Origin of the sequence: Dyella sp. S184 (assembly GCF_009766065.1) — a bacterium.
GTDB lineage: Bacteria > Pseudomonadota > Gammaproteobacteria > Xanthomonadales > Rhodanobacteraceae > Rhodanobacter.
This window is the reverse complement of the sequence record NZ_LMUE01000003.1, coordinates 391,727-499,100: the sequence shown is the minus strand read 5'-3', so window position 1 is coordinate 499,100 and position 107,374 is coordinate 391,727. Positions and strand designations below refer to the sequence as shown.

The following is a 107,374-nucleotide window of genomic DNA, read 5'->3' as shown; positions in this document are numbered from 1 at the left end:
ACCTCCTGGCCGAAACATGCCAGAAAGTTCTACTTCTGTGGCGTCTACCTAGCGGGGGAGCTTACGCCACCCCTTGATGGCTCGGTCCGCGTGCGGTCCTGCGTGCAACACGGGTGCCGACGGTCGCCACGATCGCTGTGGGTAGATACGAGGGCAAGAAAACAGCAGGCACGAAAAAAGCGCCTAAACATCAAGCGCTTGATTCATATACATGGTGGCCGAGGACGGAATCGAACCGCCGACACGGGGATTTTCAATCCCCTGCTCTACCAACTGAGCTACTCGGCCAAATCTGGACAACCGCGAGGGTTGCTGGTGTCACGTGGAGCCGCGCATTAGACCGAATACGCGGCTTTTCGTCAAGGCTCGCTGTCGGTCGGGGTGAAACCGGCGGCCTTGGCGAAGTCGCCGCCGAACAGGAATTTCTCCATCTCTTCGGCGAGATACTTGCGGGCCTTCGGGTCGAGCGGGTTGAGCCGGTATTCGTTGATCAGCGTGGTCTGGTGGGCCAACCACTGCTGCCATGCGGGCTTGGAGATCTCGGCATAGATGCGCTGGCCGAGCGGGCCGGGCCATGGGGCGAAGTCGAGGCCTTCGGCATCGGTGCCGAGCTTGGCGCAATGGATGGTGCGGCTCATGGTTTTTGTCCTCGTGACCTGATGGAGCGGGTCTGGCCGGGTTTGAACGGTGGAATCTGCGGCATGCGTTCAGTGCATGTCATCGAGCTGCAGCAACAGCGTGCGTACCGGAGCAGGCAGGCCTAATGCAGTCAGTTCGCCGGCGCTGCACCAGCGCAGTTGCGGATTATCGGCGATGCCGCGTTGTGCTGTCGCGCGATCGAACAAGAGCGGCTCGATGTTCAGTCGATAGTGGCTGAAGACATGGGTGAACGGCGTGAGCATTTGCGCATCGTCGATCTGTGCATGCTGCTGCGCGATGCGCCACGCGCTGTCGGGATCGGTTGCTTCCGGCAGGCTCCACAAGCCTGACCATACACCTTGCGGGCCACGTCGTTCGAGCAGTACGCGGCCCTGAGCGTCGCGCAGGATCAGCATCACGGTGGCGCGGGTGGGGATGCGCTTGCCTGGTTTGCTGGTGGGCAGTTGCGTGGTGAGGTCGTCGCGATGGGCGACACAGTCGGCGGCCAGCGGACAGATCTCGCAGCGTGGGCGCGAGCGCACGCAGACGGTGGCACCCAGGTCCATGATCGCCTGGGTGTAGTCGGCGACACGCGTGCTCGGTGTGTGGGTCTCGGCGTGCTGCCACAGCTGTTTCTCCACCGTGCTCTGGCCGGGATGACCGTGAATGCCGTGGTAGCGGGTGAGTACGCGCTTGACGTTGCCGTCGAGGATGGCGAAGCGCAGGCCGTGCGCCTGCGCCAGGATCGCGCCGGCGGTGGAGCGTCCGATGCCGGGCAACGCGTTGAGTGCGACGAAGTCACGCGGCAGTTCGCCATCGTGCTGCTCGACGCAGATCTGCGCAGCGTGGTGCAGGAAACGCGCGCGGCGGTAGTAGCCGAGCCCCGACCACAGCGCCAGTACGGTGTCTTCTTCAGCGGCGGCGAGATCACGCAGGGTGGGTAGCGCGTCGACGAAGCGCTCGAAGTAAGCGACCACCGTGGCGACCTGGGTCTGCTGCAGCATCACCTCGGACAGCCATACGCGATATGCATCGCGCAGGCCTTGTTCAGTGGCCTGCTGCCAGGGCAGGTCCTTGCGGCCGTACTGGTCGAACCAGCGCAGCAGGCGTGTGGCAAAGGTGGCGGTCATGGTTTTTTGCGAAGCGCCGGTTTTGCCGGCGCGGCGGTGCTGGCGGCAGCGGGCACGTCGTCGCCGGCGCGCAGGGTCAGCCCTTCGATGCTGACATTGCCAGCCTCGAACCTGGCTATCTCGGCATGGCCACTGCCCGGTGGCATCTGTAGCTGCCCTTGTTCGTCACCCAGGGCGCTCCACCAATGCGCCAGTTCCAATGGCGGCATGCGCAGGTCGGCGTGGTTGTCGGGGCCATCCAGTTTCAGCGCGACCAACAACGGGTCGCTTTGGTCAGCCGGCGTCAGAGTCAGTGAGATATCGTATTGCCCGGCGTCCGCATGATCGAGCTTGCCGGTGAGACTGGCGGCGGCGTCGGCGGCACCGTGCCAGTGCGCGCTGCCGTTCAGTGCAAGTGTCAACGTACTGCCTTGCGACAGGTGCAGTTCGATGTTGTCCAGCTGCAGCGTATTGCCCTGGATGCGCGGCGTGGCAGACAGGTGCAGTTGCAATGGCGTCTTGGCTGCAGTGATGGCAGACATGCTGAGTGGAAACGGCTGGCCCGAAATCAGGCTGCCGGCTTCAAGCGAAACGTCGCCAAGCAGCAGTTCGTCGCCACGCACCACGCTGCCGCGGCTGATACTGATGCCGGTGTCGATGCGCGGGATGTTCGGCGGGGCGCCAGCGGGCTGCGCGGGCAGGGTGGCCAGCCAATCCTGCAGCGCGTCCAGGTCGACGCGCGGGGAATCGATCTCCAGCTGGGTGATTACGGGTGACCCACCGAGCAGGGTTTGCCAAGGCAAGGTCAGCCGGCCACGCCCGGCGAACAGGATCGACGCATTGGCGCCTGGCGCGTTGAGCGTGATGCCGGACAACTCCAGCGCCGGGCGCGGAAACAGGGTTGGGCTGGCCGGGCTGGCCAGGATCAGTTCCAGACCGGCATTGCGTGCCTGGGTCTGCAGCATCGCGGTGAAGCGATCCGGCTGCAGCAGCAGATAGACGGCAGTGACCACGGCGAGCACGGCGGTCAGCACGAGGCCGCCAAGTACCAGCAGGATCAGGCGCAGCCGGCGCGACATCGGCTCAGCCTCGCTGCCGCAATTCAGTCATGGAGGTGCCCGTCGCCGAGGCTTGCCGGCAGCAGGCCATCGACAAACGCCGCAGCCTCGAACACACGCAGGTCGGTGGCGGTTTCGCCGAGGCCGACATAGCGGATCGGCAGCCCGAACTCGCGTGCCAGCGCAAACACCACGCCGCCCTTGGCGGTGCCATCAAGCTTGGTGACGACCAGCCCGGTGACGCCGACGATCTGGCGGAACTGGCGCACCTGGTTGATCGCGTTCTGGCCGGTGGTACCGTCGATCACCATCAGCACCTCATGCGGTGCGGCGGGGTCGATCTTCTTCAGCACGCGGGCGATCTTGCCCAGCTCGTCCATCAGGCCGCCCTGGGTGTGCAGGCGGCCGGCGGTGTCGGCGATCAGCACGTCGATGCCGCGCGAACGTGCGGCCTGCAGGGCGTCGAAGATTACGCTGGCAGCGTCGGCGTCCTGACCCTGCGAGATCACCGGCACCTGGTTGCGTTCGCCCCAGGTCTTGAGTTGCTCGACCGCGGCAGCACGGAAGGTGTCGCCCGCGGCCAGCATTACCGCATGGCGTTCGTCGCGCCACCGGCGCGCCAACTTGCCGATGGTCGTGGTCTTGCCGGCGCCGTTGATGCCGACCGTGAGTACCACGAACGGGTGGTGGCCGCGTACGTCCAGCGGCTGTTCGACCGGTTTCAGCAGGGCGACCAGTGCCTCACGCAGCGCGGCCAGCAAGGCCGGGGCGTCGGCGAATTCGCGCTTGTGCATGCGCTTGCGCAGGCTCTCGACCAGCTCGGTGCTGGCCTCGATGCCGACGTCGGCGGTGATCAGGGTGGTTTCCAGCTCGTCGAGCAGGTCGTCGTCGAGCTTGGGATGGCGTACGAACAGCGAGGTCAGGCCACGCGCGAACGCATTGCCGGACAGCCGATCACGCCAGCTGCGTTTGGTTGGGGCGGGCGCCTCGGTTACCGGATCGATGGCAGGTACTGCGAAGCTTTCGACTTCTGCCCGCGTATCGGCCGGCGCGGGGATCTCCGCGAGCGCCTCGTTCAGCGCTGCTGACTCGCTGCCAAGCGGTGCGACAGCGTCGGCAGGCTCCGTGGCGGCAGGTGGCGGTGGAGTCGTCTCGGCGGGCTTTTTCTTCCAGAACTTGAGCATTGCGGCCGTGATTCAAAGACAATGGGCGGCATGCTAACACTCCAACCTGTACGAGCCCTTGAGAGTCCGGCCCCTGAGAGTCCGACCGCTGAGGGCGCGGCGCCTTGAGCGGTGGACGGGGCGCGGCGCCGGGGCGCATCCGCATCATCGGCGGCAGCTTGCGCAATTCGCGGCTGAATGTGCCGGAGCTGCCGGGCTTGAGGCCCACTGTCGAACGGGTGCGCGAGACGCTGTTCAACTGGCTGGCCCCGGTGCTTGAAGGGGCGCGTTGCCTGGACCTGTGTGCCGGCACAGGCGCGTTGGGAATCGAGGCACTGTCGCGCGGCGCGGCCAGTGTGCAGTTCGTCGAGCGCGATACGCGGGCGGCACAGGCGTTGCGCGACAACCTCGAGCGGCTCAAGACGAGTGCCGGCCAGGTGGCATCGGTCGACGCGGGGGTATTCCTAAAGGGTTCGCCTGAGCCGCATGACCTGGTGTTCCTGGACCCGCCCTTTGCGTTGGGCCTGTGGACGGCGCTGGCACAGCAACTGGAGACGGGTGGCTGGCTGACCGCACAGGCGTGGATCTATGTGGAATCGCCGCGGGACAGCGCGCCAGCCCTCCCGCCGAACTGGCAGCTGCACCGTGATGGCCATGCCGGCGAGGTGCGTTTTGCGCTCTATCGGCGCGCGCTTCCGTTAAGCTAGTGCCATCTTCGACTGCCACCCTCGACCCGTGAGCAAACCTTTGGGCAACCCGCGCCTGGCCATCTATCCGGGCACCTTCGATCCGATCACCAACGGGCATACCGACCTGGTGACGCGCGCCGCGCCGCTGTTCGATCGGGTGATCGTGGCGGTGGCCGACAGTTCCAGCAAGGGGCCGGGCTTCAGCATCAACGAGCGGATCACACTGGCCCGGCTGGCGCTGGCCGACCTGCCCAACGTGGAGGTGCGCGGTTTCGATTGCCTGCTGGCCACCTTCATCGAGGAGGTCGGCGCCGGGGTGATCATCCGCGGCCTGCGCGCGGTGTCGGATTTCGAATACGAATTCCAGCTGGCGAGCATGAATCGCCACCTGATCCCGCAGGCGGAAACGTTGTTTCTGACGCCGGCGGAGCAATACAGTTTCATTTCCTCGTCGCTGGTGCGCGAGATCGGCCGCCTCGGCGGTGATATCTCCGGTTTCGTGCATCCGGCGGTGCAACAAGCCATGCGGCAGCGCTGGCAGAAGAGCCGGACCGGCTCCAACAAGCAACCCGAAACAGAAGGTGATCATTATGCGTAAGTTCGCTCTCATTGCTGCCGTCGCGCTGGCCGCTTGCCTGACCCTGAGCGCCTGCAACAAGTCGCAGGACGATCAGCAGGCTTCCCAGCAGGTGCAGCAGGTACCGAAGCCGACCGACCCGAACGATTCCAAGGGCTGGAACAACTACCTCGGCCAGATCGTGCAGAAGAACATGCAGGGCATGACCGCCAGCCAGCCGTATGCCTACATGGTGACGGCAGCCACCACCGACGATGCCAAGGCGCAGAACGACCGTCAGCTGCAGAGCGTGCAGGACACCGTGGCTCGTGGCGTGCTGCCGGGCAACATGCTGGTTTTCGGTGGCCCGGATTCGGGCAAGACCGCCGACCTGATCGTGGCCGCCTTCAAGGATGCCAAGCCGGGTTCGTTCAAGGACGTGATCATCCTGTTCATCGGCGACAAGGCTGACGAGCAGCGCGTCACCGATGCGTTGAAGCCGATCGGCGCCACCTTCCGCTTCGTTGCCATGTGAGTGCTGGCCGCGCCTGGCGCGGCCATGCTTTCCTGCCCTCTGCCCTAGCGGGGAGAGGGCAGTGATAAGGAACCATCCTCCCCGCAGCAGGGCCGCGTCGAAGATGCCTTGCCTGTCCATGTGCCTAGGGCCACGCATGCCCGGCATGTAGTATCGAAACCATGTCCCTGAAAATCCTCGACACCTGCGTCAACTGCGACGTCTGCGAACCGGCTTGCCCGAACAAGGCGATTTCGCTGGGCGAGGAGTTCTATGTGATCGACCCGGCGCTGTGCACCGAATGCGTCGGCCACCATGACGAGCCGCAATGCGTGGTGGTGTGTCCGGTCGAGTGCATCATCACCGACCCCGCGAATGTCGAGACGCCCGAACAGCTCGACCTCAAATACCGCCACCTGATGGCCAAGGAGTCTGCGGCATGAGTGTTTCCCTGCATTGGCGAGTACTGACCTCGAGTCTGCTGCTGGTTGGCAGCGTGGCATTCGCTGCCGACGGCTCGCCGAAAGCCACGCCAGCACATTCTGCGCAAATCCAGTCGTCGCAACTGCAGCAGCGCCCTGGCCATGCGGCGATTGCCAGTGCGAATTTCCTCGCCACGAATGCCGGCCTCGAAGTACTGGCCAAGGGCGGCAATGCATTCGATGCGGCAATCGCGGTGGCGTCCACGCTGTCGGTGGTGGAGCCGGAGAGTTCGGGCATCGGTGGCGGCTTCATGGCTGTGCTGCACCGGGCCAAGGACGACCACGACATCTTCATCGATGCCCGCGAAACCGCGCCGGCGGCGGTGAACAGCAAGGATTACCTTAATCCCGATGGCAGCCCGAACCGCGATACCGCGCTGAAAGGGCCGCTCTCGGCCGGCATTCCCGGTGAGCCGGCCGGCTTGGTGCTGATTGCGAAGCGTTACGGCAGGTTGCCATTGCAGCAGTCGCTGGCGCCGGCGATCCGGACCGCCCGCGACGGCTTCCAGCCAGACAAGCGTCTGCGCGGCTCGATCGCCGCGGAGCAGCAGGATCTGCAGCGCTGGCCGGCCTCGGTCTCCAAATACCTGCCGGATGGCAAACCGCCAGCCGAGGGCGCGATCTGGCGCGATCCGGATCAGGCACATACCTGGGAACTGATTGCCGCGCATGGCGACGATGGTTTCTATCACGGCGAGACGGCGCAGAAGCTGGTTGCCGCGGTGCATGCGGCCGGCGGTAACTGGACGCTTGCCGACCTGGCAAGTTATCAGGCGAAAGAGCGCACGCCGATCGTGCTGAACTATCGCGGCTACCGCATCGTTACCGCACCGCCGCCGTCATCCGGTGGCGTGGCGATCGCCGAGATCCTCAACATCCTGTCCGGCTTCGATCTGTCGAAGATGGATCAGGCGCATCGCGTGCATACCATCGTCGAGGCGATGCGCCGCGCGTTCCGCGACCACAACGATTACCTGGGCGATCCGGATTTCGTGAAGATGCCGCTGGACATGCTGCTGTCGCCGTACTACGCCGATGGCCTGCGCCAGGGCATCCTGCCGGACCAGGCCACGCCGTCGTCGATGCTGCCGCGTGCGGAAGCCAGCGAGCCGGGCATGCACACCACGCATTTCTCGATCATTGATGCCGACGGCAACATGGCATCGGTCACCTCGACGGTGAACTACACGATGGGTTCCACCTTCGTCGCCGCCGGCACTGGTGTACTGCTGAACGACGAGATGGATGACTTCGCGCTGGTGCCGAACAAGCCGAACGTCTACGGCCTGCTCGGCAGCGCTGCGAATGCGCCGCAGGGTGGCAAGCGCATGCTGTCGTCGATGTCGCCGAGCATCGTGATCGGCCCTGACCGCACCGCCGTGATCGGCTCGCCGGGCGGCTCGACCATCATCACCCAGGTACTGGAAGGCATCCTGCATTTCATCGACGGCGAGAGCGCGCTGCAGATAGCCGCGCACAAGCGTTTCCACCACCAGTACATGCCGGACGTGGTCGATGTGGAGGAGGGTACGTTCGACCCCGCGACCAGCGACGCGTTGACCAAGATGGGTTACACGCTGAAGCAGCGCGAATCGTGGGGCTTCATGAACGTAGTGACCTGGGATCGCAAGACCAACAAGCTCGATGCGGCCAGCGATCCGCGCCGGCCATCTGGCTTGGGCAAGGTGCAGTAAGGTCAGGCCATGGAACTGTTCTCGATCCTCGGTAACTCACAGCAGCTGGATGGCGGCGCGATGTTTGGCAACGCGCCGCGTGCGCTGTGGTCACGCTGGATCAAGCCGGATGCCGAGAACCGCATTCCGCTGGCCTGCCGCTGTCTGCTGGTGAAGAATCTGGATGGCAGGAACGTGTTGTTCGAGACCGGCATTGGTGCGTTCTTCGAGCCGGCGCTGCGCGAGCGCTATGGCGTGGTCGAACCGCAGCATGTACTGCTGGATTCGCTGGCCACGGCGGGTTTGAAGCATGAGGACATCGACGTGGTGGTGCTTTCGCACCTGCATTTCGATCATGCCGGCGGTCTGCTGGCGGCATGGCAGGAGGGCCAGCCGCCAAGGCTGTTATTCCCGAACGCCCACTTTGTGGTGGGTGCCGAGCACTGGCGCCGCGCGCTCAAGCCGCATCCACGCGATCGCGCCTCGTTCATCCCGGAACTGCCTTCGCTGCTGGAAGCCAGCGGTCGGCTGGAACTGGTCGAGGGCGAGTATTCGCATACGCTGGGCAAGTCGGTGCGCTTCAGTTTTTCGGACGGTCATACGCCAGGCCTCATGCTGGCTGAAGTCGGTGGGGTGGTGTTCTGTGCCGATCTGATACCGGGCCGCTTCTGGGTGCATCTGCCGATCACAATGGGTTATGACCGCTGGCCGGAGAGGCTGATCGACGAGAAAAGCGCTTTTCTGGAAGACAAGCAGGCACGCGATGTGCGGCTGTTCTTCACCCATGATCATGACTGTGCACTGGCGCGCGTGACGTGTGACGCACGTGGTCGTTTTGGCACGATAGACGAAGTGCGTGAGTTGCACGGTTCGCCGCCACCATCTGCAGTGGGAGCGACTTGATGAAATTCGGCAAAGCGATATCCATACGCGGCCTGGCGTGCAATTTCGCCGGCGCGTTGCTGGTCTTTGCTGGCATAGGGCTGGTGGCGATGAGCGCACGCAGCCTTATCAACTATCGCACCGCCGCCGCGCGCCATGGTGGCGAAGTAATCGATCTCGAACACAATGCGAATCCGCAAGCCGGCCAGTACGGAGCGATGGTACGGATGGTCGGTACGCCGAACGTGGTGGAGGCACCACGCGATCCGGATTTCAACCTGCGGGTGAACACCCCTGTGCTGGTGCGTCACGTGGAAATGTTCCAGTGGCGCGAGATCCGTATCGGCGACAGCGTGCACTACGAGCTGGACTGGGTGGATCACCCAATCGATGCCAGCCACTTCGAGGATTCGGCCAGACATGCCAACCCCTCCAGCTTTCCGCTCAGCGGCAAGCAGTTCGATGCCGGACTGGTACAGATGGGCGGGTTCAAGTTGTCGTCACAGTTGCTGCATGCGCTGCCCGGTTCCGAGCAGATCGCGCCGGATCCAAAGCTGCTGCCGGCGAACCTCGCGGCCAGCTTCAGTCCCTACCAGGATTATCTGGTAACCAGTGCGCACCCGGGTGACCCACGGCTGGGCGACTTGCGGGTGAGTTGGGACGAAGTGCCAGTGCAGCAGGTGACCGTCATTGCACGCATCGACGGTGATCGGCTGGTCGCTGCTGCCGATGCTGCCGACGGCAAGGGTTATGACGTGGAAGTCGGCCAGGTGCCGTTGCTCGACGTGTTTCCTGACCTGCCGGTGCCACCGGAATTCGTGCTGGGTGGTTCCATACTGGCTTTATTGCTGGCAGCGCTGGGCGCGTTTCTGCTTTTGATGACGCATCGTCAACGGGGTGACGTGCTGCTGGCGCTGGCGTTGGGGTCGCTGGCCGTGGGCGCGGTGGCCAGCGTGCTGTGGCTGGGCAACGACACGTCCATGCTCTGCGCATGGCTGGTTGTCGCGCTGCTCGGCCTTGTCACAGCGATCTGGCGCGTGCGGCGCCATGCGCTGCTGGATCAGCGGTGACCCAGCCAAAGTCGGGCGCCGCTCAGGCGCCCGCTGTGATGCGCAGCGGGTTGGTGTGTTCGATGAACCACAACCCGGCAAACAGTTTCGGGTCGATCGAATAGCCCTCGGCGGCACGCGCGAACAGCCAGGCACCAGCCTCGCGGCGCGGCACCTCGTGCACCACGATGTTCTCGGTCTCGTCACCGCCACCGGGACCGACCTTTTCCAGCCCCCATGCGCGCACGAAGGTGATCATCTCGGTACTCATGCCTGACGATGACGGGCCGCAGTGGACGAATTCCACCCGCTGGCAGCGGTAGCCGGTTTCTTCCTCCAATTCGCGCTGGGCGGCCAGCAGCGCGCTTTCGTCGGCCTGATCAGCCACGTCGCCGACCAGGCCGGCCGGCATCTCGATGGTGTTCTGCAAGATCGACACGCGGTACTGCTCGACGAACAGCACGTTGTCGTCCGCCGTCACCGCAAGGATGATCACTGCACCGCCGGGATTGTTGCGCTCGGCATATTCCCAGCGGCCGCGCTTGCGCAGGCTCAGCCAGCGGCCTTCGCACAGGGTTTCCACCGGAGCGCTGGCATCGGCGGGAATGCGGTTTGCGGAATCGTTCATCGGTGGCCACGGATCAGAAGGCAGCGCACATGTTGACGTGCGTGGCCGATCGCCACAACCGGCATGACTGACTCAGCGCAGCAGGGCGCGCAGGCGGCTGCGGGTGAAGGCACCGAAGCGCAGTTGTTCGCAAAGATTGTCGAGCTGGCCCGGCTCATGGGGACGGCGCAGCAGCGCGTCGGCCATGGATGCGCCTGGGGCATCCAGCGCGATGCGGGTGAGCCGACGATACAGTCGCGCCTGTTCGGCATGCTCGCGCAGTTTCGCGGCGCAGGTCGCGGCGCCGCGCAGGCGCAGGAAGGCTACTTCGTCGATGCGGTCGAGCAGGGTATCCAGGCTGCCAAAGTGGCTGAGCAGGGCGGCAGCGGTCTTCGCGCCGATACCGGGCACGCCGGGGATGTTGTCCACCGCGTCACCACACAACGCGAGATAGTCAGCCACCTGATGCGGATGCACGCCGAGCTTCTCATGCACGCCGGCTGGCCCCCAGCGCACGCTGCGGGCGTAATCCCACTGCTCGTCGTGTTCGCCCAGCAACTGGCCGAAGTCCTTGTCGGCGGAGACGATCACGCTGCTCCAGCCAGCAGCGCGCAGGTTCCACACCGTACTGCCGATCAGGTCGTCGGCCTCGAAGCTATGGTCGATCATCAGGTGGATGCCAAGCGCCTCGGTGACCGCGCGGCACTGCACGAATTGCCGTTCCAAGTCGGGTGGCGGCAGCTCGCGGTTGGCCTTGTAGGGTGGGTAGATCGCGTTGCGGAACGAGCTGGTCAGCGAGGCATCGAACGCCACGGCAATGTGCTCGGGCTGCGCGCGCTCCAGCAGTTCGCACAGGAAGCGGGTATAGCCGTGCACCGCGTTGACTGGATGGCCATCCGCATCGAAAAATTCGTTCGGCATCGAATGCCAGGCGCGGAATACGTACAGACTGCCGTCGACCAGATGGACGGCAGGAGGTCTGGTCGTCGACGTGCTCACGGTGTCCATGTGCTGAGCAGGTCGGCCAGCGCCGGGCGATCGCGGTCGGGTACATCAAGCTGCGGCGTGCCCAGGTGGACGAAACCGATCACGTGCTCGTGCTGCGCCAGTCCGAGGATGGCCGCGACCTCGTTGTCGTATGCCGCCCAGCCAGTCAGCCATTGCGCACCAAGGCCCAGCGCATAGGCTCCGAGCAGCAGGTTGTAGGCCACGTTGCCGGCGCAGAGCTTCTGCTCGATTTCCGGCACCTTGCTCTGCGAGTCGATGCGCGCCACGACCACCAGTACCAACGGCGCGAAGGTATAGCGCAGGCGCTCCTTCTCCTGCTTGGCCTCGGACAGTTCCGGGTTGTTGCGAATCGCGATGGTAGCCAGCTGTTCGCCTAAACGCAGTTTCGCGTCGCCCTGCAGCCGGATCAGCCGGAACGGCACCAGCTTGCCGTGATCGGGCACGCGGATCGCCGCTTCCAGCAGCGCATGCAGCGTCGCCTCATCCGGTGCTGGCTCACCCAGTTGGCGCGAAGGAACGGAATGGCGTTGCTGGAGCAGGGATAACGAGCGGGACATGGGGAAACCGGATGGGCGAAGATGTCCATGCTAGCCCGCAAATCGACGCTATGCGATTGGCGACGATGATATTGCTGCGCTTGACTTCACGAGCATGTTGGCCTTTGGCAGGTCACAAATCAGGCGTAGGATGGCTGCACAGAGGGGCTTCTTCTTATGAAGCGATGGTTGATCTGCATGGCCGCATTTGCCCTGCTGGCTTTCGCGCAGCGGGGAGCTGCGCGCGTTCATGCCGAGTCCGGCCCGGTCAGCCTTCATGTGAGCGCGCTGCCGGAGGGTGTCGATCCTGCCGCGGCCGCTGTAACTTCGGGCACATTTGATGCTGCCTTCAAGCCAATCAAAAGCGATGATCTGGTATTTGTGAAGAGTGTTGCGCGCTGGTACCGCCTGCAACTTCAGGCCGACTGGCACGAACGCAGCCTGCCGCTACTGGTGATCCAGAATGCGCGCTTCCAGCCAGTGACGTTGTACGCTGCGCCGGAATTCCAGCCGATAAGCCAGTACCTTGCCCAGAGCGGTCGCGATCCGCGCTTCTCGCGGCGCGCCCTGGTATTCGAGCTGTCACGGAATCTCGGCGCCGCCCAGAGCACTTATCTAAGGGTGCCCGCTTCCACCAAGCGCACACCGTTCACCGCCGAGGTCTATTCCGAGGAATCTTATCAAGCTGCCGATATCGGCTGGGCGCGGTTGATGACGTTCTTCGAGGCAGTGCAGTTCACCATGATCCTTGTCGGATTGACGCTATGGGTGGCATTGCGAGAAAAGCTGTACGGGTTCTTTGTCGGTTACCTGGTGCCGCAGTTTCTTTACCTGATGGTCTCCAACGGTGATATCTACCTGTTGCCTGGCGGCCAGTGGCTGGAGCCATGGGGCATCCGTGCGCTCTGGTTTGTGGCTGCCTTGAGCACACCATTCGCGCTGTCGTTCCTCATCGAGTTCTGCCAGATGCGACGCATCGTCCCGCACTTTGCACGCGTGCTTTCCTGGTTGCGCATGCCTTGGGCAGTGCTGACGCTGACGGCGTTGCTGCCCATGAGTGTCCACAATGGCAACAGTCTGCAGGCGGACATCGGCAATATGCTGTATCTGATCTGCGGAGCGGTGGCGATTCTCGCAGTGGTCGTGGCGTGGCGGCGCGGTAGTGTGGCGGCCGGCATCTTTTTGCTGGCGTGGAGCCCGCAGTCGGTGTTCACCGCGCTGCGCGCGGGGCAGCTGCTGCTGCGGGTTCCGCTGCCAACATGGCTCGAATTTGGTCTGCCGGCGGTAATGTCGTTGTCCAGCCTGGTGCTCACACTCGGACTGGGAGTATCCACTCTGCAGATGCGACGTGAACGCGATCATGCGCGCGATGAAGCACAGCACGATGCCTTGACCGGATTGCACAACCGTCGTGCGTTGATGGTTCGTATCGCCGAAGCATTGACCGCTGCACGTCAGGCACGACAGTCGCTATCGCTGATCTTTCTCGATCTGGACCACTTCAAGATCGTCAACGATCTCCATGGACATCTCATCGGAGATGCCTGCCTGCGCATCGTGGCCGAACGCATCCAGTCCGAACTGCGGCCGGGGGATATCCTGGCACGCTGGGGCGGCGAGGAATTCGTGGTGTTGCTGCTCCATACCGGACGGGACGAGGCCGAGACCATTGGTGAACGCATCCGTTGCCGTGTCGACTCCAACACCATCCAGGCTGGCGGCGAGTCGGTCAAGCTGACGGTTAGTCTGGGCATTTCCGGTTTCGCAGGCGCAGGGCCGGAATCGCCCGAACAGCTGATCGAACAGGCAGACGCCGCGCTGTATCGCGCCAAGTCAGATGGCCGCAACTGTCTTGTCGTGCATCCGACGTTCGCCGCGACGGCTTGAGGTCGATACGTTTGGCGTTATGCCGAAAGCGGTAGTTTGAACGAACCAGGCAGCAGCGCTCCCACGGTGGTTTCCTGCTGGTCTCCGCGCAGATTGCCCAGCACGACCGGCATCGCCTCATCACACAGTTCGGCCATCACCTGGCGGCAGGAGCCACAGGGACTCACCGGGCCGCTGGTATCGGCGATCACCGCCAGAGCGGCGAAGTCGCCAGGCTGGCAGCCGGCAGCGATCGCGCTGAACAGTGCGGTGCGCTCGGCACAGTTGCACAGGCCGTAGGCGGCGTTCTCCACATTGCAGCCGCTGAACTGGCGGCCATCATGGGTCAGCACGGCGGCACCGACCTTGAAGTGCGAATACGGTGCATAGGCCCGTTCGCGCGCGTCACGCGCCAGTGCCAGCAAGTCATCGAATGTGTTCGGGGATACGGACATCGGGATCTCCAGCAATGACCCCGTGCAGCGCCTGTGGCTCGTGCCGGCGGGCCAGCTTACTCTTTTGGCCTTGGTCGGATCAAAACCTTGGCCTCGAGTCCCGCTAAGATGTCCAAACCACTTGAAGGGGGTTGCACCATGCCGATCACCGTAGCCGCTTTGCGTGAGACCGCTGCCGGGGAACGGCGCGTGGCGATCACACCCGAGATGGCGAAGAAGCTGCGCGGCAAGGGCCTGCGCGTCTTGCTGGAACACGATGCCGGTCGTACCGCCGGTTTTCCTGACAGCAGTTATGCTGAGGCCGAGTTTGCCGATGCCGCCAGCGTGCTGGCGCAAGCCGACCTGCTTGCCTGCGTATTGCCACCGGCTGACACCGTGTTCGCCGGCTTGCGCGAAGGCAGCGTGGTGGTCGGGCAACTGCGCCCGTATGGTGCGGCCGAGCGCGTCGCCGCACTCACCGCACACAAGCTGACCGCGTTTTCGCTGGAGCTGCTGCCGCGCACCACCCGTGCACAGGCGATGGACGTGCTGAGCTCGCAGGCGGCGGTGGCCGGTTACCGCGCCATGCTGATTGCCGCCGAGGCTTCACCGAAATTCTTTCCGATGCTGACCACCGCCGCCGGGACGATTCGTCCGTCCAAGGTGCTGGTGATCGGTGCCGGCGTGGCCGGCCTGCAGGCGATCGCCACGGCGCGCCGGCTCGGCGCGCAGATCGAAGGTTATGACGTGCGTCCGGAAACCCGTGAACAAGTTGAATCGCTGGGTGCGAAGTTTCTTGAGCTCGGCGTCAGCGCCGCCGGCAGCGGCGGCTATGCGCGTGAGCTGTCAGCAGAGGAACGCGCTGCGCAGCAGCAGGCGCTGGCCGAACACCTGAAATCGATCGACGTGATCGTCACCACGGCGGCAGTGCCGGGGCGGCCGGCGCCGAAGATCCTCACGGCAGCCATGGTCGATGGCATGAAGCCGGGTGCATTGATCGTCGATCTGGCCGCCGAAGGTGGCGGCAACTGCGAGCTGACCCGGCCAGGCGAGCGGGTCGAGCATGGCGGGGTGACGATCCTGGGGCCGCTCAACCTGCCCGCCGGGGCACCGCTACATGCGTCGGAAATGTACGCGCGCAACGTATTCAATTTCGTCGAGCTGCTGGTTCACGATGGCGCGCTGCAGCCTGACTTCAACGACGAGCTGGTCGCCAAGAGCTGCCTGAGCCACGCCGGCGAGACCCGCTTCAGCAGCGGTTGAGCGGTTGCATCGAATCACCCCGCCTTGCGCGGGGTGATTCGATGTGTGGTGTGCGGGTCAGCGTCCGCCGGGCGGCGGCCCGTTGTGACCGGACTGCTTCATCCACTGCAGGCGTTTCGCAGGAGGGATGGCGTGCCATTGCTTGATCAACTGCTCACGCTGTTGCGGCGGCAGCTGTTGAAAGCGTTCAAATGCGGCGTGCAGCTTCGCACGCTGTTGCGGCGGCAGTTGCTGGAACTGGCGGCGGTTTTCGCGCGTCTGCTTGCGCTCCTGCGGGGTCATCAGCTGCCAGCGGGCGATGCGCTCGCGGATTTCTTCCCGTTGTCCCGGTGGCAAGGTAGTCCACTGCTCGGCGCGCTTCAGCATGGTGGCCTGCCGGCGCGGTGGCATGGTGTCCCACTTGTCCTGCAACGGCGACAGAACATCGCGCTGTGCCGGATCGAGGCTGTTCCACGGCCGCGGTGGTGGTGCATCCTGCGCGCGTGCGGGCGCGGCAGCGACGCTGCCGAGGAGCAGCGCAGCGAATACCAGCGGCAGGATCGAGAGGCGGAATCTAATCATGTCTCAGCGATTTGCCGACTGACTGTTCTGATCGTTCTGACTGTTGTTGGCAGCCAGCCAGCCATAGAAATCCAGATTCTGGTAGAGGTTCGGATCGGTCTTGTCGGCATCAGGCGGCAGCTCGTTGTCCACTTCGGCGCTTTGCTCGGGCGTATTGATGGCCTGGTCCGCTGGCGCCGCGCCGTGGCGCGGCAACGGCTGCCATACCATCAAGGCAGCCAGTGCGATCGCTGCGAATGCGCCGGTCGGAATCAGCCAGCGGGCGGTATGGTGCTGCGGCGCCTGGGCGGCAGCCAGCGCGTGTCGCCGCGCCGCGCGCAGCCGACCGGCAGTGACGGGGTCGATGCGCTGGGCGGCCTCGTGATAGAGCTCGCGGGCGCGTTGTTCGAGTGGTTTGTTGTGCCGGTTGTCAGACCGGTTTTTATCGGACGAGGTCATCGCCAGTCCTCCAGTAGATCGCGCAGATGATGCATCGCGCGTGACAGATGGGTTTTCACGCTGCCTTCGGAGCAGCCCATGGCCAGCGCGGTTTCCGCCACGTCCAGCCCTTCCAGCATGCGCAACATGAAGGCCTCGCGCTGGCGCTGTGGCAGCTGCCTGACTGCGGTGGCCATGTCGGCATACGACTGCGCGTCGTGCAGTCGGTCGAGCGGGCCCGGACCCTGGTCGGCGGGTTCCCACGCGGGCAACTCGTCACCGTCGTCATCGCGGCCCCCGCTGAGCCAGCCCACCACGATCGAGCGCACTTTGCGGCGGCGCTGCAGATCGACAATGCGCCGGCGCAGGATGCCCCAGAACAGCGGTGGCCATTCCGTGGCGGGTTTGTCACGGTAATGCTTGACCAGCCTGAGCATGGCGTCCTGCACCGCATCCATGGCGTCCTCGCGATGGCGCAGTTGCAGCTCGGCCATGCGAAAGGCGCGTCGTTCCACCTGCGCCAGGAATGCGTCCAGCGTAGCCGGTGTCGCGCGTGCGTCTTCGCGCAACAGTTCCGCGTCGAGGGTGCTGACCATGCTGTTCATGGCCGCAGCCTCCGCATCGTCAGGTGGCGCATCCTCAGGCTCCAGCGGTTCGACTCCCGTGATCAACGCGGCAGGCTCGCACGGGTTGACCGGCACCCGTATGATGCAAACACAACGTCCTGGCGGGCGGCTCTCATAAGGGATGAGTCATGATCGACGGTTTCCTGGCGCTGTATATCTTCATGCTGGCCGCATTTACCGGCTATGAAATCATCGCGCGGGTGCCGGTGATCCTGCACACGCCCTTGATGTCCGGTTCCAACTTCGTGCACGGCATTGTGCTGGTTGGGGCGATGATTGCGCTAGGCCATGCGCAGACGCCGTTCGAGATCGCGATCGGCTTCATCGGCGTCCTGCTGGGGGCCGGGAACGCCGCTGGCGGCTACGTGGTAACCGAGCGGATGCTGGAAATGTTCAAGTCCAGCAAGCCTGACGCCGGCAAGGGGGCCAAGTGATGACCTGGCTGCCGACCCTGATCAAGGGCTGTTATTTCCTTGCCGCACTGCTGTTCATCCTCGGTCTGAAACGCATGAGTTCGCCGCGTACCGCGCGCGGCGGCATCGTGTGGGCGGGCTACGGCATGCTGCTGGCCGTGCTGGCCACGTTCTTCCTGCCGGACATGCACAACCGCAGCCTGATCATCGCCGCCGTGCTGATCGGCGTCAGTGCCGCCTGGTGGAGCGGCAAGCGCGTGGCGATGACCGCGATGCCCCAGATGGTGGCCCTGTACAACGGCATGGGCGGCGGCGCGGCGGCGGCGATCGGCGCGGTCGAGCTGATCGGCTACGTGCGCACGCTGGCGATCCTGCATCCGCCGGGCATTCCGGATACCTCGCCGCTGCGGCCGGAGAGCTGGGCGATCAATGCGTTGGCACAGGTACCGGCCCTGGTCACTCTGACACCGGTCGAACTGGCGCTGGGCGTGCTCGGTGCACTGATCGGCGCGGTGAGTTTCTCCGGTTCGCTGATCGCCTTTGCCAAGTTGCAGGGCTGGCTGGACAAGCGCTTCGTTTTCCCCGGCCAGCGCGTGGTCAATCTGCTGTTGCTGGCAGCGGCGGTGGTGATCGGCATCCTGTTGGCCTGTGGTCATGCCAGCCTGCCGCTGATCGCGGCGTTCTTCGTGCTGGCGCTGCTGTTCGGGCTGATGATGACGCTGCCGATCGGCGGCGCCGACATGCCGGTGGTGATCTCGCTGTACAACGCGTTCACCGGACTGGCGGTGGCGTTCGAGGGTTTCGTGCTGGGCAACGAGGCAATGATCATTGCCGGCATGGTGGTGGGCGCGGCGGGCACATTGCTGACCCAGCTGATGGCCAAGGCGATGAACCGCTCGATCGGCAACGTATTGTTCGGCAGCTTCGGTGCGGCCGGTGGCGAAGCGCAGGCGATCGAGGGTGCGCAGAAACCGATCGACGCGGCCGATGCGGCGGTGATGATGGCTTACGCCGAGCGCGTGGTGATCGTGCCCGGTTACGGCCTGGCGGTGGCGCAGGCGCAGCACAAGGTGTGGGAGTTCGCCCAGTTGCTGATCAAGCGCGGGGTGAAGGTGAAGTTCGCGATCCACCCGGTGGCCGGCCGCATGCCGGGCCACATGAACGTGCTGCTGGCCGAAGCCGGTGTACCGTACGACCTGATCGCCGACATGGATGACATCAACCCGGAATTCCCGGCCACTGACGTGGCGCTGGTGATCGGCGCGAACGACGTGGTCAATCCGCTGGCCAAGACCGATCCGGCGTCGCCGATCTACGGCATGCCGATTCTCGACGTGAGTGCGGCGAAGCACGTGATCGTGATCAAACGCGGCAAGGGTACCGGTTTTGCCGGCATCGAGAATGCGCTGTTCTACGCCGACAACACGCGCATGTTGTACGGCGACGGCCAGGCGGCCGTGGGAGAACTGGTGGCGGAGCTGAAGGCAGTCGACGCCTGATCCGGCGTCAGCCGCTTAACGCTTGCGCGGGGCACGCCAGGCCAGCCATGCGGCCAGCAACATGGCCAGCAAGGCCCAGACGATGTCTGCCGGCGCCAGTGCCAACCGCGTCAGCTGCCACAACAGGCCGATGCCGGCCGTGCGCAAGGCATCGACCAGCCCCATGCCCATGTTGCCGGCGATCTGCACGGCAGCGATCAGCATGTTGACGTAGATCGCCGCCAGCGCCGTGGCGACGGCAGCCAATACTGCGGCACCGCCGCCCGGCGCGCGCACGCCGTTCCGGATCGCCCAGGCCAGCAGCGCGCCGCACAACAGCGCCAGCCATGGCATCGGGTGACCCAGGTACAGCGTCACGACCATCCACGTTGCGCCGGCGGCCAGTCCCAGCATGACGGCGATGAACAGGGCGAACACAAACAGCAAAACGGTGCGCGCGCTCATCGGCGACCGTACGGCGGGACGGTTGGGAACATGCATTTATCCATCGGGCAAAGCGGCCATCATAACGTGCAACAAGCCGCTGGCCGAAGCCGGCATGCGGCGTGAATCCTTGATTTCAGTGGTTCCGGCCTGATCTTGGAGAAGCGTGCCCGGACAGCGGGCGGCATAATAGACAACCTGGGTGCGACGCATGGTCGTGCCCGCAGATACAGGATTGGCGAGTCGCATGAGTGGTTTCAGTCTGAGCAGCGAACCTTTCACCCTGTTGCGCGACTGCGCAGCGGTGATGGTGCCGCAGGGTGAGGTGGTGAGCCTGCCGGCGGGCCAGATCGGCTACATCACCCAGGCACTTGGCGGCAGCTTCACCGTGTACGTGGAGGGCAACCTGTTCCGCATCGCCGGCAAGGATGCCGAGGCGCTGGGCAAGGAACCGCCTGCGCCGATCGAGGTGGCTGCTGATGCCACCGATGCGGACGTGGAGAAACTGGCGTGGGACCAGCTGCGGACCGTGTTCGATCCGGAGATTCCGGTCAACGTGGTTGAGCTGGGGCTGGTCTATGACCTCAGCCTGGAACAGACCGAATCAGGTGAGCGCAAGGTTTACGTCAAACTGACGCTGACTGCGCCCGGCTGCGGCATGGGCGACATCCTGGTGGACGACGCCCGCACCAAGCTGGAGATGATTCCCACGGTCACCGAGGCCGATGTGGATCTGGTGTTCGATCCACCGTGGAGTCACTCGATGATGTCCGACGCGGCCAAACTCGAGACCGGCATGCTGTGATGCCGGCTGGGCCGGCATCGATACGTTTGCAGCCGCTCAGCCGGTGGCTTCCTCGAAGCGGTTGGCGTCGCGGTTCTTGCGCACCTTGGCCGGATCCCACACGCGGCCATTCATGGTGATGTAGACGCCATTGGGCAGCGTCTGCACGGCAGCCACCGCGCAGCCGATGTTGAACACCGCATCGGAACACTGGAAACGCGCCGGGTTCAGCGCGCCGGTCAGCACGATCACCTTGCCTTCGATATGCGCCAGCTCGCGTGCGGTTTCGACCATGGTGTCGGTGCCGTGGGTGACCAGCACATGGCGATGCGGCTGCGCCTCGATCGTCGAACGCACCAGTGCACGGTCCTCGGCGCCCATGTGCAGGCTGTCCTTGCGCAGGATCGGAATTACGTCGAACTGGAATGCCACGCCGAGCTGGCCGAGGATCTCGCCGATCTGCGGCGCACCGATCTTGTAGTCCGACTTGTCGTCGAAATAGATCTTGTCGATGGTGCCGCCGGTGGTGACGATGGTCAGATGCTGCATGCGGGTGGCCGAATAGGGGGAAGGGCCATTTTAGCCCGTACGGGGCCGATAGGAGCGCACCCTGTGCGCGAATGCTCTTTGCCAAGGTGTGAACAAGAGCATTCGCGCACAGGGTGCGCTCCTGCCGAAAGGCGTCAGCCAAGCAGCAACGAAGTATTGCCAGCATCCGGTGTCGCCAGCCGGTTGAGGCCGTGGCCGACGAAGCGCTGCAGAGCTGCTGCCGGACGTTGATCGCCATGCAGGCTCGACCAGCTTGCCTGACGCGCCAGCAGCGCAGCACTCGCACAGCGCGCCAAGGTGATAGCGAGGCCGCGTGCGCCGGCTTCCAGCGTATCGCGCGTGGCCGCGTGCTGGTCGAGCCAGCGGGCGGCGGCGTCCAGCGTCTGCCGGATCGCACTGGCCGCATGCATGTCGTCGTTGCCGTCCAACCACGCGGCACTGGCTGTACGCAACGCGGCGAAGGTGTCGCCGGCCAACGCACGCAGGCTGTCCAGCGACAGCACGTTCGTCGTGCCTTCCCAGATCGCATACACCTGCGCATCGCGCAGCAGCTGTGGCAGGCCAGTGTCTTCGATGTAGCCGGCGCCACCGAAACATTCGAGTGCTTCCGAGCACAGTTTCACCGCCAGCTTGCCGGTCCACAGCTTGGCCAGTGGCGTGAGCAGGCGCAGAAGCGCTGCCTCGTGTGGCGCGGCAACACCATGTTCGACGCGACCGAGCAAGTGGGCGACTTCGAATGCGAGCGCAAACGCACCCTCGAACTCGGCCTGCATGTCGGCCAGCGTCTGCGCATGCAATGGCTGCTCGATCAACGGACGGCCAAACGCCTGCCGCCGCGTGGCGTAATCGCGTGCCAAGCTGATTGCGCGGGCCATGCTGGCGATGGCGCAGATCGCGTTCCAGGTGCGGGTGACGTTGAGCATCGGCGCCACCTGGCGCACGCCGTGGGCGAGCTCGCCCAGTGGCCACGCGGGCAGGCCGTCGAGATGGATTTCCGCAGTGGGCAATTCATGCGTGCCGAGCTTGTCCTTCAGACGGTCGATGATCAGCTCGGGCTTGCGCTGCTCGCCGTCCATCGTCTCGACATAGAACAATGCCAGCGCCGCCGTCCCCGATCCGGCGCCTTCGGGACGTGCCAGCGCTAGTGCCGCCTCGCCGACGACCGCCGAGCTGAACCACTTGCGCCCATGCAGCCGCCACTGGCCATTCGCATTCTGCCGCGCAACGGTTTCGGTGTGGCCGACGTCGGAGCCACCGGTGTTTTCGGTCATCCACTGGCCGCTGAGCCAGAAGGCCGAAGCATCGCGGCTGAGGAAATGCGGCAGCGCGCGATCGATCAATGCCTGGTTGCCGGCCGCCTTGATCGCGGTGGCGGCGCCGTCAGTCATCGCCAGCGGACAGGTATAGAACTCGCTGGCGAGGTGATACAGGTAGACGCGAGCGAACTCTTCCAGTCGCGCATGTGCACTGTCGGTGTGGCCGGCGGCGAGTACCGCATGACGAGTGGTGAGTTGCGGGCCTTCCAGCCATGCCGTGGTCAGCTCGATGCGATCGACCCGCTGCCCCCAGGCATCCCATCGTGTCAGTGCCGGTTTGCGGCGAATGCTATGCGTAGCTCGCAGCCACGCCATCTGCGCGTAATCACCAAGCGCGGCCAGATCGATATCCAGCGCGGCGCGGCGCTCGGCAGGCAAGGTGCGATCGAGCAGGGCATGCAGCAAACGATCGCTGTGCCAGGGTTGGGCGAGCTGCGGAGCGTCTTGCGTGAATCCCATGGGTTGGATCCTGGCATCCGGGTCGTTTGAGTATAAGTGCACCGTTGCGAAGAAGGCGGCAGGATACGGCTAGAATCTGGCGACTACATCTGCGACCACCGAACGCCATGAAAATCCTTCCGACACCGCGTGTGGTCGTGCTGATCCCCTGTTACAACGAGGCTGTGGCAATCGCCAGGGTGGTGCATGATTTTGCGGTGCAGTTACCGCAGGCGCGCATTGTTGTCTATGACAACAACTCGACCGATGGCACAGCCAAGATCGCCCGCGAAGCGGGTGCCGAAGTGCGAGCTGAGTGGTTGCAGGGCAAAGGTCACGTGGTACGGCGCATGTTTGCGGACATTGATGCCGATATCTACCTGATGGTGGATGGCGATGCCACTTATGACGCCGGCGACGCACCGGCGATGATCCAGCGCTTGCTCGACGATCGCCTCGACTTGGTGGTGGGCAGCCGTGTAACCGACCATGAGATGGCCTATCGGCGGGGCCACGAATTCGGCAATCGGTTACTCACCGGCCTGACTGGGTGGATTTTCGGGAGCAGTTTCACCGATATGCTTTCCGGCTACCGGGTGATGTCGCGCCGTTACGTCAAGTCGTTTCCGGCTCATGCGCAGGGGTTTGAAACGGAGACCGAACTGGCAGTACACGCGCTTGAGCTGCGCATGCCAGTGGCGGAGCTGCCAAGTCGTTACAGCGCGCGTCCCGCTGGCTCCCACAGCAAACTCAATACCTGGCGCGATGGCTGGCGCATCCTGCTGACGATCGCCAAGCTGACCAAGAACGGCAGGCCACTGGCATTCTTCTCGATTGCTTGCGCGCTGTGCATCCTGCTTGCCATTGGGCTGGTGGTGCCGTTGCTGGGGACCTATCTGGCCACAGGCCTGGTACCCAGGTTTCCGACGGCAATCCTGAGTGCGTCACTGGGCCTTCTCGGTGGCGTGTTCCTGGTCTGCGGGCTGGTGCTCGACACGGTGACCCTGGGGCGGCGCGAGCTGAAATACCTGGCTTATCTGGGGCATCCGCATTTTTGCGAACAAGACCGTGAGTCGTGACGCGCCCGCTTGACATAAAACGATTCAGTGGCAAGCGAGCATGGCTTGTCTGCATGTTGCTGGGCGCGTTGTATGCGGTACTCAGGGGGCAGGACGACGACTGGGATCTGAAGAACTATCACCTCTACAGTCCCTGGGCACTGCTGCATGGGCGGCTTGCGCTGGATCTTGCCCCGGCGGGCATGCAGAGTTTTTTCAATCCGCTGCCGGACCTCCCTTATTTTCTGTTGGGCATGGGCCCATTGCGGCATCTGCCGCATCTTCTCGCTGGGGTGCAGGGGCTGTGGTACGGCGGATTGGTCTTCGTGCTGCTGCAGATCGCCATACGGCTTTCCGGTGTCCGCGAACGTCCCTTTGGCGCGATCGATCTGCTGGCTGTATTGATCGGCGCCACTGGCACCATGGTGATGTCGCAGGCGGGCAGGAGCTCCAATGAAGTGCCGTTGGCCCTGCTTATCCTGCTTGGGCTGTATCTGTTGCTGCCGTTATGCGGATCTGCACCGGTATCAAAACCGGTACGGCGCGTGTTGCTGGCAGGTTTCTTGTGTGGTTTGGCCGTGGGTCTGAAGCCTACAGCGATGGTCTATCCACCAGCGCTGGGATTCGCGTTGCTGGTCGCCCTCGATGCGCGTGCGAGCACATGGCGAATGGCACCGATCTATGCCGTCGGCGCGTTGCTGGGTTTCATGCTGGTCTATGGTTGGTGGGGCTGGCAGCTCTATCGCCTTACCGGGAACCCAGTGTTCCCGATGTTCAACGAGCTGTTCCATTCAAATTGGGGCCCGGCAGTCAGCGATACGGATCGCTTGTTCATGCCGCGTGATCTGGGCCAGTGGCTGTTTTATCCGTTTTATTGGATAAAAATGAATCACGGCGTGGTTACCGAGCAAAACTCTGCAGATGGGCGTTATGCCCTGGAAATGCTCTCGGTGATTGTCCTGGTGGTGACTTCCTGGCTGACGCGCAGCCACCCGCTGGCAGGTGCGCGGGTGATGCGACTGCTGGTGGCATTCGTGGTGGTGGGGTACGTCTTGTGGCTAGGCCTATTTTCGATTCTTCGCTATGCGGTGCCGCTGGAGGTGCTATCCGGCCTGTTGCTGATGATGGCCTTGCAGGCATTGCCGGCCAGCAAGCAGGCCGATGGTACGTCGCGTCGCTGGCCGACGCGGCTCATGGCAGGCCTGCTGGTGCTGTTGTTCGTGTTTGGCAGATACCCGGGGTGGGGCCGCGGGCCCTATGCCAGCATGACCTTCGACGTGCATCCTCCGACGATTGAACGGAATAGCCTGGTATTGGTGGTCGGGCAGCCGGCGGCTTACGTGATTCCTTTCCTTGCCGATGCGCAGACCAGCCAGTATATCGGTCTGACCTGGTTCAACCGGCAGGCTCGGGGCTATCGCCCGGATGCGCTTGTCCGCGAACGCATCGCGGGTCATCACGGCACAATCTACGCATTGTTGCGTAACGACGCGGGCGTGGATCTGGATCTGCTTCAGCAGTTTCTTCCCGGCGCGCAGATGAGCAATTGCGAGCCGGTGCAGAGCAGTCTCGAACTCGACCGCAACGAAAAAGACGAGTCGAACGGGCTGCGGATCTGTCAGGTGAAGCGAGGCTGATTCAGGGCTTTGCCTTGCGTTTCACGCCAGCGCCCAAGGTGCCGATCAGCAACAGGGTGAGGATGATCTCGAGCAAGGCAAGCCAGCGTTCGCTGGACGAGCTCCAGCCTTCGGCGATGCCGTGACAGAAGTAGAACAGACTGAGGATGCCGACCCACAGCAGGGCGCGTCGCGCGTCGCGGATCGCCAGCAGCGGCAGCAGTAGCGGGATGACGGTGATCGCCAGCACCAGCCACATGGGCATGAGTTGCGCGGGAAACAGCCACGCATGCCAAACCAGTTGCAGCACAACCAACGCAGCCCAGGCGAGCAAGCCGAGCCGTTGCTCCGTCGGCAGGGGGATGCGTGCGCTCATGCGCCGGCCACCAGTTTGCGTGCGGTGTCGGCGAGCCGGCGCCCCAGCGCGCGGGTCAGCTCGCGTTCGTGCTCGCTGATCGGGTTGTCACCTTTGGCACCAGCGACATGACTGGCACCGTATGGCGTACCACCACTCTGTGTGGCGGTCAGCGCCGGCTCGGTATACGGTACGCCGAGCAGCAGCATGCCGTGATGCAGCAGCGGCAGCGCCATCGTCAGCAGGGTGGATTCCTGGCCACCGTGCATGGTGCTGGTGGAGGTGAACAGCGCAGCCGGTTTACCGACCAGCGCGCCGCTGGCCCACTCGGCGCCGGTCGAGTCGAGAAAATATTTCAGTGGCGCCGCCATATTGCCGAAGCGCGTGGGACTGCCCATGGCCAGTCCCACGCAGTCGAGCAGATCCTGTTTTTTCACATATGGCGCACCGTCTTCCGGCTCCGGCGGTTGTGCGACCTCGGTCACCGGCGCCACCGGCGGCACCTGGCGCAGGCGTGCACGCATGCCAGGCACTTCCTCGATGCCGCGTGCGATCAGTCGCGCCATCTGGGCGGTGTGGCCGCTGCGGCTGTAGTACAGAACGAGGATGTCCATGCATTTGGGGCATTCAGTGGCGATGCGCTAGTGTAACGAGTGATGCCGCCGATGTTGCCGTCGCGCCCAGCGCAGGATGGCAATCCAAGAAGGGATATCCATGGCTTTGCGTTACAACCGCGACCGCACCTCGAGCTTCAACCGCTTCATCTGGCAGCGCTTCGTCGACGACAAGTGCTTCGAGACTGCCGGTGCGCTGTCCTACACCACGCTGGTGTCGCTGGTGCCGCTGATGGTGGCGGCGCTGGCGATGTTTTCGGTGTTCCCGGTATTCGAGAGTGCACGCGATACCTTGCTCGATTTCGTCTTCCGCAGCTTCGTGCCGGCCGCCGGTCACCACATCCAGGATGCGCTGAAGGTATTTGCCAGCAACGCGAGCGGGCTGACTGGCATCAGCGTCCTGGTGATGCTGTTCAGCGCGATCTCGATGATGGTCAGCATCGAGGACCGGATGAACCGGATCTGGCGCGTGCAGCGCCCGCGTGGCTGGGTCTCGCGCCTGCTGCTGTACTGGGCTGCGCTGACGCTGGGGCCGATCCTGGTGGTCGGTGGGCTCGCGGTGAGTTCCTACATCACCGCGCTGCCCATGATTCAGGGCACGGCGGTTCAGCTAGGGCTGGGCGGGCGCCTGTTGCGGGGTTTGCCGTTCGTCGTCACCTTCATCACCTTGTGGCTGCTGTATGTGGTGGTGCCTAACCGGCGTGTGTCGAAGCGTGACGCCACGATCGGCGCGCTGCTCGGCGCGGTTCTGTTCGAGTTCGCGCGCTGGGGTTTCCGCTGGTTCGTGCACAGCGCGCATACCTACCAGCAGATCTATGGCGCGCTGGCGGCGCTGCCGATCTTCCTGCTGTGGATCTACCTGGCGTGGATCATCGTGATCCTATGTGCGTCGATTGCTGCGTCGATCTCATCCTTCGAGTATCAGCCAGCCAATAAAACCCTGCCGGAAGGGTCGGAGTTCCTCGGACTGATGGTGGTGCTGCGGCATTTCGTCGAGGCGCAGCGCGCGGGCGCCTGCGTGGACCCAGTGATCGTGCGTGTGCGCGAACCGTATCTGCGAAGCAGCCTGATCGCCGCTTATTTCGATGACCTGCGGCGTGCCGACCTGATCCGGTGTGGCGAGACGGGTGGCTGGTTGCTGAGCCGCAGCCTCGACAGTACCGACCTGCTGCGGATCTACGTCCATACCGGTTATCGTCTGCCATTGAAACCCGCTGAGGAGGCGGCGCAACTGGGCCTCGAGCTGCCCGACGAACTGATCGGCTTGCTCGCCAATGTAGCCGCCGCCCTGGATACCCAGCTGGGCACGCGACTGCATAAGGCCTTTCCTGCGCCGGCATCCATCGAATCCGAGGAAACTGCATGAAACTGTCCCAATCGTTCGCCGCGCTGACTTTCGCGCTGGCGCTTGCCGTGCCTGCCTATGCGGCGATGCCGGTGCAGCCCACGCTCAAGGTCACCACGCTGGATGGCAAGACCTTCGATCTCGCAGCACAGCGCGGCAAGTGGGTGATCGTCAATTACTGGGCGACCTGGTGCGTGCCGTGCATCAAGGAAATGCCGGATATCTCGCATTTCGTCGCTACCCACAAGAACGTCACGGCGATCGGGCTGGCGTACGACGACAGTGATCCAGCCGACATCAAGGCCTTCGTCGCCAAGCACCCGGTGGTATATCCGATCGCGCAGGTCACGCTGGACAAGCCAGCGAAGGATTTCGACGAGCCGCGCGGCCTGCCGACAACCTGGCTGATCAGTCCGGACGGCAAGGTGGCGAAACAGTTCATCGGTCCCGTCACGGCGGTCTCATTGACGGCGATCATCGGCGGTCAGTGATGCCGACGGCGAAGTTCATTGTCAGCGGTACCGTGCAGGGTGTGTTCTATCGTGCCAGCACCCGTGAACGGGCGCTGCAGCTTGAGCTGACTGGTCATGCGAAGAACCTGCCGGATGGACGAGTCGAGATATTGGCAAGCGGTGCGGCTGATGCCCTGGATGCGCTGGAGCTATGGTTGTGGGAAGGGCCGCCCGCTGCCAAAGTCGGAAGTGTCAGCCGGGAAACACTGATGCCACAGGATATCCAGGGGTTTCTTACGCGTTGAACGAGACGTTGGCGCGCATTGCTTATTGTTGTTGCGGGCTGTGGATGTGCGCGAAAGCGAGTACGTTTTTCCCAAAAAACCGCCCGGTCAACTTGTCGAGCATTAGGCTCAATGGGAATAGCACCCGGTCAAAAATAATATACGAGCATCGACTCGGGTTCCCTGATTTGCTGCCGATGATCTTGAAGAAGAAGGCAAGTACGAAGCCGATCGAGTCGGTATAGCGTATGTTTTCCACCTCGAAACCAGCCCTGACCAGCTTTTCACCAAGGCCTTCCTTGGTGTACCTGCGAAAATGCCCGACGTTGTCGTCCATGCTTGTCCAGATGGACTCGAATGCAGGGACGTAGATCGCTATGCGACCGTCAGGGTGCATTTTTTTTCGCAGGATAATCAGCGCTGCCAGATCATCCTCAATGTGTTCCAACACGTTGGATGAGTAGACGAAATCCAGGTTCTGCGGTGACTCCTCGATGGATGCATAAACGGGGATGCCACGCTGCTTGAGTATTGTTCTTTGCGCAGGGTCAATTTCCAGCGCCAGGGGAGTAAGCCTGGTTAGTCGTTTGAAAATGACGCTCAAGGTGCCAACCCCGGCGCCGTAATCAAGCACGGTTTTCTTGTCTGGAAATTGAGTCAGGTATTTGACGAACTGACGCACAATCCAGGCGTTGTAGTTACGCAGGGCATCTTCGCCCGTCTGCAGAAGTTCAGTGCCGGAATATTGAAAATCCTCCGTCATAAGGCGCTCCCGGGTTCTGCGATAGATGCGCATGGAAGTCCTTTCACGGGGATTTATCCACGATATCCGGAACCCACTGTGCCTTGTTCGTCACTTTTTCTGATCTGAGCTTGCCCTGCAACTTGGGTAGCCTGGCCTTGGGTATATCTACTTCACGGAATGGAATCTGTTCCAGCAGATGATGGATCAAGTTGATGCGGCCACGTTTCTGGTCGTTGAAGTCGACCACGAACCATGGCGCGTTGGGTGTATGTGTGCACTCGATCATCGTGTCACGCAGCTTGCCCATCTCGGCATATTTCTGGCGTGCGCCCAAGTCGACCGGCGAGAGTTTCCAGCGTTTGAGTGGATCGTTTGCGCGCTCCGCCAGACGCAGCTCCTGTTCCGCTTGGTCTACCGCCAGCCAGTACTTGAGCAGGATGATGCCGTCGTCGGTCAGCAGCTTTTCGAAGATTGGCGCCGCTTTGAGAAATGCCGAGTACTCAGCCTTGCTGCAGAAGCCCATGGCTGGCTCCACCACGGCGCGGTTGTACCAGCTGCGGTCGAACAGCACCAATTCACCAGCGCTGGGCAGATGCTCAACGTAACGCTGGAAATACCATTGTGTCGATTCACGCTCATTCGGCTTGGGCAGCGCGGCGATGCGGTAGCCGCGGTTATCCATGCTTTCGGTGATGCGCTTGATCACGCCACCCTTGCCAGCCGCGTCACGGCCTTCGAGGATCACCACGAGGCGTTTGCCGGTTGTATGCAGCCCATGCTGCAGCCGGATCAGATCGTGCTGCAGCTTTTCCAGTTCCTTGTGGTAATGCTTGGCGTGATCACCCATGGGGGCACCTGATGGTTTATTGAATATCGATATCGGCGGCCGGGCGGCCGATCCGTCGTCTGGCTACCATCGCCTGCACCGCACGGTGGAAATCAGAGCTGTAGCCAGCCATGTCGAACAGGCCGCCGCTGATCCGCTGTTGCTCCAGATGATGTCGCAACAGCTGCAAGGCTTTGTGATTACCACCCAGGCTTACTGCCATGGCCACGAAGGCGGCTTCGTCCTCAGTCACCAGTTCGGGCAGGCCCGCATGTTTCAGCAGGCTGAAGGCTACCCGACCGGCAAAGGTTTCGCCGGCACAGGTCAGTACCGGACAACCTGCCCACAGTGCATCGGAAGCGGTGGTATGGGCGTTATAGGGCAGCGTGTCGAGAAACAGGTCGACATGTTGATAGCGGGACAAGTACTCAGCATGTGGCAGCTTCGGCATGAAAATCAGCCGCTCTCCGGCGATGCCGGCCAGCATGGCCTGATCGCGCAAGCGCTGGTTGGCATCCTGGGAGCCGCTCAGAAGCCACAGCACGCTTTCCGGGGTTTGCGCCAGGATGCTCATGAACAGGTTGAATGCCTGCGGATTGATCTTGTAGCTGGCGTTGAAGCAGGCGAATACGGTGCCTTGTGCGGGCAGGCCACAATGTTCGCGAGTGGGTGCCGGTGCGATTACTCGGCTGGTATCGCTAGGTTGAAAACAGCGCGGCAGCCGTACCAGCTTTTCGCGGGTTGTTACGCGTAGATGGTCGGGCTGAACTATCGCATCGGCCAACATGTAATCCATCCAGGGTGCACCGGAGGTGCCTGGGTAGCCCAGCCAGTTGACCTGTAATGGTGTCGGACGCAAGGCAAACAGCTTGGCATTGGAACCTTCGCAATAAACGTTGAGATCGATCAGCATCTCGATGCTGTCGGCATGGATGCGCTGGGCCTGTGCCGCATGGTGCATATTGGCAATCTCATGCACGCTGCATGCCGCCTCCAGACGTTGGCGGATTGCGCCGCCGTCACTCGGGGCGGTAGCGTAGAGGTGAATTTCGAGATCTCTGGATTTAAGCTCCTCGAGCATCGCCACGATGAGCAGCCCGGTGGCATGTTCGCCGAAGCCGTTGGATACAAAGCCGATCCGGATCGGGGTGTCGGCTGCGGGCATCGGATGAATGAAGGCCAGTTGCCGACGCAGTGGCGTCATTTGTGTTTCGATGGTGGCGGCAAATATCTCGGCGCAATGACGTTGTTCTTCGGCCGAGGCGTCTTCGGCCAGAAAGCTGAAGGGAGTGATGCCGTGCATGCCTCCAGCTACGGCCACCCGCAAACGTGCGCTCAACAGTTCAAGCTCACTCCAGTTGCAAAGCCGGCGCAACGTGAAGATGCGTTGACTGAGTGCAGCGCCATTGCTGCCATTCAGCTGCAACGCACGCGCATAAGCTGCCTGGGCATCGTCCAGCCGTCCCAAGTCATTCAGCATAAGCGCGGCATGGTAGGGGTGCTCGCTCTCTGCCGGTTCCAGTTGTTCGGCGCGCAGGTAAGCTTGTGCTGCCTCGGCGACCTTGCCGCTCAAGTGATATGAATGTCCCAGCATCGCATGGGCGCTACCCATGCGTGGTGCAATCAGCAGCGCCTCATTGGCGTGGATGGCGCATTGTTCGGGGTGGCCGAGTTCCAGTTCGACCGCGGCCAGATTGAGCCGCAGCCTTGGATTGTCCGGCATGCCATGGGTCGCCATTGCATAGGACTCACGCGCTTGCGCATAACGAGCGGCAGCCATCAGCGCATTGCCGAGAATCAACAGGATCATCGGATTGCCGGGCGCCTTGCGCAGTGCGGCGCGCATGCGCTCGATCGCCTCATCAGCTTGCCCGTCGGCAATTCCCACGCTGGCCAGATTGCATTGCACTTGCAGACTGTCGGGACTCAGCTGCTCAGCCTGATGCAGCAGTCGCAAAGCGTCCTGGCGGCGATCAAGCTGCAGCACTGCAATCGCGCACAAGCGCAACAGCTCGGCGGAGTCCGGAAAACGTGGCAACGCCTCTTCGGCCAGTTGCACGGCCTCGGTGCAGGCATCGGTTTCGATCAGGTTGGCCAGACGCTCCAACAAGGTGTCGAGTTCGGGTGATTGGAATGCATTCATCTGCCAACGCTAGCGTATGGCTGCATCATCGCCAAGGGTGGTCCTTCAACTGGCCGTAAGTGTTCTCAATTCATCAGCCTGGTGCTCGCGGGTCAGCGTGTCGACCAGTTCGCGCAAATCGCCCTGCATGACTTCAGGCAGGCGATACAGGGTGAGGTTGATGCGGTGGTCGGTGATCCGTCCTTGCGGATAATTGTAGGTACGGATGCGTTGGCTGCGATCACCCGAGCCGACCTGCAGTCGGCGCGATTCGGCCTGGACGGCATTCTGCTTGCTTTGTGCCTCGTCGAGCAGGCGCGCCTTGAGCAGGCTCATCGCGCGGGCACGGTTCTTGTGCTGGCTGCGTTCTTCCTGGCATTCCACCACGGTGCCGGTGGGAAGATGAGTGATGCGGATCGCCGAGTCGGTCTTGTTGACGTGCTGGCCGCCGGCACCGGAGGCGCGGAAGGTATCGGTCTTCAGGTCGGCCGGGTTGATCTCGATCTCGTCGATCTCGTCCAGCTCCGGCAGGATCGCCACGGTCGCGGCCGAGGTGTGGATGCGGCCCTGCGATTCGGTCTCCGGCACGCGCTGCACGCGGTGGGTGCCGGACTCGAACTTCAGCTGCGAATACGCGCCCTTGCCCTCGACGCGGGCGACGACTTCCTTGTAGCCGCCGTGTTCGCCGGCGTGTTCGCTGAGCACTTCGACATGCCAGCGCCGGCTTTCGGCGTAGCGCAGGTACATGCGGAACAGGTCGCCGGCAAAGATCGCGGCCTCGTCGCCGCCCGTGCCGGCGCGTACTTCGAGGTAGAGATTCGCCTCGTCGCGCGGATCCTTCGGCAGCAGTAGCAACTGCAACTCGCCATCGAGATCGAGCAGGTGCTGCTCCAGCCGCCGCACATCATCGGCGGCCATCTCGCGCAGCTCGGGATCGTCCAGCATCGCGCGCGTCTCGGCCAGCTCGCGTTCGGCCTGGTCGTGCTCACGCAGTGAGGTGGCGATCGGTTCGAGCTGGGCGTATTCCTGCGAGAGCTGGCGGAAGCGGGTGTTGTCGGCGAGCACGTCCGGCTGCGACAGCAGCAGACCGATTTCCTCGTGGCGCTCGGCGAGTGCTTCGAGCTTGCGGCGGATCGATGGGGTCATGGGCAGTGACGAGTCCCGAAACAACGATAAATGACGAGTGGCGAGGCGATGCGGCCTGCGCCGTAGCGAATGACATCCGACAGCGGCAGCCGGCCGCTTTCGCTATTTGTCCCCGTTTCGGGACTTGTCCCCATTTCGGGATTCTTCCCTCGCGCCCGATTCTTCATCCAGCCCGTACAGCCTGCCTGCTGCATGCAGCAGGTCCAGGTCACCACTCAGTGCGGCTTCGCGCAGGCGCGCGCTGGGATGATGCAGCAGCTTGTTGGTCAGCGTGTTGGCGAGGAACGCCAGCGCCTCGTCGGCCGATTTGCCACGGGCCAGCATGGCGCGGGCCTTGTCCAGCACTTCGTCGCGGTAGATTTCCGCGTGCTGGCGCATGTCCAGCGCGGGATTGCGCAGCGTGAGCGCCCGGCGCCAGGCCATATAACGATCCACCTGCAGGTCGATGATGACCTCGGCTTCCTGGGCTGCGGCTGCCCGCGAACGCCGGTTGTCGTCAATTACCTGGCGCAGATCATCGATGCCGTACAGGTATACATCGGGCAATTCGCCCACGCTGGCCTCGATATCACGCGGCACGGCGATGTCGACCATGAACATCGGCTTGCGCCGGCGCGTCGCCATCGCCTGCTCGACCATGACACGGGTCACGACTGGCTGCCGTGCGGCGGTGGAGGAGATCACGATGTCGGCTTCGGCCAGGTGCTGCGGCAGGTCGGCCAGGGCGATCGCGTAGCCGCCGTAGCGGCCGGCCAGTTCCTGCGCGGCTTCCGGTGTGCGGTTGGCGACGATCAGCCGGCGCGCCTGCTTCTCGGCCAGATGTCGCGCGGCCAGTTCAATCGTGTCGCCGGCACCGATCAGCAGCACGCAGGCTTGCTTGAGATCGGCGAACACCTGCTCGGCCAGCCGTACGGCGGTGAACGCGACCGAGACCGTATGCGCGCCGATGCGGGTATCCGTACGCACCCGCTTGGCCACCGCGAAGGTGTGCTGCAACAGCCGATCCAGCGGCGCCTTGAGCGCCTGTGCACCGCGGGCCTGCTGGTAGGCATCTTTCACCTGGCCGAGGATCTGTGGCTCGCCCAGCACCATCGAGTCCAGTCCGGTGGCGACCCGGAACATGTGGCGTACGGCGTCCTGTTCATCATGCCGATACAGGAACTCGTCCAGCTTGCCGGGGGTCAGATGATGATGACGACTCAACCACGCCTGCGGGATGTCTTCGGCGCCGGCGCTCACGCCGACGTACAGCTCGGTACGGTTGCAGGTGGAGAGAATCATCGCCTCTTCAACGCCGGGTTCGCGGGTCAGCTCGAGCAAGGCCTCGCCTGCGGCGTCCTCATCGAACGCCACCTGTTCGCGCAGGCTGACCGGCGCGGTGAGGTGATTGAGCCCGAGGGCGATCAGCGGCATGGTGTGACAGGCATCCCGGCGGCAGGTGTCGGCGGCGTAGGCTAAGCTTGAACAAGGCGTCCGATGTGATGACCGGTACCGCCGAAACAGGCGAACAGATGGAGAGTAGTGTGCGGAGCAGTGCGGCCAAGTTCAAGCAACTGCGGCATTTTACGGCAGTGACGGTGCTGGTGTTGAGTCTGGCGGCCTGTGCCAGTGCGCCTTCACGCCAGACACAGACAAGCAGCGCCTCGGCGCAACCACTGACGCGACTGCAGGTGGTCACGCCGGATGCCGACCACGATGTGCTGGCGCAACTGCTGGCCGGCGAGATGGCGCTAAGTCATACCGACCTGAAGGCGGCATCCGGCTATTACGCCAAGGCGATGGTGCTCAGCAATGACCCAGAGGTGGCCGAACGTGCGGCCAGGTTGGCAATCGCGATACATGACAGTGCCGCTGCCCAGCGCGGGCTTGATCGTTGGCAGGCATTGGGTGCCAAGCCAGTGGCGATGGCCGGGGCGCGGGCCGAACTGGCGCTGGATCGCGGCGATACCGACGAGGCGCGCCGCCAGCTGGAGTTGCTGCTTGGCAGCAACGACAAGGATGCATGGCGTCAATTCGGTCGCGTGCTGATCGGTGCCCGTGATCAGGCCCAGGCGGCCCAGCTGCTGGAGGCGCTGGCGACGCCACAGCGATTGCCTGCAGACGCGCAGGCGTGGCTGGCGATGAGCGAGCTGGGTGACAAGTTCGATCGGCACGCCTATGCCATGCGGATTGCCGAGGCAGCGGTGCAACGTTTCAATAGTGCCGAAACCTATGCGTGGCTGGCGCAGATGAAGTTGAAGGATGGTGACAAGGACGGCGCGCGCGCGCTGTTGCAGAAGGCGCTCGCCAAAGCCCCGCAAAATGTCCAGCTGCGGCTGGCCTATGCCGGACTGCTCAGTCAGGCGGCTGATTATGCTGGGGCCGCCAAGGTCCTTGAGCACGGCCCGCAAAATGCCGAAATCTACGCCTTGCGCGCGGCCCTGGCCGCACAGAGCAAGGACGACAAGGCATTGGCGGCGCTGTACCAGGAACTGCAACAGGCGTCGCCGGACGTGCGCGTACAGAGTGCCTACCTGCTTGGTCAGCTGGCCGAAATGCAGCACCGCGACGCCGAGGCGCTGGCCTGGTATGGCCAGGTCGGCGACGACGATCCGCATGCGTTCGACGCGGATCTGCGCAGTGCGCTGATCCTGCATTCGCAAGGCAAGGTGGCTGATGCACATCAGTTGCTGGATCAGCTGCAGATAGACTATCTCGATCAACCCGCGCTGTTGCGGCAAGCCTACGAGGTCGATGCCGAACTGTATGTCCGCGAGCTGAAATTTGCGCAGGCCGAACAGGCGTTCAGTCGCGCCTTGCAAGTGGTGCCGGACGATCCGGGACTGCTGTACGGGCGCGGCCTGGCCTATGCCGAAGCGGGCCAGATCGATCAGGCGGTGCAGGATTTCCAGCACCTGTTGAAGATCAAGCCGGGCGATGTCGATGCCAGCAACGCGCTCGGCTACACCTTGGCCGATGCCGATCGCGACCTGCCCGAAGCGGAAAAATTGCTGCAGACCGCGCGTACGGCCAAGCCGGACGACCCGGCGATTGCCGATTCCTGGGGCTGGCTGCAATACCGGCTGGGGCACCTGGATCAGGCCGCGCAGACCTTGCGTGGTGCATGGTTGGCGAACAAGGACGCCGATGTCGGCGTGCATCTGGGCGAAGTGCTGTGGAAGCAGGGCCGCAAGCAGGATGCGCAGGAAATCTTCGACGAAGTGCGCAAGCTCGATCCGCATAGCAGCAGCCTGCAGGCAACCTTGAAGCGACTGCATCCATGAAGCGAAATCTCCGAATCCTCGCCGCCGCCTTGCCGCTGCTGCTGGTCGCCTGCGCGCCGGTGGTACGCATGAAGGGTGATACCGGCCTGCTCAATGACCAGGCCAAGCGCGAGCAGGCGCTGGCGCATGCCGATCACTGGACTTTGCAAGGCCGATTGGGTGTGTCCGACGGCAAGTCGGGCGGCACCGGCAGTTTCAGCTGGACCCAGAACGGTGACCAATATGAGTTCGTGCTGCGTGGGCCAGCGATCTCGGGCATGAATTTCCGTCTCAGTGGCGGTCCGGATGGTGCCTTGCTCGAGGGGTTGGACGGTGGCCCGGTGCATGGATCGGATGCCGAAGTCCTGATGCACAAGGCGCTCGGCTGGGACGTGCCGTTGCGTGACCTGCGTGCCTGGGTGCTCGGCCTGCGTGCGGACAGTGGTCCGGCCGAACTGAGCTTCGGTACCGATCGGCTGCCGTCGCTGTTGCAGCAGGATGGCTGGGCGGTCGACTATCGCGAATGGGATGCCACCCGCAAGCCGCCGTTGCCGACCAAGGTGTATGCCGGGAAACCGCCGTACACAGTGCGGCTGTCGATCGAATCGTGGCAATTCAACTGATCCAGGCTCACTGACCCAGGCGCATGAAGTTTTCCATTGAACGAGCAGGGTCGGCCCAGGTCGACGCGCTGTGTGCGATCGAGCGTGCTGCCGTGCAGCTGTTCCGCGGTCATTCGGCCTGGGCAGCCTATGCAGCGATGTCGATCCCGCCGGAGTTGCTGCAGCGGGCGATCAGTCGTGGACTGGTCTGGGCTGCGCTGGATGGAGCGGGTGTTCCGGTCGGTTTCGTGTGGCTGGATACCGATGTGGGCAGCGGCGGCATTGGCATCGCCGAAATCGACGTGCTGCCGGAATATGGGCGGCGCGGCATCGGCGCGGCACTGCTGGAACATGCCTGCAACTGGGCGCGTGCAGCGGGCTACCGGCGCGTCGACCTGGGTACGCTGGCCGACGTGCCCTGGAATGCGCCGTTCTATGCGAGGCACGGATTTGCGGTAGTCGACAAGAACGATCCGACGTTTGCGCTTGCCAGCCAGCGTGACCGTGAAAACGGCTTCCCCGAACACCTGCGGGTGTTCATGAGCCGGCCGTTGCCGCCGCTGGCACATGGCGAATGGATGGTGTGGCCGGCACCGGCGAAGCTGAACCTGTTCCTGCGCATCACCGGGCGGCGGCCGGACGGTTATCACGAGCTGCAGACCGTGTTTCGCCTGCTCGAGTGGGGTGACGAGATCCGCGTGCGCGTACGCGATGACGGCGCGATCAGGCGCACCCGTGAGGTGCCAGGCGTGCCCGAGGCCACCGACCTGGTGGTGCGCGCGGCGTGCCTGCTGCAGGCGCATGCGGGGGTGGCGGCGGGTGCCGAGATCGAGGTGGACAAGCGCATCCCGATGGGCGGTGGCCTTGGCGGCGGCAGCTCCGACGCAGCGACCGTGCTGGTGGCGCTGAACCTGCTGTGGAAGCTGGATCTGGACGAGGATCTGCTGGCCGAACTCGGACGCCAGCTGGGTGCCGACGTGCCGGTGTTCGTGCGCGGCCGTTCGGCCTGGGCCGAGGGCATCGGCGAGCAACTGACGCCGATGAGTCTGCCACGGTGCCATTACGTGGTACTCGACCCGCACGAACCAGTACCCACCGCGGCGCTTTTTCAAGCCGCTGAATTGACACGAAATGCCCCGCGGGCGACAATTTCATCCTTTGCTTCTGGCGAAACGACGGAAAATGCCTTCGCGCCGGTGGTGCGCGCGCGTCATCCGCGGGTAGCTGCCGCACAGGACTGGCTCGCCCGGTTCGGTGAGGCGCGGCTTTCCGGCAGCGGTGGCTGCGTGTTTCTGGAAGCGAAATCATTCGATCGGGTAGTGGCGATTGCCGCACAATGTCCGGTGGCATTCACGGCGCAGGTTGCCGCGGGTGTTGAGGTTTCACCCCTGCAGGATGCACTGGTGCGTCATCGCGGCATGAACTGAGTGATATGGGTATGGGCAAGACGGTGGCTGCCGGCGACATGGTGGCGGTCGACGAGTCCAGATCAGGCACGAACGAACACAAATTACTGGGGCGTCGCCAAGCTGGTTAAGGCACGGGATTTTGATTCCCGCATACGCAGGTTCGAATCCTGCCGCCCCAGCCACTCATTGATGGTCGCTGGTTTCGAGGTAACACACTGTGGACACGTCTACCCCGATGATGTTGTTTACCGGTAACGCCCATCGCGTCCTGGCCGAGGATGTCGCCCATCGCCTGGGCGTACCGCTGGGCAAGGCGCAGGTCGGTACGTTCAGCGACGGCGAAGTACAGATCGAGATCGAGGAAAACGTCCGCCGGCAGGAAGTGTTCGTACTGCAGCCGACTGGCGCGCCGAGTGCGGTCAATCTGTTCGAGCTGCTGGCACTGACCGATGCACTCAAGCGTGCCTCGGCCGCCAGTGTCACGGCGGTGATTCCGTACTTCGGTTATGCCCGGCAGGATCGTCGCCCGCGTTCTGCGCGTGTGCCGATCACCGCCAAGCTGGCTGCCAGGATGATCGGCGCCGCCGGTGTCGACCGGGTGCTGACGGTGGACCTGCACGCTGACCAGATCCAGGGTTTCTTCGATCTTCCGGTCGACAACGTGTATGCGTCGCCGGTGTTGCTGGCCGACATCTGGCGCAACCACAGCATGGACGACCTGATCGTGGTGAGTCCGGACGTGGGTGGTGTGGTGCGTGCGCGGGCGATCGCCAAGCGGCTGGATGATGCCGACCTGGCGATCATCGACAAGCGCCGGCCGCGGGCGAACGTATCCACCGTGATGAACATCATCGGTGACGTGGACGGCAAGACCTGCGTGATGGTCGACGACATCGTCGACACCGCCGGTACGTTGTGTGCGGCAGCGGCGGCGTTGAAGGAGCGTGGCGCGCGCAAGGTGGTCGCCTACTGCGTGCACCCGGTGCTGTCGGGCGCGGCGATCAGCAATATCGAAGGCTCCCAGCTCGACCAGCTGGTGGTCACCAATACCTTGCCGTTGCGCGCGGAAGCGCAGGCCTGTGCGAAAATCCGCCAGCTTTCGGTCGCCGAGCTGCTGGCGGAAACCATTCGCCGGATCGCCTTTGGCGAGTCGGTGAGTTCGTTGTACGTGGATTGAAGATTTGAAAGTCCGCCCAGGATGGGCGGTTTTGATGTTGAGCTTTTCGCGGCATGGATGCCGCGTGCAAGTAACGGACTTTTCTGGTCGCGGGAAAGTCATCCGACCGCTGCGAAGCGGTTACTACCAACCTAAGGCAGTACTGAAATGATCAAGACTCATGAAATCAAGGCACAGAGCCGCAAGGACGAGGGGAAAGGTGCGAGCCGCCGCCTGCGTCATGCGAGCTTCGTGCCCGCCGTTGTTTACGGTGCTGGTCAGGCTCCGCAGAGCATCCAGATCGAGCACAACACCATCCTGCTCGCCGCCAAGCACGAGTGGTTCTTCTCCTCGGTGCTCGACCTGAACGTCGATGGCAGCGTGCAGAAGGTGCTGGTGCGTGACTGGCAGAAGCATCCGTTCAAGCAGCTGATGATGCACATGGATTTCCTGCGCGTGGACGAGAACGTGGCGATCCGTGTCAGCGTACCGCTGCACTTCCTGAACCAGGAGAAGTCGGCCGCTGGCAAGACCTCCGGCGTGGTGATCTCGCACAATCTGACCGAAGTGGAAATCTCCTGCCTGCCGAAGGACCTGCCCGAGTTCATCGAGCTGGATCTGGGCGAGCTGAACCCTGGCGACATCGTCCACTTGTCCGAGCTGAAGCTGCCGGCGAACGTCGAGATCGTCGCGCTGCATCTGGGCGAGAGCCACGACATCGCCGTGGTCACGGCCAACACCGTGCAGGAAGAAGTCGAAGAAGCTCCGGCTGAGGGCGACGCTGCAGCTCCGGTGGCCGCTGCTCCGGCCAAGAAAGACGACAAGAAGTAAGCCGCGACGGCCCGCGCTCCCACCGAGCGCGGGCCGCCACTGCTGCTTGTCCGCATGGCTGGTTTGCAACTCATTGTCGGGCTGGGCAATCCCGGTGCCGAATATCTCCGAACCCGGCACAACGCCGGGTTCTGGTTTGTGGATGCCCTGGCCAGCGGGCAGGGCGAGCGCTTCGGTTTCGACGGCAAACTGCACGGCGAAACCTGCAAGGTGCGCATCGGCGGCGAGCCTGTATGGCTGCTCAAGCCAGCCACCTTCATGAACAAGAGCGGCATCGCCGTGGTTTCGGCGTTGCGCTATTACAAGATCGAACCGGATGAATGCCTGATCGCGCATGATGATCTGGACCTGCCTGCCGGTACCGTGCGGATGAAGTTCGACGGCGGCCACGGCGGCCAGAACGGCCTGCGCGACACCATGGCGCATCTGGATCACGGCAAGTTCCATCGCCTGCGCGTGGGTATTGGCCATCCTGGCCATCGCGACCAGGTCACGCCGTGGGTGCTGGGTCGCCCATCCGCGCAGGACGAGGACGCGATCCTCGACGGCATTGCGCGCGCACTGGACGTGCTACCGCTGGCGGTGGCTGGCCAGTTCGACAAGGCGATGCAGCAGCTGCACACGACGGGAAGTCGGGAGTAGGGCAGCGGGAGTCGTTGAACCCGCACCGCTGTTCCGATTTTCCATTCACGATTTTATTTTCCGGATTCAAAGCCATGGGCATCAAATGCGGCATCGTCGGTCTGCCTAACGTCGGCAAGTCCACCCTGTTCAATGCGCTGACCAAGGCAGGCATCGCCGCGGCGAACTTCCCGTTCTGCACGATCGAGCCGAACGTGGGCGTGGTGCCGGTGCCCGATCCGCGCCTGGGCGCGCTGGCTGCCATCGTCAATCCGCAGAAGGTGATCCCCACGGCGGTCGAGTTCGTCGATATCGCCGGCCTGGTGGCTGGTGCGTCGAAGGGTGAAGGCCTCGGCAACAAGTTCCTCGCGCACATCCGCGAGGTGGACGCGATCGCCCATGTGGTGCGCTGCTTCGAAGGCGACGTGATCCACGTCGCCGGCAAAGTCGACCCGATCTCGGACATCGACACCATCGATACCGAACTGGCGCTGGCCGACCTGGAATCGGTGGACAAGGCGCTGAACCGCGCCGAGCGCGCGGCCAAGGCGAACGACAAGGAGGCGCTGGCCAAGAAGCCGGTGCTGCAGAAACTGTCGGCCGGCCTCAATGAGGGCAAATCCGCGCGCAGCCTCGGCCTCGACGAGGAGGAAAAGGCGTTGGTACGCGACCTGTTCCTGCTCACCCTGAAGCCGCTGATGTACATCGCCAACGTCGCCGACGATGGTTTCGAGAACAACCCGCTGCTTGACGCGGTGCGCGCCCGAGCTGTCACCGAGGGCGCCGAGGTAGTGCCGGTGTGCGCCGCGATCGAAGAGGAAATGGCGCAGCTGGAAGATGCCGATCGCGATGAATTCCTGAAAGACATGGGGCTCGACGAACCGGGTCTGAATCGCGTGATCCGCGCCGGCTACAAGCTGCTCGACCTGCAGACCTATTTCACCGCTGGCGTGAAGGAAGTGCGCGCCTGGACGATCAAGCGTGGCTTCACCGGGCCGCAGGCCGCTGGCGTGATCCACACAGACTTCGAGCGCGGCTTCATCCGCGCCGAGACGATCAGCTACGACGACTTCATCCAGTACAAGGGCGAGGCCGGTGCCGGTGCGGCGGGCCGGCTGCGCAAGGAAGGCAAGGATTACATCGTCAAGGATGGTGACGTGCTGCACTTTTTGTTCAACGTCTGAGCGCTACGCGCAGCAGATGCCGAAAGCCCCGCCGCGGCGGGGCTTTTTTTGCCCGGAATACTTGGCAAACTTGCAGGCATTGAAGGTCACGAGGTGTGACATGACCCGGCTTGCTTTGCGCCTGCGCCTGGGGCGCCCCGGCGATGCCCGTGCCATTGGTGTCCTGATTCGCCGCGTGGTGCGTCGCTGGGTCGTGCCGGACCAGCCGCATGACGCGGCGATGGCTCTACTGGCGCGCCTCAGCGCGCAGGTACTACGCGAAAAGATAGTCGGTGGTCAGCGTTTCCACCTCGGCTATGTGGACGACGTACTGGTCGGCGTTTCGGCGATGCGCGATGACTGCCATCTGACCCAGTTCTTCGTGAGCACCCGTTATCAGGGCCAGGGTATCGCCCGCCAGCTATGGCTATGCACGATGCGTGATGCGGTACGTCGCGCAGACACACGCTGCTTCACGCTCAATGCCACCCGCTGCGCGGTGCCGGTGTATCGGCATCTGGGCTTCGTCGAGACCGGCCCGGAAGGCCCGTCGCCAAACGGGGTGATCACCACGCCGATGCTGCTGCAGCTTGCGCTGCCACCGGTATCGCGGCGCAAGCGGGCATAATGCGGGGCCAGCCAACCCTTCGGAGTCCGCATGCCAGGTCAGCAGAGTGAAGTGACGTTCCGTTTTCTCGCCGAGCCCACCGACGTCAACTTCGGCGGCAAAGTGCATGGCGGCATGGTGATGAAGTGGATCGATCAGGCCGGCTATGCCTGTGCGGTGGGCTGGAGTGGGGCATATTGCGTTACCGCCTCGGTCAGCGGCATCCAGTTCGTGGCGCCGATCCTGATTGGCGATCTGGTCACGGTGCGCGCTCGGCTGATCCATACCGGCACCAGCAGCATGCACATGGCGGTCGACGTGCTGGCGCGTGACCTGCGCAAGGACGAGCATCGACTGGCCACCAGTTGCGTGATGGTATTCGTAGCACTGGACAGCCCTGACGGTAAGCCAACCCCGGTACCGCACTGGGAGCCGCGTGACGACAAGGAGCGCCAGCTGCAGGCACAGGCGAAACAGTTGCTGGAGCTGTCCAAGGGAATGGAGAAGCTGGTCGACCTGCGCGCCGCATCATTGGGCTGAAGTTGGTGCCGGAAATTCACTCCAACATGCCGATTTGACGTCGTTAGGTGTTGACAGTTTGGGGCCCGATCCACACAATACGCGTTCTTTGTTGGAGGGATACCCAAGCGGCCAACGGGGGCAGACTGTAAATCTGCTGGCTTACGCCTTCGGTGGTTCGAATCCACCTCCCTCCACCAGCAAGAGTTCCGCGCAGGGCGGGAGTAGTTCAATGGTAGAACATCAGTTTTCCAAACTGATTACGCGGGTTCGATTCCCGCCTTCCGCTCCATTGGGTACTTTGCTTTTTTGAATTGTCCGGCATGGATGCTGGTTTGCTCTTCGCCGTCATGGAGGACGATTGAAATACACCAATACACGCTCATGTAGCTCAGTCGGTAGAGCACTTCCTTGGTAAGGAAGAGGTCACAGGTTCGATTCCTGTTATGAGCACCATTTCATCCGGCCGGTCACGGTCAGCCCCGAAAAGGGCGGGTTCCTTTCAATTCATTGACTCCATCGGGGTTTAGCGCGCATGGCAAAGGGTAAATTCGAACGCACCAAGCCGCACGTCAACGTCGGCACGATTGGTCACGTGGATCACGGCAAGACGACGCTGACGGCAGCGCTGACGAAGGTCGGTGCGGAACGTTTTGGTGGCGAGTTCAAGGATTACAGCTCGATCGACGCGGCGCCGGAAGAGAAGGCGCGCGGCATCACGATCTCGACCGCGCACGTGGAATACGAGTCGCCGAACCGCCACTACGCGCACGTCGACTGCCCGGGCCATGCGGACTATGTGAAGAACATGATCACCGGTGCGGCGCAGATGGACGGCGCGATCCTGGTGTGTTCGGCCGCGGACGGCCCGATGCCGCAGACGCGTGAGCACATCCTGCTGAGCCGTCAGGTTGGCGTGCCGTACATCATCGTCTACCTGAACAAGGCGGACCTGGTGGACGACGCCGAGCTGCTCGAGCTGGTCGAGATGGAAGTGCGCGAGCTGCTGTCCAAGTACGACTTCCCGGGCGACGACACCCCGATGATCCACGGTTCGGCCCGCCTGGCGCTGGAAGGCGACCAGAGCGAGATCGGCGTGCCGTCGATCATCAAGCTGGTCGACGCGCTGGACAGCTACATCCCGGAGCCGACGCGCGTCATCGACCGTCCGTTCCTGATGCCGGTGGAAGACGTGTTCTCGATCTCGGGCCGCGGCACCGTGGTGACCGGTCGTATCGAGCGCGGCATCATCAAGGTCGGCGACGAAATCGAAGTGGTCGGTATCCGCGACACGCAGAAGACCACGGTCACCGGCGTGGAAATGTTCCGCAAGCTGCTGGATCAGGGTCAGGCAGGCGACAACGCCGGTCTGCTGCTGCGCGGCCTGAAGCGTGACGACGTGGAGCGTGGCCAGGTGTTGGCCAAGCCGGGCACGATCACCCCGCACACGGACTTCGAGGCGGAGGTGTATGTGCTGTCGAAGGACGAGGGTGGCCGTCATACGCCGTTCTTCAAGGGTTACCGCCCGCAGTTCTACTTCCGCACGACCGACGTGACGGGCGCTTGCCAGTTGCCGGACGGCGTGGAAATGGTGATGCCGGGCGACAACGTGAAGATGGTGGTGAGCCTGATCCACCCGATCGCGATGGACGAAGGCCTGCGTTTCGCCATTCGCGAAGGCGGCCGCACCGTCGGCGCCGGCGTCGTGGCCAAGGTCATCAAGTAAGTCCTGTTATCCCGGCAGCTAGCTGCCGGGATAACTCCTGCCGTTGATCCGGCCTGTTGGTCGGATAACGTCGGTCAAGTGAGACAGCCTGCGATGTTTTTCATCGGGGTACTTCACTAAGCCGAAATTTGCATGTATACTTCGCAGCTTGCTTATCGATAGAGGCTAGTCCTCGGTCGATCTACCGCGAAATGAGGCGCAGGATGCGCTTCGAGTTCGCAGGCCGGGATGGCCCTCGCAATTCAATGTAATCACAGGGTGCAGCCCTGCTGATTACGTTTTTTTGCGTGATACGCAATTACGTCCAAGCGAGCCGCCTAGCGCTCGCTTGGTCTTTTCGAATTTGGGGTCGCGTAGTTGGTTTGCGGCTGCCGATGTGGTGGTAAAGGGTTGTGCGAGGCGGTGAGAAGCCGTTTCGTTTCACATTACGTTCTTTCGACAACAGGACACGGTTATGGCGAACCAGAAGATTCGGATTCGGCTGAAGGCGTACGATCATCGTCTGATCGACCGCTCAGCTAGTGAGATCGTCGAGACAGCCAAGCGCACTGGCGCAACGGTACTCGGCCCGATTCCACTCCCGACGAAAATCGAGCGTTACACCATCCTGACGTCGCCGCACGTCGACAAGGATGCACGCGACCAGTACGAGACCCGTACGCACAAGCGTGTGCTCGACATCATCGACCCGAACGACAAAACCGTGGACGCGCTCATGAAGCTTGATCTCGCCGCTGGCGTCGATGTTCAGATCAAGCTCGGTTGAGCGACAGACAGGATACGAAGATGAGTATCGGATTGGTTGGCCGCAAATGCGGCATGAGCCGACTCTTCACTGAAGATGGCCGCTCGATTCCGGTGACGCTGATTGAAGCGACGCCGAACCGCGTGACCCAGTTGAAGACGGACGATAACGATGGCTACAGCGCCGTCCAGGTTTCCGCGGGCAGCAAGCGCGCGAACCTGCTGACGCAGCCGCTGAAAGGTCACTACGCGAAGGCCAAGGTTGAGCCGGGTCGTGGCTTGTGGGAATTCCGCGTGTCTGCCGACGATCTCGGCAAGTACACCGTGGGCAGCGAGATCAAGGCAGACGACGTGTTCACCGTCGGCCAGATCGTCGACGTTGCCGGCGTGTCGAAAGGCAAGGGCTTCCAGGGCACGATCAAGCGCTGGAACTTCAAGATGGGTGACGCTACCCACGGTAACTCGCTGTCGCATCGCGCGCCGGGTTCCATCGGTCAGCGTCAGACCCCGGGCCGCGTGTTTCCGGGCAAGAAGATGTCCGGCCACATGGGTGCGGTCAACCGTACGCAGCAGGGTCTGGAAGTGGTCAAGGTCGACGCCGAGCGTCATCTGATCGCGGTGAAGGGTGCGGTACCGGGTGCAACCGGTGGCGACGTCATCATCCGCCCGACGACGAAGAGCTGAGGAGAGACGCCATGGAACTCAATGTTATTGGCGCCAAGTCGCTCAGCGTGTCGGACGAAGTGTTCGGCGGTGAGTACAAGAAGGCCCTGGTTCACCAGGTCGTCATCGCCTATCAGGCGGGCGGCCGTGCCGGTACCCAGTCGCAGCTGTCGCGCGGCGAGATGTCCGGTACCACCAAGAAATTCAAGAAGCAGAAGGGCGGCGGCGCCCGGCACGGTGATTACCGTGCACCGATCTTTGTCGGTGGTGGCCGCACGTTCGCTGCCAAGCCGCGCAGCTATGAGCAGAAGGTCAACCGCAAGGCTTACCGCGTTGCGATCCGCTCGATCTTTTCCGAGCTGATCCGCCAGGGTCGCCTGAAGGTCGTCGAGAGCTTTGGCGTCGAGACGCCGAAGACCTCCGCGATGGTCGCCAAGCTGGCCGAGCTGGAAGTATCCGGTCGCGTGCTGCTGGTGTCCGAAGATGCTTCGGAGACGGTATTCCTGGCCGCACGCAACATCCCGTATATCCACGTGTTGGATGTGATGGGCCTGAACCCGGTCAGCCTGGTCGGTTCCGACCACGTGGTGATGACGGTTGATGCCGTGAAGAAAGTCGAGGAGTGGCTGGCATGAACAACGAACGCATTCTCGATACGCTGCGCGCGCCGCACATCTCCGAGAAATCGGCGCGTCTGGCCGAGCATAACCAGTACGTATTCGTCGTTGCCCCCGCGGCAACCAAGTCCGATGTCCGCGCTGCCGTGGAGAAGTTGTTCGACGTCAAGGTCGAACAGGTGAACCTCGTCAACACCAAGGGCAAGGTCAAAGCCTTTCGTCAACGCGCTGGCAGCCGCCAGGGCAAGCGCAAGGCCTATGTGCGTCTTGCCGATGGTCAGACCATCGACGTGTCCGCCAAGGCCTGAGCCAGGAGTTTTGTGAGATGGCATTAATCAACCACAAGCCGACCTCGCCCGGCCGTCGTGACGCAGTAAGCGTCCGTACGGAAGGTCTGCACAAGGGCGCGCCGTACGCGGCGTTGACCGAGTCGCAGTCCAAGACTGGCGGTCGCAATCATCATGGTCGCATCACGGTGCGTCACCGTGGCGGCGGTCACAAGCAGCAATACCGCATCATCGATTTCAAGCGTGACAAGGAAGGCATCGCCGCCCGCGTCGAGCGCATCGAATACGATCCGAACCGCACCGCGCACATCGCGTTGCTGTGCTACGCCGATGGCGAGCGTCGTTACATCATCGCGCCGAAGGGCGTGGCGGTGGACGATCGTCTGGTGTCCGGTCGCGATGCGCCGATCAAGGCCGGCAACTGCCTGCAGCTGCGCAACATCCCGATGGGTAGCACGATCCACTGCATCGAGCTGCGTCCGGGCAAGGGCGCGCAGATCGCCCGCAGCGCCGGTGCCTCGGTGCAGCTGGTGGCTCGCGAATCCGGTTACGCCACGCTGCGTCTGCGCTCCGGCGAGATGCGCCGCGTCTCGGTCGACTGCCGCGCCACGATTGGCGAAGTCGGCAACGGCGAGCACAGCCTGAAGAAGCTCGGCAAGGCTGGCGCGAAGCGCTGGCTGGGTATTCGCCCGACCGTTCGCGGTGTGGTGATGAACCCGGTCGACCATCCGCACGGTGGTGGTGAAGGCAAGACTTCAGGTGGTCGTCATCCGGTCAGCCCATGGGGCACGCCGGCCAAGGGCTACAAGACCCGTAACAACAAGCGCACGCAGCAGTTCATCGTGCGTCGTCGTACGAAGTAACAGGAAACCGACATGCCTCGCTCTCTGAAGAAAGGTCCGTTCGTCGACCTTCACCTCGTAAAAAAGGTGGAAGCTGCGGTTTCCGCCAACAACAAGCGCCCGATCAAGACTTGGTCGCGCCGCTCGATGATCCTGCCGGAAATGGTCGGCTTGACCATCGCCATCCACAACGGCCGTCAGCACGTACCCGTCCTGATCAACGAGAACATGGTCGGGCACAAGCTCGGCGAGTTCGCGGTGACCCGTACGTTCAAGGGCCATGTCGGCGACAAGAAGGGTAAGTGATGAGCACCGAAGCCAAAGCGATCCTGCGTGGCGCCCGCATCTCGGCGCAAAAGGCACGCCTGGTGGCTGATCTGGTCCGCGGGCTTCCCGTGGGCCGGGCCAGCGACGTGCTCACCTACACCAACAAGAAGGCTGCGGTCCTTGTTCGCAAGGTGCTGCTGTCGGCCGTCGCCAACGCCGAGAACAATCTCGGTGCTGACGTCGACGAGCTGAAAGTATCCAGCATCTTCGTTGATGAAGGTCCGGCGATGAAACGCATGCACGCCCGCGCCAAAGGCCGCGGTTCGCGCATTCTCAAGCGCACCAGCCACATCACTGTGGTTGTTGGTAACTGACCGAGGATATAGACGATGGGTCATAAAGTTCATCCCACCGGTATCCGCCTCGGCATTGCCAAGGACTGGAACTCGAAGTGGTTCGCCAACAAGGGCGATTACGCAAAGTATCTCGTGGCCGACATCAAGGTCCGCGATATGCTCAAGAAGAAGCTGGCCGCTGCCGGCATCTCGAAAATCCAGATCGAGCGTCCGGCCAAGACCGCACGCGTGACGATCCACACCGCCCGTCCGGGCGTGGTGATCGGCAAGAAGGGCGAGGATATCGAGAAGCTGCGCAAGGAAGTCAGCGACATGATGGGCGTTCCGACGCACATCAACGTCAATGAAGTGCGCAAACCCGAGCTGGATGCACAGCTGGTGGCCGAGTCGATCGCGCAGCAGCTCGAGCGTCGCATCATGTTCCGCCGCGCCATGAAGCGCTCGGTCGGCAATGCGATGCGCCTGGGTGCGCTGGGCATCAAGATCAACGTCTCCGGTCGTCTGAACGGTGCCGAGATCGCTCGTTCCGAGTGGAGCCGTGAGGGTCGCGTGCCACTGCATACGCTGCGCGCCGACATCGACTACGGCACCGCCGAGGCGAAGACCACCTACGGCATCATCGGCATCAAGGTGTGGATCTACAAGGGTGAGGTCTTCGATCTGGCAGCAGCATCCCAGGAGTCGAAGGACGAGCCGTCCTCGCAGCCGCGCCGCGAAGGTGGTGAAGGTCGTCGTAACGATTCGCGTCGCGAGGCCGGTGACGGCCGCCGCGAGCGGACTGCGAAGTAAGGAGAGTTGCCATGTTGCAACCCAAGCGAACCAAATACCGCAAGCAGTTCAAAGGCCGTAACGACGGCTTGGCCCAGTGCTCCAACCTCGTCAGCTTTGGCGAGTACGGCCTGAAGGCGACCACGCATGGTGCGCTCACCGCGCGCCAGATCGAGGCAGCCCGTCGTTGCATCACCCGCTTCGTGAAGCGTGGCGGCAAGTTGTGGATCCGCGTGTTTCCGGACAAGCCGATCACCAAGAAGCCGATCGAAGTCCGCATGGGCGCGGGCAAGGGCAGCGTCGAGTTCTGGGTCGCCCCGATCCAGCCTGGTCGCATGCTTTATGAAATCGAGGGCGTCGACGAGTTGACGGCGCGTGAGGCGTTCCGTCTGGCGGCAGCGAAGCTGTCCGTGCAGACCCAGTTTGTGACCCGGGCGGTGATGTGATGGCCACCAAAGAAATCAAGAACCAGTCGGCCGAAGAGTTGAACCAGCATCTGCTGGATCTGCGCAAGGAGCAGTTCAATCTGCGCATGCAGAAGGGCTCCGGTCAGCTCACACAGCCGCACCAGCTTCGCCGCGTTCGGCGTGACATCGCCCGCACGAAGTTTGTGCTCGGCAGCAAGAAGTAAGGGACGGCCGACATGAGCGCTAACCAGATTCAAGAAGCACAGGTTCAATCAGAAAAGCAGACGCGTACCCTCGAGGGTCGTGTCACCAGCAACAAGATGGACAAGACGGTCACCGTGCTGGTCGAGCGTCAGGTGCAGCATTGGCTGCTCGGCAAGATCATTCGCCGTTCGACCAAGCTGCATGCGCAGGACGATCTCGGTGCAAACGAGGGTGACCTCGTGCGTATCGCCGAGTGCCGTCCATTGTCCAAGACCAAACATCACCGCGTGGTTGAAATCATCACGCGCGCCAAAGTCTAAGGGAGGGTGCAGCCATGATCCAGATGCAAAGCACGCTTTCCGCAGCGGACAATAGCGGCGCGAAGGAACTGATGTGCATCAAGGTACTCGGTGGCTCCAAGCGCCGTTACGCCGGGATCGGTGACGTCATCAAAGTCACCGTGAAGGATGCAATTCCACGCGGCAAGGTAAAGAAGGGTGAGGTGTACAATGCCGTGGTGGTTCGTACCGCCAAGGGTGTACGCCGTCCCGATGGCTCGCTGATCCGTTTCGACGGCAATGCAGCGGTGCTCCTCAACAACAAGCTCGAGCCGATCGGCACCCGTATTTTCGGACCGGTTACCCGCGAGCTGCGCAGCGAGAAGTTCATGAAGATCGTCTCGCTTGCTCCCGAAGTGCTCTGAGCGGAGTCAAGACATGAATCGTATCCGCAAAGGTGATCAGGTCCTCGTGATTACCGGTAAAAACAAGGGTCAGCGCGGCGATGTGCTGCGTGTTGCAGACGACCGTGTATTCGTCTCCAACGTGAATCTGATCAAGCGTCACACCAAGCCGAATCCGCAGGCCAACCAGGCTGGCGGCATCGTCGAACGTGAGGCCTCGATCCATCTCTCCAATGTGCAGCTGTTCAACCCCGCCACGAACAAGGGTGAACGCGTCGGCACCAAAACGCTCGAAGATGGGCGCAAGGTCCGCGTGTTCCGTTCGACTGGCGAGGTCGTGGACGCGTAAGGAACACAAGTCATGACGCGCCTTGAAACGTTTTACAAAGACCAGGTACTGGCGAAGCTCACCGAGCAGTTCGGCTACCAGAACGTGATGCAGGTTCCCCGCATCACCAAGATCACGCTGAACATGGGCGTGGGCGAAGCTGCGGGCAACAAGAAAGTGCTCGAGAACGCCGTAGCCGATATGGCCAAGATCTCCGGCCAGAAGCCGATCACGACCAAGGCGCGCGTTTCCGTGGCCTCGTTCAAGATCCGTGACGGTTGGCCGATCGGCTGCAAGGTCACTCTGCGCCGTGCGCAGATGTGGGAATTCCTTGATCGCCTGATCAACATCTCGCTGCCACGCGTCCGCGACTTCCGCGGCGTGTCGGCTCGCGCCTTCGATGGTCGCGGCAACTACAACTTCGGCATCAAGGAACAGATCATCTTCCCTGAGATCGACTTCGACCAGGTTGACGCGCTGCGCGGTATGGACATCTCCATCACCACCACCGCCAAGACTGACGAAGAAGCCAAAGCTCTGCTGGCAGCGTTCAGCTTTCCGTTCCGCAACTGATAGGCGCGTAATCCATGGCTAAGACATCAATGGTGAACCGCGATATCAAGCGGACCAAACTCGTCCAGAAGTTCGCCGCCAAGCGCGGTGAACTGAAGGCGATCGTGCTGAGCGCCACCGCCTCCTACGAGGAGAAGATGGCAGCGCAGACCAAGCTGCAGAAGCTGCCGCGCGATGCCAGCCCGGTGCGTCAGCGCACCCGCTGTGCATTGACCGGTCGCCCGCGTGCGGTCTATGCGAAGTTCGGCCTTGGCCGCAACAAGCTGCGTGAAGCGACCATGCGCGGCGACGTGCCGGGTCTGCGCAAGGCCAGCTGGTAATACCCAACACGGACTGGTTTGCGAGGCCGAGGCTTCGCGACTGGTTCACCCGGCGGCATGTTTGTGCCGCCGTTGATGCGACTACCGCATCGAGATTCGCTAAAACCTGGAAATGCTGATATAGTCGGCGGTCTGCGCAAAGCAGGCCGACTTGCTGTCGGCTCACAATTTGATTGATTTCCGGTTTTATCGGATATCGGTGCACTCTGAAGGATGTTTTCATGAGCATGACTGATCCCATCGCCGATCTGTTCACGCGCGTCCGCAATGCCCAATCGATGGGCAAGCCGGCCGTTCGTATGCCGTCGTCGAAACTGAAGTTGGCAATCGCCAACCTTCTCAAGAACGAGGGCTACATCCTCGACGCCAAGACTTCCACCGAGGAAGGTAAGCCGGTGCTCGAGCTCAAGCTCAAGTATTTCGAGGGCCAGCCGGCCATCGAGACCATTTCCCGTGTCAGCCGTTCCGGCCTGCGTGTGTATCGCGGCAAGGACGAGTTGCCGAAGGTTCTCGGCGGCCTGGGTATCTCGATCATCTCGACTTCCGCTGGTCTGTTGACCGATGCGCAGGCCCGTGCCAAGGGTCTGGGCGGCGAAGTCATCGGCCAAGTGGCATAAGGAGTCATTCAATGTCACGTGTAGCCAAGAAACCGATTTCCCTGCCGAAGGGCGTGGAGCTGACCGTCGCTGCCGACGCGATCTCCGTGAAGGGCCCGAAGGGCACGCTGTCCGTGCATCACCTGCCGGGCGTTACCGTTGCCGTGGACAATGGCGTTGCCACCATCAGCCTCGCTGAAGGCACCGACGACAAGTTCGGCGGTACGGCGCGTGCGCTGCTGGCCAACATGGTCCAGGGCGTTTCCGTGGGTTATGAGCGCAAGCTTGAGCTGGTCGGCGTGGGTTACCGCGTCGCCATGCAGGGCAAGTCGCTGAACCTGAGCCTGGGCTTCTCCCATCCCGTGGTGTTCGAGGCGCCGGAAGGCATCAGCATCGAAACCCCGACGCAGACCGAGGTCCTGATCAAGGGCACCGACAAGCAGGTTGTGGGTCAGGTGGCGGCCAAGATTCGCGGCTTCCGTCCGCCGGAGCCCTACAAGGGCAAGGGTGTGCGCTATGCCGGTGAGAAGATCACGCTGAAGGAAGCCAAGAAGGCCTAAGTACTGAACAAGTACAGCGCCTATCCGCTTTCTGGAGATATCACGATGAACAAGAACGAAAATCGCCTGCGTCGCGCCAAGTCCACGCGTTGCCATATCCGCAAGCTGGCCGTGGCCCGCCTCTCGGTACACCGCACGGGCCAGCACATCTACGCGCAGGTGTTCGATGCTTCTGGCCTGAACGTGGTGGCTGCGGCCTCCACCGTGCAGAAGTCGGTGGCCGAAGGCCTCAAGGGCACCAAGAACCTGACGGCTGCGGCTGCGGTGGGCAAGGCTGTTGCCGAGCGCGCGATGGCTGCAGGTATCGACGCCGTGGCATTCGACCGCTCCGGCTTCCGTTTTCACGGTCGCATCAAGGCTCTGGCCGATGCGGCGCGCGAAGCGGGCCTCAAGTTCTAAAAGCACTACCTGGGAATCAGGCAGGTCCTGATTCCCGTTGCGCTACCTACAACTCCAAGCGGCTCAGCCGCAAGCAAAAGTCCTGGCCTTGCCGGGCACATGGAAAAGAACATGTCTTCTAACGATCGCGAAAATTCGGACGGCTTGCTCGAAAAGCTGATTGCCGTCAACCGCGTGGCCAAAACCGTCAAGGGTGGCCGCCAGATGAGCTTCACCGCGCTGACCGTGGTCGGCGACGGCGAGGGCAAGGTCGGCTTCGGCTATGGCAAGGCGCGTGAAGTGCCGGTGGCCATCTCCAAGGCGATGGAGCGTGCCCGCCGCCAGATGGTGAGCATCGAACTGAACAACGGCACCCTGTGGTATGCCATCAAGGCCAACCACGGTGCAGCCCGCGTCTACATGCAGCCCGCTTCCGAGGGTACTGGCGTGATCGCCGGTGGTGCCATGCGCGCCGTGCTGGAAGTGGTCGGCGTGAAGAACGTGCTGGCCAAGGCCGTCGGTTCGCGCAACCCGATCAACCTGGTGCGCGCCACCATCAAGGGTTTGCAGGCTGTTGCCTCGCCCAAGAAGATCGCCGCCAAGCGTGGCAAGACTCTGGATGAGGTGCTCGGCAATGGCTAAGTCTCAACAAACCGCCGACAAGACCGTGCGCGTGCGCCTGGTCAAGGGCCTGCGCGGCGTGCAGGCGCGTCACCGTCTCAGCGTCAAGGCGCTGGGTCTGGGCAAGATCAACGACGTCCGTGAACTGAAGGACAGCCCGCAGGTGCGTGGCCTGATCAACACGGTCTATTACCTGGTCCGGGTCGAGGAGTAAGCATCATGCGTTTGAATGACATTCAGCCGGCCGCCGGCTCGCACAAGACGCGCCTGCGCGTCGGTCGCGGCATCGGTTCGGGCATGGGCAAAACCGCTGGTCGCGGACACAAGGGTCAGCATGCCCGCGCCGGTGGTACCCACAAGTATGGTTTCGAGGGCGGCCAGATGCCGCTGCAGCGCCGGTTGCCGAAAGTCGGCTTCCGTTCGCTGAAGAAGGCCGAGAGCCAGGAAGTCTTCCTGTATCAGCTGGCCCATCTCAAGGCAGACGTGATCGACGTCGTCGTGCTGCATCAGGCTGGCCTGATCAGCAGCCGCGCGAAGAAGGTCAAGGTCGTTCTGAAGGGTGAAATCGGTCGTGCGGTGAAGTTGTCTGGTTTGCTGGCTACCGCCGGCGCCAAGGCAGCCATCGAAGCGGCCGGCGGCAGCGTGGAGTAATCGACGGTGGCTGAAGCCAAGGGCAATGCACTCGGCAAGCTTGGCAAGCTGACGGAGCTTCGTCAGCGCATCTTCTTCGTGATCGGTGCGTTGATGGTGTTCCGCCTCGGCTCGTTCATACCGGTTCCCGGCGTGAATCCGGAGGCGATGACCAATCTGGTCAACGGCAACGGCCTGATGGACATGTTCAACATGTTCTCGGGTGGTGCGCTGGCTCGCTTCTCGGTGTTCGCACTCGGCGTGGTGCCATACATTTCGGCGTCGATCGTGTTCCAGATGATGGGCTCGGTGCTTCCCGGACTGCAGGGGCTGCGCAAGGAAGGCGAGGCCGGCAAGCGCAAGATGACGATGTATACGCGCTACGCCACGGTGGGTCTGGCAGCGTTCCAGTCGTTCGGTATTGCGGTGGCGTTGCAGAATCAGGTCGCAGCCGGTGGCGCGCCTGTGGTCTACACGCCAGGCTTCGGTTTCATCATGTCTTCGGTGGTCGGGTTGACCGCAGGCACGATGTTCCTGATGTGGCTGGGCGAGCAGATGACGGAGCGTGGTATCGGCAACGGTATTTCGCTGCTGATCTTCGCGGGCATCGTCGCCGGTTTGCCGGGTGCGGTGGTGCATACCCTGGGTATGGCCAACAACGGTGAGCTGACGCTGGTCAAGGTGCTGTTGGTTGCGGTCGTTGTACTGGGCGTGACTGCCTTCGTGGTGTTCATGGAGCGTGCGCAGCGACGGATCACGGTGAACTACGCTCGGCGTTCGGGTGGGCAGAAGGCCTACATGAACCAGAGTTCGAGCTTGCCGCTGAAGATCAACATGGCGGGTGTGATTCCGCCGATCTTTGCCTCGAGCCTGCTGATGTTCCCGGCGACGGCGATCAGCTGGTTCAGCACGGGTCAGCAGTCACGCTGGTTGCAGGATCTGACGCAGTCGCTGAGTCCAGGCAATCCGTTGTACTCGATTGTGTTTTCGGTACTGGTTATCGGGTTTGCGTTCTTCTACACGGCGATTGTATTCAACGCCGATGAGACGGCCGACAACCTCAAGCGGTCGGGTGCGCTGATTCCGGGCATTCGTCCGGGCAAGGCCACGGCCAGCTACATCGATGCGGTGATGACTCGCCTTACCGGTGTTGGCGCGTTGTATCTGGTACTGGTGTGTTTGGTGCCATCGTTCATGCAGCAGGCCTGGCATGTGCCGTTCTATTTCGGTGGCACGTCGCTGCTGATCGTGGTGGTGGTGGTGATGGATTTCACGGCTCAGGTGCAGGCGCATCTGGTCAGTCACCAGTACGAGAGTCTGCTCAAAAAGGCCAATCTGCGTCGCAGCTGAGGCTGCCAACGGGTAGGTCAAAGTCGGGAAGTGGCGACACCGCGGTGTCGCAGGGCTTTCCAGTCAGGGTAATTCAGGTTAGAATTGCGCGTTTACCGCGCACGAAACGCATCGGAGAAAGTACATCATGGCGCGCATCGCGGGTGTCAATTTGCCGGTCCAGAAGCATGTCTGGGTTGGTCTGCAGAGCATTTACGGTATCGGCCGCAGCCGGGCCAAGAAAGTCTGCGTGGATGCTGGCGTGGTTCCCACCACCCAGATCAAGTCCCTCAGTGAAGGCGAGGTGGAGAAAATCCGCCACGAGATCGGCAAGTACATTGTCGAAGGCGATCTGCGCCGCGAGGTGGGTATGGCCATCAAGCGTCTGATGGATCTGGGTTGCTACCGTGGCCTGCGCCATCGTCGCGGCCTGCCGGTGCGCGGCCAGCGCACGCGTACCAACGCACGTACCCGCAAGGGTCCCCGTCGCGCGATCAAGAAGTAACGGATTCCGAATATGGCTAAGCCGGTCAAAACCAAGAAGAAGATCAAGCGCGTTGTCACGGATGCCGTGGCCCACGTGCAGGCCTCCTTCAACAACACCATCGTCACCATCACCGATCGCCAGGGCAATGCCTTGTCGTGGGCTACTGCCGGCGGTGCCGGTTTCCGTGGCTCGCGCAAGTCGACCCCGTTCGCTGCCCAGGTTGCCGCCGAAAAGGCTGGCCGTGCTGCAGGCGACTACGGCGTGAAGACCGTGGAAGTGCGCATCAAGGGCCCAGGCCCGGGCCGCGAGTCGGCGGTGCGTTCACTGAACGCGTTGGGCTACAAGGTGCTCAACATCATTGACGTCACGCCGATTCCGCATAACGGCTGCCGTCCCCCCAAGAAGCGTCGAGTCTAAGGAGCATACCCATGGCCCGTTATCGTGGAGCTACCTGCAAACTCGCCCGTCGTGAGGGTGCAGATCTCAGCCTGAAGAGCCCGGCGCGTGCGCTGGATTCCAAGTGCAAGCTGGAAAACAAGCCCGGCCAGCATGGCGCGAACAAGCGCATGCGCATGTCCGACTATGCCGTCCAGCTGCGTGAGAAGCAGAAGGTCAAGCGCATCTATGGTGTGCTCGAGCGTCAGTTCAGCAACTACTACACCAAGGCGTCGACCCTCAAGGGCAACACCGGTGAGAACCTGTTGCGTCTGCTCGAAAGCCGTCTGGACAATGTCGTCTATCGCATGGGCTTTGCGGTGACCCGCGCCCAGGCCCGCCAGCTGGTTGCCCACAAGGCGATCCTGGTGAACGGCAAGAAGGTGAACATTCCTTCCTACCAGGTCCGTCCGGGCGATGCGATCGCATTGACCGAGAAGGCACGCACCCAACTGCGCGTTCAGGAAGCGTCGACGATTTTCGACACCATGGACCTGCGTCCGATCTGGGTCGAAGTCGATGCCAAGAAATTTGAAGGCACGTTCAAGTCAGTGCCGGATCGCGGTGATTTGCCGTCCGACATCAATGAAGCATTGATCGTCGAGCTTTACTCGAAGTAATTACCGGAGTTCTGCATGGCAGTTTCGTCAACTAGTGTGCTGCGGCCCCGAGGCCTCAGCGTCGAACAGCTCGGAGCCAACCGCGCCAAGGTGGTGGTCGAGCCGCTCGAGCGTGGCTTCGGTCACACCCTGGGCAACGCGCTGCGTCGCGTACTGCTCTCCTCGATCCCTGGCAGTGCCATCGTCGAGGTTGAAATCGATGGCGTGCTGCATGAGTACACCACCCTGGAAGGCCTGCAGGAGGACGTGATTGAAGTCCTGCTCAACCTGAAGGACGTGGCTATTCTTCAGCATACCGGCGATGAAGTGACGCTTACCCTGTCCAAGAAGGGCAAGGGCGTGGTCACCGCCGGCGACATCGTCGTTGATCATTCGGTTGAGATCATCAACCCCGATCACGTGATCTGCCACCTGACCAAGGATGTCGCGCTCAACATGCGTTTGAAGGTGCGTCGCGGCGTCGGCTACCAGCCGGCCAGCACGCGCCAGCATCCGGATGATGAAGCTCGTCCGATCGGCCGCCTGCAGCTGGACGCGTCGTTCGCGCCGGTCCTGCGTGTGGCTTACGAAGTGGACGCCGCTCGTGTCGAGCAGCGCACGAATCTCGATAAGTTGGTTCTCGATATCGAGACCAATGGAACGATCGGCGCTGAGGACGCGGTTCGCAAGGCCGCCGAAATCATCAACGACCAGCTGTCGGTGTTCGGTGACTTCTCGCGTCGCGAGAGCGCCATCGACAAGGCGGAGAAGAGTGGTTTCGATCCGCTGTTGCTGCGTCCGATCGACGATCTGGAGCTCACCGTGCGTTCGGCTAACTGCCTGAAGGCCGAGAGCATCTACTACATCGGCGATCTGGTACAGAAGACCGAAGTCGAGCTGCTGAAGACGCCGAACCTGGGCAAGAAGTCGTTGACTGAAATCAAGGATGTGCTGGGCGGGCGTGGTCTCGCACTCGGCATGAAACTCGAGAACTGGCCGCCGCCGGGTCTCTCGCACGGCATGCAGCTGGGCTGATAGTTTTTTGCGAACGAATGTTCGTGCGATCGTCCTTGATCGCTGTGTAGCAAAGATGTTGGTCAGGGTGTGCGTAGCGCCATGATTGTGCACCAGAAGCGGCCATCCGTGACCGCGACTGCTTTTGCGATCCTCCTTGATCGCTGAGTCATTTCGGTTTGGCGAGTATGCGTATACCCGCTTTGCCAACCGCCAAAGGCGGCCATCCGTGGCCGCACTTCTAATAAGAGCCTGTTCTTAGAGGCTCCTCATAGCGGGTAACCGCGGGAAGCCGGACACAGGTGCCGGCTTTTCATAACAACAGACATAGAGACTTTTGCCATGCGCCACCAAAAATCCGGACGCAAACTCAACCGCACCAGCTCGCACCGCGAAGCCATGTTCAAGAACATGGCGTCCTCGCTGATCAAGCATGAGCTGATCCGTACCACCCTGCCCAAGGCGAAGGAACTTCGTCGTGTGGCCGAGCCGCTGATCACGCTCGCCAAGACCGACGGCGTTGCCAATCGCCGCCTTGCCTTCTCGCGCCTGCGTGACAAGGAAGCCGTCGGCAAGTTGTTCGTCGAACTGGGCCCGCGTTACAGCGAGCGTCCGGGCGGCTACCTGCGCATCCTCAAGTGCGGCTTCCGCCCCGGCGACAATGCGCCGATGGCGTATGTCGAGCTGGTCGGTCGCCCGCAGGTCGAGGCTGTCGACGCTGAATAAGCGGGTCGGATAAGTCGGCCGCGCATGCCCGATCGAACAGGCGTTCAGACGTCCATACACCAAAACCCGGCCGGGCAACCTGCCGGGTTTTTGCTTTCTGCGCACGGGCAGGGCGCAAATTTTCGACGGAATGCCGTTGCCTTGCTGACAGCGCGTTGACGAACAGGTAATGTCGTTGTCCCGCAACGCAACAAAATGCCATGAATCCCTTCCGTTGGTCGTATCGCGTCAGCTTCCTCGCTGGTTTCCTGATCTGTGCAGGCCTGCTTGGCTTTGCGCTGTTTTCCGAATACCACTGGAACCTGATTCCGTGCCCGCTGTGCATCTTCCAGCGCGTGGCTTTCCTCGTGATGGCCGTGTTCTTCCTGCTGGGCGGCCTGCATGCGCCGCGCAGCGGTGTGCGCTGGGTGTATACCGGTGGTGTGCTACTCGGGACGATCTTCGGTATCGCGGTGGCAGCTCGGCACCTGTGGATTCAGTCGCTGCCGGCTGACCAGGTTCCGTCCTGCGGTCCACCGCTGGATTACATGTTCAGTGCGTTTCCATTCGCGAAGGTGTTGCAGCTGGTGTTCACCGGTTCCGGCGAATGCGCCAAGGTCGAACCGATCCTGGGCCTGCCGATGCCGGCCTGGACCCTGCTCTGGTTTGTTTTGCTGGGTGTACTGGCAATCAGTGCCACGCGACGCCGGGCCCATTGATGTGAATGTTTCTGCAAGTACCAAGGCTGCACTGATGAATACCGATGTGACCCACACGCAAACCACGCCCGGCGATTGGGCCCCTGACTCGTGGCAGCAGCGCACGGCGCTGCAGCAGCCGCATTATGACGACGCATCCGAACTGGCTGCGGCCACCGCGCATCTGGCCCAACTGCCTCCGCTGGTGACCTCATGGGAAGTACTGGCGCTGAAGCAGTCGCTGGCCGAGGCGCAGGAAGGAAAGCGCTTTCTGCTGCAGGGTGGTGATTGTGCGGAAAGCTTTGCCGACTGCACCAGTCCGATCATTTCCAACCGACTGAAAGTGCTGTTGCAGATGAGCCTGGTGCTGGTGCACGGCCTGAAGAAGCCGGTACTACGTGTGGGCCGGTTCGCCGGTCAGTATGCGAAGCCGCGCTCGACTGACAGCGAAACCCGCGATGGACAGACACTGCCCAGTTTTCGCGGTGACGTGATCAATGGCCCGGACTTCACGGTGGAGGCCCGTCGTCCCGATCCGCAACGGCTGATCCAGGCGCATGCGCATTCGGCGCTTACCATGAATTTCGTGCGTGCACTGATCGACGGCGGCTTCGCTGATCTGCATCACCCGGAATACTGGGATCTGGCCTGGGTCGAGCATTCGCCGCTAGCCGCCGAGTACCGCAAGATGGTTGCCGGCATCGGCGATTCGCTGCGCTTCATGGAGACGCTGGCCGGTCCGATCGCGGGCTTCTCGCGGGTGGATTTCTTCACCTCGCACGAGGCCCTGCTGCTGCATTACGAGCAGGCACTGACGCGACAGGTGCCACGCCACCGTGGCTTCTTCAATCTGTCCACGCACTTTCCGTGGATCGGCATGCGCACCGCGGCACTGGATGGCGCGCATGTGGAATATTTCCGCGGCATCAGTAACCCGATCGCGGTGAAGGTTGGTCCCAGCGTGAAGCCCGAGCAGTTGTTGCCGTTGATCGATGCGTTGAACCCGCACGACGAGCCGGGTCGACTCACCCTGATCCATCGCATGGGCAACGCCAATATCGCGACAGCGCTACTGCCGCTACTCGAGGCGGTGAAGCGCGAGGGTCGCCGGGTGCTGTGGGTGGCCGATCCGATGCACGGCAATACCGAGAGCACTTCGAACGGCTACAAGACCCGCCGCTTCGACAACATCCGTGGCGAGCTGGACCAGGCGTTCGACATTCACGCCGCCGCCGGTACGCGATTGGGTGGCGTGCACCTGGAGCTGACCGGTGAAGACGTCACCGAGTGCATGGGCGGCGCGCGTGACCTGTCCGAAACCGATCTCGACCGTGCTTACAAGTCGATGGTCGATCCACGCCTGAACTACGAGCAGTCACTGGAGTTGGCGATGCTGATCGTGCGCAAGTCGGTGAGCGGGCAGGGCTGAGCCTGCGTTACATCACTTGAATGAAAAGGCGGCCATCGGCCGCCTTTTCATTGGATGGCTCAGCGCGTGGCTGCAACGGGCGTGCCGTCCACCGTATCGAGGAACTTCGGTGGCTGCCAGGCATGGCTGTGCTGCTCGAAACCGTAGGCGATCGAGATCAGCGTAGGCTCGCTCCACTTCGCGCCGAACAATACGATCCCGACTGGAAGGCCATGTGCCCAGCCGGCGGGCATGGTGATTGACGGATAGCCGGCGACCGCGGCGGGTTGCGAGGCGCCGCCGATGTTTGGGTCACCGCTGACGATATGGTCGCCAAGCACCGGGTCGGTGACGAAGGCCGGTCCCCATGATGGTGCCAACAGGGCGTCGAGATGATCCTTCGCCAGCGCGGCGTCGATGCCCTCCGGGCCGGCCAGCTGCTTCGCCTTGGTCTGCGCATCGAGATAGGCTTTGTCAGTGAGTGGACCCTTGGCCTGAGCCTGCTCGAACAGTTGCTGGCCGAACCATGGCATTTCGCGCACTGCCTCGCGTTGATTGAACGCGATCAGGTCGGCCAGCGTATGCACCTTCAGTCCGGTCCGCGTGGCCAGGTAGGCGTTTAGATCGTATTTGAGGTCGTATTGCAGCACCGTGTTCTCTGGCGCATTCAATTCGCTCAGATGCGGCAACGTGACCGGATCGACGATGATCGCGCCTTGCGCCTTCATGATCGCGATCGCCTGCTCAAGCACGCGATCCGCGTTCGGCTCGTTGCCGGCCAGCTGACGCACCACGCCGATGCGCTTGCCCTTCAGGCCATTCGGGTCGAGGGAGCGGGTGTAGTCAGTGGCATGCTTGTCCGCCTCGGCAGTGGCGGGGTCGCGCGAATCGCTGCCGGCGATCACGCTCAGCAGCGCGGCGGCATCAGCCACGTTGCGCGCCAGCGGGCCGGCAGTGTCCTGGTTGTGGCTGATCGGCACGATGCCGCTGCGGCTGACCAGCCCCAGCGTGGGCTTGATTCCGACGATGCCGTTCATCGAGGCAGGACAGATGATCGAACCGTCGGTTTCAGTGCCGATCGCCACGGTGACGAGCCCGGCCGCCACCGCTGCGGCGGAGCCTGAGCTCGAGCCGCAGGGATTGCGATCGAGTGCATATGGGTTTCGCGTCTGGGCGCCGACTCCGCTCCAGCCGCTGCTGGCATGATCGGAGCGCATGTCTGCCCATTCGCTGAGGTTGGTCTTGCCGAGGATCAGCACACCGGCCTGGCGCAGGCGTTCCGCCACTGCGGAGTCGTGTGGTGCCGGAGCATCCGTGAGCGCGAATGAGCCGGCGGTAGTGAGCATGCGATCGCCGGTGTCAATGTTGTCCTTCAGCAGAACCGGGATGCCGTACAGCGGGCCGTGTGCTTTTGTACGTTTCGCATCGAGTGCGCCAGCAAGTTTCAGCGCATCCGGGTTCGTCCCGAGTACCGCGCGCAACGTGGGTCCCGATTGGTCGATGTGCTGGATGCGACCGAGGAACTGTTTCGTCAGTTGCCGGCTGTCGAGTGTGCCGGTGTCCATGCGTTGCTGCAGTTGTGCGATCGATGCGTAAGCGCTAGCAGGCGCCGTTGAATCGGCAGCGATGGCCGGGACGGCAATTAGTGCAGTAGCAAGTGCGGCAAGACAGACGGCGGAACGGCTCACGATGACCTCCGGGTTCGACGAATGCGGCATGTTGTCGCGAAGCGCCAGCTTAGCGCCATGCGCGCCCGGTCATCGCGTTGCGCGCGCCTATAATCGAAGGATGAACACGAACACCCGCCTGCATCATGCCAAGCCGTTCGGTGCGGCGGTCCTTCTTGTCGTCGCCATCCTGTTCAGCACCGCCAGTCGCGCGGCCGACGCGCCGCCGATTCCCGATACCTTGCAGCAACGCATCATGGCCTGCACCACCTGCCATGGCGTGCATGGCGAAGGCACGCCGGACAGCGGCTACTTCCCGCGCCTGGCCGGCAAACCGGCCGCCTACCTGGCGCGGCAGATGCAGGATTTCAAGAATGGGCTGCGCAAGTACGCGCCGATGGAATACACCGTGCGCCAGCTGAGCCCGGCGTACATGCAGGAGATCGCCGAGTACTTCGCCGCGCAGCAAGTGCCGTACGGCCGCTCGCCGCTGCCGCCGGTGTCCGCGGCGACCTTGCAGCGCGGCGAACAGCTGGTCAGCAAGGGCGATCCGGCGCGCCAGATTCCCGCCTGCGCCAGCTGTCACGGCAGTCAGTTGACCGGCGTGCAACCGTCGACGCCGGGACTGGTCGGCCTGCCGTATGACTACCTCAGCGCCCAACTGGGCTCGTGGCGCACGCATACACGCGGCACGGTGACGCCGGATTGCATGGCGTTGGTGGCCAACCGGCTGAGCGCATCGGATATCACCGCGGTGGCAGCAGCGCTGGCCAGTCGCCAATTGCCGGCCGACACGCATGCACAGGCCGCCGGCTCGGTGACGCCGCCGTTGCCGTGCGGCGTCCTGGGCGCGACGGGAGACCGCACATGAAATGGCTGCTTCGACTGCTGTTGTTGATCGTGGTGCTGGTCGCGCTGCTGCTGGGCTGGTTGTTTTTTGGCGGTGCTCATCAGCCGACATCACCAGCCATGAGCAAGGTGACTGCCGCAACCCTGCACGATCCGGCCTTGATCGCGCGCGGCGAATATCTGGCCGCGGTCGGCGATTGCGCCGGCTGCCATACCGCGCAGGGTGGCGCCGCGTTTGCCGGCGGTCGCTCACTGGCCACGCCGTTCGGCAATATCCCGGTACCCAACATCACGCCGGATCGTGAAACCGGTCTGGGCAACTGGAGCTTCGAGGATTTCTGGCAAGCATTGCACGATGGCAAAGGGCGGCATGGCGAATGGCTGTATCCGGCGTTCTCGTACACCTCGTATACCAAGGTGACGCATGACGATGCGCTGGCGATGTTCGCCTACCTGCAGTCGTTGCCCTCGGTGCATCTGCCGTCCACCGCGCCGACGCTGGAATTTCCGTACAGCGTGCGCAACAGCCTGACGGCATGGCGCGCGTTGTACTTCAAGGAAGGCGTGTACAAGCCTGATCCGAACCAGTCGGCGCAGTGGAATCGCGGTGCTTATCTGGTGCAGGGACTCGGGCATTGCAACGAGTGCCATGCGGCGCGCGATTCGCTGGGCGGCACACCGCAGGACATGCATCTGACCGGTGGCCAGATCCCGCAGCAGAACTGGTATGCGCCGGATCTGAGCACGCGGCAGAACGGCGGCCTGCAGGGCTGGAACGAACAGGACATCGTCGACTTGCTGAAAACCGGTCAGTCGTCGAAAGGCACGGCGTTCGGTCCGATGGCCGACGTGGTGGCGACCAGCACCCAGCACATGACCAATGACGACCTGCACGCCGTGGCAACTTATCTGGGTTCTTTGCCAGCGCGGACGCTGGCGCCGGAGGAACCGTCACCATTCAATGCGAAGGCGCTCGTGCAGCAGGGCGAGAAGATCTACACGCAACAGCATTGCGTGGATTGTCACGGCAAGGATGGCAACGGCGTCGCCGGGATCTACCCACCGCTCAACGGCAACTCCTCGGTGACCGAACCGAGCGGCATCAACGCAACCCGTGCGGTCCTGCTGGGCGGCTTTGCACCGCTGACCGCGGCCAATCCACGGCCGTATTCAATGCCGCCGTTCGCGCAGCAACTGAACGATGCCGACGTGGCTGCGGTAGTCAGCTATATCCGGGGCTCATGGGCGAACAAGGCGCCGGTAGTACTGGAGCGTGACGTCAGCAAGTATCGGCAGACGCCGATTGATTGAGGTCCTGCCCGATGTGATGCACTGCACTCTTCATGGATCACCCGCCGAGGTGGGTCAGGATGAGCGGATAGCCTCCACCGGTGCAATCCGTGCAGCGCGCAGTGCGGGTGCGAGGGCGGCTCCCTGGCTTAGCAGCAATAGCATCACCACGCCCATCAGGACATAGACCGGTGAAAGCCGTGTCAGCTCGAACTGCCTCATCAACCATCCGTTGAACTCGAAGGTCAGAAGTATTCCAACGATGACTCCGGCAACGCTGATAAGCGCGTTTTCGATAAGGAAGTAACGAACGATGTCGCGCCGGGTCGCGCCGAGCGCACGGCGCACACCTATATGTCGCCGGCGCTGGCCAACCCAGAAGCTGGAAAGTCCCGCGATACCACAGCCGGTTACCGCCAGCAGGATGATGCTGATGATGCCCATCAGCATCGCCAGTGTGCGATCACCTTGGTATGCCTCGGCACGAATCTGCGCGAATCTGCGCACACCGGCTTCGTCGCCCCCTGAGCCGTCAGGAATTACGCGCTGCGGATCCTGGGCATACAGGGCTGCCGGTACGCTCTGCATGGCAGCGGCCAGCCGACCTGATCTAGTGCGCACAACGTAGTGGCGGGAAGGGGTCACCAAGCGCATGGGCACCAAGGTCGAGTCCCACGTCCTGTTATCGGTCCCGCTGTAGGTTGAACTTGTTTGCATACGTTCGACGATGCCGACGATGGTGCTGGGTTTGGTGGCGCTGGTGAAATAGACTGGCTTGCCCAGAGCGTCACCGCGCGGAAACAGATTGTCAGCCAGGTGCTTGGACACGATGATGACCGCCGGCTGCAGAACACCGAAGTCATCATCCTCGCCAATCTCGTCGCTGCGAAAATTGCGCCCCGCCACTAGTCGCAGGCCCAACGTTGCCAGGGTGTGCTCATCGGCGTCGAAATAGGTGGTGTGCGAGCCGTAGGCACCGCTAGGCATCATCCTTATTCCAAGCCCCCAAAGGCCACCACTCAATGGAATCGAACGGGTTTCGTAGGCATCGATCACATCTGGCAACTGCCGCAGGGCGGTCAGGTCAGCCTTGATCGATGCGTCGAGTGTTGCCTTGCCGGCGTCCGTGCTGCTGTTGATACCGGATTGTGTCGTTGCGGCCATGAGCAGATTGCGCTCATCGAGCCCGGTGGGGCGGCCCATCTGCTCGAACTGCGTTCTGATGATGAACAAGGCGTTGCAGACGATCGCCAGGGTCAGCGCGATCTGCAGAGCAATAAGTGTTGTGCCCGTCTTCTGCCGGCGCAAGGCGGAAAGTATGGGGTGTATGGACATGAGTGGCTCCTCAATCTTCCTTGAGCTGCAGCGCCGGGCGCACATACATGGCGCGCCAGATCGGATACAGGCCCGCCAGCACGGTAGCGACAACGGCCAGCAGCAGCGTCTGCCATAGCAGCAACAGATCGATGTGGGCGAGGGCGGCGAACTGCCTGGGTAGGGAACCGTGCATCACCTGCACACCAAGCCAGGTCAGCATTAACCCAAGCACGCCTCCAGCCATGCCGATCGTGCCCGCTTCCACGCCGAACTGGGCAGCAATGGCGAGGCGACTGGCGCCCAGTGCTCGGCGTACCCCGATTTCGCCCGAGCGTCGCAGAAACTTGGCCAGCAGCAAACCCACAGTGTTGACCATGCAAACCAGCAGAAGGCAAAGCGCAACCACAAAGGAAGTCTTGGTTTGTGGTGGAACAACATGCTCGAAATCCAGCCACGCGGAAAAATCGCGCAGGCGATTATTGGGTACCCAGCCGAAGCGACCAGAAGCCTGCTGCTCACGTGCATAGCCTTCCAAATAGGTGCGATAGGTACTCACCTGAGATGGCGTATCCAGCTCGACCATATAGCCGATCCAGACGCAACTAGAGTTCAGCGTGGCGGCCCATCCTGGGCCGGGAAGTTTGATACAAAGAAAACCGCTTCTGGTAGCGAGTTGAGCATCGGTCGCTGTAGTAAATGGGAGGAACACTTGATCGGCTGTGCCAAACGCATCGGTAGTGGCCAAGTCATAGAACTTTGGCTGCGGATGCCAGTCGTCCAGCACACCGCTCACCCGATAACTATGGCTATCCAGCTGAATACTTTGTCCCACACTGTTCGTTCCCTCGAATAGCCTTTGATTCAGGCTCTTGCTGATGACCGCTACCCTCGCATGCTGTTCGTCATCTGCCGCAGTCCAGCCACCACCATACAGAAATGGCACATCGAGCATGGGAAAGAACTCGCTATCTACCGCTTGCCCAGGTGCCGTTCGCGACTTCTGCGTCGGATCGTCAGAATGGACAGTCGGTGCAATCGGATAAAGCGCGGACTGCAGATGCGCACGATGATCGCGCGTCAATGAAACAGCATCGATATACGTCATGGCATCGGCAGGTTCAGTGCCGTTCCGCGGATTGGGTCCCCACGCGTCAACCTGGGGAAAGAACAATTTGTCCGACTTCCATGGGATCGGGTCGCCCGACATGGCACGAAATACCGTATATGTCGTCATCGATGACGCCACGCCAAAACCGATCGCCAAGACCATCAGCGCAGTAAGCACCGGGTTGCGGCGCAGGCTGCGCAGGCCCAGCTGCAGGTAGTACTTGAACATGTGGTACCCCTGTTGTGCACACATCCCATGCCACGACAGAGGAGAAATTAATTCAACTCACCGGACGACATGAATAACGATGCAGAAACGTGGATCTCCGGTCAGACCGACTATCTGATTGCCGGTGATGCTTGCATTGGATTGTGCAGGGTGAGCAGGACAGCAACAAGCGACTTGCCGAGCTCATCTTGCGCACACTCTTCACGTTCAACGATCAAAGTTTTCTGACACGCTCCGACAACATCAGCCATGGCGCAAGAATCCAATGGCCACGTGCCTGTCCCGAGGGTGACGGCAACACGAACAACTGGGTGGTGCCGATGACTTCAGTCTGCAAGCCGTAGTGGACGGTACGCCCCAGCACTGCGCGTGCTGCATTTTTGCTGGTGAACGCGAGCAGGCGTGGCGCGTGGCGTTCGATCTTGGCGATCAGTGCCGGTACATCGAACGCATCGCGCGGCAGCTCGTCATCGTTGCCGCTGTGACGCTTCGCCAGATCGGTAAGGCCGATGCCGTAATCAGGCAGTTGCGGAAATTCCGATGGTGACAGCTGACGCGGAGTGAGCCCGGCCTCGTGCAACGCGCGCCAGAACAGATTGCCAGGATGCGCGTAGTAGGCGCGTTCCGCTGCCGAGCGCTTGCCGGCGGCCGTGCCGCAGAACACCAGCTTCAGCCCGGGCCGCAGCACGTCGGGCAGGATGTGGCTTTCAGCTTTTCGCGGCATTTTCATCGAGCAGGAAATCGGTGAACTGGAAACGTCCGTCGCGCAGTACCGATTCGCCGCGGCGCAGCTTGAGCGGCTGACGGAACAGCGGGCCGGCGTAGCTCAAGGTGTGGAATTCGCCGCGTTCGCCGCATGGATCGACGCCGGCCGGCAGCGTGTCGAGCAGGGCGGCATCGTAGTCGCGGCCGCAATAGCTGGCGTCGAGTTGCTGGGTATCCACGCAGCACAGCATGGCGCGATGACCTTCGCTGACGAAGCGGCGCGACAGCGCGGCGGTGTCCTCACCCCATAGCGGAAACACCGCGCGCCAGTTGTCGCGGCCGAGCTGGCGCACGCGGTAGTCGCGCACATCTTCCAGGAACAGGTCGCCGAATGCGCAGTGGCGGATACCGGGCCAGCGCATGCGCGCTTCGACCAGCCCCTGCGCATGGGCTTGCTCGTAGGCCTCGTTGCTGCCGGGCCAGTCCAGCATCACTTCGAGCAACGGCTGACCGAGCGCGGCGGCCTGTGCCAGCAGCACCTCGCGCTGCACGCCGTGCATCGCCACGCGCTGGTAGTTGCGGTTGACCGTGGTGAGCAGGCCGACGACCTGCCATTGCGGATCGGCGAGCAGGTGCTGCAGCGCCAGCAGGCAGTCCTTGCCACCGCTCCAAGCCAGCAGTATCGGCGTGGTCATGATTTCTGAACTCCCGAGTTTTTGACTGGTCACGATTGTGCGGCAGGTGAAGGCGGTAAACCTGGCCATCACCACCAGAGGTGCTTCCGCCAGCAGAACATCATGCGTACAGACAGCTTATTTTGCGGTATCAGGCACGGGAATGCCGATTCACCGTGATGGTTCATCGACAGTTCGTGGTCGCAGCCGCTATAAAGATCACCTGTCTGGGGAGTATGTGGTGAGCGAAGAAATACTGATCAACGTGACCCCGCGCGAGACACGGGTCGGGGTGGTCGAGAACGGCATGTTGCAGGAGGTTCACGTCGAGCGGGCCTCCAAGCGTGGCTATGTCGGCAATGTGTATAAAGGCCGGGTTCAGCGGGTGATGCCCGGCATGCAGGCGGTGTTCGTGGAGATCGGGCTGGAGCGGGCGGCGTTCCTGCACGCTTCGGACATCGTGCGCCCGCTGCCAGCGGCCACTGCCGAAGGCGTGGAATCGAACGGCAACGGCAACGGTCACATTCCCTCGATCAGCGAACTGGTGCACGAAGGCCAGGAGATCGTGGTGCAGGTGGTGAAGGATCCGATCAGCACCAAGGGCGCGCGGCTGTCGGCACACCTGTCGATTCCCTCGCGCTACCTGGTGCTGCTGCCGTACGCGCGCACGCTGGGCATTTCCGCGCGCATCGAGGACGAAACCGAGCGCCAGCGGCTGAAGGACGTGCTGACTCCGCTGATCGGCGACAACCCGCTGGGCTACATTGTGCGCACCAATGCCGAGGGCCAGAGCGCCGAGTCGCTGGCGTTCGACGTGGCCTATCTCACCAAGGTCTGGCGGGTGGTGCAGGAGAACATCGCCAAGGCCAAGATGGGCGAACGCGTCTACGAGGAACTGTCGCTGCCGCTGCGCAGCCTGCGCGACATGCTCAACGACGACATCGAGAAGGTGCGGATCGATTCGCACGCGACGTTCGAGAAGGTGGTCAAATTCGTGCACAAGTTCATGCCGAGCCTGGACGACCGCATCGAGCACTACGACGGCGAGCGGCCGATCTTCGACCTGTACGGGGTCGAGGACGAGATGCAGCGCGCGCTGAAAAAGGAGGTGCCGCTGAAATCCGGCGGCTACCTGATCGTCGACCAGACCGAGGCGATGACCACGATCGACGTCAATACCGGCGCCTACCTCGGCTCGCGCAACCTCGAGGAGACGGTCTACCGCACCAATCTGGAGGCGGCGCAGGCGGCGGCGCGCCAGCTGCGGCTGCGCAACCTGGGCGGCATCATCATCATCGACTTCATCGACATGAACGATGAGGAGCACAAGCGCCAGGTGCTGCGCATGTTGGGCAAGGGACTGGCACGTGACCACGCCAAGACCACCGTTTATCCGATGTCGGCGCTGGGACTGGTCGAAATGACCCGCAAGCGCACCACCGAAAGTCTGGCGCGACAGCTGTGCGAGCCGTGTCCGGCCTGCAACGGCCGCGGCGTGCTGAAGACTGCCGAAACGGTGACCTACGAGATCTTCCGCGAGATCACCCGCGCGGTGCGCCAGTTCAATGCCCAGCAGCTGCTCGTGATGGCGAACCCGCTGGTGGTCAACCGCATCCTGGAGGAAGAGTCCGGCGCGGTGGCCGAACTGGAAGAGTTCATCTCCAAAAGCATACGCTTTCAGGCTGAAGAGCATTATTCGCAGGAACAGTTTGATGTCGTCTTGCTGTAAATCCCGTCTGGATCGCCGCGCGTGAACAATCGGTGGCTGCGATGGCCGCATTTTTGCGCCCGTGCACTGGGCTGGGTTGCCGGCGTCACGGTGATCCTGCTGGCCGTGCTGATGGCGTTGGCGCAACTGCTGCTGCCGCTGCTGGCGAGGCATCCGGCGTGGGTGGCTGCTCAGCTCAGCCAGCGCATACAGCGGCCAGTCACGTTCACTTCCATGGAAGGACGCTGGGCACCGTCCGGTCCGCTGTTCATCATGCACAACGTGACGGTGGGAACAGCGCCTGGCGAGCAAGGGACCGTGCTGCAGCTCCCGGAGTCCGAACTGAAACTGGATTTCGGCGGCTGGCTGCTGCCGACGCGGCACCTGCTTAACCTGCACGTGCGTGGCCTGCAACTGGATCTGGCACGGGACGCCGCTGGCTGGCACATCAACGGCATCGGCGTCGCCGGTGGCACCAACAAGCAACCGTTCTCGCCGGGTCGGCTTTCACTGGATCTGTGGCTGGAGGACCTGCGGCTGGATATCACCGACGCCATCCGCGGCAAGCACTACATTTTGCTAGCCCCGCAATTGCGACTGAGCCGGCAGGGCAGTCAGATCCGCTTCGGCGGCCGGTTGCAGCGTGGTGGCGTGGACACCGCCTTGCGCACGGCTGGTCGCTTCCGTGACGACGGCAGCAACGGCCAGATCTGGTTGGGCGCCGCCGATGTCGAGCTCAAGCCGTTGCTGGACGGCATCGATATGGGCGGCTATACGGCCGATCAAGGCCATGGTCGATTGTCCGCATGGCTGGATTGGCACAAAGGCCAGTTGACCAACAGCCTGATCCGCTTCGATCTGGACGCGCTGGCAGTGACTTCGCCGGCCGGCGCCACGGCCAGCGTGCCGAGCCTGCATGGACTGGCTGGGATGCGACAGACCAAGGATGGCTACGATGTGCGCTGGGCCGGCGACGACGGCAGTGCGCTGGCGCTCAGCCTGCATCAACCTGGCAGCCCACAGCTCAGCGTCGGCGTCGCCGCGCGTGAGCTGCAGCTGGCCCCGCTACTGCCATGGCTGGCGTTGGCGCCGGACGTGCCACCGGGCCTGGCGCAGTGGCTCGGCGGCGGACATCCGCGCGGCGACCTGAGCACGGTCGCGTTGCAGTGGAGTCAAGCCAGCGGGTTGAGCGCGGCAGATGTGACCTTCAAGGATCTGGGCATCGACCCGGTCGGCAAACTGCCAGGCGTGGGCGATCTGCATGGCGAGTTGCGTGGCGATGCCGAGGCGGTTTCGCTGGAACTGCCCGATCAGCTCGCCACGCTGCAGTTTCCACACCTGTTCCGCCAGCCATTCGTGCTGTTGAAACTGACAGGCACATTGGCGTTCTGGTCACAGGACGACGGTTGGCATATCGGTGCCGACACACTCGATTTCGTCGGTGCGGGCTACGGCGGCCAGGCTCGTGGCGAGGCGATCCTGCCGGCGCAGGGCGGCGCTCCGTTCCTGGATTTGTATGCCTCAGTGGATCAAGCCGACGCGCCGGCAGCCAAGCTGTTCTGGCCAAGCTTGTTGCCACCGGGCACCGTCGCGTGGCTGGACCGGGCCTTGGTGGCTGGCCACATCGATCAGGCGCAGGTGCTGGTGCGTGGCGACCTGGCTGACTGGCCGTTCCATCACAACGAAGGCCGCTTCGAGGCGCATGCGCAGATCAGTGACCTCACGCTCGACTACGGTGATGCGTGGCCGCACGCGGAAGGCGTCAACGCGGTGGCCAGCTTCGTCAACAGCGGTATGTTGATCGAAGCCAGCGGTGGTCAGTCGCTCGGCGTGAAGGCGGACAAGGCCGTCGCGTTGATCCCCGATTTCGGCGAGGGCTTGCTCGACCTCAACGTGCAAGGCAGCGGCAGCGGTGCCAGCCTGATGAACTTCGTGAGCAAGAGCCCGATCGGCATCCATCAGGCCGACACGCTGGCCAAGCTGAATCTGGGGGGCACCGGCAGCTTCGATTTCCACCTGAGCCTGCCGCTGAAAAAGATCCAGGACGCCCAGCTCAGCGGCACTGCCCAACTCCAGGATGCCGACCTCAGCGCGCCGGTGTGGAACCTCAAACTGGACAAGATCAACGGGCCGTTGAGCTTCGACCTGCATGGGATGCAGGCCACTGCATTGAATGCGGGTTTTCGCGGCCAGCCGTCCAAACTGCAACTGGCGATCGCCGGGGCCAATAGCGCTCCGAACACCGTGTTTTCGGCGCAACTGCAAGGCAGCTACAAGGTAGCCGAACTGGTGCAGGACTATCCGTCGCTGGACTGGCTGGGCCAGCTGGCCGGCGGGCGCAGCGATTTCAGCATCGGCTTCGCGATTGCGAAAGTTGCCGGCCAGGACGCGCTGGCGCAGACCCTTACCATCGACTCGCCGCTGAGCGGGACAACCCTGAATCTGCCGGCACCGCTGGACAAGGCGGCATCGGTAAGCCTGCCACTGCACATGACGATGGGCCTGCCGGTCAGCGGCAGCGATCTGCAGGTGGCACTGGGGCAGGTGATGCGCGGGCATTTCCGCCTGGCCAGCGCGGATTCTAAACAGCCGCTGGCAGCCACCCTCGCGTTCGGCAACCAGATGCCGGATGTGTTGCCGGCGCGCGACCTGCGCATTCGCGGCCATGCCAGCGAACTGGATGTCACCGGCTGGGTGCAACGCGCCGCTGCCGGCAGCGGTGGCAACGGCCCGGGGCTGGAAAGCATCGACGTCACTACCGATCAGGCACAGTTGTTCGGCCAAGCGGTGGGGGCGATGAAGATCAAGGCTACGCCACAAGCCGACATGCTGAGTATGGACGTGGACGGCGCCGCGCTCGCCGGCAATTTCAGCGTACCCACGCAGGACCTGAGCAAGCGTGGCATCACCGCGCGACTGCAACGGTTGTACTGGCCGAAGAGCCCGCCCCCGCCGGCCGGCACGGTGGCTCCGGTTGCCGCGAGTGCGCCCTCACCCACGGGCAATCCCGCCAATACCGGTATCAATCCGGCTGCACTGCCGCCCTTCCATCTGTGGGTGAGTGACCTGCGCATCGGTGATGCGAAGCTTGGCGAGGTGCGCCTGGAAACCTGGCCAACAGCCAATGGACAGCACATCGAGCAACTGCGCGCGCTGTCCAGCCAGGTACAGATCAATGCCAGCGGCGACTGGAACGGCAGCGCCATCGACAGCCATACGCACATGAAGATCAGTTTTTCGGCCGGGGACCTTGGTGCGATGCTGACCGCCCTGGGTTATGACGGATTGGTGCAAGGCGGCAAGACGCAGAACCAGCTCGACGCAAGCTGGCCCGGCTCACCCATGGCGCTGTCGCTGGCGACAATGGACGGCACCCTGAGCATCCACGTCAGTGACGGCCGCATCCCGGATGCATCGCCCGGTGCGGGGCGCCTGCTTGGGCTCGTCTCACTGGGCGAATTGCCGCGTCGGCTCAGCCTGGATTTCGGCGACGTGTTCGGCAAGGGGTTTGCGTTCGATTCGATTACCGGTGATTTCAAGCTTGCCAATGGCGATGCCACCACCAGCAATATGGAGATCAATGGTCCGGCGGCGAACATACGCATCACCGGGCGCACGGGCCTGCGTGCAAAGGACTACGACCAGCAGATGCTGGAGACCCCACATGTCGGCAACAGCCTGCCCATCGTCGGTGCGGTAGTGGGTGGTCCGATCGGTGCGGCGGCCGGGTTTGCCGTGCAGGGGTTGCTCGGCAAGGGCCTGAATCATGCGGCGATCCGGCGCTACCACATCACCGGCACCTGGGATAAACCGGTGATGACCCTGGTGGAGAAGCGCGATATCCAGCTCAAGCCACCGCTGGCCGCGCCGTCACTCATGCCGGTACCCGCCTCAAGTGTGCCGCCGCCGCTGGCCGCCCCTGCGCCGGCCGGCAGCGCGGGCAGCCGCTGAGGGAGCTAGGCTCAGGATTCCGTGGTTGAACGGCGCCGCCGGAACGGAAACATCTGCTGCTTGATGAAGCCATCCGGCATGTAGTCGCCGACCACGCCGTAGCGTTCCGGAAAGGTTTTCTTCGATTTCACGGCGGTGCCGAACAGGTAATCGAGAAACGCATAGTGCGCGGCGTAATTCTTGTCGATTGCCTCGTCATCGGAGGCATGGTGCCAGTGGTGGAAATCCGGCGTCACCAGCACGTAGCGCAGCGGTCCCCAGGGCAAATGCACGTTGGCGTGGTTGAACACCGCCTGGAAGCCGACGATCAGGATGTAACCGTTCATCGCCGCCTCGCTGAAACCGAGGATGTACAGCGGCGCCAGCACGCAGACACGGGTGAAGATCAGCTCCAGCATGTGCTGGCGCGAGCCGGCCAGCCAGTCCATCGTCTTCACGCTGTGATGCACGGAATGGAAGCGCCACAGGAACGGCACCTCGTGATACGCGCGGTGCGTCCAGTACTGCGCCATGTCAGCGACCAGCACGCATAAGAGCAGCTGCGGCAGGAACGGGATGTCACGCACGGTCTGCTGGAAGTGGCTGCTGACCAGCCAGCCGAACAGGTGGTGCAGCAGGAAGTTCACCGTCAGCAGCGCGAGGCCGACGATGAAGTGGTTCACCGCGAAATGCTTCAGGTCGGTCTGCCATTCCTTGCGGAAGATCGCTTGCCCCTTGTACAGCGGAAACAGCTTCTCGATCACCACGAAGATCAGCGTGGAGCCGAGCAGGTCGAGGATGAACCAGTCCAGCCCGATATACGGTGTGTGATCGGGGAAGTTGCCCACCGGCACGCGCGAGCCTCCCAGCGCGACCGCCGCGAACACCAGCAGGAACGCCACGATATTGAGGTTGCGCTGGCGGTTGAGCACGAGATTGCCCAGCGAGATGCCGCCGGCGACCAGCAGTCCAACCAGCAACACTTGGCGCAGCACGTCGACCGAATACTTGTGGCGCAGGTCCGGTGTGGTCAGGTATTGCGGAAAGTGGAACGCCAGTACCGCCAGCAGGCACAGGAAACCCAGTGACAGCGCTATCGTGCTGCTTATCCAGCCCAGCCCCGGCTTCATTTCGCCGTCGTCATGCAGCAACGCGCGGGTTTCCGCGACCGGCGCCTTCACCGCACGACCGATGGCCTCGCGGGCCGCCCCGTGCCTGGATTGTTCGCTCATGCTGTGACTTCCCCTTCGACGCCGGCTTGTGCTGCCATGCATGGTAGCTCACACATCCTTGCCAACGCTTTAAAGCAGCCGGCGGTAGCCCCATATGGGATAGTTCCAGATCGACCGTAGACGAACGAAACTCCATGGATTCCCTGATCGCACTAGCGCAGAGCAAGTTGCTCACCCCGGGTGGCATCGCCACCGGCGACCTCGACCGCGTGTTCACCCAACTGATGGGGCCGTCGATCGACGCCGCGGATCTCTACTTCCAGCATTCACGCAGCGAGTCGTGGTTGCTGGAGGAGGGCATCGTCAAGGATGGCAGCCATTCGATCGAGCAGGGTGTGGGCGTGCGCGCGATCAGCGGCGAGAAGACCGGCTTCGCCTATTCCGACGAGATCGTGCTGCCGCAGCTGCTGGAAGCCTCGAAAGCCGCGCGCGCGATCGCGCATGATGGCAACGGTGCCGGCAAGCCGCTGGCCCTGAACGGCGCGCGCCAGCTGTATCCGGCGATCGACCCGGTCGAGAGCCTGCCGAACCCGGACAAGATCGCGCTGCTGCGTGAGGTCGATGCATATGCGCGCTCGCGCGACCCGCGCGTGAAGCAGGTGATCGTGAGCTTGGCCGCCACCATCGACACGATCCTGATCGCCGCCTCCGACGGCACGCTTGCCGCCGACGTGCGCCCGCTGGTGCGGCTCAGCGTGCAGGTGATCGCCGAACAGAATGGCCGGCGCGAGCAGGGCAATTCCGGCGGCGGCGGTCGCTACGGTTATCGCGAGCTGATCGAGAATGGCCGCGCGCTGGCGTTCGCCGACGAGGCAGTGCGCCAGGCACTGGTAAACCTCGACGCCGTCGATGCACCCGCCGGCAGCATGACCGTGGTACTCGGCCCGGGCTGGCCCGGCGTGCTGCTGCATGAGGCGATTGGCCACGGCCTGGAAGGCGACTTCAACCGCAAGGGCAGCTCCGCGTTTTCCGGCCGCATCGGCCAGCGCGTCGCTGCCAAGGGCGTCACCATCGTCGATGACGGCACGTTGCCGGGTCGTCGTGGCTCGCTCAGCATCGACGACGAGGGCACGCCCACCGAGTGCACCACGCTGATCGAGGATGGCATCCTCAAGGGCTACATGCAGGACAAGCTCAACGCGCGCCTGATGGGCATGGCGCCCACCGGCAACGGCCGGCGCGAATCATTCACGTCGCTGCCTATGCCGCGCATGACCAACACCTACATGCTGGCAGGATCACACGATCCGCAGGAGATCATCCGCTCGGTCAAGAAGGGTTTGTATGCGCCCAACTTCGGCGGTGGCCAGGTCGACATCACCAATGGCAAGTTCACTTTCTCGGCCAGCGAGGCGTATCTGATCGAGGACGGTCGGATTACGCGGCCGGTGAAGGGAGCTACGTTGATTGGCTCCGGACCGGAAGTGCTCAATCGTGTCTCGATGATCGGCAACGATCTGGCGCTGGATGAGGGCGTGGGTGTTTGCGGCAAGGATGGGCAGAGTGTGCCGGTGGGCGTGGGTCAGCCGACGCTGAAGATCGATTCGATGACGGTGGGCGGCACGGCGTCATAAGTCCGGGTATTTGTTTCGACCCTCCCAGTCGTCACTCCGGCGAAGGCCGCATCAGCCCCCACCAGTCGTCATTCCGGCGAAGGCCGCATCAGCCCCCACCAGTCGTCATTCCGGCGAAGGCCGGAATCGCATTTGCTCTTCTACGCTCTGGTATCTAGAGCGAGGAGCTTTCGTCTGCCTGCGGCAGCCGAGTCACTTTTCTCTTGCGTGGCCAAGAGAAAAGTAACCAAAAGAGAAGGCCACCCCGCTTGGCGCTTGCCGGGCATCCATGCCCGGCAAGTCCGTGAGCCGGCGCCGGGCTTTTCGACAGGACTCCTGTCCTGACGAAAAGGAGTCGACCTCCCTGTCGACTCCCGCTTCGCGGCCTGTCGTCCCCGTCTCACCGCCGCACAGGGGCCCCGGGTAGAGCAGCGGGCCATCCTGGCCCGCACTCGGTACGCAACCGCTTCGCGGTTGCGAGAGAGAAGGTCACGGAATGCTTGTGAGATAACATCGACTGTAGGCTAAGGGCTGACCTCAATGGTCGGATACGACGCAGTTAGGGCCTGCGTGCGTCGCTGTTTGACCAGTTCTTCTGATTCGCAAGGAGTGGGCGAATGAAGCAAAGTGATCTCGTACCGTATGCTGGCCGAGAGCAAGGGTTCGTAAAACATCAGCTGCTCTCGGCTTATCTCCAACGCTTCGTCATGATTCTGGGGCAACACTGTCCGCGTATCGTGTATGTCGATGCCTTCGCAGGACCGTGGGAGTCTGCGACGGATGACTACCGAGATACGTCATTCGGGCAAGCGGTTCGCATCATGCGAGCCTGCCAAGAACAGCTTGAGGAAAAACTGCATAAACGAGTTCGCTTTGATGCACTTTTTATCGAGAAGAGCCCGGCTGCATTTGCGAAGCTGGAAGTCTTCGTTGCAAATGAGAAAGGTCCCGAATTCAATATCAGTGCATGGCATGATGACTTTCAAAATTGCGTGACTCGAATTGCTGATTTCATCGGTTCAGATTTTGCGTTTGTGTTGATTGATCCGCTGGGCTGGAAGGGGATCATTTCGCCATCGGCATTAGCACCGTTGTTGAAAAAGCGCCGCGTCGAAGTGCTGATCAACTACATGTGGAAATTTCTATCCATGGCCGTGGGACACCAGCATGAGGCGGCTCAACTGAGCAACCTGAAGGAAATTTTTGGTGAAGGACTGGCGGAGGCTCCTTTAGCGGGAGATCCGGATAGGGAGTGCTGGTTGTTGAATCTGTATCGTAAAAGGTTGGTTGAATCTTCGGTTGCAAGTGGTGCGGAGCGAACCAGAAGCGTCAGTTTTCCAGTTCAATATCCAGGCTCGACTACTTCCAAATATTTTCTGGTTCACGTTACCCATCATGACTTGGGAGTCATCAAGTTCGCTGAGGCAAGCGAGAAAGCACACGAAACACAACAATCCGTGAGGTTTTGTGTAATACAGCAACGCAGAGAGAAGAAGACGGGGAATGGTGACCTATTCTCAGATCAGGACGCTCCTTCAGAGGCTGGACAAGAAGCGCTTGAGCAGCCTTGGTTGGAACTCTTGCCGGTCGCAGGATGTGAGATGTGCATTGGTCAGCCTGAGATGGCTGAAATGATAGAGCGCAACAATTGCTTCATCGGAGAATTGCAACGAGGGCTTTTGAACTTACAAAAGCAGGGCGTGATCGTGAATCTCGACATGAAGCGAGCGCGTTCTAAAAACGGTGTGAATTTTGACAAGACCGAGCGATTGAAGAGGCTAGTATGACGACGAAGTCGCGGATCGAATGGACCGAAAGCACTTGGAATCCTGTTGTTGGCTGCACCAAGCTCAGCGCGGGTTGTAAACATTGTTACGCGGAGACGATGGCGCGACGTCTTCAAGCTATGGGTACTCCGGGTTACGAGCAGGGCTTCCGCAAAGTTCGAACCTTGCCTAACCGTTTAGACGAGCCTCTTAAGCGATCAAAGCCGACCGTGTATTTCGTCAACTCGATGAGTGATCTTTTTCATACGCAAATACCGGAATCGTTCATAGATCGTGTCTTCGACGTCATGTGCCGATGCCCACAGCACACTTTTCAAGTCCTCACGAAGCGAGCTGAGCGATTGCTCGACTATGCATTTGAAAGGCGGATTCCGAAACATATTTGGCTAGGTGTCTCCGTTGAGAACAAACGCCATGGCGTTCCGCGCATCGATTTTCTACGCCAAGTTCCTGCGGCCATCCGATTCCTAAGTGTTGAGCCTTTGCTTGAGGACGTAGGCGAATTAGATCTCACGGACATCCACTGGGTGATTGTTGGCGGCGAATCAGGAGCGGGAGCGCGCCCTATGAAGGAAGCTTGGGTACGTAATGTGCAAAGGCAGTGCGAAGAGCAGAGTGTGCAGTTCTTTTTCAAGCAGTGGGGTGCATTCAATGCGAACGGGGAGCATCACTCCAAGAAGGCAAATGGCCGAATAATGGATGGCCGCACCTGGGATGGAATGCCCGCCTACGGCTGATATGCGAGTCAAGGATCGTAATCCGGGAGCTGACGGTGTTCTGTTTGTGCTCTGGCTCTTCTGAAGAGTGCGGGCCACGATGGCCCGCTGCTCTACCGGGGCCCCTGTGCGGCAAGCGCCAAGCGGGGTGGCCTTTCTCTTTGGTTAGCTTTCTCTTTGGCCACGCAAAGAGAAAGTAACTCGGCCTCCGAAGGAGGGCGAAAGCTCTTGGCTGTAAAGCTCCAAAGTGCAGAGGCGATTCTGGCCTTCGCCGGAATGACGAGCTAAAGCAGGGGCGATTCCGGCCTTCGCCGGAATGACGAGCTAAAGCAGAGGCGATTCCGGCCTTCGCCGGAATGACGAGCTAAACTAGAGGCGATTCCGGCGTTCGCCGGAATGATGAGCTAAAGCAGAAGCGATTCCTGCCTACGCCGGAATGACGACTCTGGAAGGGTCTATAGTCTTCGCTGGAGCGAGTAAGCGCACCGCGCAAGGTGCCGCGGATCACTCAGGCCTCGGCCGAATCGTCCGGCTTCGCCAGATCCTTCAACAACTGAAAAATCTCCCGATACGCCCTCGGCGGCTTGTTCGGAACGTCTTTCTCGATGCGCGCCTGCCGCACCAACGACCGCAGATGTTGCCGATCGACCTGCGGATGCTCGGCGATCAATTCAGACAACGCGCCCTCGTCCTCGGCGATCAAACGATCGCGCATCGCTTCGAGGCGATGCATCGCGGCGTTTTCCTGGCGCTGCTTCTCGCGGTTCTCGCCGAGTTCGGCGCGCACGGCGGCGAAGTCATCGTCACCGTAGCGGCGCATGACCTTGGCGAGGAAGGCGAGTTGGCGTTTCTTCGCGCCGTGGGAAGGGGTGCGGCGGGTGACATCGATCTCGTGGCGCACGTCGTCCGGCAGCGCGAGCTTGGCCAGTCGGCTCGGTTGCAGATCGACCAGTTGCTGCGCCAATACCAGCACGGCGAGTGCGTCGCGGCGCTGCTGGGTACGGCTGGGGCCGTAATCCTCTTCATCATCGAGTTCGTACTGATTGCGGCTGCGGCTCGGGCTCACGGTTTCAATTCCAGAAGATGGATCGTGGATCAGGTGTGGTCGTCGTCATTGGCCGTTTCGGCCTGTTCGAGCGCGAAACGGGCGATCGGCTCGCCATCCAGTTCGATGGTTTCGCTGAACATTGCTGCCGGGCGTACCCACAGGCCGTGATCGCCGTAGAGCGCCTGATAGACCACCAGCGGCTCCAGGGTTTCGCTGTGATGGGCGGTACCCAGCACACGGTAGCGCTGGCCCTTGTAGTGGCGATAGATGCCGGCGGTCAGTTGCATGGCGTTCTCCGCAGCTCTTTGCATTTCGTCGCCGCGGCCCCATTTCGAAGGTCCAGCGGTCGCGAACCGCTTATTCTACCCGTCTAACCCCCAGGAAAGCCCAACGTGAGCGAAGTTGTCATCAGCCAGGATCGCAGCCTTCAGGAACTCGACCGACTGGCCGAGCTCGCCGAGGACGTGATCCGCCGCGCCCGCGCCGCCGGTGCCAGCCAGGCCGAGGTGGCCGCCAGCATCGACACCGGGCTGAGCGTCAACGTGCGGATGGGCGAAGTGGAGACGGTCGAGCACACGCGTGACCGTGGTTTCGGCCTCACCGTGTACTTCGGACAACGCAAGGGTTCGGCCAGCACCGCCGACCTGCATCCGGATTCGATCCAGGCCACGCTGGACCAGGCCTGCGCGATCGCGCGCTATACCGAGGCCGATCCGGCAGCGGGTCTGGCCGACGCTGCTCGCATGGCGACATCCTTTCCCGATCTCGACCTGTGGCATCCATGGGACATCGACACCACGCGTGCGATCGAGCTGGGCATCGAGATCGAGGATGCCGGCCGCGCGCATGCCGGTATCAGCAACTCCGATGGTGCCGGCGTGCAGGCCGGGCAGGGCCTGTCGGTGTATGCGAACTCGCACGGCTTCGTCGGGCGCGAGCGTGGTACGCGGCATTCGCTGTCACTGGCGCTGATCGCCGGCGACGAGGACGGCATGCAGCGCGATTACTGGTACGACAGCGTGCGCGCGGCGGGCGATTTCATGAGTGCCAAGGCGCTCGGCGACAAGGCAGCCGAACGTACGCTGGCGCGGATGGGCGCGCGCGGCCTGTCGACGCGGCAGTGCCCGGTGCTGTTCGTGCCGGAGCTGGCACGTGGCTTGATCGGCCATTTGCTCGGCGCGGTCAGCGGCGGTGCGCTGTACCGCCAGGCCAGCTTCCTGCTCGACCACGTCGGCAAATCGGTCATGCCGTCGTGGTTGAACATCATGGAGCGGCCGCAGCTGATGCGCGGGCAGGGCTCCAGCAGCTTCGACGCCGAGGGCGTGGCGACCCGTGATAGCGCCCTGATCGAAGGCGGTGTGCTGGCGCGTTACGTGCTGGGTAGCTATTCGGCGCGCAAGCTGGGGCTGGAATCGACCGGCAACGCCGGCGGCATCCACAACCTGATCGTCGAATCCGGCAGTGCAGATCATTCGCAGGATGATTTCGCCGGCCTGCTGAAGCGCATGGGTACGGGCCTGTTGCTGACGGAAGTGATGGGACAGGGCGTGTCCACGCTCACCGGCGACTATTCACGTGGCGCGGCCGGCTTCTGGGTCGAGAACGGCCAGATTGCCTATCCGGTGGAAGGGATCACCATCGCGGCGAACCTGCGCGAGATGTTCGCGGGAATCGTGGCGGTGGGTACGGATGTCGATCCGCGTTCGCACCTCCTCACCGGTTCGATCCTGCTGGAGCGGATGACGGTGGCTGGCGAGTAGGTCGCCGAAGGCGCCAACCGTGCCGTAAGTTCACTCGGCAAGCCGGTCAGGGCTTGCTAGCATCCACGAAACCGGCGCCGGGCCGGCGATCTGTCGATCTTGAGGAGATACGCATGAGCGTTCCACCCGAGTCCGTCGTTCCGCCCACGCCGCCCAGCGAGCCGCCCTTGGTAGGGGCACCTTCGGTCGGAGAGCGCCAGTGGGCAATGTTCGCGCATCTGTCCGCGCTGATCGGTGCCATTGTCACCGGTCCTTTCGGTCATGGCTGGGGCTGTTTCATCGGTCCGCTGATCATCTGGCTGGTCAAGAAGGACACCATGCCGTTCGTCAATGACCAGGGCAAGGAGGCGCTGAACTTCAATATCACGGTGGCGATTGCGTTCCTGGTTCTGCTGCTGTTGTCGATCATGACCTTCGGCATTGGCCTGTTCATCGCCATTCCATTGTGGATAATCATCGGGATCGCGTGGCTGGTATTGACCATCATCGCAGCCATCAAGGCGAATGAGGGCGTGCATTACCGGTATCCGTTCACGCTGCGGCTGATCAAGTAGTCCGACCTTCCGTGCAACAAAAAAGCAGCCGATAGGCTGCTTTTTTGTTGCACGGGCCAGCGAGTTGCCGAAGGGTCATGGGCGGCCGGAGAACCGGGCAGAGAAGCCATCCATTTGGCGTAGGCATCGGATGGCGTAATGCGGTCTGTTTCCAATAGACTCGGCAAGTTTTCTCCGGTCAGCCGATGCGGCGACCGTGGCATGAATTCAGGGGTGTAGACGAAGGCAAGGGGATCCCGTTCGCGGGAGTGGGAATCAATCCATAGGCAAGGGGAAAGACTCATGGGTTTCTTTGACTGGTATCTGAAGTGCATCAAGAACCATTACGCGGACTTCGAGGGGCGTGCACGGCGAACCGAGTACTGGATGTTCCTTCTGGTCAACCTGATCATTGCCATCGTGGTGTATTTGATCGGCAGGGCCATCGGCTTTCCGGTGCTCTATACGCTGTATAGCCTGGCGGTACTGGTGCCCGGTATTGCGGTGGGCGTGCGTCGTCTGCATGACACCGGCCGTAGCGGCTGGTGGTGGCTGATTGCATTGATCCCGGTGATCGGTACCATCTGGATCATCGTGCTGTTTGCGATCCCCGGCGACCAGGCCGCCAACCAGTACGGTGCCGACCCGAAGGAAAGCGTGGCCTGATTCGGCTTGCAGTTCGGGTTTGAATGAGGGCGGCGCAAGCCGCCCTTTTCAATGCACGCGATGGGTGACGTAACGCGCCAGCTCCGCCAGCAGCGAGCCCCGCTCACCGAATGGTGCGATCGCGTCAAGTGCGGATTCGGTCAACTCAGTCAGCCGGGCGCGCGAGGCGTCGAGGCCGATGATCGAGGGGAAGGTGGGCTTGTCCGCAGCGGCGTCCTTGCCGGCGGTCTTGCCGATCACCGCCGACTCGCCTTCCACGTCCAGGATGTCATCGCGTACCTGGAATGCCAAGCCGACCGCATGGGCATAGTTGTCCAGCGCCAGTAGCGCGCTGGCGTCGGCACCGGCAACAAGCGCGCCCAGTTGCACCGAGGCGCGGATCAGCGCGCCGGTCTTGCACGCATGCATAAGCTCCAGTTCGGCCAGCGTCAGCTTGCGGCCGACCGCAGCCAGGTCGAGTGCCTGGCCACCGGCCATGCCTTCGGCGCCGCAGGCGCGTCCGAGCAGGTGCAACATCGCCATGACGGTAGCCGTATCAAGCTGGTGCCTTGCATCGTCGGCGAGGATCTCGAACGCCAGCGCCTGCAACGCGTCGCCGGCAAGGATCGCCATCGCCTCGCCGTACACGATATGGCAGGTCGGCCGGCCGCGGCGCAGGGCATCATCGTCCATCGCCGGCAGGTCGTCATGCACCAGCGAGTAGGCGTGGATCAGCTCCACCGCACAGGCGGCGGCATCGAGCGGTTCATCATCGGCGCCAAGTGCGTGCGCCGCGGCATATACCAGCAGTGGGCGCAGCCGTTTGCCGCCACCGAGTACGGCGTAGCGCATCGCGCTGTGCAGGTCGGCGGGGGATTGGTCGGCCGGTGGCAGGCTGCGCTCTAGTGCCTGTTCGGCACGGACGATCAGCGCCTGCAGGGCAGCGCCAAGCTTAGAGTTCGGGTTCAAACGGTTCGGCGTGGTCGGGAGCATCGGGATCCAGCAACAGGCGGACGCGCAGTTCGGCCTGTTGCAGCGACTGCTGGCAATGGCGGTACAGGCCGATGCCACGCTCGAACGAGGTCAACGATTCATCCAGGCTCAGCTCGCCACCCTCCATTCGGGCGACCAGTTGCTCCAGCTCATCGAGGGAGTGTTCGAAGTCGACGACGGGTGGTTTTTTACTGGATGCGGAAGCGGTCTTGGCCATGGCCGGCAACGCTAACGCAGCAGCAGCCCGGAATCAATCGGCGCAAGGTCGCGGAGGGTTCCTGGCGCGACCTGAATCAGCGTGCCGGCCGCCAACGTGGCATGGCGCCGGCCTGCTCGAAAATGGCGGCGCCATGGTGACTGATCCAGCGCCCCGCCACTGCAACCAGCTCGTCGCCGGCATACAGCAGTGGGCAGACGTTGCGCTGCCACGGTGGCACTTGAGCCTGCTGAAATAGGTGGCGCAGCTCACGCGTATGCGCATCGCCGGCGGGTTTGATGCGCTCGCCGCCCTGACGCAGGCGCACGCTCAGCGGCTCGGCGAGGCGGGCGTCGGGGTCGCCCAGCAACAGCTCGCTACCGTCGATCAGGGTCAACGGCTCGCCGTGCCAGGGTGCCTGCCAGTCGATGGCGACGGCAGGCTCGGGTGGTAACGCCCACAGCTTGCCTTTCCAGATGTGCAGCTCGGCGCCAGCCCAGCGGATGCAAGGCAGTTGGCCAGCTCGCGCGCCACACTGGCGCTCGATCTGTCGGCGCTGCGCGGTGGTCGGCGCGGGCAGGTTGCGGCCATGCAGCCAGTGGTCGAGCAGTGGGTCGCGCAATGCCGCATCCTGCGCCAGCCAGCCAGCGGCATCCAGGCTGCCGCTGGCTGGATCGTGCAGCTGGTCGAAGGTCGCCAGCCATTGCGTCCGTAGGGTATTGGCGGCGGCACGGCTGAGTGCCGCACTGTGCAGGATCGAATCCGCCGCCTGCGGCCAATGCCGCAAAAGTTGCGGCAGGATCTCGCGGCGCAGGTGGTTGCGCGCGAGCCGGGTGTCGGCGTTGGAGGGGTCGTCGATGCAGTCCAGCGCGTATGTTTCGACATAACTGCGCAGTTGCTGTCGTGACAAGCTCAGCAGCGGCCGCCACAGCTGACCGGGCCCGAACGGGCGCAGGGCACGCATGCCGCCCAGGCCATCCGGGCCGGCGCCACGCAGCAGTTTCAGCAGCACGGTCTCGACCTGGTCGTCGCGGTGATGGCCGAGCAGCAACCATTCGCCTTCGTCCAGATGTGTGGCGAGTGCGTCGTAACGTGCGTGGCGCGCGGCTGCTTCCAGGCCGTCGCCCTTGCCGGTGTCGACCTGTACGCGAAGTACGTCGCATGGCAGCGCCAGGGTGGTGCAGAAGCGCCGGCAGTGCTCGACCCATGCACCGCTGTCGGCATGCAGGCCATGATCGACATGCAGTGCACGCAGGCCCCGTGCACGCGCGGCAGGAAGTTGGGCCAGCGCATGCAGCAGCGCTGTGGAATCCGGGCCGCCGCTGAAGGCGACGCACAGCGGTGCTGCAGGCGCTTCCGCCAAAGCGGCAAGCAGGTGCTGGTGCAGCGCCTCGTTCACTTCGGATCGCTCATTTCTTTGGGATGCGGGGACGCACGTAGATGTGCTTGCCGTTGCCGATGAGGCGTTCCTCGGTATCGAACAGACCGACGCCCTTGATCAGCCCGCTGAGCTTGGCGTAACCGTAATTGCGCGAGTCGAAATCGGGCGACTGCTTGTTGATGATGTTGCCGATCGTACCGAGGCCGGCCCAGCCGGTGTCGTCGGAGGCGGCCTCGATTGCGTTGCGCAACAGATTGAGCAGGTGCGAGTCGCCACGCAGTTCCTTGGCCGACCGCTGCTTCGGCGCCGCCTCGGTTTCGGCGGTGGTAGCGCCGGCCAGCACTTCGGTATAGATGAACTTGTCGCAGGCGGTGCGGAACGGCTCCGGTGTCTTGCGCTCGCCAAAACCGTAGACGATGCGGCCGGACTCGCGGATGCGCGAGGCGAGCCGGGTGAAGTCGCTGTCGCTGGAGACGATGCAGAAACCGTCGAAGCGCTCGGCGTAGAGCAGGTCCATCGCGTCGATGATCATCGCCGAGTCGGTGGCGTTCTTGCCGACGGTGTAACGGAACTGCTGGATCGGCTGGATCGAGTGGCGCAGCAGCACTTCCTTCCAGCCGTTGAGATCGGGCTTGGTCCAGTCGCCGTAGATGCGCTTGACGTGTGCGGTGCCGTACTTGGCGATCTCCGCGAGCAGGCCTTCGACAATGGCCGGCCGTGCATTGTCGGCATCGATCAGCACGGCAAGTTTGGTGGTGTCGTGGGCCATGGCGTATCCCGACAGCATGAAGAGGTGATGCCGATGGTAGCGCCAAGCACGCGGCAGCTGCCTCGTGGGTATCGACGGTTATTCCTGATACGCGCCGTAGCTGCGCAGGCGCTTGTAGCGCTGTTCGAGCAGGTCGGTGAGCGGCATCGCCTCCAGCTCGTCGAGCTGGTTCAGCAGCACCGCCTTCAGGCGCACCGCCATCGAACGCGGGTTGCGATGGGCGCCACCGAGCGGCTCGCGCACCAGCTTGTCGATCAGGCCCAGCTCGAGCAGGCGTGGCGCGGTCATGCCCAGCGCCTCGGCAGCGTCCTTCACCTTGTCCGCGCTCTTCCACAGGATCGAGGCGCAGCCTTCCGGTGAGATCACCGAATAGGTCGAATATTGCAGCATCAGCGTGCGGTCGCCCACGCCGATCGCCAACGCGCCGCCGGAGCCGCCTTCGCCGATCACAGTGCAGATGATAGGTACCTTCAGTTCGGCCATTTCCAGCAGGTTGCGGGCGATCGCCTCGCTCTGGCCGCGCTCCTCGGCGCCGACGCCCGGGTAGGCTCCCGGGGTGTCGATCAGGGTCAGCAAGGGCAGTTGGAAGCGCTCGGCCAGCTTCATCAAGCGCAGCGCCTTGCGGTAACCCTCGGGGCGTGGCATGCCGAAGTTGCGGCGCACCTTGTCCTTGGTGTTGCGGCCCTTCTGGTGGCCGATGATCACCACCGGCCGGCCGTCGATGCGGCCGAGGCCGCCGACGATGGCGGCGTCATCCGCGTACATGCGGTCACCGGCCAGCTCATGGAATTCCTCGCAGATCACGCTGATGTAGTCGAGCGTGTACGGTCGCGCCGGGTGGCGCGACAGCTGAGTGGTCTGCCAGGAGTTGAGATTGCGGAAGATCTCATTCGTCTTGAGCTTCAGCTTCTCGCGCAGCCGGCCGACTTCCTCGTCGATATTGAACGCCTGGCCATGGCTGGCATGGCGAAGCTCTTCGATCTTCGCGTCCAGTTCGGCGATGGGTTGTTCGAAATCGAGGAAGTTTGGGTTCATTCGTTGCATTTCATGGCACAGAAGCGGCTCAGTATACCGTTCCACAGGAAAAGGCGAGAACGCCGCCGTATGGCTGCAGCTGGCGATGACCGCCACTGGAACCGTCGTCCCGAGCCTCTCCGCGAGGCCGTGGATTGCGTTATCGTCCGCGCCTACAAGTGCTTTCATGCTGGATCCGACCATGCCGATCAAACCACCCATCGACAACGCCAAGCTCGACCGTATCGTTGCCGAGGCGCGGCGCAATGCCGAGCAGCGCGAACTGGGCTACCGCGAGCGCGCGTTGAAGATGTATCCATGGATCTGCGGCCGCTGCGCACGCGAGTTCGCCCGCGCAAACCTGCAGGAACTGACGGTGCACCATCGCAATCACGACCACGATTTCAATCCGCCCGATGGCAGCAATTGGGAGCTGTTGTGCGTGTATTGCCACGACAACGAACACTCGCGGCATATCGACCACGTGCGCGGAGGCGTGATGGACGCGGAAGATGCGCCGGCCGCCACCGGCAACCCGTTCGCGGATCTGAAGGCGATGATGGAGCGTGGCAAGAAGTGAGGGCCTTTCTTCTCCCCCTTGGCTTTGCAAGGGGAAAGCTCAAAGCGGGTCAATCCTGTTGCTTGACGATGCGCAGTCGCGCGGCCTGCACGCCAGGTAGCGCGCGCACGGCGCGCAGCAACTCGGGGATGGCATCCACGCGCCAGTCCTCGCCCAGCTCCAGGTCGGCCTGGGCGCCCTTGTTGCGATAGCCATGCAGGGTCACGCTGGCGCGGCCGCCGCGATAGCCAGCCAGCGCATGTTGCAGCTGCTCGACGAAGCCGGGACCGATGCCGTTCAATTTCAGTTGCAGCAGGCGCGCATGCTTGCGGCAGGCATCGGCCAGCGAGATGGCGTTGCGGGCGCGCAACTGGAAGCCGCCACCGGAGAAGTCGTCGATCCGCAAGCCACCCTCGACAATCAGCATCTGGTCACGGGTAAGCAGGGGGGCGACCTGCTGGTACAACTCGCCGAAGAAGCTCACTTCGATGATGCCGCTGCCATCTTCCAGCCGCACGAAGGCGTCGCTGTCGCCACGCTTGCGCACGGCGGTAACCATGCCGGCGACCGTCCACGGCGTGTCGGGGCCGCGGCGGAAGCGGTTGCCGTCGTCGTTGTCGTTCTTGCGCGGTTTCGGCGGCTGGTAGCGGTCGGCAATCTCGCCGAGCGGGCAGGTGGACAATTGCGCCAGCTCGTCCTTCCACGGGTCGGTCGGGTGGCCGGACAGGTAATGCCCGAGGGTGTCGCGCTCGCCCTGCAGTTTCTGCTCCAGCGGCCATTCCGGCACGGTTGGCAGGTTGATGTGGACCACCGGTGTGGTTGCCCCCATCGCAGCACCGAACATGTCGTTCTGGCCCGACTGCTTGTCGCGCAGATGCTGCTCGGCGGCCTTGATCGCATCCGGCAGTTGCAGCATCAGGCTGGCACGGTTCGGTGCCAGCGCATCCAGTGCGCCGGACAGGATCAACGCTTCTAACACACGGCGGTTGAGCTTGGTCGGGTCGACCCGACGGCAGAAGTCGGCCAGGTCGGTATACGCGCCATGCACGCGTTCCGCGGCGATCGCCTCACAGGCACCCTGGCCGACACCCTTGATCGCGCCGAGGCCGTACTGGATGGTCTTTGGTTCGATCGCGACGAACATGTATTCCGACGCATTCACGTCCGGCGGCTGCACGATGATGCCAAGCGCGCGCGATTCGTCGAGGAAGGTCACTGCCTTGTCGGTATTGTCCATGTCCGACGAGATCGTCGCGGCCATGAACTCGGCGGGGTAGTGCGCCTTCAGCCACGCGGTCTGGTACGACACCAGCGCGTAGGCGGCGGCGTGTGACTTGTTGAAGCCGTAGCCGGCAAATTTTTCCATCAGGTCGAAGATGGTGTCGGCCTTGTCGCCGGGCAGGCCGTCCTTCGCGGCGCCCGCGCGGAACTTGGCGCGCTCCTTCGCCATCTTCTCGACGTCTTTCTTGCCCATCGCGCGGCGCAGCAGGTCGGCGCCGCCGAGCGAATAGCCGCCGACGATTTGCGCCATCTGCATCACCTGCTCTTGGTAGACCATGATGCCGTAGGTCTCTTGCAGGATCGGCTCGACGCGCGGGTCGGGATATTCCACGTCCTCGCGGCCATGCTTGCGCGCGATGAAGCTGGGGATCAGGTCCATCGGGCCGGGGCGGTACAGTGCCACCAGCGCGATGATGTCCTCGAAGCGGTCGGGTTTCGCATCCTTCAGCATGCGCTGCATGCCGGAGGATTCGAGCTGGAACACCGCGACGGTCTGCGCCTTCTTCAACAGCTCGTACGGCTTCGGATCGTCCAGCGGCAACTGCGAAATATCCAGCGGCGCTTCGCCGGTTTTCGCGCGGCGCAGGTTGATCGCCTTCACCGCCCAGTCGATGATGGTCAGCGTGCGCAGGCCGAGGAAGTCGAACTTCACCAGGCCGACCGCTTCCACGTCATCCTTGTCGTACTGGGTCACCACGCCGCCACCGCCCGCTTCGCAGTACAGCGGCGCGAAGTCGGTCAGCGGAGTCGGTGCGATCACCACGCCACCGGCGTGCTTGCCGGCGTTGCGGGTGAGGTTTTCCAGGCTCAAGGCCAGGTCGATCAGCGCGTGGGCGTCTTCGTCGTTCTCGTACGCCTCGCAGAATTCCTTGACGACGCGGTCGGTCTCTTTCTTCGATTTTTCCGAGCGGCCGAGTGCATCGGACAAGGTGAGGTCGAGCGGCCGCGGCGGCACCATCTTTGCCAGCCGGTCGACCTGGCCGTACGGCATGCTCAGCACGCGACCGGAGTCGCGCAGCACGGCCTTGGCCGCCATCGAGCCATAGGTGATGATCTGGCTGACGCGGTCGCGGCCGTACTTGCGCGACACGTAGTCGATCACCTCGTCGCGACGATCCATGCAGAAGTCGATGTCGAAGTCGGGCATCGACACGCGTTCGGGATTGAGGAAGCGCTCGAACAGCAGGTTGAACTGCAGTGGATCCAGGTCGGTGATCTTCAACGCCCAGGCGACCAGCGAGCCCGCACCGGAACCACGGCCAGGCCCAACCGGTATGCCGCTCTGCTTGCCCCAGTTGATGAAGTCCGCAACGATCAGGAAGTAGCCGGGGAAACCCATCTCGATGATGACGTCGAGTTCGCGTTCCAGTCGCGTCTCGTAGTCGGTCAGCGTCTGGCCGGCAGCCAGTGGCGCCGTGCCCAGGCGCTCGCGCAGACCTTGGCGCGAGAGCTCACGGATGTGACTGTTGAGATCGTGGCCTGAGGGCACCGGGAAGTCAGGCAGGTAGTACTTGCCGAACTCCAGCTCCAGACTGCAGCGCCTGGCCAGCTCGACGCTGTTTTCGAGCGCCTCGGGAATATCCGCAAACAACGCGGTCATCTCGTCGGGCGTCTTCAGGTATTGCTGGTCGCTGTAGTCGCGCGGGCGTTTCGGGTCGGCCAGTACGCGGCCCTGGTTGATGCACACGCGGGCCTCATGCGCCGAAAAGTCGTCCTGTTTCAGGAAGCGCACATCGTTGCTGGCCAGCACGGGCAGGCCGAGTTCGGCGGCCAGCGCGAGCGCGGCGGTATTCCAGTTTTCCTCGCCGTCGCGACCGCAGCGGGTCAGCTCCAGATACAGCCGTTCGGGGAACAGCCGCACGAGCGGACGCAGCTTGGCCAGCGCCGCCTCGGTGCCCTGGTTCATCGCGATGCGGCCGACCTCGCTCTCGCGACCGAGCAGGGCGATCAGCCCGTTGCTGGCATCAGCATTCAGCCAGCCGGCCTCGACCAGCGCCCGGCCGCCGTGCTGGCCCTCCTGCCATGCACGCGAGACCAGTCGGGAGAGATTGAGGTAGCCGTCGCGGTTCTGGCACAGCAAGGTGAGTCGCCACGGACGCGGGTCATCGGGTGCGGAAATCAACAGGTCGCAACCACCGATCGGTTTGATGCCAGCCGCGCTGCAGGCCTTGTAGAACTTCACCAACGCGAACATGTTGCATTCGTCGGTCAACGCCACCGCCGGGATACCGTCGCGCACGCAGGCAGCGACCAGCGCCTTGATGCGGATAGTCGAATCGACCAGCGAATATTCGCTGTGCAGGTGCAGGTGGGTATAGCGGACGGTCATGCAGATTTGCGCGGTGAGTCTGTGCAGGCTAACCGGCGGTCACGCCAGCGGCAAGATTGACTTCCGTGCGGTTTGCGCAATGCATTGCGGCAGCTGGAATCAGGCCGCCGGATCGCGTCGATGGTCAGTGGCTGCCGGTGACTCCGGCGACGGGTATGGGCTGCGGTTCAACGAGCAAGTCATTGATCTCGCCCACCAGGCTGTCCAGCATGTCTTCGCCGTAGCCGACATGGATATGCGCCACCGTGCCATCGCGATGCAGCATCACCATCACGGGGATACTCTTGTCGGTGCCATAAGGCTTGCCGATCGCCCCAGTTCGATCCCAGGTGATCAACAGCCCCGGCAATCGTTTCCTGAGCGCACGTGCGCTTTGCACGAACGTATCGTGGTCCTCCTTGGAGTCGATGGCCACGACTTGCAGCGGCAGGCCGCGCTGGGTAGCCAGCGTCTGCAGGCCTGCCAGTACCGGCATCTCCTTCATGCAGTAGCCGCACCAGGTTGCCCAGAAACTGATCACCACGACCTTGCCGTGTAACGAGGACACACTCACTGCAGGCCCGCCCAGAGCCGAACCCAGTGCGTCCGGCGGTGTGTCGCCGGGCTGCATTTCTGCACTGGCGGCGAAACAGAGCATCAGCCCCAGCAGTGTGGCAGCGATCCTGCGCATTTCATTCATCCCCTGATTGATGCCTGCAGCGTAGCAACAGGAAGGGGGTGGCGAAAGCTCCGATGGATACGCTTGGATACGCTGATCAGCGGGTTCAGTTATTACAGAGTGCTATCGACACGGAAAGATCATGATCCCCAGACCCGTTCAGTGGATGGCGTGACCTTCTGATCCCAGCACGCGCCTGCACCATCAGCGGACATGAAAGCGTTCGTCGTCGTCGCGCTCAACGTAATGGTCGAGTCCGCTCACCTCAAGTGGCAGGAGGTTGTAATCGGCGTGTACCGGATTGTTGTCGCCGGCAGCGGTTGATGCGGGTGCGCTCGACAAGGGTGCCGGGGTGATGACCGGCGTCGGCGGCATGTATGGGCGGTTGCCTGGAAGCATCATGGCAGGGCTCCTGCGGTCTGATCTGTGCGCTGATGGCAGCTGACCGGCTGGGACAGGCCGGTGTTGCTGGCGCGTCCGTGCATGTTGTGATTCCTGCAGTAAATGATGCGCCAGTGCCGGAAAAAGTTGCATAGACGGATGGCCTATACGAGCAAGTATCCGCAGCGACAGCGTGAGCATGTTATTCGCAGGCCGAGGGGTTTCAGCGAGGCATGATCAGAACAAGGTGGCCTGATCCAGCAGCCGTCGCACCGGGGCAAAGCTGCGCCGATGTTGCACGCAGGGGCCAAGCTGCTGCAGCGCTGCCAAGTGCACAGGCGTCGGGTAGCCCTTGTGCACCGCAAAACCGTAGCCGGGGTGGACGGCATCCAGCGCCACCATCAGGCGATCGCGACTGACCTTGGCAAGGATCGAGGCGGCGCTGATGGCTGGCTCCAGTGCATCGCCGCCAACGATGGCGCGGCCGCGGCAGGGCAGATCTTTCGGCAGCTTGTTGCCGTCGATCAATGCTTCGTGCGCGTCCGGCTTGAGGCCGGCCACGGCGCGGCTCATGCCGGCCATGGTGGCCTGGAAGATGTTCAGGCGATCGATCTCGTCCGGTTCGATCAGCACGATGCAGAACGCCAGTGCGCGTTCGATAATCAGCGGAAAGAGTGCCTCGCGCCGGGCTTCGCTGAGCTTCTTCGAATCGTTGAGTCCGGCGATGGGACGCTCCGGATCCAGGATCACGGCAGCCACGGCCAGCGGTCCGGCCAGCGGGCCACGACCGGCCTCGTCCACACCGGCTACGAAAATACTGTTTGCGCTCACCGCTTCTCCCCTTTGAGGAGAAGCTTGTGATTGATGAGGAGTCCCCTTTGTGGGGGATGAGGGCGGCTTGCCATTGGCTTCCTAGCCAACATGTTCTTCATCGATCAGCTCGGCAATCGCCGCCGCCGCACGGTCTCCCGCGTGCCCCTCCAGACTGCCACGCAATGCCTGATGCAGTTGCTCGAATGCGGAGACGATGTGGCCGCGGCGCTCACTGTCGCGAAACAGCGCCAGCGTAGCGGCGGCCAGGTTCCCGGCGGTGCATTCATCCTGCATCAGTTCGGGTACCAGCCGGTCATCATCGAGCCCGCTGGCGCGCGCCAGGATATTGGGCAGCGAATAGATGTCGGTTTTCAGCATCTTCATGGCGCGTGCGATTCGATAACTCAGCGGCGCGACGCGATAGCCAACGACCATCGGACGCTTCGCCAGCATTGCTTCCAGCGTGGCGGTACCTGAGGCCAGCAGTACCACGTCGGCGGCCAGCATCGCCTCATGCGCATGGCCATCGAGCAGCAGCGGTGCCGCTTCGTCGTGCGAGCCTTTTGCCAATAGATCCTTGAGCCGGGCATGTACTTGCGGATTGGCGGCCGGGATCACGATGCGCAGCCCGGGCAGTGCGGCGGCGACCTGGGTCGCGGCATCGATGAAGATCTGTCCCATCCGCGCCAGTTCGGACAGTCGACTGCCAGGCAGCAATGCCAGTACCGGTACCTGCTGCGGTAGCTCCAGAAAGTCGCGTGCGCCGACGCGGTCGGATACCAGCGCGAAGCGATCAGCCAGCGGATGACCAACGAAGCGGGCATCGATGCCATGCCTTGCGTAGATCGCCGGCTCCATCGGGAACAGGCACAACACGCGGCGTGCGCTGCGGCCGATCTTCTCCGCGCGCTTCTCGCGCCATGCCCACACCGACGGGCTGACGTAATGCACGGTCAGCAGTCCGACCTGTTTCAACCGCTGCTCCACACCGAGGTTGAAATCGGGTGCGTCGATGCCGACCACGACGGCCGGGCGTACTTTCAGCAGGCGCGCTACCAGGCTCTTGCGCAGGCGCAGCAGTCGCGGCAGGTGGCTGATCACTTCGCTGAAACCGAACAGCGAAAGCTCGTGGATGTCGAACCAGGACTCGAAGCCCTGCGCCTGCATGCGGGCGCCGCCAATGCCGACGAAGCGTGCCTGCGGATAATGCTGGCGCAATGAGACGATCAGATCGGCGCCGAGCTGGTCGCCGGAGTCCTCGCCGGCGAGGATGGCGATAATTGGACCTTGTGTAGAGACTTCGCCTGCTTGCATATCGATGTTTCCTGCAGGAAGTCGGAGCAAAAGCGCGTGCCTGATTTCCCGATAAGCGCGATGCGCTTATCGGGCCAGCGCCCGCTCGCTGTGATCGAGAAACTCCAGCATCGCCCGCACGTCATCGCTCTGTTGCGCCTGCTCGACCAGTTTCTCGCGCGCTTCAGGCAGCGACAGGCCAGCCATGTACAAGGTGCGGTAGGCGCGCTTGATCGCGGCGATGCGCGTGGCGTCGAAGCCGCGGCGCTTCAGGCCTTCACTGTTGATGCCGCGCGGGCGGCCCTGCTGCTCGTTCGCCATTGTCACGAAGGGTGGTACATCATGGCCGACCAGGCAGCCCATGCCGATGAACGCATGCGCGCCGACCTTGCAGAACTGGTGCGCGCCGGAATAACCGGCGAAGACCGTCCAGTCACCGACTTCCACATGTCCGGCCAGCGCGGCGTAGTTGGAGAACACCACGTGGTTGCCGAGCTGGCAGTCGTGCGCGATGTGCACGTAGGCGAGCAGCCAGTTGTCGTTGCCGATCCGGGTGGCACCACCGCCTTCGCCGGTACCGCGGTTGATGGTGACGAATTCGCGGATCAGGTTGCGGTCACCAATCACCAGTTCGGTACGCTCGCCGGCAAACTTCTTGTCCTGCGGCTCGCCGCCGAGCGAGGCGAACTGGGCGATGCGGTTGTCACGACCAATCCGGGTCGGGCCCTCGATCACGACATGCGGGCCGATCACCGTGCCATCGCCGATTTCCACCTCGGCACCGATCACACTGTAGGCGCCGATGCTGACGTTGGCACCGATGGTGGCAGAGGGATCGATCAGCGCGGTGGGGTGAATCGAGGCGGCATGGATCATTTGTCGGACCTCGCAGCGCACATCAGTTCGCAACTGGCCACTTCCTTGCCATCAACAAGGGTACGCGCCACGAACAGGCCCATGCCGCGCATCAGGCGTTTCAGGGTCACCTCCATGCGCAACTGGTCGCCCGGCACCACCGGCGCATTGAAGCGCGCGTTGTCGACCTTGACCAGGTAGAACAACGGGCTGCCCTTGTCGCCCTTGAGGTGCCGGCTGATCTGGGTCAGCAGGCCGGCGGTCTGCGCCATCGCCTCGACGATCAGCACGCCAGGCATGACAGGGTGGCCGGGGAAGTGGCCCTGGAAGAACGGTTCGTTGATGGTCACGTTCTTCAGCGCGACCACGTTCACGTCAGGCACGATCTCGATCACGCGATCCACCAGCAGGAACGGATAGCGATGCGGCAGCAATTGTTGGATCTGCTCCACATTGATCGGCAACGTCAGGGTCCCGATTTTTTCACTCATTGTTGCGGTCCTTCTCCAGCGCCGACAACCGGCGCGCGTACTCGTCCAGATGTTTGAAGCGTGCCGCATTCTTCCGCCATGGGCGGTTTTCCTGCAGGGGCACGCCAGAAGAATATTCGCCTGGCTCGCGGATCGAATGCGTAACCAGGCTCTTGGCGGTAATGGTAACCCGGTCGGCCAGTTCGAGATGGCCGAGTACGCCTGCGTTGCCGCCGATCATGCAGTATCGACCGATTTTCGCGCTGCCGGCTACCGCAGCGCATCCGGCCATGGCGGTATGCGCGCCGACGTGGACGTTGTGGGCGATCTGGATCTGGTTGTCCAACCGCACATCCTCCTCCAGCACTGTGTCATCCAGCGCGCCGCGGTCGATCGTGGTGTTCGCGCCGATCTCGCAGTCATCGCCGATACGCACGCCGCCGAGCTGCGGCAGCTTGATCCAGCTGCCGTGATCGGAACCGCTGCAGTCAAATGCGAGACCGAAGCCGTCAGAGCCGATCACCGCGCCGGGGTGCACCAGCACGCGCTTGCCCAGGGTGACGCGGGTGACCAGGGTTACTCTGGCGACCAGCCGCGACTGTGCACCGACCGTACAATCCTCGCCGATGATGCAATGCGGCCCCAGCACGGCACCGTCCGCGATCACCGCACCGTCCGCGATCACGCAGCAGGGGCCAATGCTGGCGCTGCTGCTGACCTGCGCACCGGCGGCCACCACCGCGCTGGGATGAATCCCCGCGGGGGCGGCTGGCAGGCGTTCAAACAGTGCGGCGATTTTTGCGTAGGCCACGTAGGGATCGCGTGCGACCAACGCGGCCACGGGGCAGTTGGCGAGGTCTTCCTCGCGCAGTACCACCACACCGGCATGGGTAGCGGCCAATTGCGCGCTGTACTTGCTGTTGGAGAGGAAGCTCAGTTGGCTGGAACCGGCACCGGCCAGCGTACCGACTCCGTCAAGGCGGATCGTAGGGTCGCCATGGCCGGTCAGCTCGAACCGCTGGGCGATTTCGGCGAGGGAGTATGTGCTGTTCGTACTCAAGATGCTCTCCGTGACACGCTGGCCATTGTATCGGCAGCCAACCTGTCTGCGTGATTCTCGTTGGCCGCAAAGCAGAAAGCGCGGCATGGCCGCGCTTTCCTTGCTCCCGCATGTTTGCCGGTGTCGGTCAGAACGTGCTGCCGAAGGTGAACTGGATGCGTTCTTCGTAATGGCTGTCGTCGGCCTGGGTACGGAATGGAACGGCCAGGCTGATGATCAGTGGGCCGATCGGCGCCTGCCAGTGCAGCGAGATACCCGCCGACGCGCGCAAGGTGCTGGCAGTGAAGCTCGAGATGTTCTGGTAGGCATTGCCGACGTCCGTGAACACCGATACGCGTGCGGTGTTGGTGTCTTTCAGAAACGGCAGCGGCAGGTACAGTTCGGCGGTGCCGATCACCTTGAACGCGCCGCCGATCGGCTGCGCATAGTAACCACCATCGCAGTAGCCGTTGCTCGAAGGCTTGGTGCCATCGATGCAGACTCGCGGTCCCAGCGTGTTGTCCTGGAAACCACGCACGTCGGTCACGCCGCCGGAGTAGAAGTTCGACCAGAACGGGAAGTCGTTGCGCATGTCCACCGGGGCAGGCTCGCCATTGGCGGCATAGACGGCCTTCAGCGCGTCGAAGGCCTGGTCGCTGATGCCGTTCTGGCCATAGGTCTTGCCATAGCCGGCCTGGCCATTCAGATACAACACGAAACCCTTGCCGATCGGCCAGTAATGGTTGGCTTGCGCCGTCAGTTTCCAGTACTGCACGGTCGAACCGGGCAGGGCGACATCCGTCGACAGGGACAATATGCCGCCGCGGGTCGGTGCCCAGTAGCTGTTGCGGGTATCGTGGGTCCAGCCCAACGTGCCGGTCCATGAATGGATGGTCTCGTAGCCGATCTCGTTCTGGTAGTCGATCAGCACCTGCGGGCTGTAGCCCGGAATCAGGTTGACCTTGTTGCTGCTGATGCCCAGACCCACGCGCATGCTATCGGTCTCGGTGATCGGGATACCCAGATAGCTGGAAAAAGATTTCTGGCTGGTCGAGTAATCCGCGAAATCGGTATTGCCGTAGTCGGTCTTGGAATAGGTGGCGTTGTAACCGATACCGATACCGTTGTCGGTCAGGTACGGGTTGTAATAGTTGACGCCGTAGGTGGTGGAGTAATAGCTGCGCGAGCCGCTCACCGAGAAGCTGTCACCGGTACCGAACAAGTTGTTCTGCGTAACCGAAGCATTCAGGATGATGCCTTCGAGCTGCGAATAGCCGACGCCGAACTGCAGGCTGCCGGCGGACTGCTCCTCGACCTTGACACTGATATCCACCTGATCCTGCGTGCCCGCCACCAGCTTCTTGTCGATGTCGACCTTCTTGAAGAAGCCCAGGCGCTGCAGGCGGATCTTGGAGCGGTCGATCGCTGCCTGCGAATACCAGGAACCCTCAAGCTGACGCATCTCGCGGCGCAGCACCTCGTCTTCGGTACGGGTATTGCCCTGGAATACGACCCGGCGCACGTATACACGCTGGCCCGGCTCGATGAACAGGGTCAGGTCGACGGTGCGTTTGTCCTTGTCGAGCTTGGGGATGGGAGTGACCTTGGCAAAGGCATAACCGATATTGGCCAGCACGGCCTTGATCGACTTCGTGCTCGCCTCGATCGCGGCGCGGTTGAAGGTTTCACCCGGCTTGACGTAGATCAACTGGCGCAGGGTTGCTTCAGGCAGGATCAGCGTGCCGAGCAGCTTCACGCTGGTCACCTTGTAGATATCGCCTTCCTTCACGCTGGCGTCGATATACATCCCGCGCTTGTCCGGTGAGATCGATACTTGGGTGGAGTCGACCCCGAAATCGGCGTAGCCGCGATCCATGTAATAGGACTGCAGTTTTTCCAGATCGCCGGAGAGTTTTTCGCGCGAATACTGGTCATCCTTCGAATACCAGGACATCAGATTACTGGTGTTCGACTCGAAGCCCGTGCGGACCTCCTTGTTGGTGAACGCGTGGTTGCCCAGGATCTGGATTTCCTGGATTTTGGCAACCTTGCCCTCGCGGATCTCCAGGTCAATGGAGACGCGATTGCGGTCCAGCTGGGTCACGTGCGGGATCACCGAGACGTTGTACTTGCCGCGGTTGTAGTACTGGCGGATCAGCTCCTGCTGCACGTTGTCCAGTGCCAGCCGGTCGAAGGTCTCGCCCTCGGTGAGGCCGATTTCCTTCAGGCCCTTCTTCAGGTCATCGGTCTTGATGTCGTGGTTGCCGCGGATGGTCAGCTTGGCGATCGACGGCCGCTCGACCACCTTGATCACCAGGATGTCGCCGTCGCGATCCATCTCCACGTCACTGAAGAACTTGGTCTGGTAAAGCGCGCGGATGGCCCGCTGGGCCTCGTCATTGGTCAGCCGGTCACCCTTGCTGATCGGCAGGTAGTTGTACACGGTACCGGCGGTAATGCGGCTGAGGCCGTCGATGCGAATGTCCGACACCACGAACGGGTCGAAAGCAAACGCATTGGCGGAGAGGGAGGCAAGCAGGATCAGCGCGGCGATACGCTTCATCGTCGGTTCCGTTGGGTTATATCGATGGAACGGCCAGCGTGGCCGCTCCGATCAAAAGCATGAAACAGGAGGTGGTCCCGTCTCGAAAAAGTGTCTGCACTCCGCCGGAGTGCCTCGTTTGATTTGCCGCCGACTGGCACAGGCGGGCGTACATCGAGATGCCACGGTCGCTGGTCATCACTATCACGACAGCAGCATGCGGTGGATATCGTTGTAGAACGCCAACCCCATCAGGCTGAACAGCAACGCCAGCCCGATGTACTGGCCGACGATCATCACCTGTTCGCTGACCGGGCTGCCTTTGACCAACTCCACAAGATAATACAGCAGGTGCCCGCCATCCAGCAGCGGGATCGGCAGCAGGTTCAGGATGGCAAGGCTGAGGGAGATCAGCGCCAGGAACTGCAGGAACCATGGCAGGCCCATGCTGGCCGATTGATTGGCTACTTGGGCGATGCCGATGACGCCGGAAAGGTTGTTGGTGGACGCCTGCCCACTGACCATTTTTCCGATCAGGTTGAAGGTTTGCGCGGTGTTGCGCCAGGTAGCCTGCAGCGATGCGCCGAACGCCCTGATCGGGCCGTAGCGCAAGGTGACCTGTTCGGGTTCGGGGCCACCCACGCCGATCACCCATTTGACGGGCTGGCCTTGCAGGGACTCCCGCTGAGCATCGACGGCCAACAGCATCGGCTTGCCGGCGCGCTCGATGGCCAGCTGCAGGTGAGGCGACTTGACCGCTTCCGCGGGCACCAGTTTCTGGAATACGGCGTAATCGGCCACGGGCTGGCCGTTGACCGCAACGATGCGGTCGCCGCCCTGCATGCCGGCCAATGCGGCTGGTTTGCCCGGCATGACAATGGCTGCGATCGCCGGTGGCGGCGCCAGATCCAGGCCGAGTTCTTTCAGGTATTGATCAACGGTTTGGCCGGCAGGCAGCTGTTCCAGCGGCAGCACCAGCTGCCGCGAGCGGCCATCGCTGCCGCGCACGGTGAGCGGCAGCGGCGTGCGTCCCAGCAGAGCATTGACCACACTATCCATCGCATCGGTAAGAGTACCCACCGTGCGGCCATCGATGCTGAGGATGCGATCGCCGGGCTGGATGCCTGCCTCGGCGGCCATGCTGTGGGGTACGGCGGTGACGATGGGTGCCACATCCGGCCGACCGAGCATGAACATCACCCAGAACGCGGCGAGCGTGAAAATCAGGTTGAAACCGGGGCCCGCAGCCACGATGGCGATGCGCTTCCACACCGGTTTTCCAGTGAACTCCTGGTCGCGTAAGGCGGGGTCGACTTCACCTTCGCGTGCGTCCAACATCTTCACGTACCCGCCGAGCGGGATCGCGCCGATCTGGTATTCGGTGCCGTCGCGGCCAATGCGCTTCCAGATCGCATTGCCGAAGCCGACCGAGAAGCGCAGTACCTTGACGCCACAGCGGCGCGCGACCCAGTAGTGGCCGAATTCATGAAAGGTTACCAGCACGCCGAGCGTGACCAGCAACCAGAACACCGAGCCGAAAAAGGAAGTCATCAAGCGCCGTAAAGGGGAGTCATCAGAGCAAGGATATCAGCAAGCATTGCGCAGAATGCGGCGGGTCGCCTCACGGGCGACCCGATCGCGCTCGCCCAGGGTCTCAACATCGACCACAGCTTGCGGCGGCAGTTCCGCAAGTACGGCCTCAACCACGTCGGCAATGGAAAGGAACGGCAGTGCGCCAGCCAGGAACGCCTCCACCGCGACTTCATTGGCGGCATTCAGCACCGCCGGGGCATCGCCGCCGGCGCGCAGCGCCTGGAATGCCAGTGCCAGGCAGCGGAAAGTGGCCAGATCCGGCGGCTCGAACTGCAGCGGCGCGCAAGCGGCCAGGTTCAAGGGGGTGACCCCGGCGTCGACCCGCTCCGGCCAGGCCAGGGCATGGGCGATCGCCGTGCGCATGTCTGGATTGCCGAGTTGGGCCAGCACCGAACCGTCGACGTATTCGACCAGCGAATGCACCAGGCTCTGTGGGTGCACCAGCACATCGATCGCTTCGGCCGGCGCGCCGAACAGGTGGTGCGCTTCGATCACCTCCAGGCCCTTGTTCATCAAGGTGGCCGAATCGACCGAGATCTTGCGGCCCATCACCCAGTTCGGATGTTTGCAGGCCTGCTCTGGCGTGATGTTGGCAAGCTCTGCTCGCGCGCGGCCGCGGAACGGTCCGCCCGAGGCGGTGAGGATGAGCCGGCGCACGCCGCTCCTGCCCAGATCCGGTCGTCCGCCGGGCAGGCATTGGAAGATCGCGTTGTGCTCGGAATCGACCGGAATCAGCGCACCACCGCCGGCAGCCACGGCCTCCAGCAACAGCGGCCCGGCCATTACGATGGATTCCTTGTTGGCCAGCAGCAGATGCTTGCCGGTGCGCGCGGCGGCCAAGGTGGAGTCCAGCCCGGCGGCGCCGACGATCGCGGCCACCACGGTGTCGCATAGTTCGCCGGAGGCGGCTGCTGTCAGCGCGGCGTGGCCGCTGGCCACGTCGCAGCGCACACCGGTCGCTGCGAGACGCCGCGCCAGTTCGGCTTCCAGCGCGGGATCGGCGATCACCGCCAGCAGCGGCCGATGACGTATGCACAGCTCGACCAGTGCCTCGACCTGTCGGTGCGCGGTCAATACGGTGGCACGGAAACGTTCCGGGTGACGCGCGATGACGTCGAGTGTATTGCCGCCAATCGAACCGGTAGCGCCGAGTACGGCGACATTCTTCATCTCAGAGACCCAGCAGCAGCAAGCCGGCAGCGAATACCGGCAGCGCGGCAAACACACTGTCCAGGCGATCCATGAGACCGCCATGCCCCGGAATCATGGTGCCCGAATCCTTCACTTGGGCGTGTCGCTTCATCAGGCTTTCGAGCAGGTCGCCGACGATCGATGCACTGACCGTAATTGCCGCCAACAACCCCAGTGCAAGCAACCGGGCGCCTCGCACCTCGAGCAGCCAGCCGCCGAGGATGGTGACCAGCACACCGGCAACGAGCGCGCCGTAGGCACCGGCCCAGGTCTTGCCGGGGCTGATCTGGGGCGCGAGTTTGCGTTTGCCAAAGCTGCGGCCGCTGAAATACGCGCCGATATCCGCGACCCACACAATCACCAGGGCGAGCAGGGTCCACCACGGGCCGTGCGATGCACGGCCATGCATGCTCAGCAGCGCGAGCCATGCGGGGAAGACCACGAACGCGCCGGCCAGCAATTTCAGGGCGAGGTTTTCGCGGGTGGGTGCCGCGCCGAATGCGAAATGGCGCAGCCACAGGCAGGCCAGCAGCCACCAGGCCACGCCAGCCGCCAGCAACAGTGGCGTCAACGCCGTGGCATGCAGCCACCACAGCAGCGCAAACACGCCCGCAGCAACGACCAGCAACGCGTTACGCCACACGGAATTTTTCAGCCCGCTGAGCTGGATCCATTCCCACAAGGCGGCCATGAATGCCGCTGCCGTGATCAGCGCAAAGAGGGCTGTCGATGGCAGCAGGATGAGCAGGATCACCAGTGGAGCAAGCACCAGGGCGGTGAGGGTGCGCTGTAGCAGCATCGGAATCCTTAGGGTGTGGCGGCAATCTGCTCGCCGGTGCGACCGTAACGGCGCTCGCGGCGGGCATAGTCTTCGATGGCCCGACGCAGGCAAGCCTGGTCGAAGTCCGGCCACAGGGTATCGGTAAAGTACAGCTCGGCGTACGCCACCTGCCACAGCAGGAAGTTGCTGATACGACATTCGCCGCCGGTGCGGATGAACAGATCCAGCGGCGGCAGATCGGCCAGGCTCATCCACTGGTTCAGCCGGGCCTCGTCGATCTCGTCGGTGCGCAGTTCGCCGCGGGCCACGGCCTCGGCGGCCTGACGACTGGCTTGCACGATGTCCCAGCGACCGCCATAGCTTACTGCGATGTTTACCTGCAGCCGTTCATTGCTGGCAGTGCGGGTCATCGATGCCTGCATGCGCCGGCGCAGTGGTTCGTCGAAGGCATTCAGGTCGCCGATGAAGCGCAAGCGGACACCGTTGGTGTGCAGCTCGTCGACTTCCTTGTCCAGCGCGCGCACGAACAGGCCCATCAGCGCGCCTACCTCGTCCTGCGGCCGCTGCCAGTTCTCGCTGGAGAATGCGAACAGGGTCAGTGCCTGCACGCCTTCGCGCATGCAGGACTCGATCGCCACGCGTACGGCCTTGCGACCGGCGTTGTGGCCGAAGCTGCGTGGGCGGTGGCGTGCCCTGGCCCAGCGGCCGTTGCCATCCATCACGATGGCGATATGGCGCGGAACCTGCGGAGCCTTGGCCTTGGTCATGGAATGAGGAAGCGTGATGGCCTCATCAAAGAGCCATCAGCTCCTCTTCCTTGGCCTTCACCACGGCATCGACATCCTTGACGGCCTTGTCGGTGAGTTTCTGGATCTCGTCGTCGACGCGGCGATCGTCGTCCTCGGTAATGAGTTTCTCCTTGAGCAGATCCTTGACCTGCTGCAAGGCATCGCGGCGCACGTTTCGGATCGCGATCTTCGCGTTCTCGCCTTCGTGGCCGACGAGCTTGGCCAGTTCCCGGCGACGCTCCTCGGTGAGCGCGGGCATGTTGAGGCGGATCACGGTACCGGCCGTGGTCGGCGTGATGCCCAGGTCGGACGCCATCAGCGCCTTCTCGATCGGTGCCACCATGGTTTTCTCCCACGGCGTGATGATGATCGTGCGCGCATCGGCGAGCGATACCGAGGCGACCTGGGACAACGGCATGTCGGCGCCGTAATAGGGCACCTTGATGTGGTCTACCAGCGTCGTGCTGGCGCGACCGGTACGAATGCGGGTCAGGTCGTGCTTGAGCGAGTCGATGCTCTTGCCCATGCGGGTCTGGGCATCGGTCTTGATGTCGTTGAGCATGTGGCGTTTCCCGGTGAATCTGCAACATTCGATTATAGCAGTGACGAACTTCGATGCTGGAACGTTCAGCCGGCGTCGACCATGGTGCCGATCGGTTCACCTTGCATGATCCGCATCAGATTGCCTGGCACGGTCATGTCGTAAATGCGCAGCGGCATCTGCTGGTCGCGGCACAGCGCGATCGCGGCGGTGTCCATCACGGCCAGCTTGCGCTCGATCACGTCGTCGTAGCCGAGCCGATCGTAACGGGTGGCGTTGTGGTCCTTGGCCGGATCGGCGGTGTAGACGCCGTCCACCTTGGTAGCCTTCAGCAGGAGGTTGGCGCCAATTTCCACCGCGCGCAGCGCGGCAGCGGAGTCGGTGGTGAAGAACGGGTTGCCGGTGCCGGCGGCAAACAGCACGATGCGGCCCTTCTCGATATGGCGGATGGCACGGCGGCGGATGTAATCCTCGGCCACGTCGTGGATCTGGATCGCACTGGTCACGCGCGCAAAGCCGCCACGCTTCTCAATCGCGTCCTGCATCGCCAGCGCGTTCATCACGGTGGCCAGCATCCCCATGTGATCGCCGGTGACCCGGTCCATGCCGGCAGCGGCCAGGCCGGCACCGCGGAAGATGTTGCCGCCGCCGATCACGATGCCGATCTGCACGCCGGTACGCTGCACCTCGATGATCTCGTCGGCGAGCCGGCCGATCACCTTCGGATCGATGCCGTAGTCGGCGTCGCCCATCAGGGCTTCACCGGAGAGCTTGAGCAGGATGCGATGGTACTTGGGCTGGTCGCTCATGGAATCTCCGGATTGTGTGGGGCAAACCGGTGCATTGTAGCGGTAGCGGGCTCCTGTCGGAACGCTGACGTCGGGCTGTCGCTGCAATGGTTGGGAACTTCCCGCTGCCCCAATCGTGTGACTGCATGATTCGTGAAAGGCGCGCCACAAAAAAAGCCGCGGTTTCCCGCGGCTTTTCGCAGCTCGATGGCCTGGAAGTCGCTTAGACCTGCATCGCCTTGGCCACTTCGGCCAAGTAGTCTTCCTGGACCTTCTCGATGCCTTCGCCGACGGCCAGACGGGCCACCGAGATGACATCCGCGCCTTCCTTCTTCAGCGCGTCAGCGACGGTCGTGTTGGTGTCCAGCACATACGGCTGACCGAGCAGGGTGACTTCGGCGATGATCTTGTGGACCTTGCCGGCGACGATCTTCTCGAGGATCTCGGCCGGCTTGGCCTTTTCCTTGTCGGACATCTGGCTCAGCGCGATGTCCTTTTCCTTGGCCAGGAAATCGGCCGGGACGTCATCGGCGCGGACATAGGCCGGATTCATCGCAGCCACATGCATCGCGATGCCCTTGGCCAGCTCCTCGGAGCCGCCCTTGAGTACGACCAGCACGCCGATGCGGCCGCTGTGGGTATAGCTGCCGATCACGCCATCAGTCTTGACGACGGCCATGCGGCGCACATCGATCTTCTCGCCGATGGTAGCGATCAGGACCTTGGCGGCTTCCTCGACGTTGCTGGCACCCGGGTAGGCGGCAGCCTTCAGCGCGTCGATGTCGGCGGCACCGGAATTCAGTGCTACGTCGGCGACGGTGTCGCTGAACTTCAGGAAGCTGGCATCTTTGCCGACGA

Annotated in this window: 117 protein-coding genes and 5 tRNA genes (1 of these 122 only partly in view); 71 read left to right on the top strand and 51 right to left on the bottom strand. The window is 62.8% G+C overall.

Annotated elements, in window-relative coordinates; genetic code table 11:
* Nucleotides 1-212: 212 nt before the first annotated feature.
* From GSQ75_RS09955 to ftsY, 5 genes are all read right to left on the bottom strand, one after another.
* Nucleotides 213-288, bottom strand: a tRNA-Phe gene (locus GSQ75_RS09955).
* A 71-nt stretch (nt 289-359) separates the two neighbouring features.
* Nucleotides 360-638 (bottom strand): oxidative damage protection protein, encoded by a 279-nt coding sequence (locus GSQ75_RS09950; RefSeq protein ID WP_158754495.1) that lies wholly within the window; start codon nt 636-638, stop codon nt 360-362.
* Nucleotides 639-707: 69 nt separating this feature from the next.
* Nucleotides 708-1,769: an A/G-specific adenine glycosylase gene (mutY, locus tag GSQ75_RS09945; protein WP_158754493.1), complete on the bottom strand. Its 1,062-nt coding sequence runs from the start codon at nt 1,767-1,769 to the stop codon at nt 708-710.
* Nucleotides 1,766-2,827, bottom strand: coding sequence for an AsmA family protein (locus GSQ75_RS09940; RefSeq protein WP_158754491.1), 1,062 nt, complete (start codon nt 2,825-2,827; stop codon nt 1,766-1,768). Before GSQ75_RS09940 ends, mutY begins: the two co-directional genes overlap by 4 nt.
* 23 nt (nt 2,828-2,850) lie before the next feature.
* Nucleotides 2,851-3,990, bottom strand: coding sequence for a signal recognition particle-docking protein FtsY (ftsY, locus tag GSQ75_RS09935; RefSeq protein ID WP_158754489.1), 1,140 nt, complete (start codon nt 3,988-3,990; stop codon nt 2,851-2,853).
* 104 nt (nt 3,991-4,094) lie between these two features.
* On the opposite strand from ftsY, the gene rsmD reads away from it, so the two are divergent.
* From rsmD to GSQ75_RS09900, 7 genes are all read left to right on the top strand, one after another.
* Nucleotides 4,095-4,676, top strand: a complete 582-nt coding sequence (gene rsmD, locus GSQ75_RS09930) for a 16S rRNA (guanine(966)-N(2))-methyltransferase RsmD (protein WP_158754487.1) — start codon at nt 4,095-4,097, stop codon at nt 4,674-4,676.
* A gap of 40 nt (nt 4,677-4,716) precedes the next feature.
* A complete protein-coding gene (coaD, locus tag GSQ75_RS09925) occupies nt 4,717-5,256 on the top strand; it encodes a pantetheine-phosphate adenylyltransferase (protein WP_158754553.1) in 540 nt (179 codons plus the stop codon).
* Nucleotides 5,249-5,749, top strand: a complete 501-nt coding sequence (locus GSQ75_RS09920; protein WP_158754485.1) for a hypothetical protein — start codon at nt 5,249-5,251, stop codon at nt 5,747-5,749. The genes coaD and GSQ75_RS09920 overlap by 8 nt, the downstream gene beginning before the upstream one ends.
* 161 nt (nt 5,750-5,910) lie before the next feature.
* Nucleotides 5,911-6,171 carry a YfhL family 4Fe-4S dicluster ferredoxin gene (locus tag GSQ75_RS09915; protein WP_158754483.1) on the top strand — a complete coding sequence of 87 codons (261 nt, stop codon included), beginning with the start codon at nt 5,911-5,913 and terminating at the stop codon, nt 6,169-6,171.
* On the top strand, nt 6,168-7,904 hold the full coding sequence (gene ggt / locus GSQ75_RS09910) for a gamma-glutamyltransferase (protein ID WP_158754481.1): 1,737 nt from the start codon (nt 6,168-6,170) through the stop codon (nt 7,902-7,904). Before GSQ75_RS09915 ends, ggt begins: the two co-directional genes overlap by 4 nt.
* Before the next feature lie 9 nt (nt 7,905-7,913).
* Entirely contained in the window at nt 7,914-8,786 is an 873-nt protein-coding gene (locus tag GSQ75_RS09905) for an MBL fold metallo-hydrolase (RefSeq protein ID WP_158754479.1), read from the top strand.
* Nucleotides 8,786-9,835 carry a TMEM43 family protein gene (locus GSQ75_RS09900; protein WP_158754477.1) on the top strand — a complete coding sequence of 350 codons (1,050 nt, stop codon included), beginning with the start codon at nt 8,786-8,788 and terminating at the stop codon, nt 9,833-9,835. Before GSQ75_RS09905 ends, GSQ75_RS09900 begins: the two co-directional genes overlap by 1 nt.
* Nucleotides 9,836-9,857: 22 nt before the next feature.
* Here the strand turns inward: GSQ75_RS09900 and GSQ75_RS09895 are convergent, their stop codons facing one another.
* The 3 genes from GSQ75_RS09895 to GSQ75_RS09885 all read right to left on the bottom strand — a co-directional run bounded on the left by GSQ75_RS09895 (nt 9,858) and on the right by GSQ75_RS09885 (nt 11,986).
* Complete coding sequence (locus GSQ75_RS09895) at nt 9,858-10,442, bottom strand: NUDIX hydrolase (protein ID WP_158754476.1); 585 nt, start codon at nt 10,440-10,442, stop codon at nt 9,858-9,860.
* A 72-nt stretch (nt 10,443-10,514) separates the two neighbouring features.
* The gene (locus tag GSQ75_RS09890) at nt 10,515-11,420 is read right to left on the bottom strand and encodes a 5'-3' exonuclease H3TH domain-containing protein (protein ID WP_256369801.1); all 906 of its coding nucleotides are present in this window, start codon (nt 11,418-11,420) and stop codon (nt 10,515-10,517) included.
* Entirely contained in the window at nt 11,417-11,986 is a 570-nt protein-coding gene (locus GSQ75_RS09885; RefSeq protein WP_158754473.1) for a nitroreductase, read from the bottom strand. Before GSQ75_RS09885 ends, GSQ75_RS09890 begins: the two co-directional genes overlap by 4 nt.
* 177 nt (nt 11,987-12,163) lie before the next feature.
* Here GSQ75_RS09885 and GSQ75_RS09880 point away from each other — a divergent pair, with 177 nt between their 5' ends.
* On the top strand, nt 12,164-13,852 hold the full coding sequence (locus GSQ75_RS09880) for a GGDEF domain-containing protein (RefSeq protein ID WP_158754471.1): 1,689 nt from the start codon (nt 12,164-12,166) through the stop codon (nt 13,850-13,852).
* Between the two features lie 17 nt (nt 13,853-13,869).
* Here the strand turns inward: GSQ75_RS09880 and cdd are convergent, their stop codons facing one another.
* The gene (gene cdd / locus GSQ75_RS09875) at nt 13,870-14,286 is read right to left on the bottom strand and encodes a cytidine deaminase (protein WP_158754469.1); all 417 of its coding nucleotides are present in this window, start codon (nt 14,284-14,286) and stop codon (nt 13,870-13,872) included.
* A 138-nt stretch (nt 14,287-14,424) separates the two neighbouring features.
* Between cdd and GSQ75_RS09870 the strand changes: the two genes are divergently transcribed.
* Complete coding sequence (locus GSQ75_RS09870) at nt 14,425-15,528, top strand: NAD(P) transhydrogenase subunit alpha (protein ID WP_158754468.1); 1,104 nt, start codon at nt 14,425-14,427, stop codon at nt 15,526-15,528.
* Nucleotides 15,529-15,585: 57 nt separating this feature from the next.
* Here the strand turns inward: GSQ75_RS09870 and GSQ75_RS09865 are convergent, their stop codons facing one another.
* Genes GSQ75_RS09865 through GSQ75_RS09855 form a run of 3 tightly spaced genes read right to left on the bottom strand, consistent with a single transcriptional unit; the run spans nt 15,586 to nt 17,111 of the window.
* On the bottom strand, nt 15,586-16,089 hold the full coding sequence (locus GSQ75_RS09865) for a DUF3106 domain-containing protein (RefSeq protein WP_158754466.1): 504 nt from the start codon (nt 16,087-16,089) through the stop codon (nt 15,586-15,588).
* Nucleotides 16,090-16,092: 3 nt separating this feature from the next.
* Nucleotides 16,093-16,527 (bottom strand): hypothetical protein, encoded by a 435-nt coding sequence (locus tag GSQ75_RS09860; protein WP_158754464.1) that lies wholly within the window; start codon nt 16,525-16,527, stop codon nt 16,093-16,095.
* Nucleotides 16,524-17,111: an RNA polymerase sigma factor gene (locus GSQ75_RS09855; RefSeq protein WP_158754462.1), complete on the bottom strand. Its 588-nt coding sequence runs from the start codon at nt 17,109-17,111 to the stop codon at nt 16,524-16,526. Before GSQ75_RS09855 ends, GSQ75_RS09860 begins: the two co-directional genes overlap by 4 nt.
* 149 nt (nt 17,112-17,260) lie before the next feature.
* On the opposite strand from GSQ75_RS09855, the gene GSQ75_RS09850 reads away from it, so the two are divergent.
* Both GSQ75_RS09850 and GSQ75_RS09845 read left to right on the top strand, forming a co-directional pair.
* Nucleotides 17,261-17,566 carry an NAD(P) transhydrogenase subunit alpha gene (locus GSQ75_RS09850; protein WP_008435546.1) on the top strand — a complete coding sequence of 102 codons (306 nt, stop codon included), beginning with the start codon at nt 17,261-17,263 and terminating at the stop codon, nt 17,564-17,566.
* Nucleotides 17,566-19,044, top strand: coding sequence for an NAD(P)(+) transhydrogenase (Re/Si-specific) subunit beta (locus GSQ75_RS09845; protein ID WP_158754460.1), 1,479 nt, complete (start codon nt 17,566-17,568; stop codon nt 19,042-19,044). Before GSQ75_RS09850 ends, GSQ75_RS09845 begins: the two co-directional genes overlap by 1 nt.
* Nucleotides 19,045-19,059: 15 nt before the next feature.
* Here GSQ75_RS09845 and GSQ75_RS09840 read toward each other — a convergent pair whose 3' ends face one another.
* A complete protein-coding gene (locus tag GSQ75_RS09840) occupies nt 19,060-19,488 on the bottom strand; it encodes a hypothetical protein (protein ID WP_158754459.1) in 429 nt (142 codons plus the stop codon).
* Nucleotides 19,489-19,714: 226 nt separating this feature from the next.
* Between GSQ75_RS09840 and sufT the strand changes: the two genes are divergently transcribed.
* Nucleotides 19,715-20,272 (top strand): putative Fe-S cluster assembly protein SufT, encoded by a 558-nt coding sequence (gene sufT / locus GSQ75_RS09830; RefSeq protein ID WP_158754455.1) that lies wholly within the window; start codon nt 19,715-19,717, stop codon nt 20,270-20,272.
* 36 nt (nt 20,273-20,308) lie between these two features.
* Here sufT and GSQ75_RS09825 read toward each other — a convergent pair whose 3' ends face one another.
* The gene (locus GSQ75_RS09825) at nt 20,309-20,800 is read right to left on the bottom strand and encodes an asparaginase domain-containing protein (protein ID WP_158754453.1); all 492 of its coding nucleotides are present in this window, start codon (nt 20,798-20,800) and stop codon (nt 20,309-20,311) included.
* Between the two features lie 134 nt (nt 20,801-20,934).
* Nucleotides 20,935-22,575, bottom strand: a complete 1,641-nt coding sequence (locus GSQ75_RS09820; protein ID WP_158754452.1) for an acyl-CoA dehydrogenase family protein — start codon at nt 22,573-22,575, stop codon at nt 20,935-20,937.
* A gap of 107 nt (nt 22,576-22,682) precedes the next feature.
* On the opposite strand from GSQ75_RS09820, the gene GSQ75_RS09815 reads away from it, so the two are divergent.
* Together GSQ75_RS09815 and GSQ75_RS09810 are read left to right on the top strand one after the other, a co-directional pair.
* On the top strand, nt 22,683-23,633 hold the full coding sequence (locus GSQ75_RS09815; protein ID WP_158754450.1) for a glycosyltransferase family 2 protein: 951 nt from the start codon (nt 22,683-22,685) through the stop codon (nt 23,631-23,633).
* Between the two features lie 53 nt (nt 23,634-23,686).
* Nucleotides 23,687-25,249, top strand: a complete 1,563-nt coding sequence (locus GSQ75_RS09810) for a hypothetical protein (RefSeq protein WP_158754448.1) — start codon at nt 23,687-23,689, stop codon at nt 25,247-25,249.
* Nucleotide 25,250: 1 nt separating this feature from the next.
* Here the strand turns inward: GSQ75_RS09810 and GSQ75_RS09805 are convergent, their stop codons facing one another.
* Together GSQ75_RS09805 and wrbA are read right to left on the bottom strand one after the other, a co-directional pair.
* A complete protein-coding gene (locus GSQ75_RS09805) occupies nt 25,251-25,604 on the bottom strand; it encodes a DUF2069 domain-containing protein (RefSeq protein WP_158754446.1) in 354 nt (117 codons plus the stop codon).
* Nucleotides 25,601-26,197 carry an NAD(P)H:quinone oxidoreductase gene (wrbA, locus tag GSQ75_RS09800; RefSeq protein ID WP_158754444.1) on the bottom strand — a complete coding sequence of 199 codons (597 nt, stop codon included), beginning with the start codon at nt 26,195-26,197 and terminating at the stop codon, nt 25,601-25,603. Before wrbA ends, GSQ75_RS09805 begins: the two co-directional genes overlap by 4 nt.
* Before the next feature lie 100 nt (nt 26,198-26,297).
* Here wrbA and GSQ75_RS09795 point away from each other — a divergent pair, with 100 nt between their 5' ends.
* The 3 genes from GSQ75_RS09795 to GSQ75_RS09785 are packed head-to-tail and all read left to right on the top strand — an operon-like array spanning nt 26,298 to nt 28,299.
* Nucleotides 26,298-27,563, top strand: coding sequence for a YihY family inner membrane protein (locus tag GSQ75_RS09795; RefSeq protein WP_158754442.1), 1,266 nt, complete (start codon nt 26,298-26,300; stop codon nt 27,561-27,563).
* Nucleotides 27,560-28,033, top strand: coding sequence for a TlpA disulfide reductase family protein (locus GSQ75_RS09790; protein WP_158754440.1), 474 nt, complete (start codon nt 27,560-27,562; stop codon nt 28,031-28,033). Before GSQ75_RS09795 ends, GSQ75_RS09790 begins: the two co-directional genes overlap by 4 nt.
* Nucleotides 28,033-28,299, top strand: a complete 267-nt coding sequence (locus tag GSQ75_RS09785; RefSeq protein ID WP_158754438.1) for an acylphosphatase — start codon at nt 28,033-28,035, stop codon at nt 28,297-28,299. Before GSQ75_RS09790 ends, GSQ75_RS09785 begins: the two co-directional genes overlap by 1 nt.
* A 22-nt stretch (nt 28,300-28,321) precedes the next feature.
* Here GSQ75_RS09785 and GSQ75_RS09780 read toward each other — a convergent pair whose 3' ends face one another.
* The 5 genes from GSQ75_RS09780 to hemA all read right to left on the bottom strand — a co-directional run bounded on the left by GSQ75_RS09780 (nt 28,322) and on the right by hemA (nt 34,530).
* Nucleotides 28,322-29,074, bottom strand: a complete 753-nt coding sequence (locus GSQ75_RS09780) for a class I SAM-dependent methyltransferase (protein ID WP_158754436.1) — start codon at nt 29,072-29,074, stop codon at nt 28,322-28,324.
* Nucleotides 29,075-29,084: 10 nt separating this feature from the next.
* Nucleotides 29,085-29,870, bottom strand: coding sequence for a polyphosphate kinase 2 (gene ppk2, locus GSQ75_RS09775; RefSeq protein WP_158754434.1), 786 nt, complete (start codon nt 29,868-29,870; stop codon nt 29,085-29,087).
* A gap of 16 nt (nt 29,871-29,886) precedes the next feature.
* Nucleotides 29,887-31,992, bottom strand: a complete 2,106-nt coding sequence (locus tag GSQ75_RS09770) for a tetratricopeptide repeat protein (RefSeq protein WP_158754433.1) — start codon at nt 31,990-31,992, stop codon at nt 29,887-29,889.
* 45 nt (nt 31,993-32,037) lie between these two features.
* A complete protein-coding gene (gene prfA, locus GSQ75_RS09765) occupies nt 32,038-33,117 on the bottom strand; it encodes a peptide chain release factor 1 (RefSeq protein ID WP_158754432.1) in 1,080 nt (359 codons plus the stop codon).
* Nucleotides 33,118-33,219: 102 nt separating this feature from the next.
* Nucleotides 33,220-34,530, bottom strand: coding sequence for a glutamyl-tRNA reductase (gene hemA / locus GSQ75_RS09760; RefSeq protein ID WP_158754430.1), 1,311 nt, complete (start codon nt 34,528-34,530; stop codon nt 33,220-33,222).
* Between the two features lie 98 nt (nt 34,531-34,628).
* On the opposite strand from hemA, the gene GSQ75_RS09755 reads away from it, so the two are divergent.
* The 43 genes from GSQ75_RS09755 (at nt 34,629) to GSQ75_RS09545 (ending at nt 61,532) form a co-directional block, all read left to right on the top strand.
* Nucleotides 34,629-36,380, top strand: coding sequence for a tetratricopeptide repeat protein (locus GSQ75_RS09755; protein ID WP_158754551.1), 1,752 nt, complete (start codon nt 34,629-34,631; stop codon nt 36,378-36,380).
* Nucleotides 36,377-36,982, top strand: a complete 606-nt coding sequence (gene lolB / locus GSQ75_RS09750) for a lipoprotein insertase outer membrane protein LolB (protein ID WP_158754428.1) — start codon at nt 36,377-36,379, stop codon at nt 36,980-36,982. The genes GSQ75_RS09755 and lolB overlap by 4 nt, the downstream gene beginning before the upstream one ends.
* Before the next feature lie 23 nt (nt 36,983-37,005).
* Nucleotides 37,006-38,388 carry a 4-(cytidine 5'-diphospho)-2-C-methyl-D-erythritol kinase gene (gene ispE / locus GSQ75_RS09745; protein WP_158754426.1) on the top strand — a complete coding sequence of 461 codons (1,383 nt, stop codon included), beginning with the start codon at nt 37,006-37,008 and terminating at the stop codon, nt 38,386-38,388.
* A gap of 87 nt (nt 38,389-38,475) precedes the next feature.
* Nucleotides 38,476-38,552 (top strand) — tRNA-Gln (locus tag GSQ75_RS09740).
* A 53-nt stretch (nt 38,553-38,605) separates the two neighbouring features.
* Nucleotides 38,606-39,547, top strand: a complete 942-nt coding sequence (locus tag GSQ75_RS09735) for a ribose-phosphate diphosphokinase (protein ID WP_174236716.1) — start codon at nt 38,606-38,608, stop codon at nt 39,545-39,547.
* 147 nt (nt 39,548-39,694) lie between these two features.
* A complete protein-coding gene (locus tag GSQ75_RS09730; RefSeq protein WP_158754424.1) occupies nt 39,695-40,357 on the top strand; it encodes a 50S ribosomal protein L25/general stress protein Ctc in 663 nt (220 codons plus the stop codon).
* Between the two features lie 54 nt (nt 40,358-40,411).
* Nucleotides 40,412-40,999: an aminoacyl-tRNA hydrolase gene (pth, locus tag GSQ75_RS09725; RefSeq protein ID WP_158754422.1), complete on the top strand. Its 588-nt coding sequence runs from the start codon at nt 40,412-40,414 to the stop codon at nt 40,997-40,999.
* A 74-nt stretch (nt 41,000-41,073) separates the two neighbouring features.
* Nucleotides 41,074-42,162 (top strand): redox-regulated ATPase YchF, encoded by a 1,089-nt coding sequence (gene ychF / locus GSQ75_RS09720; RefSeq protein WP_158754420.1) that lies wholly within the window; start codon nt 41,074-41,076, stop codon nt 42,160-42,162.
* A gap of 100 nt (nt 42,163-42,262) precedes the next feature.
* Nucleotides 42,263-42,769 (top strand): GNAT family N-acetyltransferase, encoded by a 507-nt coding sequence (locus GSQ75_RS09715; protein WP_158754418.1) that lies wholly within the window; start codon nt 42,263-42,265, stop codon nt 42,767-42,769.
* Nucleotides 42,770-42,799: 30 nt separating this feature from the next.
* Nucleotides 42,800-43,288: an acyl-CoA thioesterase gene (locus tag GSQ75_RS09710; RefSeq protein ID WP_158754416.1), complete on the top strand. Its 489-nt coding sequence runs from the start codon at nt 42,800-42,802 to the stop codon at nt 43,286-43,288.
* Nucleotides 43,289-43,381: 93 nt separating this feature from the next.
* A tRNA-Tyr gene (locus GSQ75_RS09705) sits at nt 43,382-43,467 on the top strand.
* A gap of 18 nt (nt 43,468-43,485) precedes the next feature.
* Nucleotides 43,486-43,559: transfer RNA gene (locus tag GSQ75_RS09700), tRNA-Gly, on the top strand.
* A gap of 88 nt (nt 43,560-43,647) precedes the next feature.
* A tRNA-Thr gene (locus GSQ75_RS09695) sits at nt 43,648-43,723 on the top strand.
* A gap of 79 nt (nt 43,724-43,802) precedes the next feature.
* Nucleotides 43,803-44,993, top strand: coding sequence for an elongation factor Tu (gene tuf / locus GSQ75_RS09690; RefSeq protein ID WP_158754414.1), 1,191 nt, complete (start codon nt 43,803-43,805; stop codon nt 44,991-44,993).
* A 454-nt stretch (nt 44,994-45,447) separates the two neighbouring features.
* A complete protein-coding gene (gene rpsJ / locus GSQ75_RS09685; RefSeq protein WP_068095401.1) occupies nt 45,448-45,759 on the top strand; it encodes a 30S ribosomal protein S10 in 312 nt (103 codons plus the stop codon).
* A gap of 20 nt (nt 45,760-45,779) precedes the next feature.
* Entirely contained in the window at nt 45,780-46,421 is a 642-nt protein-coding gene (gene rplC / locus GSQ75_RS09680) for a 50S ribosomal protein L3 (RefSeq protein ID WP_077442333.1), read from the top strand.
* Nucleotides 46,422-46,432: 11 nt separating this feature from the next.
* On the top strand, nt 46,433-47,035 hold the full coding sequence (gene rplD / locus GSQ75_RS09675) for a 50S ribosomal protein L4 (protein ID WP_158754412.1): 603 nt from the start codon (nt 46,433-46,435) through the stop codon (nt 47,033-47,035).
* Complete coding sequence (rplW, locus tag GSQ75_RS09670; RefSeq protein ID WP_077445203.1) at nt 47,032-47,325, top strand: 50S ribosomal protein L23; 294 nt, start codon at nt 47,032-47,034, stop codon at nt 47,323-47,325. The genes rplD and rplW overlap by 4 nt, the downstream gene beginning before the upstream one ends.
* 17 nt (nt 47,326-47,342) lie before the next feature.
* Nucleotides 47,343-48,167, top strand: a complete 825-nt coding sequence (gene rplB, locus GSQ75_RS09665; RefSeq protein WP_077516229.1) for a 50S ribosomal protein L2 — start codon at nt 47,343-47,345, stop codon at nt 48,165-48,167.
* A gap of 12 nt (nt 48,168-48,179) precedes the next feature.
* Nucleotides 48,180-48,452 (top strand): 30S ribosomal protein S19, encoded by a 273-nt coding sequence (gene rpsS, locus GSQ75_RS09660; protein WP_007082178.1) that lies wholly within the window; start codon nt 48,180-48,182, stop codon nt 48,450-48,452.
* Entirely contained in the window at nt 48,452-48,787 is a 336-nt protein-coding gene (rplV, locus tag GSQ75_RS09655) for a 50S ribosomal protein L22 (RefSeq protein WP_077516231.1), read from the top strand. Before rpsS ends, rplV begins: the two co-directional genes overlap by 1 nt.
* A gap of 15 nt (nt 48,788-48,802) precedes the next feature.
* A complete protein-coding gene (gene rpsC / locus GSQ75_RS09650) occupies nt 48,803-49,558 on the top strand; it encodes a 30S ribosomal protein S3 (protein WP_077516233.1) in 756 nt (251 codons plus the stop codon).
* An 11-nt stretch (nt 49,559-49,569) separates the two neighbouring features.
* Complete coding sequence (gene rplP / locus GSQ75_RS09645) at nt 49,570-49,983, top strand: 50S ribosomal protein L16 (protein WP_056386829.1); 414 nt, start codon at nt 49,570-49,572, stop codon at nt 49,981-49,983.
* On the top strand, nt 49,983-50,168 hold the full coding sequence (rpmC, locus tag GSQ75_RS09640) for a 50S ribosomal protein L29 (protein ID WP_158754410.1): 186 nt from the start codon (nt 49,983-49,985) through the stop codon (nt 50,166-50,168). Before rplP ends, rpmC begins: the two co-directional genes overlap by 1 nt.
* Before the next feature lie 12 nt (nt 50,169-50,180).
* Nucleotides 50,181-50,468 (top strand): 30S ribosomal protein S17, encoded by a 288-nt coding sequence (rpsQ, locus tag GSQ75_RS09635; protein WP_158754408.1) that lies wholly within the window; start codon nt 50,181-50,183, stop codon nt 50,466-50,468.
* 14 nt (nt 50,469-50,482) lie between these two features.
* On the top strand, nt 50,483-50,851 hold the full coding sequence (gene rplN, locus GSQ75_RS09630) for a 50S ribosomal protein L14 (RefSeq protein ID WP_114845475.1): 369 nt from the start codon (nt 50,483-50,485) through the stop codon (nt 50,849-50,851).
* Nucleotides 50,852-50,864: 13 nt separating this feature from the next.
* Nucleotides 50,865-51,179, top strand: a complete 315-nt coding sequence (gene rplX, locus GSQ75_RS09625) for a 50S ribosomal protein L24 (protein ID WP_077516239.1) — start codon at nt 50,865-50,867, stop codon at nt 51,177-51,179.
* 12 nt (nt 51,180-51,191) lie between these two features.
* Nucleotides 51,192-51,731, top strand: coding sequence for a 50S ribosomal protein L5 (gene rplE, locus GSQ75_RS09620; protein WP_158754406.1), 540 nt, complete (start codon nt 51,192-51,194; stop codon nt 51,729-51,731).
* 14 nt (nt 51,732-51,745) lie between these two features.
* Nucleotides 51,746-52,051, top strand: coding sequence for a 30S ribosomal protein S14 (rpsN, locus tag GSQ75_RS09615; RefSeq protein WP_158754404.1), 306 nt, complete (start codon nt 51,746-51,748; stop codon nt 52,049-52,051).
* Nucleotides 52,052-52,272: 221 nt separating this feature from the next.
* Entirely contained in the window at nt 52,273-52,668 is a 396-nt protein-coding gene (rpsH, locus tag GSQ75_RS09610; RefSeq protein WP_158754402.1) for a 30S ribosomal protein S8, read from the top strand.
* An 11-nt stretch (nt 52,669-52,679) separates the two neighbouring features.
* Entirely contained in the window at nt 52,680-53,207 is a 528-nt protein-coding gene (gene rplF, locus GSQ75_RS09605) for a 50S ribosomal protein L6 (protein ID WP_158754400.1), read from the top strand.
* Nucleotides 53,208-53,246: 39 nt separating this feature from the next.
* Entirely contained in the window at nt 53,247-53,606 is a 360-nt protein-coding gene (rplR, locus tag GSQ75_RS09600; RefSeq protein ID WP_174236715.1) for a 50S ribosomal protein L18, read from the top strand.
* Nucleotides 53,607-53,717: 111 nt separating this feature from the next.
* Nucleotides 53,718-54,227 (top strand): 30S ribosomal protein S5, encoded by a 510-nt coding sequence (gene rpsE, locus GSQ75_RS09595; RefSeq protein WP_140649728.1) that lies wholly within the window; start codon nt 53,718-53,720, stop codon nt 54,225-54,227.
* Nucleotides 54,220-54,420, top strand: a complete 201-nt coding sequence (gene rpmD / locus GSQ75_RS09590; protein WP_068095376.1) for a 50S ribosomal protein L30 — start codon at nt 54,220-54,222, stop codon at nt 54,418-54,420. Before rpsE ends, rpmD begins: the two co-directional genes overlap by 8 nt.
* Before the next feature lie 5 nt (nt 54,421-54,425).
* On the top strand, nt 54,426-54,857 hold the full coding sequence (gene rplO / locus GSQ75_RS09585) for a 50S ribosomal protein L15 (RefSeq protein ID WP_158754396.1): 432 nt from the start codon (nt 54,426-54,428) through the stop codon (nt 54,855-54,857).
* 6 nt (nt 54,858-54,863) lie between these two features.
* Nucleotides 54,864-56,186, top strand: coding sequence for a preprotein translocase subunit SecY (secY, locus tag GSQ75_RS09580; protein WP_158754394.1), 1,323 nt, complete (start codon nt 54,864-54,866; stop codon nt 56,184-56,186).
* Between the two features lie 127 nt (nt 56,187-56,313).
* The gene (gene rpsM / locus GSQ75_RS09575; protein WP_072757722.1) at nt 56,314-56,670 is read left to right on the top strand and encodes a 30S ribosomal protein S13; all 357 of its coding nucleotides are present in this window, start codon (nt 56,314-56,316) and stop codon (nt 56,668-56,670) included.
* A 12-nt stretch (nt 56,671-56,682) separates the two neighbouring features.
* Nucleotides 56,683-57,069 (top strand): 30S ribosomal protein S11, encoded by a 387-nt coding sequence (rpsK, locus tag GSQ75_RS09570; RefSeq protein WP_007513384.1) that lies wholly within the window; start codon nt 56,683-56,685, stop codon nt 57,067-57,069.
* Nucleotides 57,070-57,080: 11 nt separating this feature from the next.
* A complete protein-coding gene (gene rpsD, locus GSQ75_RS09565) occupies nt 57,081-57,707 on the top strand; it encodes a 30S ribosomal protein S4 (protein ID WP_158754392.1) in 627 nt (208 codons plus the stop codon).
* 15 nt (nt 57,708-57,722) lie between these two features.
* The gene (rpoA, locus tag GSQ75_RS09560) at nt 57,723-58,721 is read left to right on the top strand and encodes a DNA-directed RNA polymerase subunit alpha (protein ID WP_158754386.1); all 999 of its coding nucleotides are present in this window, start codon (nt 57,723-57,725) and stop codon (nt 58,719-58,721) included.
* A gap of 321 nt (nt 58,722-59,042) precedes the next feature.
* Nucleotides 59,043-59,426 carry a 50S ribosomal protein L17 gene (rplQ, locus tag GSQ75_RS09555; RefSeq protein ID WP_077442351.1) on the top strand — a complete coding sequence of 128 codons (384 nt, stop codon included), beginning with the start codon at nt 59,043-59,045 and terminating at the stop codon, nt 59,424-59,426.
* Nucleotides 59,427-59,626: 200 nt separating this feature from the next.
* On the top strand, nt 59,627-60,124 hold the full coding sequence (locus tag GSQ75_RS09550; RefSeq protein ID WP_158754383.1) for a disulfide bond formation protein B: 498 nt from the start codon (nt 59,627-59,629) through the stop codon (nt 60,122-60,124).
* A 34-nt stretch (nt 60,125-60,158) separates the two neighbouring features.
* Nucleotides 60,159-61,532 carry a 3-deoxy-7-phosphoheptulonate synthase class II gene (locus GSQ75_RS09545; protein ID WP_158754381.1) on the top strand — a complete coding sequence of 458 codons (1,374 nt, stop codon included), beginning with the start codon at nt 60,159-60,161 and terminating at the stop codon, nt 61,530-61,532.
* Between the two features lie 59 nt (nt 61,533-61,591).
* On the opposite strand, the gene GSQ75_RS09540 is transcribed toward GSQ75_RS09545, so the two are convergent.
* On the bottom strand, nt 61,592-63,199 hold the full coding sequence (locus GSQ75_RS09540) for an amidase (protein WP_158754379.1): 1,608 nt from the start codon (nt 63,197-63,199) through the stop codon (nt 61,592-61,594).
* Between the two features lie 100 nt (nt 63,200-63,299).
* On the opposite strand from GSQ75_RS09540, the gene GSQ75_RS09535 reads away from it, so the two are divergent.
* Nucleotides 63,300-64,049 (top strand): c-type cytochrome, encoded by a 750-nt coding sequence (locus tag GSQ75_RS09535; RefSeq protein ID WP_158754377.1) that lies wholly within the window; start codon nt 63,300-63,302, stop codon nt 64,047-64,049.
* Nucleotides 64,046-65,338: a cytochrome c gene (locus GSQ75_RS09530; protein ID WP_158754375.1), complete on the top strand. Its 1,293-nt coding sequence runs from the start codon at nt 64,046-64,048 to the stop codon at nt 65,336-65,338. Before GSQ75_RS09535 ends, GSQ75_RS09530 begins: the two co-directional genes overlap by 4 nt.
* Before the next feature lie 54 nt (nt 65,339-65,392).
* On the opposite strand, the gene GSQ75_RS09525 is transcribed toward GSQ75_RS09530, so the two are convergent.
* The 4 genes from GSQ75_RS09525 to GSQ75_RS09510 form a co-directional block, all read right to left on the bottom strand.
* Nucleotides 65,393-66,652 carry an FtsX-like permease family protein gene (locus GSQ75_RS09525; protein WP_158754373.1) on the bottom strand — a complete coding sequence of 420 codons (1,260 nt, stop codon included), beginning with the start codon at nt 66,650-66,652 and terminating at the stop codon, nt 65,393-65,395.
* 10 nt (nt 66,653-66,662) lie between these two features.
* Entirely contained in the window at nt 66,663-67,970 is a 1,308-nt protein-coding gene (locus GSQ75_RS09520) for an ABC transporter permease (RefSeq protein ID WP_158754371.1), read from the bottom strand.
* Nucleotides 67,971-68,184: 214 nt separating this feature from the next.
* A complete protein-coding gene (locus GSQ75_RS09515) occupies nt 68,185-68,700 on the bottom strand; it encodes a mismatch-specific DNA-glycosylase (RefSeq protein ID WP_158754369.1) in 516 nt (171 codons plus the stop codon).
* The gene (locus GSQ75_RS09510; RefSeq protein ID WP_158754368.1) at nt 68,678-69,370 is read right to left on the bottom strand and encodes an ATP-binding protein; all 693 of its coding nucleotides are present in this window, start codon (nt 69,368-69,370) and stop codon (nt 68,678-68,680) included. Before GSQ75_RS09510 ends, GSQ75_RS09515 begins: the two co-directional genes overlap by 23 nt.
* 220 nt (nt 69,371-69,590) lie before the next feature.
* On the opposite strand from GSQ75_RS09510, the gene rng reads away from it, so the two are divergent.
* On the top strand, nt 69,591-71,078 hold the full coding sequence (rng, locus tag GSQ75_RS09505; protein WP_158754367.1) for a ribonuclease G: 1,488 nt from the start codon (nt 69,591-69,593) through the stop codon (nt 71,076-71,078).
* A gap of 21 nt (nt 71,079-71,099) precedes the next feature.
* Nucleotides 71,100-75,008, top strand: coding sequence for a YhdP family protein (locus GSQ75_RS09500; protein ID WP_256369800.1), 3,909 nt, complete (start codon nt 71,100-71,102; stop codon nt 75,006-75,008).
* An 11-nt stretch (nt 75,009-75,019) separates the two neighbouring features.
* On the opposite strand, the gene GSQ75_RS09495 is transcribed toward GSQ75_RS09500, so the two are convergent.
* The gene (locus GSQ75_RS09495) at nt 75,020-76,219 is read right to left on the bottom strand and encodes a sterol desaturase family protein (protein WP_158754365.1); all 1,200 of its coding nucleotides are present in this window, start codon (nt 76,217-76,219) and stop codon (nt 75,020-75,022) included.
* Between the two features lie 134 nt (nt 76,220-76,353).
* Here GSQ75_RS09495 and tldD point away from each other — a divergent pair, with 134 nt between their 5' ends.
* From tldD to GSQ75_RS09480, 3 genes are all read left to right on the top strand, one after another.
* A complete protein-coding gene (tldD, locus tag GSQ75_RS09490; RefSeq protein WP_158754363.1) occupies nt 76,354-77,793 on the top strand; it encodes a metalloprotease TldD in 1,440 nt (479 codons plus the stop codon).
* A 596-nt stretch (nt 77,794-78,389) separates the two neighbouring features.
* On the top strand, nt 78,390-79,559 hold the full coding sequence (gene tcmP, locus GSQ75_RS09485; RefSeq protein ID WP_158754361.1) for a three-Cys-motif partner protein TcmP: 1,170 nt from the start codon (nt 78,390-78,392) through the stop codon (nt 79,557-79,559).
* Nucleotides 79,556-80,296: a phage Gp37/Gp68 family protein gene (locus GSQ75_RS09480; protein ID WP_158754359.1), complete on the top strand. Its 741-nt coding sequence runs from the start codon at nt 79,556-79,558 to the stop codon at nt 80,294-80,296. Before tcmP ends, GSQ75_RS09480 begins: the two co-directional genes overlap by 4 nt.
* A gap of 487 nt (nt 80,297-80,783) precedes the next feature.
* Here the strand turns inward: GSQ75_RS09480 and yjgA are convergent, their stop codons facing one another.
* Together yjgA and GSQ75_RS09470 are read right to left on the bottom strand one after the other, a co-directional pair.
* Entirely contained in the window at nt 80,784-81,341 is a 558-nt protein-coding gene (gene yjgA, locus GSQ75_RS09475) for a ribosome biogenesis factor YjgA (protein ID WP_158754356.1), read from the bottom strand.
* Between the two features lie 29 nt (nt 81,342-81,370).
* Complete coding sequence (locus GSQ75_RS09470; protein ID WP_158754354.1) at nt 81,371-81,610, bottom strand: DUF1653 domain-containing protein; 240 nt, start codon at nt 81,608-81,610, stop codon at nt 81,371-81,373.
* 105 nt (nt 81,611-81,715) lie between these two features.
* Here GSQ75_RS09470 and pmbA point away from each other — a divergent pair, with 105 nt between their 5' ends.
* From pmbA to GSQ75_RS09455, 3 genes are all read left to right on the top strand, one after another.
* Nucleotides 81,716-83,083, top strand: coding sequence for a metalloprotease PmbA (gene pmbA, locus GSQ75_RS09465; RefSeq protein ID WP_158754352.1), 1,368 nt, complete (start codon nt 81,716-81,718; stop codon nt 83,081-83,083).
* A 113-nt stretch (nt 83,084-83,196) separates the two neighbouring features.
* A complete protein-coding gene (locus tag GSQ75_RS09460; RefSeq protein WP_158754351.1) occupies nt 83,197-83,637 on the top strand; it encodes a DUF4870 domain-containing protein in 441 nt (146 codons plus the stop codon).
* Between the two features lie 282 nt (nt 83,638-83,919).
* A complete protein-coding gene (locus GSQ75_RS09455; RefSeq protein ID WP_158754350.1) occupies nt 83,920-84,282 on the top strand; it encodes a DUF805 domain-containing protein in 363 nt (120 codons plus the stop codon).
* 48 nt (nt 84,283-84,330) lie between these two features.
* On the opposite strand, the gene GSQ75_RS09450 is transcribed toward GSQ75_RS09455, so the two are convergent.
* The 5 genes from GSQ75_RS09450 to GSQ75_RS09430 all read right to left on the bottom strand — a co-directional run bounded on the left by GSQ75_RS09450 (nt 84,331) and on the right by GSQ75_RS09430 (nt 88,635).
* Nucleotides 84,331-85,230 (bottom strand): farnesyl diphosphate synthase, encoded by a 900-nt coding sequence (locus GSQ75_RS09450; RefSeq protein WP_158754348.1) that lies wholly within the window; start codon nt 85,228-85,230, stop codon nt 84,331-84,333.
* Nucleotides 85,214-85,471: an exodeoxyribonuclease VII small subunit gene (locus tag GSQ75_RS09445; protein ID WP_158754347.1), complete on the bottom strand. Its 258-nt coding sequence runs from the start codon at nt 85,469-85,471 to the stop codon at nt 85,214-85,216. Before GSQ75_RS09445 ends, GSQ75_RS09450 begins: the two co-directional genes overlap by 17 nt.
* Before the next feature lie 76 nt (nt 85,472-85,547).
* The gene (tilS, locus tag GSQ75_RS09440; protein ID WP_158754346.1) at nt 85,548-86,849 is read right to left on the bottom strand and encodes a tRNA lysidine(34) synthetase TilS; all 1,302 of its coding nucleotides are present in this window, start codon (nt 86,847-86,849) and stop codon (nt 85,548-85,550) included.
* 10 nt (nt 86,850-86,859) lie between these two features.
* Nucleotides 86,860-87,600, bottom strand: coding sequence for an NYN domain-containing protein (locus GSQ75_RS09435; RefSeq protein WP_158754344.1), 741 nt, complete (start codon nt 87,598-87,600; stop codon nt 86,860-86,862).
* A 78-nt stretch (nt 87,601-87,678) separates the two neighbouring features.
* On the bottom strand, nt 87,679-88,635 hold the full coding sequence (locus GSQ75_RS09430; protein ID WP_158754343.1) for an acetyl-CoA carboxylase carboxyltransferase subunit alpha: 957 nt from the start codon (nt 88,633-88,635) through the stop codon (nt 87,679-87,681).
* 181 nt (nt 88,636-88,816) lie between these two features.
* Between GSQ75_RS09430 and GSQ75_RS09425 the strand changes: the two genes are divergently transcribed.
* Nucleotides 88,817-89,194: a YajD family HNH nuclease gene (locus tag GSQ75_RS09425; protein WP_158754342.1), complete on the top strand. Its 378-nt coding sequence runs from the start codon at nt 88,817-88,819 to the stop codon at nt 89,192-89,194.
* A gap of 49 nt (nt 89,195-89,243) precedes the next feature.
* Here the strand turns inward: GSQ75_RS09425 and dnaE are convergent, their stop codons facing one another.
* From dnaE to tsf, 16 genes are all read right to left on the bottom strand, one after another.
* Nucleotides 89,244-92,783, bottom strand: a complete 3,540-nt coding sequence (dnaE, locus tag GSQ75_RS09420) for a DNA polymerase III subunit alpha (protein ID WP_158754340.1) — start codon at nt 92,781-92,783, stop codon at nt 89,244-89,246.
* A gap of 124 nt (nt 92,784-92,907) precedes the next feature.
* Nucleotides 92,908-93,453, bottom strand: coding sequence for a TlpA disulfide reductase family protein (locus GSQ75_RS09415; protein ID WP_158754338.1), 546 nt, complete (start codon nt 93,451-93,453; stop codon nt 92,908-92,910).
* 192 nt (nt 93,454-93,645) lie between these two features.
* Nucleotides 93,646-93,843: a hypothetical protein gene (locus tag GSQ75_RS09410; protein WP_158754336.1), complete on the bottom strand. Its 198-nt coding sequence runs from the start codon at nt 93,841-93,843 to the stop codon at nt 93,646-93,648.
* A gap of 216 nt (nt 93,844-94,059) precedes the next feature.
* Nucleotides 94,060-94,653 carry a ribonuclease HII gene (gene rnhB / locus GSQ75_RS09405; RefSeq protein ID WP_158754334.1) on the bottom strand — a complete coding sequence of 198 codons (594 nt, stop codon included), beginning with the start codon at nt 94,651-94,653 and terminating at the stop codon, nt 94,060-94,062.
* Between the two features lie 81 nt (nt 94,654-94,734).
* Nucleotides 94,735-95,949 (bottom strand): lipid-A-disaccharide synthase, encoded by a 1,215-nt coding sequence (gene lpxB / locus GSQ75_RS09400; protein ID WP_158754332.1) that lies wholly within the window; start codon nt 95,947-95,949, stop codon nt 94,735-94,737.
* A gap of 66 nt (nt 95,950-96,015) precedes the next feature.
* Nucleotides 96,016-96,804, bottom strand: coding sequence for an acyl-ACP--UDP-N-acetylglucosamine O-acyltransferase (lpxA, locus tag GSQ75_RS09395; protein ID WP_158754330.1), 789 nt, complete (start codon nt 96,802-96,804; stop codon nt 96,016-96,018).
* Complete coding sequence (gene fabZ / locus GSQ75_RS09390; RefSeq protein WP_158754329.1) at nt 96,801-97,274, bottom strand: 3-hydroxyacyl-ACP dehydratase FabZ; 474 nt, start codon at nt 97,272-97,274, stop codon at nt 96,801-96,803. The genes lpxA and fabZ overlap by 4 nt, the downstream gene beginning before the upstream one ends.
* Nucleotides 97,267-98,313, bottom strand: coding sequence for a UDP-3-O-(3-hydroxymyristoyl)glucosamine N-acyltransferase (gene lpxD, locus GSQ75_RS09385; protein WP_254058518.1), 1,047 nt, complete (start codon nt 98,311-98,313; stop codon nt 97,267-97,269). Before lpxD ends, fabZ begins: the two co-directional genes overlap by 8 nt.
* Nucleotides 98,314-98,440: 127 nt before the next feature.
* Entirely contained in the window at nt 98,441-100,855 is a 2,415-nt protein-coding gene (gene bamA / locus GSQ75_RS09380) for an outer membrane protein assembly factor BamA (RefSeq protein ID WP_158754326.1), read from the bottom strand.
* 183 nt (nt 100,856-101,038) lie between these two features.
* Entirely contained in the window at nt 101,039-102,385 is a 1,347-nt protein-coding gene (gene rseP / locus GSQ75_RS09375) for an RIP metalloprotease RseP (RefSeq protein WP_158754324.1), read from the bottom strand.
* Nucleotides 102,386-102,421: 36 nt separating this feature from the next.
* On the bottom strand, nt 102,422-103,597 hold the full coding sequence (locus GSQ75_RS09370; RefSeq protein WP_158754322.1) for a 1-deoxy-D-xylulose-5-phosphate reductoisomerase: 1,176 nt from the start codon (nt 103,595-103,597) through the stop codon (nt 102,422-102,424).
* Nucleotide 103,598: 1 nt separating this feature from the next.
* On the bottom strand, nt 103,599-104,417 hold the full coding sequence (locus tag GSQ75_RS09365; RefSeq protein ID WP_158754320.1) for a phosphatidate cytidylyltransferase: 819 nt from the start codon (nt 104,415-104,417) through the stop codon (nt 103,599-103,601).
* Nucleotides 104,418-104,425: 8 nt separating this feature from the next.
* Entirely contained in the window at nt 104,426-105,166 is a 741-nt protein-coding gene (gene uppS / locus GSQ75_RS09360; RefSeq protein WP_158754318.1) for a polyprenyl diphosphate synthase, read from the bottom strand.
* Nucleotides 105,167-105,191: 25 nt separating this feature from the next.
* Nucleotides 105,192-105,749, bottom strand: coding sequence for a ribosome recycling factor (gene frr / locus GSQ75_RS09355; protein WP_158754316.1), 558 nt, complete (start codon nt 105,747-105,749; stop codon nt 105,192-105,194).
* 65 nt (nt 105,750-105,814) lie between these two features.
* Nucleotides 105,815-106,537: a UMP kinase gene (gene pyrH, locus GSQ75_RS09350; RefSeq protein ID WP_158754315.1), complete on the bottom strand. Its 723-nt coding sequence runs from the start codon at nt 106,535-106,537 to the stop codon at nt 105,815-105,817.
* Nucleotides 106,538-106,739: 202 nt separating this feature from the next.
* Nucleotides 106,740-107,374, bottom strand: partial view of a translation elongation factor Ts gene (gene tsf / locus GSQ75_RS09345; RefSeq protein WP_158754314.1) — the 3' portion only. Its footprint extends 244 nt past the window's final position; only the last 635 of its 879 coding nucleotides appear in the window; the start codon falls outside the window, past its right edge; the stop codon is at nt 106,740-106,742.

What these genes read in the sequence shown, in the direction of transcription:
- rpmD (WP_068095376.1), top strand. Translation starts at nt 54,220, where the DNA reads ATGGCTAAGTCTCAACAAACCGCCGACAAGACCGTGCGCGTGCGCCTG.
- rpsS (WP_007082178.1), top strand. Translation starts at nt 48,180, where the DNA reads ATGCCTCGCTCTCTGAAGAAAGGTCCGTTCGTCGACCTTCACCTCGTA.
- lolB (WP_158754428.1), top strand. Translation starts at nt 36,377, where the DNA reads ATGAAGCGAAATCTCCGAATCCTCGCCGCCGCCTTGCCGCTGCTGCTG.
- mutY (WP_158754493.1), bottom strand. Translation starts at nt 1,769, where the DNA reads ATGACCGCCACCTTTGCCACACGCCTGCTGCGCTGGTTCGACCAGTAC.
- rpsN (WP_158754404.1), top strand. Translation starts at nt 51,746, where the DNA reads ATGGCTAAGACATCAATGGTGAACCGCGATATCAAGCGGACCAAACTC.
- GSQ75_RS09915 (WP_158754483.1), top strand. Translation starts at nt 5,911, where the DNA reads ATGTCCCTGAAAATCCTCGACACCTGCGTCAACTGCGACGTCTGCGAA.
- rplX (WP_077516239.1), top strand. Translation starts at nt 50,865, where the DNA reads ATGAATCGTATCCGCAAAGGTGATCAGGTCCTCGTGATTACCGGTAAA.
- GSQ75_RS09840 (WP_158754459.1), bottom strand. Translation starts at nt 19,488, where the DNA reads ATGAGCGCGCGCACCGTTTTGCTGTTTGTGTTCGCCCTGTTCATCGCC.
- rpsD (WP_158754392.1), top strand. Translation starts at nt 57,081, where the DNA reads ATGGCCCGTTATCGTGGAGCTACCTGCAAACTCGCCCGTCGTGAGGGT.
- GSQ75_RS09900 (WP_158754477.1), top strand. Translation starts at nt 8,786, where the DNA reads ATGAAATTCGGCAAAGCGATATCCATACGCGGCCTGGCGTGCAATTTC.
- GSQ75_RS09410 (WP_158754336.1), bottom strand. Translation starts at nt 93,843, where the DNA reads ATGATGCTTCCAGGCAACCGCCCATACATGCCGCCGACGCCGGTCATC.
- rplP (WP_056386829.1), top strand. Translation starts at nt 49,570, where the DNA reads ATGTTGCAACCCAAGCGAACCAAATACCGCAAGCAGTTCAAAGGCCGT.
- GSQ75_RS09790 (WP_158754440.1), top strand. Translation starts at nt 27,560, where the DNA reads ATGAAACTGTCCCAATCGTTCGCCGCGCTGACTTTCGCGCTGGCGCTT.
- rplB (WP_077516229.1), top strand. Translation starts at nt 47,343, where the DNA reads ATGGCATTAATCAACCACAAGCCGACCTCGCCCGGCCGTCGTGACGCA.
- bamA (WP_158754326.1), bottom strand. Translation starts at nt 100,855, where the DNA reads ATGAAGCGTATCGCCGCGCTGATCCTGCTTGCCTCCCTCTCCGCCAAT.
- GSQ75_RS09715 (WP_158754418.1), top strand. Translation starts at nt 42,263, where the DNA reads ATGACCCGGCTTGCTTTGCGCCTGCGCCTGGGGCGCCCCGGCGATGCC.
- dnaE (WP_158754340.1), bottom strand. Translation starts at nt 92,783, where the DNA reads ATGACCGTCCGCTATACCCACCTGCACCTGCACAGCGAATATTCGCTG.
- rplO (WP_158754396.1), top strand. Translation starts at nt 54,426, where the DNA reads ATGCGTTTGAATGACATTCAGCCGGCCGCCGGCTCGCACAAGACGCGC.
- GSQ75_RS09365 (WP_158754320.1), bottom strand. Translation starts at nt 104,417, where the DNA reads ATGCTGCTACAGCGCACCCTCACCGCCCTGGTGCTTGCTCCACTGGTG.
- GSQ75_RS09530 (WP_158754375.1), top strand. Translation starts at nt 64,046, where the DNA reads ATGAAATGGCTGCTTCGACTGCTGTTGTTGATCGTGGTGCTGGTCGCG.
- rplE (WP_158754406.1), top strand. Translation starts at nt 51,192, where the DNA reads ATGACGCGCCTTGAAACGTTTTACAAAGACCAGGTACTGGCGAAGCTC.
- ggt (WP_158754481.1), top strand. Translation starts at nt 6,168, where the DNA reads ATGAGTGTTTCCCTGCATTGGCGAGTACTGACCTCGAGTCTGCTGCTG.
- GSQ75_RS09860 (WP_158754464.1), bottom strand. Translation starts at nt 16,527, where the DNA reads ATGACCTCGTCCGATAAAAACCGGTCTGACAACCGGCACAACAAACCA.
- GSQ75_RS09895 (WP_158754476.1), bottom strand. Translation starts at nt 10,442, where the DNA reads ATGAACGATTCCGCAAACCGCATTCCCGCCGATGCCAGCGCTCCGGTG.
- pyrH (WP_158754315.1), bottom strand. Translation starts at nt 106,537, where the DNA reads ATGAGCGACCAGCCCAAGTACCATCGCATCCTGCTCAAGCTCTCCGGT.
- ppk2 (WP_158754434.1), bottom strand. Translation starts at nt 29,870, where the DNA reads ATGGGTGATCACGCCAAGCATTACCACAAGGAACTGGAAAAGCTGCAG.
- GSQ75_RS09370 (WP_158754322.1), bottom strand. Translation starts at nt 103,597, where the DNA reads ATGAAGAATGTCGCCGTACTCGGCGCTACCGGTTCGATTGGCGGCAAT.
- GSQ75_RS09515 (WP_158754369.1), bottom strand. Translation starts at nt 68,700, where the DNA reads ATGAAAATGCCGCGAAAAGCTGAAAGCCACATCCTGCCCGACGTGCTG.
- GSQ75_RS09535 (WP_158754377.1), top strand. Translation starts at nt 63,300, where the DNA reads ATGAACACGAACACCCGCCTGCATCATGCCAAGCCGTTCGGTGCGGCG.
- GSQ75_RS09415 (WP_158754338.1), bottom strand. Translation starts at nt 93,453, where the DNA reads ATGCGCAGGATCGCTGCCACACTGCTGGGGCTGATGCTCTGTTTCGCC.
- tuf (WP_158754414.1), top strand. Translation starts at nt 43,803, where the DNA reads ATGGCAAAGGGTAAATTCGAACGCACCAAGCCGCACGTCAACGTCGGC.
- GSQ75_RS09850 (WP_008435546.1), top strand. Translation starts at nt 17,261, where the DNA reads ATGATCGACGGTTTCCTGGCGCTGTATATCTTCATGCTGGCCGCATTT.
- GSQ75_RS09755 (WP_158754551.1), top strand. Translation starts at nt 34,629, where the DNA reads ATGGAGAGTAGTGTGCGGAGCAGTGCGGCCAAGTTCAAGCAACTGCGG.
- GSQ75_RS09820 (WP_158754452.1), bottom strand. Translation starts at nt 22,575, where the DNA reads ATGGGATTCACGCAAGACGCTCCGCAGCTCGCCCAACCCTGGCACAGC.
- rplC (WP_077442333.1), top strand. Translation starts at nt 45,780, where the DNA reads ATGAGTATCGGATTGGTTGGCCGCAAATGCGGCATGAGCCGACTCTTC.
- rplF (WP_158754400.1), top strand. Translation starts at nt 52,680, where the DNA reads ATGTCACGTGTAGCCAAGAAACCGATTTCCCTGCCGAAGGGCGTGGAG.
- GSQ75_RS09920 (WP_158754485.1), top strand. Translation starts at nt 5,249, where the DNA reads ATGCGTAAGTTCGCTCTCATTGCTGCCGTCGCGCTGGCCGCTTGCCTG.
- cdd (WP_158754469.1), bottom strand. Translation starts at nt 14,286, where the DNA reads ATGTCCGTATCCCCGAACACATTCGATGACTTGCTGGCACTGGCGCGT.
- GSQ75_RS09815 (WP_158754450.1), top strand. Translation starts at nt 22,683, where the DNA reads ATGAAAATCCTTCCGACACCGCGTGTGGTCGTGCTGATCCCCTGTTAC.
- tldD (WP_158754363.1), top strand. Translation starts at nt 76,354, where the DNA reads ATGGATTCCCTGATCGCACTAGCGCAGAGCAAGTTGCTCACCCCGGGT.
- GSQ75_RS09950 (WP_158754495.1), bottom strand. Translation starts at nt 638, where the DNA reads ATGAGCCGCACCATCCATTGCGCCAAGCTCGGCACCGATGCCGAAGGC.
- GSQ75_RS09525 (WP_158754373.1), bottom strand. Translation starts at nt 66,652, where the DNA reads ATGTCCATACACCCCATACTTTCCGCCTTGCGCCGGCAGAAGACGGGC.
- GSQ75_RS09810 (WP_158754448.1), top strand. Translation starts at nt 23,687, where the DNA reads ATGTTGCTGGGCGCGTTGTATGCGGTACTCAGGGGGCAGGACGACGAC.
- rplN (WP_114845475.1), top strand. Translation starts at nt 50,483, where the DNA reads ATGATCCAGATGCAAAGCACGCTTTCCGCAGCGGACAATAGCGGCGCG.
- GSQ75_RS09865 (WP_158754466.1), bottom strand. Translation starts at nt 16,089, where the DNA reads ATGATTAGATTCCGCCTCTCGATCCTGCCGCTGGTATTCGCTGCGCTG.
- GSQ75_RS09785 (WP_158754438.1), top strand. Translation starts at nt 28,033, where the DNA reads ATGCCGACGGCGAAGTTCATTGTCAGCGGTACCGTGCAGGGTGTGTTC.
- GSQ75_RS09425 (WP_158754342.1), top strand. Translation starts at nt 88,817, where the DNA reads ATGCCGATCAAACCACCCATCGACAACGCCAAGCTCGACCGTATCGTT.
- wrbA (WP_158754444.1), bottom strand. Translation starts at nt 26,197, where the DNA reads ATGGACATCCTCGTTCTGTACTACAGCCGCAGCGGCCACACCGCCCAG.
- GSQ75_RS09730 (WP_158754424.1), top strand. Translation starts at nt 39,695, where the DNA reads ATGATCAAGACTCATGAAATCAAGGCACAGAGCCGCAAGGACGAGGGG.
- GSQ75_RS09550 (WP_158754383.1), top strand. Translation starts at nt 59,627, where the DNA reads ATGAATCCCTTCCGTTGGTCGTATCGCGTCAGCTTCCTCGCTGGTTTC.
- rplV (WP_077516231.1), top strand. Translation starts at nt 48,452, where the DNA reads ATGAGCACCGAAGCCAAAGCGATCCTGCGTGGCGCCCGCATCTCGGCG.
- GSQ75_RS09905 (WP_158754479.1), top strand. Translation starts at nt 7,914, where the DNA reads ATGGAACTGTTCTCGATCCTCGGTAACTCACAGCAGCTGGATGGCGGC.
- GSQ75_RS09545 (WP_158754381.1), top strand. Translation starts at nt 60,159, where the DNA reads ATGAATACCGATGTGACCCACACGCAAACCACGCCCGGCGATTGGGCC.
- rpsH (WP_158754402.1), top strand. Translation starts at nt 52,273, where the DNA reads ATGAGCATGACTGATCCCATCGCCGATCTGTTCACGCGCGTCCGCAAT.
- hemA (WP_158754430.1), bottom strand. Translation starts at nt 34,530, where the DNA reads ATGCCGCTGATCGCCCTCGGGCTCAATCACCTCACCGCGCCGGTCAGC.
- fabZ (WP_158754329.1), bottom strand. Translation starts at nt 97,274, where the DNA reads ATGAGTGAAAAAATCGGGACCCTGACGTTGCCGATCAATGTGGAGCAG.
- prfA (WP_158754432.1), bottom strand. Translation starts at nt 33,117, where the DNA reads ATGACCCCATCGATCCGCCGCAAGCTCGAAGCACTCGCCGAGCGCCAC.
- rplD (WP_158754412.1), top strand. Translation starts at nt 46,433, where the DNA reads ATGGAACTCAATGTTATTGGCGCCAAGTCGCTCAGCGTGTCGGACGAA.
- GSQ75_RS09870 (WP_158754468.1), top strand. Translation starts at nt 14,425, where the DNA reads ATGCCGATCACCGTAGCCGCTTTGCGTGAGACCGCTGCCGGGGAACGG.
- pth (WP_158754422.1), top strand. Translation starts at nt 40,412, where the DNA reads ATGGCTGGTTTGCAACTCATTGTCGGGCTGGGCAATCCCGGTGCCGAA.
- rpsC (WP_077516233.1), top strand. Translation starts at nt 48,803, where the DNA reads ATGGGTCATAAAGTTCATCCCACCGGTATCCGCCTCGGCATTGCCAAG.
- rseP (WP_158754324.1), bottom strand. Translation starts at nt 102,385, where the DNA reads ATGACTTCCTTTTTCGGCTCGGTGTTCTGGTTGCTGGTCACGCTCGGC.
- frr (WP_158754316.1), bottom strand. Translation starts at nt 105,749, where the DNA reads ATGCTCAACGACATCAAGACCGATGCCCAGACCCGCATGGGCAAGAGC.
- uppS (WP_158754318.1), bottom strand. Translation starts at nt 105,166, where the DNA reads ATGACCAAGGCCAAGGCTCCGCAGGTTCCGCGCCATATCGCCATCGTG.
- GSQ75_RS09780 (WP_158754436.1), bottom strand. Translation starts at nt 29,074, where the DNA reads ATGCGCATCTATCGCAGAACCCGGGAGCGCCTTATGACGGAGGATTTT.
- GSQ75_RS09495 (WP_158754365.1), bottom strand. Translation starts at nt 76,219, where the DNA reads ATGAGCGAACAATCCAGGCACGGGGCGGCCCGCGAGGCCATCGGTCGT.
- GSQ75_RS09795 (WP_158754442.1), top strand. Translation starts at nt 26,298, where the DNA reads ATGGCTTTGCGTTACAACCGCGACCGCACCTCGAGCTTCAACCGCTTC.
- GSQ75_RS09520 (WP_158754371.1), bottom strand. Translation starts at nt 67,970, where the DNA reads ATGTTCAAGTACTACCTGCAGCTGGGCCTGCGCAGCCTGCGCCGCAAC.
- GSQ75_RS09470 (WP_158754354.1), bottom strand. Translation starts at nt 81,610, where the DNA reads ATGCAACTGACCGCCGGCATCTATCGCCACTACAAGGGCCAGCGCTAC.
- ispE (WP_158754426.1), top strand. Translation starts at nt 37,006, where the DNA reads ATGAAGTTTTCCATTGAACGAGCAGGGTCGGCCCAGGTCGACGCGCTG.
- rplQ (WP_077442351.1), top strand. Translation starts at nt 59,043, where the DNA reads ATGCGCCACCAAAAATCCGGACGCAAACTCAACCGCACCAGCTCGCAC.
- GSQ75_RS09885 (WP_158754473.1), bottom strand. Translation starts at nt 11,986, where the DNA reads ATGTCCCGCTCGTTATCCCTGCTCCAGCAACGCCATTCCGTTCCTTCG.
- GSQ75_RS09770 (WP_158754433.1), bottom strand. Translation starts at nt 31,992, where the DNA reads ATGAATGCATTCCAATCACCCGAACTCGACACCTTGTTGGAGCGTCTG.
- GSQ75_RS09445 (WP_158754347.1), bottom strand. Translation starts at nt 85,471, where the DNA reads ATGGCCAAGACCGCTTCCGCATCCAGTAAAAAACCACCCGTCGTCGAC.
- GSQ75_RS09510 (WP_158754368.1), bottom strand. Translation starts at nt 69,370, where the DNA reads ATGACCACGCCGATACTGCTGGCTTGGAGCGGTGGCAAGGACTGCCTG.
- GSQ75_RS09805 (WP_158754446.1), bottom strand. Translation starts at nt 25,604, where the DNA reads ATGAGCGCACGCATCCCCCTGCCGACGGAGCAACGGCTCGGCTTGCTC.
- GSQ75_RS09455 (WP_158754350.1), top strand. Translation starts at nt 83,920, where the DNA reads ATGGGTTTCTTTGACTGGTATCTGAAGTGCATCAAGAACCATTACGCG.
- GSQ75_RS09435 (WP_158754344.1), bottom strand. Translation starts at nt 87,600, where the DNA reads ATGGCCCACGACACCACCAAACTTGCCGTGCTGATCGATGCCGACAAT.
- GSQ75_RS09855 (WP_158754462.1), bottom strand. Translation starts at nt 17,111, where the DNA reads ATGAACAGCATGGTCAGCACCCTCGACGCGGAACTGTTGCGCGAAGAC.
- rpmC (WP_158754410.1), top strand. Translation starts at nt 49,983, where the DNA reads ATGGCCACCAAAGAAATCAAGAACCAGTCGGCCGAAGAGTTGAACCAG.
- GSQ75_RS09460 (WP_158754351.1), top strand. Translation starts at nt 83,197, where the DNA reads ATGAGCGTTCCACCCGAGTCCGTCGTTCCGCCCACGCCGCCCAGCGAG.
- rpoA (WP_158754386.1), top strand. Translation starts at nt 57,723, where the DNA reads ATGGCAGTTTCGTCAACTAGTGTGCTGCGGCCCCGAGGCCTCAGCGTC.
- ychF (WP_158754420.1), top strand. Translation starts at nt 41,074, where the DNA reads ATGGGCATCAAATGCGGCATCGTCGGTCTGCCTAACGTCGGCAAGTCC.
- GSQ75_RS09880 (WP_158754471.1), top strand. Translation starts at nt 12,164, where the DNA reads ATGGCCGCATTTGCCCTGCTGGCTTTCGCGCAGCGGGGAGCTGCGCGC.
- rpsE (WP_140649728.1), top strand. Translation starts at nt 53,718, where the DNA reads ATGTCTTCTAACGATCGCGAAAATTCGGACGGCTTGCTCGAAAAGCTG.
- GSQ75_RS09430 (WP_158754343.1), bottom strand. Translation starts at nt 88,635, where the DNA reads ATGAACCCAAACTTCCTCGATTTCGAACAACCCATCGCCGAACTGGAC.
- lpxB (WP_158754332.1), bottom strand. Translation starts at nt 95,949, where the DNA reads ATGCAAGCAGGCGAAGTCTCTACACAAGGTCCAATTATCGCCATCCTC.
- rpsM (WP_072757722.1), top strand. Translation starts at nt 56,314, where the DNA reads ATGGCGCGCATCGCGGGTGTCAATTTGCCGGTCCAGAAGCATGTCTGG.
- lpxA (WP_158754330.1), bottom strand. Translation starts at nt 96,804, where the DNA reads ATGATCCATGCCGCCTCGATTCACCCCACCGCGCTGATCGATCCCTCT.
- GSQ75_RS09480 (WP_158754359.1), top strand. Translation starts at nt 79,556, where the DNA reads ATGACGACGAAGTCGCGGATCGAATGGACCGAAAGCACTTGGAATCCT.
- rplW (WP_077445203.1), top strand. Translation starts at nt 47,032, where the DNA reads ATGAACAACGAACGCATTCTCGATACGCTGCGCGCGCCGCACATCTCC.
- GSQ75_RS09940 (WP_158754491.1), bottom strand. Translation starts at nt 2,827, where the DNA reads ATGTCGCGCCGGCTGCGCCTGATCCTGCTGGTACTTGGCGGCCTCGTG.
- ftsY (WP_158754489.1), bottom strand. Translation starts at nt 3,990, where the DNA reads ATGCTCAAGTTCTGGAAGAAAAAGCCCGCCGAGACGACTCCACCGCCA.
- GSQ75_RS09845 (WP_158754460.1), top strand. Translation starts at nt 17,566, where the DNA reads ATGACCTGGCTGCCGACCCTGATCAAGGGCTGTTATTTCCTTGCCGCA.
- GSQ75_RS09735 (WP_174236716.1), top strand. Translation starts at nt 38,606, where the DNA reads ATGATGTTGTTTACCGGTAACGCCCATCGCGTCCTGGCCGAGGATGTC.
- rpsQ (WP_158754408.1), top strand. Translation starts at nt 50,181, where the DNA reads ATGAGCGCTAACCAGATTCAAGAAGCACAGGTTCAATCAGAAAAGCAG.
- sufT (WP_158754455.1), top strand. Translation starts at nt 19,715, where the DNA reads ATGAGTGGTTTCAGTCTGAGCAGCGAACCTTTCACCCTGTTGCGCGAC.
- GSQ75_RS09825 (WP_158754453.1), bottom strand. Translation starts at nt 20,800, where the DNA reads ATGCAGCATCTGACCATCGTCACCACCGGCGGCACCATCGACAAGATC.
- tcmP (WP_158754361.1), top strand. Translation starts at nt 78,390, where the DNA reads ATGAAGCAAAGTGATCTCGTACCGTATGCTGGCCGAGAGCAAGGGTTC.
- GSQ75_RS09710 (WP_158754416.1), top strand. Translation starts at nt 42,800, where the DNA reads ATGCCAGGTCAGCAGAGTGAAGTGACGTTCCGTTTTCTCGCCGAGCCC.
- rpsK (WP_007513384.1), top strand. Translation starts at nt 56,683, where the DNA reads ATGGCTAAGCCGGTCAAAACCAAGAAGAAGATCAAGCGCGTTGTCACG.
- rpsJ (WP_068095401.1), top strand. Translation starts at nt 45,448, where the DNA reads ATGGCGAACCAGAAGATTCGGATTCGGCTGAAGGCGTACGATCATCGT.